Raw genomic sequence first — 109,622 nt, 5'->3', positions numbered from 1 at the left:
GACCTCCAACTCGTCCCCGGCACTCACGAGATCTGGGCGTCCGGCAATGTGAGCGTCGAGCTCAGCGACGGCACGACCTTCCTGCGCGGCGTCATCGCCTCCTACTCCACCGGCGGCTGACCCCGAGGGCCGACCCACCGTCCAGGCAACGCCACCAACCTCATGCGACAGCACTCCTAGGGCCGGCCAGGTGAGGGCCGGGCCTGTCTAGTCCTCCAGCCAGCCGGGGCTGACCATTCCCGACTCGTACGCCAGCACCACGACCTGTGACCTGTCCCGTGCGCCCAGCTTCATCAGGATGCGGCTGACGTGCGTCTTCGCCGTCGAAGGCTGCAGCACCAGCCGCTCGGCGATCTCGTCGTTCGTGAGCCCCGCGGCCACCAGCTGCATGACCTCGCGCTCCCGGTCGGTGAGCACATCGAGCCGAGGGTCCGGCTGAGGGCCCTTGACCCGGCCGGCGAACTCGGCGATGAGTCGCCGGGTGACCGACGGGCTGATCAGGGCGTCGCCCCGGGCGGCGACCCGCACCGCGTGCAGCAGTTCCTCCGGCTCGGTGTCCTTCACCAGGAAGCCGGTCGCCCCGGCGCGCAGCGCCCCGTACACGTAGTCGTCCAGATCGAAGGTCGTCAGGATGACCACCTTCACCGCCGCCAGCTGCTCATCCTCCGTGATCACCTGGGAGGCTTCCAGACCGTCCATCCCCGGCATCCGGATGTCCATCAACACCACGTCCGGCTTCAGCTCGCGACAGGCCGAGACAGCGGCTTGCCCGTCGGCGGCCTCCCCCACCACCTCGATGTCGTCCTCGTCCTCCAGGACCGACCGGAACCCGGCCCTCACCAGCCAGTGGTCATCCACCAGCAGGACCCTGATCATCGGCTACTCCGCTCCGTCGGCTCTCCTGTGATCTCGTACGGTAGACGGGCCCGCACCGCGAATCCGCCTTCCGGCCGTGGGCCCGCGGCCAACTCGCCCCCCAATGCCCGCGCCCGCTCGGTCATTCCGGCAATGCCACTGCCGCCGCCCGCCCTGGCCGGGCGGGCTGGCGCACCCTGCCCGTCATCCTCGACGGCCACCATCAGCTCCCGGTCCCCGTAGGCGATCCGGATCGTGACCTGTCCGGCGCCGCTGTGCCGGACCGCATTGGTCAACGACTCCTGCACGATCCGGTACGCGGCCAGGTCGACTTGGGCAGGCAACGCGCGCTCAGCGCCGGTCCGCTCGATCCGCACCGCCAGCCCTGCGAGCTTCGCCGAGGCCACCAGGGCGTCCACCCGGGCCAGACCCGGCGCGGGCGCCCTGGGCGCATCCTCGTCGACCCGGCGGAGCACGTCGAGGGTGGCCCGAAGTTCCTGCAAGGTCTCCCGGCTACCCGCCTTGATGGCGCTCAGCGCCGCCTCAGCCTGCGCAGGGTCCTTCTTCAGCCGGTGCAGGGCCGCACCCGACTGCACGTTGATCATCGAAATATTGTGGCCGATCACATCGTGCAACTCGCGGGCAATGCGCAGCCGTTCCTCGATGGCCCGCAGCCGCGCCTCCTCCTCGGCGTACGCCACGCGACCGTGCCGCACACTGCCGAGCGCCACGACAGCGACCAGCCAGCCGGTGAGCATGAACACCGCCGTACCCGTGACATCGCTGTGGGTCATGATGGCGCCCACGCCGACACCGATCACCATCGCCGACGCAATGGCGACGGCCAACCGCATCCGGCCCTGGGCCGCGATGGCGTACAGCGCCACGATCGGGACCAGGACCAACGGCCCGTCGACGGTACTGAGTACGTAGTAGACCCCGGTGGCCAGCGTCGTGAACCAGCCCACCGTCGCCGGGTACCGACGCCGGAACATGAGCGCGCCGCACACCATGACGATCAGCAGCCAGGACACGATCAGCGAGGGCATCGAGCCCTCGCCACTGCGCGGGCGCTGACTCTCGGCGATCGCCAGCAGCACGAACGTCCCCAAAGCCAGCGCGGCGTCAGCATAAGCACCACGAGGCAGCCGGAAACGGGTCTGAGTGAGAGGCGGCACGAGTCCATTCTGCCCGTGATGCCGATGCTTCCCGTTGGGCGGCCAGGAGACCCGCGGTACGCAGGGCCGTGGACCGCCTCACCGGCATCGTCCTGATCGGCTTCGGCGTGAAGGTCGCCACAAGGCCGGCTTGTCAGACTCGGCGGCGATGGGGCGTGCTGCTCGGTGCGGCGGTCGAGGCGCCGGGGGAACATCGTCACCGACGCCGGCATCACCATCAAACAATCCCCCAACACGGCCAAGCGTCCCGGCCAGTCGCCACCCACTCCCGGCGGGTCGACCGGCACCTCGGTCTGTTCATGGTCTGGCTGCAGCACACGCCGCCCCGGAATGGGGCGGCGCAGCCGGGGCCGGGCGCCGGCCCGGTGCCGGGTGAGGGGCGGATCAACCGGGGGCTCGTCACGGTGCGGGGGCTGTTGTCGTACGCGGTATCGGTGAGAGAGGCGCCGAGGTGGGCGCTCGGGAAGATCTACGAGCTCGCCGACAGCCGGGACCTTCCGGCGGAAGCCCAGGGCGAGGGCGGCGGCCTGTGCTACCTGCTGAGGCCGGTGCACGCGCTTCGCGAGCCGGAGACACAGGTGGACCGGGCGGAGGACGCCTGCTGGTGGCCATGTTCGTCGCGTGCCGCAACGCGCGGGACCGGCTGATCGTCCTGTTGGTCGGCAGGGCCGGACTGCGCCGCGGCCCGTTGGCGGGCCTGCGGCGCAGTGATGTCCATCTGCTGCCGGACTCCCGTGTGCTGGGCCGCGACTACCCGGGCGCCCCTGTGCGTGTGTCCGCGTTCGACCTCTACTACGAGGAGCGCAACCGGCTGCTCGGGAGTGGTGGGAGCGACTTTCCGCTGGTGAACCTGTTCGGGCCCTGCTGGGAGAGCTGATGTCGCCAGAGGTGATCGGGGAGTTGCTGGAACGGCTGAGCGAGCGGACCGGATGTCGGCCGTGAGGTCCACAGCACGGGCGGACACACATGTGCTGTGTCCGCCCGTGGGTCCGGAGGATCGTCAGGCGGTGAAGTGGTGTGTGCCGGAGCCGACCTGGTAGACGGCGCAGCCGTCATCCTGGCGCAGGAACGTCCCGTGCGTGCGGGTCACCGTCTCCGGAGCGGACGCGGGGATCCATACCTCGGCGGTCGTGTTGGGCGGCACCGTGCAGGTCAGGCTGAAGCGGCCGGCCTTGCGTCGCCATTGTGTGGAGACAGGGCCGTAGACCGAGGTGAAGCCCGCGCGGGCGGAGGTGACGGCTCCGCCCGGGCGGGGGCGGATGACGATCTCGCGGTAGCCGGGTCGGCCCGCCGAGATGCCGGCGATGTTCGCGTACATCCACTCCCCCACCGAGCCGTAGGCGTAGTGGTTGAAGGAGTTCATGGCCGTGTCCTGGAAGCTGCCGTCGGGCCGGATGGAGTCCCAGCGTTCCCACATCGTGGTGGCGCCCCGATCGATCTGGTAGCCCCAACTGGGAAAGGAGCGCTGCTGCAGCAGACGGTAGGCGACGTCGGTGTGCCCCGTGTCGGTCAGGACGGGCAGCAGCCGGGGAGTGCCGAGGAAACCTGTCGACAGGTGCCAGTCCCTGGCCTCGATCAGAGCCACGAGCCGGTCGGCCGCGGCCTTCCGCGACGCGTCCGGCAGCAGGTCCATCGACAGCGCGAGGACGTACGCCGTCTGCGTGTCGCCCTTGACCCTGCCGTCGGAGGCGACGTAGGCGTTCTGGAAGGCCCCTCGTATGCGCCCGAAGAGATCGCGATACGGACCGGCGTCCTTGCCCAACTCCCCGGCCATCCGGGCCGCGAGGTCCGCGCTGTGCGCGAAGTACGCGGTGGCGATGACGTCCTTGGGGGTCTCGTCGTCGACGTTCAGCCAGTCGCCGTATCCCTGCGCCGGGCGCAGCAGCCGGTCGCTGTTCTTCTCCAGGTACGTCAGCCACTCCTGTACGGACGGCCAGGCATCCTCCAGGACCTGTCGGTCGCCGTATGCCTGGTAGAGGTCCCAGGGGACCGTGACGCCCGCGTCGCCCCAGCCGGCGGTGCCGCTGCCGAGCGTGCCGACCACAGGCGCCACGTCGGTGAACGCGCCCTCCGACGTCCGCGAGTCCCGCAGGTCGACCAGCCACTTGGCCAGGAAACGGGCCGACTCCATCGTGTACGTGGCCGTGGGCGCGAAGACGTTGATGTCTCCCGTCCATCCCAGCCGCTCGTCGCGCGCGGGCGTATCGGTCGGCACAGAGAGGAAATTGCCGCGCTGCCCCCAAGTGATGTTGTGGTGCAGCTGGTTCAGCATCGGTACGTCGGTCTCGAAGTCGAGGGTGAAGGGGGCGGACGTATGCATGACACGCCCGGTGACGGCCTTGGCCAAGGGCGTGCCCGGGAAGCCGGTCACCTCGACGTAGCGGAACCCGTGGAAGGTGAAACGCGGCTCGTAGATCTCCTCTTTTCCGCCTCCCTTGAGGGTGTACGTGTCCGTCGCCGCCGCACTCCGAAGGTTCGCGGTGTAGACGGTGCCGTCGGGGTTGAGCACCTCGGCGTGTCTGAGCCGGACGGTCGTCCCCGCCTCGCCCGACACCCGCAGCCGTACCGAGCCGACCATGTTCTGGCCCAGGTCGAACACATGGACACCGGGCCTGGGCTGGGTGATCCGCTTCGGCGTCAGTTCCCGCTCCACGCGTACCGGACCGTCCACCTGGGCGACGATCAGTCCGGGCCCGAAGTCTCCGGCGCCACCCATGTCTCGTACGCCGAGCCAGTCCGTGTCGTTGAAGCCGGGAGAGGCCCAGCCGGGGGTCTCCTTGCGCGCGTCGTACGTCTCACCGTTGAGCAGATCGGCGGCGACGACCGGCCCGGAGGCGGCCCGCCAGTCGGCGCCGGACGTGATGCGCTCGCTGGTCCCGTCCGCGTACTCGACCTCCAACTGGGCGAGCAGCGCCGGGTGTTGGCCGTACTGACCGGGCCCGAACATGCCCACGTTGCCCGCGTACCAGCCGGGTGCCAGGTATGCCCCGATGGCGTTGGCGCCTGGCCTCATGAGGGCGGTGACGTCGTACGTCTGGTACTGGACGCGCGTGCGGTAGTCGGTCCAGCCGGGAGCGAGCTCGTCGCGGCCCACCCGGCTGCCGTTGAGGTGGGCCTCGTACAGGCCGAGGGCGGTGGCGTACAGGCGCGCGCGGGTCACTTTCCGGCGTGCGAGCCGGAATTCGTACCGGACCTGGGTGACGGCGTACGACACCGGGGTGACCCTTCCCCACGGCCCGCCGCCCCACGCGGCGGCCACCCTGACCGCCGGCCAGCCGCCGTCGTCGAACCCGAACTCACGCCAACCGGCAGGGGGTTCCTGGTCCGTGGCCTTCCAGGAGGCATCGGTGAACACCTTCTGCTCGCCGGAGGCGGTACGCACCACGAGGACGGCGATGAGCCCCGCCGGGCCCACGGTCGCGTTGGTGGCGGACACGGCGACAACGTTGTCACCAGCCCGCACCCGGTCCAGTACGTCGATCACGGCCGGGCGGCGCCAGCCCTCGTTGTCCGTGTCGAGATCGGTGTGGGCCACCTCGACTCCGTTCACGGAGACCGCGTACACGTTGTCCGCGGTGATGGCGAGTGTCGCCGCAGTGATCCCGTCGGGCAGTTCGGCGGTACCGCGAAACCAACGGGTGGCTGCCGGAACGCCGCTCGTCGGATCACCTTCGGGGAACCAGATCCAGGAACCGCCTTCGAAGGACGGAGCGTCCGTGAGGCTCGCCGGTGCGGAGATCCAATCGGCGGTCCACTGTCCGGCATTCATGAGACCGGTTTCCCACCATGAGGGCGCGCTCCAGCCGGATACTTGCCCGTCCGCGTCCCAGACGCGCACGGACCAGAAGTAGCGGGTCCGGGGTTTGAGTCCGGGACCCCCGTACGGCACGAGGGCGGACTCGCCCGACATGACCTTCCCGCTGTCCCAGACGTCCGGGCGGGACAGGCCCGACGCGGTGGTGGCAACACGGACCTGATAGGCGCTCTGGCGCATGCCCGGCTTGCCGGAAACCAACGGCCAGCTCAGCCGGGGACGTTGCGCATCGAGACCGAGGGGATGCTGGACGTATTCCACGGTCGGTGCCGTGGCGCGCAGGCCGGCTCGCCCCGTCTGCGCCGGGACATGTCCGGATGCCGGCGCGGCCGTCGCCGGTACCGCGTCGACGGTTGCTGCCGCGACCGTGGCGGCCGCGCCCGCGAGAATGTTCCTCCTGCTGATCACTACGACTCCTCACTCACACAGAATGGATGAATCGATTCAAAAGCGAGAGACGTGGGTAACGTAAAGCCGGGGGAGGTGAGGGTCAATCGTTGTGCAGGTAACTTCGCAACAGGCTCGAGAGAATTGAACGGTTTCAATCAGGCTTTTGAAATCCTCGGGCTCCGCAAGGCCGGGCGGCGGCGTCCAGGATCGCGCTCACACCCGTACCGCCGACCCCCGCTCACTCATCCGCGGCGCGCACAGGATCCGCTTCCTGCGGACCCGCTTCCCCTCGATCGCCGCGACGGTCAGCCGGGCCGCCTCCACGGCGATCTCGGCCAGCCCCCAGTCCACGGTGGTGAGGGGAGGCGTGAGCACACGTGACACCGGGTGGTCGTCGAAGCCGACCACGGACACGTCGCGGCCCACTTCGAGGGAGACCTCGGCGGCCGCCCCGTAGACGCCGTACGCCAGTGAGTCGGAGAAGCAGAACACGGCGGTCGCGGACCAGTCGCCGTCCAGGACGCGCCGGGCCACGGCCGTAGCCTTGCCCAACTCCTGCGGGCACGGCACCAGTTCGACCCACAGTCCCAGTCGGTCGGCCGCCTCGCGGACGTACACGTCGGCGGGCCGGCCGGGTGTGCTGGGCCGGGTCGGGGTCAGCACGGTCACGCGGCGGTGGCCGAGTCCGTGCAGATACTCCAGTACGGCGTCGATGCCGGCCCGGTTGTCGAAGATGACCTGCCCGGCCGTGCGGGCCCTGCTCAGCGAGTCACCGACGGCCACGACCGGCAGTGCGTCGGCGATCGCGGCCCAGCTCTCCGCCGAGGGGTTGACGGGCGAGACGAGCAGTGCGTCGACGCGCTGGTCGCGCAGCTGCTTGGCGAGCGCCAGTTCCCGCTCGGGGTCGCCGCCAGCGTCGAGGATCAGTGCGTAGTGGTCGCTGGCCAGCAGTTCCCGGCCGATGGCCGCCATCAGCTGCTGCTGCCAGAGGTCCTGGAGATCGCCGGCGAGGACTCCGACCATGCTGGTGCGGCCGCTGGCCAGGGCACGGGCGATGGGGTCGGCCTCGTAGCCCAGCTCGGCCGCCGCCTTGCGTACCCGCTCCTCGGTCTCCTTCGAGACCTGCTTGCCGCGCAGGGCATAGGAGACGGCTGCGGTGGAAAGGCCCGTGGCCTCGGCCACCTCACGGAGGGTGGTGCGCTTATTGGGCCTGGCCATGGCGGGAAGCCTACCGGGCCCTGTCCGCACTGTGGGCGCAGGCTTGACACCACATCTGGTTAACCGCTTAAGTTAACCGCATCACTGAAGCGCTTAACAACTCCACCGTCTCCCCCGCCGACCTGCGCTTCCCGAGGAATGCAGCGTGCTCATCGACGTCCACCAGCACATCTGGCCACCCGCCTTCATCGAGTTGCTGCGCGCCCGCACCACGCCGCCGCGTCTGGACGGCTGGACCCTGCACCTCGCGGGCGAGCCGCCGTACGTGGTCGACCCTGCCGATCACGACGTCGCCGCACGCGCCCGCCTCGCCGCCGCGGACGGTCTCGACCTGGCCCTGGTCTCGCTCTCCAGCCCGCTCGGCATCGAGTGCCTGCCGCCCGCCGAGGCCACCGAGCTGCTGACCGCGTTCCACGACGGCGCCCTCGCGCTCCCGGCCCCGTTCGGCGTCTGGGCCTCGCCCTGTCTGTCCGAGCCGGACCCCGAGGCCGTCGAACGCGAGCTGCGCCAGGGCTGCGTGGGCCTCCAACTCCCCGCCACGGCACTGCTCGACGCCGCGGGCTGGCAGGAGTGCGCCCCGCTCCTGGACGTCCTCACCCGCCTCGGCAAGCCCCTGTTCATCCACCCCGGCGCCGCCCCGCCCACCCAGGACACGCCCCCGTGGTGGCCCGCGCTGGTCCCCTATCTGCACCAGATGCACGCGTCGTGGTTCGCGTTCCGTGCCTTCGGCCGCGCCCGCCATCCACGCCTGCGGGTCTGCTTCGCCGCCCTCGCCGGCCTGGCCCCGCTGCACGGCGAGCGGCTGGCGGCCCGGGGCGGCGGACGCGGCGAGATCGACTTCGACGTCTTCTACGAGACGTCCTCCTACGGGACACGCGCCGTGGACGCCCTCGTCCGGGCCGTCGGCATCGACGTGATCGTCAGCGGCAGCGACCGCCCGTACGCGTCCCCCGTCATCCCCGACATCGGCACGGACGCCGCCGTCCACGCCCTGCGCACCACCAACCCGGACCGCCTGCTGCGAGGCCGCGCATGAGCCTCACCGACTTAAAGACAGAAAGGAGCCACCCGTGACCTACGAGTCCTTGCCGGACCGCACGCTCGACAAGCACGAACTCCGGGCACTCGTCGAAGAACTCGCCGCCCGCCCCGAGCTGTGGCGCGAGCAGATCGCCTTCTCGGACGAGCAGCGGCACTACGCCTCCCTGTACCGGGACGAGTACGTCGACGTATGGCTGCTGTGCTGGACCCGGCAGAACGACACCGGCTGGCACGACCACGACATCTCCTCGGGCGCGGTCCGTGTCGTCCAGGGCGCGCTCAACGAGTCCAACCCGCGCATCGGCGGCAGCCATCTGTCCAGCACGGTCGGTGCCGGCGGAGCGTTCTGCTTCGGGCCGGAGCACATTCACCGTCTCACCGGCGCCACCGACGACACGGTCTCGATCCACGCGTACTCGCCCCCGTTGTGGCGCCTCGGCCAGTACGACATCACCGCGGACGGCGTGATGCGCCGCATCTCCGTCTCCTACGCGGACGAACTACGGCCCCTGGACAACCCGGCCGCCTGAACCGCCGCGCGCTAACCGTTCTCCGTCCGTTCGAGGGCGTCGAGTTGGCGCTGGACGCGGTCAGCGGGCTGGTGGCGGTGCTGGTCCCGGTACATCGCGGCTGCCTCCTCCCAGGTGGCGCGGGCCCGTTCCAGGCTGCCGAGCGCGTGGTGGGCGTGGCCCAGGCGGTCGAGCGTGTCGGCGGCCCAGTAGTCTCCGCCGATGGCTCGGTACCGGGCCACGGCGAGCCGGTAGTGCTCCACCGCTTCGTCGTGGTGGCCGGTGTGGTGGGCGATGTAGCCGAGGCTGTCGAGGATGTCGGCCTCTACGCCCTCGTGCCGGATACCGCGGGCCAACGGCAGTGCCGCCGCACAGTGGACGCGAGCCTGGTCGTAGTCCCCGAGCCGGGCGCTGTACCAGCCCACCGAGTTGAGCGCGGCGGCCCTCACCGCCGGCAGGTCCGCTTCCCGCTCCAGCTGTACGGCGAGGGTGGCGTGGTCGAGCGCCGCACGCAGGTGATCCTGTCGCCCGTATCCCTGTGCCAGCGCGATGTGGATGCGGGCCTGGGTGCCGTGGTCGCCGGCCTGCTCGGCCAGGCTCAGCGCACGCTCCAGTTGCTTGGTGGACTCTTCGTGTGCTCCGGCGTAAGCGGCGGCGTGCCCGAGCCGCCACCGGGCCCGCACGTGCAGGTCGAGCGCGTCGTCGTGATCGAGCGCGGCGAGTGCGGCCCGCCACATCGCCACTCGGTCGTGAACATGGCCCAGCAGGCTCTGGAAGTGGTCCAGGCTCCACGCGAGCTGCCACACGAGCCGGCGCCAGCCGCGGTCGGCCGCCAGTTCCTGCGCGGCGAGCAGATTGGGCAGTTCGTCGGCGAGCCACTGCACTGCCTCGGCCTGCGTGGTCAGCTGCTGCGGCCGGCAGCCGGGGCCGGGCGCGCCGAGCTGGGGAGGTGCGTCGTTCAGCTCCAGCACCATCAGACCGCGGGTCGCGCACGCGGTGTGCAGGTAGAACTCGACCAGTCGCCGCAGCGCCGCGTCCCGCTCGTCGGCCGCGAGGTCCTGGCGGCCCCGGTCGGCGGCGTACAGACGCACCAGGTCGTGCATGCGCCAGCGTTCGGGCTCGTGCTGCTCGACGAGGTGCAGGTTCTCCAGGGCACGCAACGCGACGCGGGCCTCCGGCGTGGGCAGGTCGGCGAGGGAAGCGAGCGCGAACAGCCCGATGTCGGGGCCGGGAGCAAGGCCCAGCAGGGCGAACAGCCGTGCCTGTACGGCGGTCAGTGCGTCGTACGACCATGACAGCACCTTCGGCAGGCTCGCCGCGGGCGTGTCGTCGTCGAGGGCGTCGAGCCTGGTCGTGGACTCGCGGAGCTCGGCGGCGATCCGGGCCAGCGGAAGGCGTGGGGTGCAGCCGGCGCGGCCGGCGACGATGCCCAGCGCGAGGGGGTATCCGCCGCACCAGGTGAGGAGTTCCTCTACGGCGTCCGGCTCGGCGGCAGCCCGTGCGGTGCCCAGGCGCACGTCCAGGACGCGGCGCGATTCCTCCGCGCTCAGCGGGTCGAGGACAACGGGACGGGCACCGTGACGGGTGACCAGTTCGGTCAGTCTGCGGCGGCTCGTGATCAGGACGACGCAGTCCGCGTTGCCCGGCAGCAGGGGGACCACCTGGTCCGGGCTGCCGGCGTTGTCCAGCACCACCAGCATCCGCTTGTCCGCCAGCAAGCTCCGGTACAGGCCGGCCTGGCCCTGCAGCGTGGACGGCACGGCGTGCGGGGCGACGCCCAGCGTTTCCAGGAAGCCGCGCAGGGCGGTGGTCGGCTCCATGGGAGGCACGGACGGATTGAAGCCCAGCAGGTCGACGAAGAGCTGACCGTCCGGGAAGCGTTGCGTATGGCGGTGTGCCCAGTGCAACGCCAGCCAGGTCTTGCCAATGCCGCCCGCACCGGCGATCGCAGAGATGACGACCGCGGCCGGCCGTTCCGCGGCTGCGGCCAGGAACCCGTCCAGCCGCGCCAGTTCCTCCTCCCGCCCGGTGAACCCCCGTGCCTCCAGCGGCAATTGCGCCGGGCCCGCCCGGCGACCGGGCCCCGCCTCGGCCGACGGCAGCCCATCACGGGCCGTCGGCGAGGCGGATTCGCCACGCAGAATCGCCAGATGCATCCGCTGCGCCCCGGCCCCCGGGTCCGTCCCCAGCTCCTCGGACAGTTGCTTCTGCAGGTCGGTGTAGCGGGCCAGGGCCTCCGGACCGCGTCCGGCGGCCTGCAGCGCCCGCATCAGCGCCACGGTGAGCGGCTCGACCAGCGGATGCTCGGCGGCCAGGGCGGTCAGCGTGCCGATCACCCCGGCGTGCCGGCCCACCCGGAACTCGGCCTCGGCCCAGGCCAGCACCGCCTCGATCCGCTGCTGCTGCCAGCTCTGCCGGGTGCGGTCCACCCAGGCACCGGCCAGCCCGGCCAGCGGCTCACCGCGCCACAACCCGACCGCCTCACGCAGCATCGCCACCCGCTCGGCGTCGGTGCGACCCGCCTCCCGGGCCTGTTCGATCAGGCGCCGGAACCGGTGCACGTCGACCCGGCCGGGCGGTACGTCGAGCAGGTAGCCACCGGGGCCGCGCCGCAGCTGCGGCCCTGCGCTGTCCTCGCCCGAGTCGGCAGGTTCGCCTGTGCTCGCCAATATCCGTCGGATCCGGGCGATGTGAGCGTAGAGCGAGGGACGCACCTGGGCCGGCGGGTCCTCTCCCCAGACCCGGTCGATCAGCGTTTCCGGTGCCACCCAGCGGCCCGTATCCACCAGCAGTGCCGCAAGTACCGTGCGCTGCTTGGCCGGACCGGCGTCGACCACGGTGCCGTCCGCGCCCCGTAACTCCACCGTGCCCAGCAGCAGAAAGTCCGTCATGCGCTCCCCCGGGGTCACCGTGCACGAGACGCTCACCGGCTGTGGCCGCCCCGTCGAGCAACCCACGCTCACCAGTGAAGCAAGGTTCTCGCAAGGTTCCCGTCCATATTCACGCCACACTGTGGGGGCAGCGGTCGGTGACCACGAGGGGAGTCACCGACCCACTCGACCTCGTCGGGCTGGGCGAAGCGGGCCGGTCGTGTTGTGACGTTCGTGGGGCAACACGTGTGCCGCGGCGATCAGGAGAAGTGGCGGACGAAGATGTCCGTCTTGCCGTTGGTGTCGCCGGGCGCGATGTCGTCGGCCGTGGACTGGAAGACCACGTCGCGCCCACCGGCGCCTCGGAGCGGGTGTCGAGAGCAGGGCAGAGCGGCTTCGGGCGATCAGCGGCGCCGCAGTGACGGGTCGAGCAGCGCGGGCGGGGTGTCGTGCTTCTCGTGCGGGGCGAGGTCGGTGCCGGGGGCGACGATGGCATCGACAGCGTCGAGCACGTCGGCGGAGAGCACGGTGTCCGCGGCGGCGAGTTGCGCGTGCAGATGGTCCGGTGTGCGGGGCCCGATGAGGGCGCTCGTCACGCCGGGATGCGCGGTCACGAATCCGAGCGCGAGCTGGATCATGGTCAGCCCGGCCTCGTCGGCGACCTTGGCCAACTGCTCGACGGCCTCCAGCCTGGCCCGGTTGGCGGGGACGGCGAGGTCGAAGCGGTCCGGCATGAAGGTGGAGCGGTTGGTGGTGACGTCCTGGCCTTCGCGGATCGCACCCGACAGCCAGCCCGAGGCCAGCGGGCTCCACACCAGCACACCGAGCCCGTACTGCTCGGTCACGGGCAGCACATGGGTCTCGACGCCGCGCTGGAGGATCGAGTAGCTGGGCTGTTCGGTGACGTAGCGGCTCAAGTGGTGCTCGCGGGCGGCCCATTGGGCCTGCACGATGCGGTAGGCGGGGAACGTCGAGGAGCCGAAGTAGCGGATCTTTCCCGCGCGTTGCAGGTCGGTCAGCGCCGACAGCGTCTCCTCGTCGCTGGTGTTCGGGTCCCACCGGTGGATCTGGTAGAGGTCGACGTGGTCCACACCGAGGCGGCGCAGGCTGTCGTCCAGGGCGGTGACCAGCCAACGGCGCGAACTGCCTTGGTGGTTGGGTTCGTCGCTCATCGGCATGTTCGCCTTCGTGGCCAGCACGATGTCGTCGCGGCGGCCGGCGATGGCTTTGCCGACCATCTCCTCCGACTCGCCCGCGCTGTACATGTCCGCGGTGTCGATGACGTTGATCCCGCCTTCGAGTGCGGCATCGACGATGGCCGTGGCCTCGTCCTGGGTGGTGCGTCCGATCCTGCCGAAGTTCATCGCGCCCAGCGCGAGGGAGCTGACCTGAACGCCGGTGCGGCCCAAGGTGCGGTACTGCATGACCGTAGTCCTCCATGGCGGATATGATGAATAAACGGAACCCTGCTCCGCTAACGATACGGAGCGATGTTCCACTTAGCAAGCGCAGTCGGCGAGTCAGTGGAGGAATTGGCGTGGGGAACGACAGCGAGGAGGGCGTGGCACGCCCGGCCCGGCCGAAGCGGGCGGACGCCCGGCGCAACAAGGAGACCCTGCTCGACGCGGCCGCCGCGGTCTTCGTCACCGCGGGCGTGGACGCGCCGGTACGCGACATCGCGGCCCGGGCCGGCGTCGGGATGGGCACGATCTACCGCCACTTCCCCACCCGAGCGGATCTCATCATCGCCGTCTACCGGCACCAGGTCGACGCCTGCGCCGAGGCGGGACCGGCCCTCCTCTCGGCTGCCGCGACCCCGCATGCCGCACTGGGACAGTGGATCGACCTCTTCGTCGACTTCCTGGTCACCAAGCACGGACTCGCCGCCGTGCTGCGGTCCGACAACTCCGGCTTCGACACGCTGCACGCCTACTTCCTCGACCGCCTCGTACCCGTCTGCACCCAGCTGCTCGAAGCCGCGGCCGCCGCCGGAGAGATCCGCACCGACGTGGACGCCTACGCACTCATGCGCGGCGTCGGCAACCTCTGCATCGGTGCGGACAGCGATCCCCGCTACGACGCCCGCCAACTGGTCGAACTCCTCATCGCAGGCTTGCGCCGACCGCAATGAAGACGGCAACGGCCGCCCGGCGGGAAGCCGGGCGGCCGTCGACGTGTCTCGTTTCGCGGGGGGGTGTGCCTACTCCTGTGCGTGCCGGATGGCGTCCAGCACGATGTGCGCCACATGGTCGTCGGTGAGGCTGTACCGCGTCTCACGGGCCTGGCGCCGGGCCGTGACGATGCGCGAGGTGCGCAGCACCCTCAGATGCTGGGAGACCAGGGGCTGGCTCACGCCCAGTGCGGCGACGAGTTCATGGACGTACTTCCCGCCCTCGGCCAGTTCGCGCACGATGCCGACGCGCACGGGCGACGCCAGGGCGCGCAGCAGGTCACTGGCTGCCTGGAGAGTCTCCAGCGGCTCACGGGCAGGGGAAGGGGAAGTCATCGCCACATGCACAAATTAGCATATGACAATGATTCCCAGCGCCAGGGATTCTCAGTGGTCGTCCCAGTGCCCGTCGTGAACGGCGTGACGGTGACCGTCGTGCACGTAGTCGGTGTGACCCTCGTGCGGCACGGCGACATGTCCGCACCCCTCACCGTGCTGATGGTCGTGGCCTTCATGGGCGGCATGACCGGCGGCGGCGCACTCGTCGACGTGGTCGCCGTGAACCCGGTGAATGTGGCCGTCATGGGCGTAGTCGGTGTGGTCGCCGTGCGGGATGGCCACGTGTCCGCAGCCCTCGCCGTGGGTGTGTACGTGGTCCTCGTGCGTGCGGTGGTCGGTGGCAGTACTCATGGGGGCTCCTTGCGCATTCCTCTGACCGGCCGCGGACTCGTACCGGCCGATCCATTGCGACATTAACATATAGCAATTCCTGCATGCATCGCGGAGGCGTCCCCGAATCCCCCCGAAGGGTGGGCTCTTGGGGCAGCCCGACGACGGTTCGTCAGACAGACTCGGGAACGGTTTCCCGCGCTCCCCACTGCCGGGTCCGGTACGTGCCGATCAGTCGGCAGACAAGGTAGATCGCGAACGAGATGGTGGTCACGTAGGGGCTGATGGGGATGCTGCTACCCAGGGCCAGCAGGATCCCGCCCTCGATGGAGGCCACCGCGAAGAGCACGCTCAGCACGGGCAGCAGAACAGGAGACGCTGTGATCCGGGCCGCGGCTGCCGCGGGTGTGACGACGAGGGTGAGGACCAGCAGCGCGCCGACGATCTGCACGGACAGCGCGACCGCGAGCCCCAGTACGAGCATGAAGGCGAACGACAGTGCCCGAACCGGCACCCCCCGCGCCTCGGCCACCTCCGGGTCGGCGCTGGCGAAGGCGAGCGGGCGCCACATGACCATCAGCGCTACGAGCACCACGGCCGACGTGGCGAGCAGCCAGGACATCTGCGGGGTGTCGACAGCGACGATCTGCCCGGTGAGGATGCCGAACTTGTTGGCCGCCCGGCCCTTGTACAGGGCGAGGAAGAGCACGCCGAGACCGAGGCCGAACGGCATGAGGGTCCCGATCACCGAGTTGCGGTCCCGCGCGCGCGAACCGAGCAGCCCGATGGCCCCTGCGGCAATGAGCGAGCCGACGATCGAGCCGCCCACGATGTTCACACCCAGCAGCAGCGCGGCCGAGGCGCCGGCGAACGACAGCTCGCTGATGCCGTGCACAGCGAACGGCAGGTCCCGCATGATCACGAAGACCCCGACCAGGCCACCGACCAGGCCGAGTGCGACGCCTGCGATGAGGGAGTTGCGGACCAGGGCGAGCAGTTCGCCGTAGTTGTCGAAGTTGAAGATCTGCTGCCAGATCCCCTCGGCGATCGTCATGGCCGTACTCCGTTTGGCAGTTCGGCGTGGTGCGGCGGCTCCGCCACCTCGTCGGGCACGCCGACGACCGTGATCCGGTCCCGGACCCGGATGACGTCGACCTGTGTGCCGTACAGCTGCGTCAGCGCCTCCGAGGTCAGCACCTCGTCGGGTGTGCCGACCCGGAAGCCCCCGCGGGCGAGGTACAGCACGCGGTCCACCAGTCCCAGCACCGGGTTGATCTCGTGGGTCACGAACACCACAGCCGTGCCGTGCGAGCGGCGCCGGGCGTCCACCAGTTCCGTCACGGCCCGCTGATGGTGCAGGTCGAGGGAGAGCAGCGGCTCGTCGCACAGCAGGATGCGCGGGTCGGTCGCCAGCGCCTGCCCGATGCGGACGCGCTGGCGTTCGCCGCCCGAGAGCAGGCCGACGGGGACGTCCGCGTACGCGGCGGCCCCGACCGAGGCGAGGACTTCGTCCACGCGGCGGCGTACGGCGCCCGAGCGCAGCCGGGGCCCGAAGCCGTGTCCGTCGATGCCGAAGCGGACCAGGTCCCGGGCGCGCAACATCGCCTGCTCGGACAGCGTGGCCTGCTGCGGGACGTAGCCGATGTGCCTGCTGCCCTTGTGTGGCGGACGGCCCAGAACCGTCAGCGTCCCGGCGGACAGCTGTCGTTGGCCCAGCAAGGCGCGTACGAAGCTGGTCTTGCCCGATCCGTTGGGACCGAGCACGGCCAGGAACTCCCCTGCCCGTATGTCGAGTTCGAGGTCCTGCCACAGCACCCGCTCGCCGTAGGACAGGGCCGCACCGCGCAGGCTGATCACCGCGGCGTCCGTGCCACGGTCCTCGGTCGTGCCCTCGCGGGCGCGGGGCAAGGAGGCCACCGCGAGCCGCCTCACTTGGCCAGCGCGCTCGCGAGCGCGTCGACGTTGGCGGTCATCCAGCCGACGTAGTCCTTGCCTTCGGGCAGGGTCTCGGTGACGGGGACGACGGGAATCCCGGCGGTCTTGGCCGCCTGCTCGACCTTCTCGGTCTGCGGACCGGAGGTCTGATCGTTGTAGACCAGCCCTTCGACCTTCTTGTCGGTGAACAGTGCCAGCGTCTCCTGCAGGGTCCTCGGAGAGACGTCGTCGCCTTCCTCGATGGCTTCGCTGAACTCCTCGGGCGTCTTGTTCACCAGGCCGCTCGCCTCGGTCAGGTACAGCGGCACCGGCTCGGTGATGGCGATCGGCTCGCCGCCGTGGTCGGCCTTGATCTGCGCTTCCTTCGCCTCCAGCGGCTTCAGCTTGGCCTTGAAGGCGCCGGCGTTCTTGGTGAAGGTGGCGGCGTCGTCGGGGTCGGCCTTGGCCAGGGCCGCGGCGATGCGGTCGGCGAGCTTGGCGGTCGTGGGGAAGTCGTACCAGACGTGCTCGTTGAGTTCCCCGCCCGCCGGGGCGGTCTTCCCGGAGACCTTCACGGCGTTGATCACTTCGGCGGACGAGTTGTCGCTGCTCTTCAGCATGCGGTCGATGAAGTCGTCGTAACCGCCGCCGTTCTCGACGACGACCTTCGCCTTGGACAGCGCCAACTGGTTCTGCGTGTTGGCCTCGTAGGAGTGCGGGTCCTGGTCGGGGTCGCTGATGATCGAGGTGATGTCGACCTTCGCGCCGCCTATCTGCTTGACGATGTCGCCGTAGACATTCGTCGAGGCCACCACGGCGACGGCGGACGCGGAAACGGGACTCTGCCCGGTGTCACTGCCGGAATCGGACGAGCTGCCGCAACCAGCCAGGAGGACCAGGGAGGCACCGGTGATGAGCGGCGCCAGGCGCCGGGATGAGGACGCAGGCATGAATGATTCCTCCGCAACCAGGGGGACGTCCGCCGAGCTCGACCTGTCCCGGCGTCAGCGCCACGCTAGATGGAAACGGATGTCAAGAAGGCCTTCCAGCCATTCCATATGACAATCATTACCGGGAAATGACCCTCTGTCGCCTCGGCCTGGCGCTGTACGGCTGATGCGCGATGTCCACTGCGGGACGAGAATGGACGTACCGCGACGAAGACGGATGAATCCGCTTCGCGGGCTCCGCGGAAGGAGGCCATGATGCATCCCGCCGCTTTCGCGGGTGTGGTCGTGGGCCGCATCACGCACTACGCCCTGTCCGGAACCGCCGGCGTACTGGTGCTGCGGGGAGCCGCCAAGGCCGCGCCCAAGGCGAAACCCGTGGCCCGCCGGCTACTGGTCAGCGGCATCGCCGGTGGCATCACGACGGGACGCCGGCTCGGGGAAGCCGCCGAGGAGGCTCGTCTGAAGGCGGGAGACCTGCTGGCGGAGGCCAGGGAGCAGTTGGGTGAGGAGGCGCCGCCGCCCTCGGCGGTCGGTGTCGAGGGGCACGCCCACGACCACGAGCACTGAGAGGCGGTCGTCATGTCCGCCACGTCCGCACCCGGTGATGTGTCCGTGCCCGGTCCGGTCTCCGGCTCCGGGGTGGTGGTGCGGTCCGCCGCCGCCGGCCGCGTACGGCTGCTGGTTCCCTGGCTGCGCGCGCGGCCGGGCTGTGCCGGGATCGTCGATGAGCGGTTCACGGATCTGCCGGGTTTCCGGGCGCTGCGCATCTTCCCGCGCACCGGCGCCGTGATCGTCTGGGTGCAGCCCGAGCTGGTCGATGTGGACCGGCTCGTCGCCGCCCTCGCCGAGGCGCCGCCGCCGGGGGTGCCGGCCAGGGACAGCCGGTCCGTGGCCGACTCCTCCACGGGGGAGGTCGCGCGGCTGGTCGTCGGTGGTGCGGTGCTCGCCCTGCTGGGACTGCGGCGACTGCTCGGCCGGCCCCCGTGGACGCCGGCGGGCTCGGCCGGCTTCCTCAGTACGGTCACTGTCTTCACCGGGCTGCCGTTCTTCCGCGGCGCCGCACGCACCCTCGGCGGCAGACGCCACGTGGGTACCGACCTGCTGGTGACGACAGCGACCGTGATCTCGCTGGTCCTGCGCGAGAACGTGGTCGCGCTCATGGTGCTGTGGCTGCTCAACATCGGTGAGTTCCTGCAGGCCATCACCCTGCGGCGGACCCGGCGCGCCATCGAGGAACTGCTCTCCATCGGCGAGGAGCGGGTCTGGCTGGTCCGCGACGGCGTGGAGCTGGAGGTCGACCTCACGGAGGTCAGGACCGGGGACGTCGTCGCGGTCTACGAACACCACCGCATCCCCGTCGACGGCACCGCCGAGTCCGGCGAGGCGCTGGTGGACCAGGCGGCGATCACCGGCGAGGCGCTTCCGGTGTACGTCCAGCCGGGCAGCGAGGTCTACGCGGGCACCCTCGTCTCCACCGGTTCGATCACCGTACGGGCCACCTCGGTCGGGCAGGACACGGTAGTCGGGCGGATCATCACCCGCGTCGAGGAGGCACAGGCCGACCGGGCCCCGATCCAGACCGTCGCCGCCGCCTTCACCCGCCGCTTCGTGCCCGTCTCGTTCGCCCTCGCGGGGATCACGTACGTACTGACCCGCGACGCCCGGCGGGCCATGACGATGCTGCTGATCGCCTGCCCCTGTGCCGCGGGCCTGGCCACCCCGACCGCGATCAGCGCGGCCATCGGCAACGGCGCCCGCAGGGGCACCCTCATCAAGGGCGGCACCCACCTGGAGGGGATCGGCCGCGTCACCGCCGTGGTCTTCGACAAGACCGGCACCCTCACGCTGGGCCGTCCCCTGGTCACCAGCGTGGTCACACTCGACGAGGCGGTCACCGCCGACGAGGTGCTGAGCCTGGCGGCCTCCGGAGAACTGCACGCCCGGCACCCGCTGGCCGAGGCCATCGTCCGGCGCACCGAGGAACAGCACCTGCACATCCCGATCCACCAGGCCTGCGAGGTCGTGCTCGGGATGGGCGTACGCGCCGAACTCGACGGCACCCGCCTGCTCGTGGGCAGCCCCGCCCTGCTGCGCCGCCACGGCCTGGAGCTCTCCGACGTCGCCCAGGACTGGACGAGCCGACTGCGCACCGCCGGCGAGACCGTCATCTGCCTCGCCCACGACGACAGGCTGATCGGCATGCTCGGCCTGTCCGACGCCGTACGCGGCGGAGCCGACACCGTCGTCCGTCAGCTCACCGACCTCGGGGTCACCCGCATCGCGCTGCTGACCGGCGACGCACCCGAGACCGCCCAGGCCGTGGCCGACGCCCTCGGCATCACGGAGGTCCACGCCCACGCGCTGCCCGAGGCCAAACTCCAGTTGATCCGCGACCTCCAGGCAGAGGGACACAGCGTGGCGATGGTCGGCGACGGCACCAACGACGCCCCCGCGCTGGCGCTCGCCGACGTCGGCATCGTCATGGGCGCCCACTCCTCCCACGTCGCGCTGGAGACCGCCGACATCGCCCTGGCCGGAAACGACCTGCGCAATGTCGCCGCCGTCGTGGAACTCAGCCGGCACACCCTGCGTGTCGTACGGCAGAACTACACCCTGTCCATCGGCGTGAACCTCGCCGGCCTCATCGCGGGCGCCGGCGGCTCCATCAACCCCGTGCTGGCCGCCCTGCTCCACAACACCAGCAGCATCGCCGTGGTCGCCAACTCCGCCCGGCTGGTGGGCCACACCCCCCACCTGCCCAGCGACGCCACCGCACGGCTGCGCGCCGCGCCGCTGGAGGAGCGGCGCGTGCGCTGACACTGGCGGAAGGCGGGCCCTGGAGTGAACCTGGTGTGAGCAACCCGACGAGGCTTGCCATCGACTCTGCGTAACTGACCTCCCCTGGACGGTTCTTACGACCTGGTGATTGGGTGGCCCGGACACGCCGGTCGACGCACAGGAGAGCCCCGTAGCCATGAGCAGCCCTCATACGTACGAGTACAAGGTCGTCACCTTCCGTGAGTCGCTGATCGGCGACGCACTGGACGGGGACAAGCTGGAGAAGGTCCTCAACAAGCACGCCGAGGACGGTTGGGCGCTCAAGGCCATCACGTCCGCCGACGTCAAGGGCCGCGTAGGACCTGGCGCGGTGGAGGGGTTGCTGCTGACGCTGGAGCGGCCGCGCGCCTGACGTGACGTAGTACTACGTGGCAGGCCTCCCTCGTCGCAGGCGTAGCACGGTGCCCTCGCCGTTGGCCGAGAGCAGCAGCGTGCCGTCCGGGGCGGTGGTGAGGCCGGCGAAGGAGCGGGGGGTGCCGGGCATGTGGTGGGTGAGGAGGGCCGGTTGGGTGCGGGTCGTACCCGGGGGCAGGCCCACCGGCAGGTCCTCGGCCTCGACCCGGCACTCCCCCGTGGTGAGGGAGATCGCCGTGAGCGTCCGGCGGCCGGTCTCCACGACGAACAGCTCTTCACCCAGGACCGCCAGTCCCTGTGGGGACTGGAGCCCGTCGGCCAGCGTGAACGGCGCGGCCTCGTCATCGGTGTCGTCGATGACGAGCACCGCACCGAGCTGGTCGTCGCTGACGTAGCAGCGGCCTTCTGCGTCGAACGCGACGTCGACCGGGTGGCCGAGTCCTTCGGCGAGGACGGTGAGGGTGTCGTCCGCGTCCAGGGCCATGATCCGCCCGGCGCCCGTCTCGGCGACCACTGTCCGGCCGTCCGGCGTCGTGGTGATGCCCGTCGGCCGGTCAAGTCCCTTCGCCCGCACGCGCGTTGTGCCCTGCGCCGGGTCGTGGGTTCTGATCTCGCCGTACTGCGAGGTCGTGTGGAGCAGGCTGTCGTCCGCGGTGACTGCGTGGGTCAGTTCGAGGTGGCCGTGCGTGCGCACCTCGCCGACGTCGCGGACGCCGGTGGGCGGCAGGGCGGCCACGCGGTAGTGGTCCGCCGCGTACACGGTGCCGCCGAGGTCGACCGTGAGGCCGAAGGGGCCGTCGAGTCCGGTCGGCACGATCTCGCGGGTGCGGCCGTCGGGGTGCATCTCGGTGACGCCTCCGCTGGCGAAGCTGGAGACGTACATGCGGTTCTCGTCGTCGAAGGCGGCGTTGTCGAGGCCCACGACGCCACTGGTGAGGACCGACCGGGCGCCGGAGCCATGCAGGTCGATCCGGGTCACGATGCCGGCCTCGCCCCGGGAGAGAACGGTGAGGACACCGCCCCGGTCGAAGCGGACCGCGACCGGTTCGTGGACGTCCCGCGCGACCCGCTCGGGCGCCCCGCCGTCGGCCGGGATGCGCCACACCTCGCCGGTCAGCATGTGCGGGTAGTACAGGCAGCCGTCCGGGCCGAGTTGCATGGCGTTGCCGAGCGCGAGCCCCTCGGTGAGCACCACCGGATCGCGGCCGTCGGGGAAGAGCTCCAGGAGCCGGCCGTTCATCTTCATCTCGTTGACGAAGAGCCGGTCCCCCACGCAGGTGATGCCGTTGGGCACCCGCACCTGGTCGGACACGAGCGTGTAGTCGCCCTGCGGGCTACGGCGCCACACCCTCCCGGGAACGAGGTCGGCGATGTACATCGAGCCGTCCGCACCGAACGCGAGGTCGTCCGGCGACTGCACGGGACCGTCCATCGGGACGATCACCTCGATGTCGGCGGTCGCCGGATCCACGGCGCTGATCTGGCCGGCCAGGAACTGGGCGACGTACAGTCGCCCGTCGGGACCGAAGGCCACGCCGTTGGAACCCCACAGCCTGCTGGGCGGGTTGAGTCGGGCGATGTCCCAGCGGTTGCTGCGGCCGGGGCCGCGCCGCCCGGTGCCGTACCGGTCGGCCGGTGTCGACGTCACGCCGTGTCGCCGTCGCCGTCGACGAGGACCTCGCTCAGGCCGCCGTTCGTACGCCACTTGCCCAGCAGGGCGTGGAAGGCGACCGGTCCATCGCCGTACGACTCGCTGCGCTCCCTGGGCCGGCCTTCGTTGTTGTAGTAGCCGGGGGTGCACTCGGCCTGGAAACGGTAGAGGTCGGCCGCCTTCTGACGGATCGTCGCCACCCATGCGGCCTCGGCCTCGGCGCTCGGCTCCACCCGCAGCGCCTGCCGGTCGCGTGCGGCACGGATCACGGCGGCCACGTGGGTGGCCTGTTCGTCGAGGACATGGACGAAGTTGACGGAGCTGGCGTTCTGCAGCGGGCCCAGCTGGAAGAGGTTCGGGAAACCGTGGCTGTAGAAGCCGTGCAGGGTTTTGGGGCCCTGCCGCCATGCCTCGGTCAGGGTGACACCGGTCCTGCCGTGGACGGGGAGCCGTCCGGAGAAGACGCCGGAGACACCGACGTCGAAGCCGGTGGCGAAGATGATGCAGTCGACCTCGTATTCCCGGCCTCCGACGACGACCCCGCCCTCGGTGATCCGCTCCACGCCATGGCTGTCGGCCGTGTCGACGAGGGTGACGTTCGGCCGGTTGAAGGTCTGCAGATAGGAGTCGCTGAAGGTGGGCCGCTTGCACATGTAGCGGTACCAGGGCTTGAGCAGCTCGGCCGTCTCCGCGTCGTCGACGAGGGCGTCCACGCGGGCGCGGATCTCGTCCATCTTCTGGAAGTCGGCGATCTCGTACGCCCGTTCCCGCTCCGCGGGCGGCAGCTGCCGGCGGTGGCTGTCGCTGGGGATCAGCTTCTGCTGCAGCCGGGCGGTGTGGGTCCAGCCGTCGTCGACGAGGTCCTCGTCCGCCGGGCCGCCGGTGACCAGGGTGAGGAAGTTCTCCATACGACGCCGCTGCCAGCCCGGCGTCAACGACTCGGCCCAGTCGGGATCCGTGGGGCGGTTGCCGCGCACGTCGACCGAGGACGGCGTGCGCTGGAACACGTACAACTGCCGGGCGTCAGCGCCCAGATGTGGGACGCACTGGATCGCGGTCGCGCCCGTGCCGATCAGACCGACGCGTTTGTCGGCGAGCCGGTGGAGGTTTCCGTCGGCGTCCCCTCCGGTGTACGCGTAGTCCCAGCGGCTGGTGTGGAAGGTGTGACCCTTGAAGTCGGTGATGCCGGGGATTCCGGGCAGCTTGGGCTCGCTGAGGGTGCCGCTGGCGGTGACGACGAAGCGTGCCCGCATCCGGTCGCCCCGGTCGGTGGTGACGATCCACTCCGACTCGGCCTCGTCGTAGCGCAGTTCGGTGACCTGGGTCTGGAAGCAGGCGTCGCGGTACAGGTCGAAGGTCCGCCCGATCGCCTGGGCGTGGCGGCGGATCTCCTCGCCGGGGGCGTACTTCCACTGCGGGACGTAGCCGACCTCCTCCAGCAGCGGCATGTAGATGTACGACTCGATGTCGCAGTGGATGCCTGGGTACCGGTTCCAGTACCAGGTGCCGCCGAAGTCGCCGCCCTTCTCGATCACGCGGATCGATGCGACGCCCGCCTGCCGCAGCCGGGCACCGGCGAGCAGTCCGCCGAACCCGCCGCCGACGATGGCGACTTCGACCCGGCCGGTCAACGGCTCGCGGCCCGGCAGCGGGTCGGCGTACGGGTCGTCGGCGTAGTAGCCGAACTCTCCGGCGAGCCGCTGGTACTGGCCGCCGCCGTCGGGGCGGATTCTGCGGTTCCGCTCTGCTCGGTAGCGGGCGCGCAGCGACTCGAGGTCGAGGCCGGGCACGTCGGGGGCGGGTGAGGCGTGGGGGGAGGTCATGAACGCAGTCAATCGGGCCGCCATTGATTACGTCAATCAACTGCCTTAAATTTTGGCCACGGTGGGATCGCCGCGACGATGAGGCGGTCCCCCGCTCCGTCAGTGCTCCGGGGCGCAGCAGTCGTCCTTGGCGTCCCGCTCCAGGCGGCAGAAGCAGGACGCCTCGACGGGGACGTCCGTCATGGCGGCGGCCAGCTTCAGCTGCTGGGCGACGATGCGGGCCTCCCCCAGCTTGCCGAGGCGGAGCAGGCACTCGTGGAAGCCGTGCAGGGACCAGACGTTGCCGGGGTGCTGCAGGGCGCGCGGGAGGGAGCCGTCCAGGCCCAGGTCGGCGCGGTAGACCGCTTCGGCCTCCGCGACGCGGCCCTGTTCCAGGAGGAGGGCGCCGTAGGCGTGCCGGGTGGGCTGCATCCATCCCCAGGGCTCGTCGTACGGGAGGTTGTCGTCCAGGTCGATGGCCCGTTCCAGGGCGGCGAAGGCGGTGTCGTGGTTGCCCTTGCGGTACTCCAGTTCCCCGTCCAGCATCGCCGAGGCGACGGCGAGGATGTCGGCACAGGTGTTGTTGAACAGCATGCGGGTGGGCGGGACTTGGGCGAGCGCGCGGTGGAAGAGCTCGCGTTCGGTCTCGGCCTCCGGGATGCGGCCGGTCGCCGAGAGGGCCACGCCGCGGGCGTAGTGCAGCATCGCGGTGGTCACGCTGTAGAGCTCCGGGTCGGCGGGCAGGGGCAGTTCGAGGATGTCCGCCCAGCGGCCGAAGCGGATCAGGACGTGGACCCGCATGGCCAGAAAGCCCTCCAGCCAGTCGGCCATGGGCGGGCTCTGCACCCGCAGCAGTTCTTCGGGGATGGAGGCCTCGAGTTCGGCGGCCGTCTGAAGTGCGGTTTGGGACCGCCCGAGGAACATCGCACCGTAGATCTTGAAGTGGTAGTTGTGCGATCGGTACAGGGTGTAGAAGTTCATCGCGCCGGAGCGGGCTCGGAACTTCTCGTCGGCGGCGATCGCACGGGTGTTGTCCGACACGACGCGCCGGTAGTCGCCGCACAGCACGTCGAGGTGCGAGGGCATGTGCTGCAGGTGCCCCGCGTCCGGCACCAGGTCGCGCAGCCGGTCGGCGACCGGAAGGGCGGTCTCCGGAGCCGGGGACATCTCCATCAGGTGGATGTAGAGGTGCAGCAGACCCGGGTGGCGCGCTCCCTCCTCGGTGGCCAGCGCGCGTTCCAGGACGGCCTTGGCCTCCACCGTGCGGGCACCTTCGGCGGGCTCGCCGGTGGGCAGGTCCCACAGCTGCCAGGGCGTGAGGTTCATGAGGGCGTCCGCGTACAGCGTGGCCACGTCCAGGTCGTCGGGGGCGAGGTCATAGACGGCGCGCATGCTCTCGGCGTAGGGCGCGTTCCACACCGAGCAGTCCTCCACCGCCTCGGCCTGCGGATAGCGGGCGCGCAGGGCCTGGATCAGGGCCCGCTCGACGGGCGTGGTGCCGGCCGCCCTCTCATGGGCGAGTTCCACGGCGGCATGGGTCCGGTCGACGGTGTGTTCCAGGTCGTCGCCGTCGAAGGCCTCCCACGGCTTGTTGTAGTTGGGGCCGAGCGCGTAGGCGATGCCCCACTGGGCCATGGCGCAGCCGGGGTCCGCCGCTGCCGCGGCCTCGAAGCAGCGAACGGCTTCCTCGTGGTGGAAGGCGTACGTCCACACCAGGCCGCGGTCGAACCACAGCTGGGCCTCGGCGGACGAGGTCGTCACGGGGCGGGAGTGGGTGCCGAGATCGTAGTAGTCCATGGGCTTCTCCTCATGTCCGCCATCAGTCTGGTCACGACCTGCCGACCCCGCCACCACCGGGACTACCCACCCCGAGGAACGCTGCATCCACCCATTGGTGGCTGCCTCAGGGCACTATCCGTTCGCTCTCGCCCTCGGCATCGATGTGCGGCAGCACCCGGTCCAGCAAGCAGTGCGGGCTTCCGCTACGGGCCGGCGCCGAGCGCCGGATCGCCCGCCGTGGCCCAGCAGGCCAGCCTATTTCTTCCGCAATTCAACCGGAATGTTTCCCAATTCAACCGCCATTTCGCGTGAGCCGCGATCCTTTCACCGGGCGACGCCCCCGCTTGCGAACACCGGAGGTCAGGACGAGGCTGGAACTATGGGAACTACCGGTTCGGGCTTGTCAACCGGAACCACATCTGCCGCTCCCGCGGCAAGGGCTCATGCCCAGCACTGTACGCCCGGCCACGCTCAACTGCGGGAAATTCGTTCGCCCGTTGGCGCTGCCCCTATGTGGGTGACCCTGCCAGACGCGGATCCCACGGTGCCGTCGCGCCAGTGGACCGCCCGCCCAACAGTTCGGCCGCGCTCCAGGCGTTCGCCCAGCAGATCGAACCCGGCAGGCGCACCGCGTCCGGGCCGCTGGCAGCCGCAGCCATGAGGCATGGCCGAGCCCGATCCGACGGCCGTCGCCGAGCGGGCTCCTGACCCAGACCGAGGCGCCGACCGCCAGCGGCCGGCCCGGCGCAGTCACGCACCCCACGTGCCGCACCACAGCCACTCGGTCAGTCGCGGGCGATCAGGAAGGGCGATGCGTCCCATTGCCCACGGACCGGTCGCACGAACGGATTGCTCGTTCTCATTTCTCGGGCGATGCCAGCCAGTCGCGGATCTCGCGGGCGTACGGGTCTTCCGGGGCGAGGGAAAGTGCGTGCTCGCAGTCTGTGACGGCGTCCTCGTGGCGTCCGAGGTGGTGCTGTACGCGCGCCCGGTTCGCCCAGATCAACGGTGATTCCGGCTCGATTGCGAGGGCCTGGTCCGTACGCTCCAGTGCTTCGCGGTACCTGCCCCACTCCCGAAGCATGACGCCCCAGCTATTGAGCAGGTTGGCGTCGCCCGGCCACAGTGTCGCAGTGTGCCGGTACGCTGCGTCCGCCTCCTCGTAGCGGCCCAGGTCCGCCAACGTGCGGGACTTGTGCCACCACGTAACCCGGTCGTCGGGGCGGATTTCCAGCACGCGATCGAAGCAGTGGAGCGCTTCGCCGAACTCCTCAAGTTGCTTGTGGGCGAGCCCGCGGGCGAGCCATCCGTTGAACCAGCGAGGCGCGATCTCCAAAGACCGATCCGCACGTGCGAGGGCCTCGGTGAACCGCTGCTGCCGGGTCAGGATCATGGACCAGGTGGAGAAGAGCTCGGCGTTGTTCGGAAGTAGCTCGGCAGCCCGCTCGAACGCCGCGTCCGCCTCCTCGTAGTGGCCGACTTTGCCCAGCGAGTTCCCCTTGTTCCGCCAGGCAGCGCCGAGGTTCGGTGCGAGTTCCAGACAGCGGTCGAGACAGGGCAGCGCCTCCTCGTGGCGGCCGAGTTCGCTCAGTGCCCCGCCCTTGCTGGCCCACAGGCTCGGTTCTTTCGCGTTCAGTTCCAGGGCACGGTCGTAGGAGGCGAGGGCGTCCACGCGCCGGCCGAGGGAGACGAGCGCGAGCCCGTGGACCTGCCAGAGCTTGCTGTCCTCGACGTCGTCGCCGCTGGGCGTCATGGCGAGTCCGGACTCCGCCGCTGCCAGGGCCTTCTCCGGCTGCTCCAGTTCACGAAAGGCGATGCTCCGGTTGAGCCACGTGGTGACGTCCGTGCCACGCGCGGTCGGGGATGCGGAGGCACGACGGCCGATGAGCCGCTGGTGCGCATGGTCGAGCAACTCGCGTACCTCGGCGAAGGATGCGGGACGCCGAGCAGGGTCCGGGTCGACACAGCGGAGGATGACCTTCGTGAGCGGCGCCGGGATCGCCCGGGCTGTCCGGGAGCGGTCGATGTGACGCTGTGCCTGCCCGCCCGGTGGCGGAAGCTGGGTGGTCAGCATCTCGAAGAGCATCACGCCGAAGGCGTAGACGTCGGTCCACGCGCCGAGTTCGGCGCCGGGTCTGAACTGCTCGGGCGCCATGTAAGCCGGCGTTCCGGCGACGGTGGTGTAGATGGCACGGGCAGAGGCCGGGGCGGCGGTCAGCCCCAGCGTCGCCTCCCGCGCCGTGCGCAGCGTGTGGGCGAGCCCGAAGTCGGTGACCTTCAAGATGCCGTCGTCAGTCACCATGCAGTTGGACGGCTTGAGATCCCGGTGGACCAGGCCCAGTTGGTGCCAGGCATGGGCCATGCCGTCGCACAGGTGCAGGCTGAACCGGATGGCCTGGCGCGGGCTGAGCGGTCCCGTGTCCAGGCGATCGCCGAGATCGCCGCCGTCGACGTATTCCATCACCAAGCAGGGAAAGCCCTCGATGGTCTCCGCCCACAAGGCGGTGACGATATGCGGATGCTCATCGAGGCTGACCCAGGTGGCGCCTTCTCGCAGGAAACGCACGCGGTCGTCGTCGCTCCACAGCAGGCGGGCGTCGAACGACTTGACGGCGTACACCTCCTCGTCGGTGTCCCGGACGATGTAGACGACTCCGAATCCCCCGCTGCGCACGGCCTCCACGACGTAGCGGTTGATGTCGCCGGTGTTCGACGCCCGGCTGCCCTCCAGTCGCTGACCGACGGCGAAATTGACCCGCCGTGGGGGCAGCGGCGGCAGCGCCCGGAGCGCCTGCCGGGCCGCACCATCGCTCGCATCCAACTCGACGGCCCGGCCATAGGCACAACGCGCGGCCTCAATGCGCCCGGCACGCTGGAAGACCGACCCGAGCTCCCTGTGGATCGCCCCCTGCCCGGGGCGCAGCAGGGCCGCCCGCCCCAGCAACTCGATCGCCAGGTCCAGCGCCCCCTCGCCGGCAGCGACACGTGCCCGCTCGCACAGTGCACCCGCATCCGAACCGGACTCCTCGCCCCGCACGCGGCGCCTACGCCCCCACATCGGCGACCCCAACTCCCCAGCACAGGAACTTCCTGCACTCGAAGCCTGCTTTCCCTGAGAAACACCATGCAATCGCCGGCCGGACGAAGGAATGGTGAGCAGCGTGATCACGCGGGCAGCGCGCGGGGTGCCCATCCACCTGGCCGAGTGGACTCCAGTCACCACCGAGTGGGTGCCCCGCCTGACTGAGCCTCATTTCGCTTGATTCACAAGGGCGTTGGATCGATGCTGTGATGCCGTCTGTGAACTTCTGATTCATGGAGGAACACCCGTGCCATCCAACCCCCCACTGATCCCGCGTGCGAAGGCGCGCGGGAGACTGGCTGTCGGAGCCCTGGTCACCGCACTGTTCGGCCAGTTACTCGCCGGGACGGCCGTAGCCGCCCCCGCCGCCCCCGAGACCGCGGCTCCCTCGGCCCAGGCCCCGTCACCCGGGCGAATAGCCTGGGAACCCTGTGAATCGCCCTCCGGTCAGGGCACTTTCGAGTGCGCCACCGTCAAGGTGCCCGTTGACTGGAAGCGTCCGTACGGCGCCACCATTGACCTGGCCCTCGCCCGCCACCTGGCCACCGACCCCGAGCGCCGGATCGGTTCGCTGCTGATCAACCCCGGTGGTCCGGGGGGTTCCGGCGTGGACTTCGCGTTCAGCGCCCCCGACTCCTTCTCCCCCGAACTGCTGGCTCGTTTCGACATCGTGGGCTTCGACCCGCGCGGCGTCGGCCGCAGCAACCCGGTGAAGTGCGACGAGGATCGGGTGAACGCTCAGGACGCGCTGCTCTACCCCGACAGTGCCGCCTCCTTCGCCGCCCTCCGCGCGGCGAACCGCGCGCTCGGCGAGAGCTGCCGTGACATCACCGGGCCGCTGGCCGCGCACATGGACACCGCGAGTGTCGTCCGCGACATGGACGCGATCCGCGCCGGCCTCGGCGAGAAGCGGATCAGCTACTACGGCGTCTCCTACGGCACCGCGATCGGCCAGCAGTATGCCGAGCGCTACCCGCACCGCGTCCGCGCGATGACCCTCGACTCGAACATGGACCACAGCCTGGCCACGTGGGACTTCCAGAAGACCGAGGCCATGGCGGTCGAGGAGTCGTACGGCCAGTTCGCCGACTGGTGCGCCCGTACGCCGTCCTGCGTGCTCCACGACCGTGACGCCCGCGCCCTGTTCGACTCGCTCTACAAGCGCGCGGACGCCGGTGGATTGGTCCTGCCGGGCGACCCGCCCCAGAAGGTCACCCCCCAGGACCTCCAGATCCTCGCCCTGAGCTACATGTACGACCCGGCCAACTGGTTCGAGTTCGCTCAGACCCTCACCGACCTGGACGCCGCCGATCCCGCGGCGGCACGGTCCCTCCGGAAGTACGGCGAGCCGACTGAATTCCCGTTCTACCCGGTGATGTGCCAGGACTACGACTTCGGCGTCCCCTCGTACGACACCCTCGCCCGCTTCGAACGCGAACTCGCCCGCCGTGCCCCCGTCACCCGCTTCAGCACTCTCGGCTGGACGGTCCAGACCGGCTGCCAGGACTGGCCGACCGAGGTGACCAACCCGCAGCGCAGGCTCCGCGTCGACGGGACCCCACCGATCCTGATGACCAACAGCCGCTTCGACCCGGCCACCCCGCACTCCTGGGGCTCCAACGCGGCCCGGCAGATCGGCCGCGAGGCCGTGTTCCTGACGTACGACGGTGTCGGCCACGGCGACTACTGGCTGAGCCCCTGCACGCGTGACGCCATCGACACCTACCTCACCACCCTGAAGACGCCCCGCAAGGGCACGCACTGCCCCGCAGTCTGGCCGACCGCACCCTCCGCCCAGCGGCAGTCGCCGACCGGCGGCCTCGTCAACCCGCTGCCCGACCTGCTGGGCACGGGAACGTATCGGTGAACCGCGCGACGCTTTGCACTGACCGGACCGCATGTCTCGCGGACTGAGACTGGAGTGTCCGTCGCGAGTGCCCATGCACCGCGCCGATGCCCCGCGTTGTCGCAGTAGCGGCAGTGCGCGGGCGGGAGGTCCGGTTGAGGGTGTCGTTGACCGACTCGATCAGCTGCCGCACCCCCGTGAGCAGGGACTCTCCCCGGTGACGAGTTTCCGGTCGTCACCGGGGAGTCGACCTGCCGGGTCAGCCCCGAGCCACCGCGATGGCCCCCGCGAGCCTCTCCCCCGCCTCGTAGATCATGTACGGGACGCCGTCGTCGGTGCCGAAGGAAGGCGCCGCTGCGCGCCCGTTCTCGGGAGCCGCGCTGCGCGAGTTGTAGAAGACGCCGAGGTGGGTGCGCTTGCGGAAGTCGTTGCCGACTTCGGTGATCATGATGTCGCCGCCGCTTCCCTTGTCCTTGTTGTAGACGACGTAGGTGCTGTTGTTGCGGTGGAGAAGGTGCGGACCGCCGACGTTGACGGCGCCGACGTCGCCGTGCCGGATCAGCGGCTGCTGGTCGTAGTTCCAGGTGCGGCCGTCGGCGGACCAACCCCAGTGGATGTCACGGTGGTCGGTGGTGTTGTTGAGCATGAAGACCATCACGTAGCGGGCGCCGTGTGAGGGCAGGTCGTGGCGGAAGACCCGGGCGTACGACGTCTCTGTGGTGCCTGCCGGGAGCATGGACGCCGACAGGACGACCTTGTCGTACGTGAAGTGGATCCCGTCGGCCGAGCGGGCGAGGCGGGTCGTGGTGTTCTCTCCGTGGAAGTACAGCCAGAACTCCTTGGCGTCCTGGTTCCACAGCACGTGGGGCGACGAGACATGGCTGACGGAGTAATGCGGGGACCACTTGTTGGAGACGATCGGGTTCGACGGGTACTCCGTGAACGGACCCGCCAGTGAGTTGCCGTAGGCCAGGCAGATCCCACCGGGAGCGTCGTGCGGCGCGTAGTACAGGTAGTAGCGGCCGAGGGGGGAGCTCAGCTTGTCGTAGACGCCCCGGATGCAGGGGAAGATGATCTCGCCGGTGGGGTTGTACTTCAGCTGAGACGCCGTCAGAAGGGTCCGGGCGTAGGTGTAGTCGGGGAATCCGCCGGGTGCCGCGGCCGCGGGCTGGGCACCCAGGGTCGTCCCGATGGTGACGGCGGCTCCGGTGGCGGCGGTGGCTCGGAGGAAGAGACGCCGGTCGAGGTGAGGCTCGTGCATGGTCGGCTCCAATGCCAGAAGGTTGCGGCTCAGCGGGCCCGGACGGGGCCGTGGGCTCAGAGGTGGATGGCGGCGGTGACACACAGGCCGCCGAGGGCGACCGCCCAGACGTACGGCAGGGTGCGCACCATGACTTGTTGGGGAGTGACGCCTGCGTACTGGGCGCTCCACACGGTCTGTGTGCTGGTGGGGTCGGCGACGCCGAAGACCTGGTTGTACGAGGTGGTCATGCCGAGGACGGCGGCCGCGGGGTAGATGCCGGTGGCGATGAGGACGCCGGCGATGCCCGCGCCGAGCCCGAACACGTTGAGGGGACCGCGGTAGAGGCACAGCGGGACGAGGAGCGTGAAGACGAGGACGAACACCACGGGGTTCTGCGGACTGACGGCCTTGACGAGCGGTTCGAGTGCGGCCACGGCGCCGGGCAGTTTCACGGCCGCGAGCAGGATGCCGATGGCGACGAACAGGGCGATCGGCGGTGCGGCCACCTCGAAGCCGCCGTACAGGGTGCGCAGCAGCCGCTTGTTCATCTCGCCGGGCCGGGTCGTGGTGGCCAGCGCGTACAGGACGCCCGCCAGCAGCGAGGGGATGATGGCGAGTTCGAAGCCCAGGGCGAGGACGAGCGGGACGGCGGGGGCGAGCAGCGCGTACCAGGGCGCGTCGCCCAGGTCCGCGCGGCGTGAACGAGGCTTCGGGTCGACGGACTTGAGCGACCAGGCGTGTTCGGTGCCACGCCGTCGTGTCTCGACGAGGACGAACGCGAGGGCGGCGACCAGGGCGAACGGGAAAAGCTTCACCATGAAGCCGCGCACGGTCGGGATCGGCAGTTCCAGCGCGGTGGAGAAGAACTGCCACACCGGCAGCTCGAAGGGGATGCCCACGGCGATGCCCATCAGCACCGTGCCCGCGGCGGTCACCTTGGGCACGCCGACGGCGATCATCGCGGGGATGCCGATGATGCCGGCGAGCATGGCGGCGGGTGCCGAGCCGGTCACTGTTCCGACGAGCGCGGACACGGCGAGGACACCGAGGGCCACCACGGTCGGGCGGTCACCGCCGAACTCGACGATCTTGCGGACGAGCGTGCCCGCGATACCGGTCTCGTCGAGGAGCTTGCCCAGCCAGGAGCCCAGAATGATCGCGATCATGGTGGCGGCCAGGGCCGGCGCGCCTTCCTGGAGGACGGTGTCCAGGACGCTGTTCTCGCCGGTGAGCGGTGCCCCGGCGAGGAAGGCGATGACGACGGCGAGCAGCACCAGCGCGAAGGCGGTGGGGAGTCTGCGGGTGAGCATCAGGCCGACGCCGGCGGCCATGACGAGGAGGATGACGACACCCATGGGTCAGTTCTCTCTTCCGGGCCGGGTGAGCGCCGCGCGCAGCGCAGCGGTGAGGAGCAGGGGGCTGCGGCCGAGCCCGCAGACGGTTCTGGCGTAGGCGTGAGCGGCGACCTCTTCGGCACCGGCGACATGCCCGGCCACGCGGTGGCGTCCGAGACGCAGCACGGTGTGGTCGAGTGCCTGCTTGAGCGCGGCCTTTTCCGGGCCGTGGTGGAGGCGGGCGTGCACAGCCTCGTGGGCGAGCGCGGCCGCGCGGACCGAGCCCGGCGGGTACCAGGCACGCCAGCCGCGGGCGTCGACCAGCTCCTCGGCAAGGGTGAGCGTGTCGGTGTAGAGCTCGACCGTCGGGGGCCGTGACGTGTAGCGGGCGAGCAGCATCCGCTCCAGACCGTCGTCCCGCTCGACCACACGCGCGGTGGACGGGACGGGGGCGAGCCGGGACCCGAACTCGTCGGCTCTACGGGCCCATTGGCGCAGCAGCTCGCGGTCGCGGCCCTCGTGGGTGGGCGTGGCCGCCAGCAGCCGGACGGCCCATTCGATGTCGTCGACGGCTGCGGGATCCATCAACTCCTGGTCTGGGGCGGTGCGTTCAGTGGCCGTCATGACCGCACCTCCAGGACCGCGACCACCGGTTCGTCGGCCGCACGGGCCCGCAACTCACTGCGGGCCAGCGCGAGCAGAGGCTGCGGATCGAGGACGCCGGACAGGTCGGCGATGCGGGAGCCGAGCAGCAGCCGCAGGGCGGGAGCGCGTACCCCGCCGTCGCCGTACGAGGTGGACTCGCCCACCAGCCGGGCGAGCACCTCGGGGGCGCCGGCCACGGTGGTGGTCTCCACGCGGGCGTCGGCGGCGTGGTGGCGTACGACACCGTCCATGTCGACGATCCGCACGGGCCGGCGGGGCGGTCGCAGGCGGCGGTGCGTCCGCGTGCCGTAGACGGTGTGGGCGGCGGTGCCCGCCAGGACATCGACCGCCGCGGGGTCGGCCTTGAGACTGGCCGCCGCGGCACGGAGCCGCTCGATGTCGTCGGCGCGGTGGGACCGGTCCTGGGTGCGCAGTTCGGTGGCGCCGGTCGCGACCGCACGCACGGTGCTGGTCTGCGGGTCGACGGTGACCTCGACCTCGACGCCTTCGGCGGCGGCGCCCTGGGCGACGACCGCGCGCTCCGCCTCGGCGCGGACGGCGAGGATCTGCTCCTGCGAAGCACCGGGCACGATCCGCTCGACCTGTTCCCGTACGAGCGCGAGGGCGACGCCGATGGGGCTGATGACCTCGTTGTGGCGGGCGATCCGGCCCTCCATGCCGCTGATGCGGGCGAGGTGCGGGGTGACGGACGCGGCGCCGCCGCCTCCGCCGACGAGGACGGCCGTGTCCTTGTCGAGGCGGTAGTCGCGGATCATGGCGTCCACCACCGTCTTCACCTGGGCGACGCCCGCGTCGAGGATCCGCGTGGCCGCGGTCGCGACGTCGGTGCCGAGCACGGCGGCCAGCGGGGCGATCGCGGCGCGCGCGGTCTCCGGGTCGCAGCGGGCGAAGTCGTCCTCGGGTACGCGGCCGAGGGCGTTGGCGGCACAGGTCATGGTGACGGCGAACCGTCCGCCCGCCGCGTCGATCACGGCGTAGTCGGCGGGGTCGCCGTCCATGGGCCGGACAGTGTCCACACGTGCGTCGCGCAGCTGGTCGGGGGAGGCGAAGCAGGCGTACGGCAGTCCCGCGATATGGGCGCTGCGCGGTCCCACGCCCGTCACCCGGCCTTCACCGATCCGCACCATGGAGCCGCCGCCGACGCCGACCGTGCGCACGTCGAGCGCGCTCAGATACGAGGTCTTGCCGAGGATGGTGGCGTGCTGGACGGCGACCTTGCCGCGGCGTACGACACTGATGTCGGTCGAAGTGCCTCCGGTCTCCAGGAACGCGCCCTCGCTCACCCGCTCCTGCATCAGAGCGCCCGCGACTCCGGCAGCCGGACCCGACAGGACCGTCAGGAGCGGTCGGCGGCGCATCTCGTCGAGCGCCATCACACCGCCGTCGCAGCGCATCACCATCAGCGGCGCGGTCACGCCCGCCTTGGTGATGGAGGCGTCGACGAGGTCGGCGGTGGCCAGCATGCGGGGCAGGATCGCCGCGTTGACCACGGCGGTGCGGGTGCGCTTGTGCAGCCCGTACAGCGAGGTGATCTCGTGCGCGGCGGTCATCGGCAGTCCGTACGGCCGTGCCGCGTCCAGGACGGCCTGCTCGCCCTCGGGGCGGTCGACGCTGAACGGCTGGCTGGCGACGAGGACCGATGCGCCTTCGTCCTTCAGCTGTTCGACGGCGCGGCGGACGGCTGCCGTGTTCTGAGGGTCGGCGACATGCGCGTAGGCCAACGGGAGCCTTTTGCCGGGGGCGAGTTCGAGCTTGCCGAACGAGGCGAGGCGGCGGGTGAACACTGCTGAGGGGCCGGTCCCGATGCCGATCAGTCCGACGGTCGCCACGTCGCCCTCCAGAAGGGCGTTGGTGGCCTGGGTCGTCCCGTGCGCCAGGAAGGCGACGTCGCTCGGGGCACAGCCGGTCTGCCCCAGGAGCCGGTCGAGCGCCTCGACGATGCCGTGTGCGACGCCGTCCTCGTGATGGTGGCTGGTGGGGACCTTGACCTGCCCCAGGAGTTCGAGGGTCGCAGCGTCCACGGCCACGGCGTCGGTGAAGGTTCCGCCCACGTCGATGCCGACGCGGATGCGGGGTGTGTTCATGTCCGGGCACCTCCTTGTGCTGGACTTGCGCTGGATCGGTTCGCGTGGGCCGTCGCCGGGCGGGGCGGGTGGATCCGCCCCGCCCGCAACTCCCCTCCGTGCAGGGGTCGTTCAGTAGCCGCGTACGTCCGGCCAGTGGCGTTGCACTCCGTCGCGGTCGAGCAGCCGCGCGAATTCCTCGAACCGCTTGTCCTCGGCCTGGACCTGGTGCGGCTCGACGTCCTCGGCCACGCAGTGGGCGGCCAGAGCACCGGCGACCTCGCCGACGTTCCACTCCACCGGGTGGAGCCGGTAGCAGCCGTTGGTGATGTGGGTCGTGCCGATGTTCTTGCCCGCGGGCAGCAGGTTGCGGACCCTCCGCGGCACCAGCGCCCCGAGGGGGATCTCGAAGGGCACCGAGCCGATGTCGATGTAGTTGTCACCGCCGGTCGAGGGATGCAGGTCGATGCGGTACCCGCCCACGCCGACGGAGTCCCGGTGCCGGGTGCCGCCGTACGGGCCGACCAGGTCGATCGCCACGTCGTGCTCGGTGACCGTGGTGACGGCCTTGATACGGCGGGACTCGCGGACGTACGCCGCCTTGGCCAGGCCGTCCGCCGTGCCGGTCACGTCCGGGCGGATCCGTAGGCCCGGGAAGCCGGTGCCGCCGTCCGGGCGCGGTGCCTCGGTCTGCAGCCAGTACAGCAGTGACAGCGACAACTGCCGTGCCTCGCGCAGAGCTTCGGCCTCCTGGCCGATGTACGGCTTGAGCCAGTAGTCGTTGAGCGGCCAGTTGACGAGTGTGATGTCGGAGTCGAAGGCGCCCGGTGAGTGCAGCTTGCGTGCGAGGACACGGCGAAAGCCCCACAGTTCCTTGTCACCGGCGTCGGCGCTCTGGTCGGCGGAGACACTGAGCGGGTCGAGATCGGGATTCGGTACGAAGGTCCGCCGCACCGGCTCCAGCGTCCGGGGGTCGGGCGCCTCGAAGCCGAGCAGTGGGCCGGGCCAGAACGAGGGCCGGTAGGTGCGCCAGAAGTCGTAGTCCTGCGGGCGGTCGATCGTGTGGTCCTCGCCCTCGTGGTGGGAGAGCGCGAAGCAGACCGTGATGCCCTGCTGGTTGTCGGGCTGAGCCTCGTCCGGGGCGTGCGGCTCGTCGAACTCGGCGCGCGCCTCGGCCCCGTTCGCGTGCTCGACACTCGCAAGGTGGAGAAGCTCGCCCGTCTCGGTGGCATCCAGGACGTAACGCGCGGTGAGGGTGCGCAGCGTCCCGTCACGCAGGTCCTGGAGGGTCACCGATCGCACGACATCGTTGTCGGACTCGGCGGAGACCGGCCGGTGCTCGGTGAGTACCGTCAGCCGGCCCGCCGCCCGGTGGGGCGCGAGCATGCCCTCCAGGACGGCGAGGGCGACCCTCGGCTCGTGGCAGAGCTTGCTGACGCGGCCCGCTCCCGGGTTGAGGTCGGTGAGCGCCATGGCCTCGGCCCGCAGCGGGTACCAGTGGCGGTAGTACCTCCGGATCTCCTCGCGCAGCCGCCGGTACGAAGCGGTCGTACCGAACCGCTCGACCCACGGGTGTTCGTCGGGCGGTACGGCCTGGCTGGTGAGCTGGCCGCCGATCCAGTCCGTCTCCTCGGTGAGCACGACGCTGCGTCCTGACCGGCAGGCGGCGAGTGCCGCGGCCACGCCACCGAGGCCGCCGCCCACAACGAGGATGTCTGCTTCGGGTATCACGCTTCTCCTTGCCGCTGGATCAGGTTCACAGGGGGTGAGGCCGGTACGGACCGTGCTCAGGGACGGGCACGCGGCGGTCCGGTCGTCGGGCCCGGGCGGAAGACGCAGCTGACGAGTGGCTCGCGCGCCTCCTCCCCCGCGACGAGCGCGGCCAGCAGCCGCACGGCCGCGGCGCCCAACTGCGGCCGGGGAATGTCGAATCCGGTCGGTACAGGCTCGCTCGCCAGATCGGAGGGCGGGCTGCCGAGCAGGGCCAGGGACACCTCTGCAGGGCAGTCGAGGCCCGCCGCGCGCACGGCGGTGAGCAGGCCCCGCCAGGCCGCCCCGGTGTCGGTCTCCTCCACGACGAAAGCCGTCACCCCGTCATCGACCCAGGCACGCAGCCGTTCGGACGTGAGGTCCCGCTGCGGATCAGCGGACCGGAAGACGGTCGCAGGCCCGGAGGGCAGACCTGCCGCCTCCAACCCTTCCAGGAAGCCGCGCTGGCGGTCCGCCGAGGCGGGTGCGTCGTCGTCCTCGCGGACGAGGACGATCCGCCGATGCCCCAACTCGGCCAGATGGCCCACGACGTCCCGTGTGGCTTCGACGTAGTCCGCGCCCACCCATGCCACGCCCTCCAACTCCTCGCGGCGGCCCAGGTGTACGACCGGGAAGCCGTCCTCGACCAGCCGCTTGAGCTCCGTCCGGGGTGTGTGCCGACCGATGAACAGACACCCGTCGGCGAGCCGGACCCGGCTCAGGGCCTCGGGACCTGCGGCCCCCGCGCCGCCGGTGCTCGACCCGGTGAACAGCACCAGGTCGTAGCCGAGCGCCGCCGCCTCGCGCTCCACGCCGACCAGGAAGGGGTAGTACGAGTGCTGCACATCGGTGGGGAACGTGGCGGTGAAGCTGAAGACGCCGAGGAGATTGTTGCGGGCGGCGGCCAGCCGTCGGGCGGCCGGGTCGGGCACGTAGCCGAGGCTGCGGGCTGCCTCCAGGACCCGTCGACGGGTCTCCTCGGAGATGAGGCGTCCCTTGCTGTCGGGCTTCGTGGAGAGCACCAGGGACACGGTCGCCTGGGACACGCCCGCGAGCCGAGCCACCTCGGCCTGCCGGGGCCGTGACGTACGTCCGGCCGGAGCGGGCGTTCGTCCGGGCCGCTTCCTGTGTTCCACGGTGGCTTCTCTCCCCGGGGCATGGTTCGGTGCCGTCGACGTCGACGGCACAGCTGTTAATGCGTATTACCTAATGCGCATTAACGCGAGACTGCACCTCCCCGCCCAGCGGGTCAAGACTTGTGACAGAAGCGCCGCGGAACAGAGCCACACCGGTCAGGTCGGCCTCGCACGCCGGCCAGGTACCGGTCTCAGGAGCCGTCGTCCGCGAAGGGGCCGTCGGCGGTGAAGGCGCGTGCGGCGAAGCGTTCGCCCATACGGCGGTGGGTGGTGGCGTCCGGGTGGAGCTCGTCGGGGAGCGGCAGTTCGGCATAGTCGGCCTCGCCGTAGAGTTCGCGGCCGTCGAGGTAGTGCAGGTTCGGGTCGTCCGCCGAACGTTGTGCCACGATGCGGGCCAGCTCCTCGCGGATCACGCGCAGCGTCAGCTTCCCGCTCGCGCGTTCCGCCGGATCGCCCATGGCCGCGAACCGCAGCCGGCCCTCGCTGATCTCACTGAAGTCGGGGAAGGCGGGGCCCGGCGTGTCCTCGTGGATGGGGCAGAGGATGGGCGCGACGACCAGCAGGGGCACGGTCGGGTGGCCCTCGCGGAGGGTGTCGAGGAAGCCGTGGACCGCGGGACCGAAAGCGCGCAGGCGCATCAGGTCGGCGTTGACCAGGTTGATACCGATCTTGACGCTGATCAGGTCGGCGGGGGTGTCGCGCATGGTGCGGGCGGTGAACGGGTCGAGCAGGGCGCCGCCGCCCAGGCCCAGGTTGATCAGCTCCACGCCGCCGAGGCCGGCGGCCAGGGCGGGCCAGGTCGTGGTGGGACTGGCCGCGTCGGAACCGTGGCTGATGGAACTGCCGTGGTGGAGCCACACCCTGCGGCCCGAATCCCGCGCGGGTTCGACGGGGGCGTCAGTGCGCAGGGCCAGGACTTCGGTGGTCTCGTTGTGCGGCAACCAGATCTCGACGTCCTTGTCACGCTCGGGCAGACCGCTGAAACGGAGGGTTCCGGGTGGGCCGGGCTGAATCTCGGCGGTGCCCGCGACCATGTCGATGGTCACGGTGTTGCCGCCCGTGACGCTTGCCTGTCCGGCCGGGCGGCCGTCGACGATGAGGTCGTACACACCGTCCGGGCGGGGCGGCGCGCCCACGTAGACCCGCTTGGTGGGCAGTGTGTCCAGCTCGACCGCGGTGGCGCGGGTACGGAAGACCAGCCGTACGCCGGAGGGCTGGGACTCGGCCATGGCCAGCTGGGGGTCGGTGCTCTGGGCACGGGCCCACGCGGGCAGCCGGTGCGGCAGCATCCCGTGTTCGGTGCGCTCCACGTCGAGGGCGCCGCGCAGGAGCCCGGCGGTGACGGGAGTGGTGATCCAGTCGTGCTCGGTGTTCATGTCCTCAGCCTGTCGATCAAGGGGTGGAGCGGGCGGGCCAGTTGCGCAGCAGGGTGTCGAGGGCGTCCAGGACCCGCACCCAGGACTCCTCGCTGTCGGGGGCGCTGTGGCTGAAACCGCCCGCGCCTTCGAGGCTCGCGTAGCCGTGGAAGACGCTGCCCAGCAGCCGCACCGCGTGGGTCTCGTCGGGTTCCGTCAGGTCGTATCCGCGCAGGATCGCCCGCGTCATCCGGGCGTGCCGGACCCCGGCACTGGCGGCCGCCGTCTCGGGGTCGAGTCTCATCCGGGCGGCCGCGGCCCGGCCGGGGTGCTCGTGGGCGTAGTCGCGGTAGACGTTCGCGAACGCGGTCAGGGCGTCCTTGCCGGCCCGCCCGGCGACCGCGTCGGCGGACAGGTCGGCCAGTTCCTCCAGCGCGAACAGGGCGATCCGGGTCTTGAGGTCCTGGGAGTTCTTCACGTGCGAGTACAGGCTCGCGACCTTGACGTCGAACCGACGGGCAAGCTCGGAGACGGTCACCTGATCGAAGCCGACCTCGTCGGCGAGCTCCGCGCCTGCCCGGATCAGGCGTTCTGTAGTCAGCCCTACTCGTGCCATAACCGACCTCCCATTCACCGAAATAGAGTATGCGCATGCCTAAATAATTTAGGCAAATCACCGGGACCATTCGCCTTCGCCGAGTGGTGGCGGCATCCCGTCGGAAGGTGTCGGTAATCCCCCTGGGGGCGCGACCCGGTACCGACCTAGCGTGTGAGCCGTCCCGCCGCGCAGCCGACGTACCGTCAGATCCCAGGAAAAGGCACATCCATGCTCGTCCTCGCGCCGATCGCCATCGGCGTCCTGTACGCCCTGCTCATGTCCCTCATCCGCGAACCCCACCGGCGCCGCTTCAACGCGGTCATGGTCGCCGGAGCCGGTGCCGCCTACCTCGGGACCGGAGGTCTGGGCGGGTGGGAGTTCGCCTTCACCGCGCTCGTCACCTATGTCGCCTTCCGCGGCCTGGACTCGTGGACGTTCATCGGCATCGGCTGGCTGCTGCACACGGTGTGGGACGTCATCCACCACATCAAGGGCAGCCCTCTGATCCCCTTCATGCATGATTCGTCGCTGGGGTGCGCCATCTGCGATCCCGTCATCGCGCTGTGGTGCCTGTCCGGCGGGCTGTCACCGCGCGAGCTTCTCCGCCGGGGAAGGCCCGCTGTCGTCCAGGACCAGGCCGCGTGACGTCGGCGAGCATCGCCCGCGTGCCTCCGATACAGTGTCCCGCCTGGATCACTGGGGAGGGGCTTCGATGCAGGTCAGGGTGGGGATCGCGGGGCGCGGTGCGGTGCATGTGGCGTTGCTGGCGGGGGTGCTGACGGGGTGTTCGCAGGCCGCGCCGCAGGAGCCGGAGGACAATCAGGCGTCAGCGTCAGCGTCGGCGTCAGCGTCGGCATCGGCGAGCGCCGACGGGACGGTTGCCGCCAAGGGGGGCACCATCGGCGCCAAGGGCTCCCCCTGCGAACTCCCGGTCACCTTCGACATCGCCAAGGAGTGGCAGGCCGAGACCGTGGAGGGCGGTCCTGCCGGGGACCTCGCGGACACGCTCCTCCAACAGGGCCCGGTCACCCTCACCTGCGAGATCGACGCCAAGCCCGCGGGGAACATCGGCTACCTCCGCGTCTGGACCGGCGAACCGGCCAAGAACGACGCGCGCGCTGCCCTGGAGGCATTCGTCGAGGCCGAGCCTGGCGCGAGCAAGGAGACGTACCGGACATTCAAGACGGGCGGCCTGGACGGCGTCGAGGTGGAATACCTCTACACCAGCGAACTCCTGGACGAGACGAAGAAGGAACGCGCCCTCGCCGTCGTCACATCCGACGGACCGGTCGTCGTGCATCTCGGAGGCCTGGACACCGAGGAACACGAGGAGATGCTCCCGGCATACGAACTCGCCAAGCGGACCCTGCGCGGCCACTGAGCCCGGAGGCCTGGCGCGGCGACCGGGGCCGCCGCGCCAGGTGCGAGTGTCAGGACGCCGTACGGGAACCGAGCCGCGACTCCTACTCGCCTGTGTAGAACCCGATCGTCGCCGCCGTCGTGGCTGCCACGACCTTCGCCTCGGCACCGGATGCGGCATACGCGGCGCCCCACGCCTCCCCCGAGCGCGTCGCGAACTCCTTGCCCTCGGGCGACTTGTCCCAGGCCTCCGCCTCCTCCCGGCTGATCTCGCCGCCCGCCAGGTGCCTGTCGAGTCCGAGGAGCCCCAGGTCCCAGCCGACTCCGACCGCGCCGGGACCGTACTGGTCCCAGAAGTCGTCCGGCACCACAGCTACGTGCTCCAGCTCCAGCACCGTGCGGTCCGCGCCGTCCGGCGTGAGTCGCACCTCGACCTCGCTGAAGCCGGGGTCGGGCCCGTAGAGCCAGCTCACGCGCAGCCGGGTCGGCTCGGTGCACTCGAGGATCTCGCCGCCGGCGTTGCCCTCCAGCTGGTAGCGGCCGCCGAGCTTGAGTTCACCGCTGACCGGCAGGAACCAGCGGCTGATCCGCTCGGGCGAGGTCACCGCGTCCCACACGTCGGCAATGTCGGCGTCGAAGGTCCGCCGCAGGAGCACCGTCTTCGCCTCGCCCGCCTCGACCTGGCGGACGCCGACCTCACGGTGCCGGCGGTTGATCTCGTCGACGATGTCACTCGTCCCCGCTCACTCCCTTTTCCTCTCTCAGCCTGCGCTCGCGCTTGCCCCGCGCGAGCTCCGTCCCGAGGGCGTCGAGCCGCTGCTCCCAGAACCCCCGGAACCGCTCCAGCCAGGCGTCCACCTCGCGCAGCGGCGCGGCGTCGACGGCGTACAGCCGCCGGGTGCCTTCCGCGCGCACGGACGCGAAGCCGCTCTCCCGCAGCACCCTCAGGTGCTGAGAGACGGCCGGCTGGGAGATCCCGAACTCGTCCCGGATCACGGCACTGATCTCGCCCGACGCCTGCTCACCGGACGCGAGTAGCTCCAAGATCCGGCGCCTGACCGGATCCCCAAGGACGTCGAAGGCGTGCACGGGACCGACTATGCCACCGTCGACTTATATAAGGCAAGGCTTAAGTAGAGCCTCGGGGCCGTGAGCAGTGCGCACGGCCCCGGTCCGTCTCAGACGTGCGGTCGGCGCCCCCGCTCCTGGTGCGGGAACGTCTGGTCCGCTCCCGGCAGCGTCGGCTTCGGCAGGGTCGCCACCTCTTCCTTCGCCTTCTCCATCTGCTCGACGGTGTAACGACTCGGCCAGGGCACGGCCCGACGCGGTGAGGGTCATGCCGGTGCCGTCAGGTTATAGACGCAGGTATGGGACGTCGCCGTGCGGCGCGACGAGGCTGCTCAGCGAGCCCGGTCAAAGGGAAGACCGCGCCCGGTCAAAGGGAAGCATCGAAGGGAGGGCGAGGCACATGGTCACCGCCTACGTGTTCATCACCGTCGTCACGATCCTGGCGAACGCCGTGATCGCGGGCGCCGACTTCGCGAGGGCCGGATTCGTTCTGGCGAACTCGGCCGCGGTGGGGGTCCCTGAGTCGTGGCTTCCGTGGCTCGGTGCACTCAAGGCTGCGGGAGCCGTCGGTCTGTTCCTCGGTCTGCTCGGGGTACCGGGCATCGGGATCGCCGCCGCCACGGGGCTCGTGTTGTTCTTCGTGGGCGCCGTGGCCGCGCATGTCCGGGCCCGCGTGTTTGCCACGATCGTGTTTCCGGGCGGCTTCCTGGCGCTGGCCGTCGCCGCGCTCGTACTGGGTGTCGCACGCTGAGCGCTCCGCTGCAGGTGCCGCGATATGCCGTCGATCGTGTGCCGCGCCGTCGTGGCTGGTCGCGCCCACGCGGCGGAGCCGCACATCGACACAGCCCCGCGCCCCTTGAGGCTTCCCTCCGGGACTCCTCCCGATGCGGGCCTCACTCGACACGAGTGAGAACCACCGCGATGCTCTCGGGGTAGCGCAGCTCCGGTTGGTTCATCGAGGGCTCAGGGTCACGGTGTTCTTGGTGTCCGACACCAGTTGCGGAACACGGCGGCGTCCTGACGACCCAGGGAGTGGCGGCGTCGGTGTCGGTCACTTCGAGGGCGAATCTTCGCCGGAATTCGGGGTGTTGGGCGTTCCTGACCAGGTCGTCAGACCTGCCGGCGCGACCCCTCGGCCGATGCGGCGGACTGGTCGTCACGAGACACGCACAGGGCCCAGATGATGAAGCCGGAGATCGCGATCATCACGACCGACCAGACGGGGTAGTACGGCAGGGAAAGGAAGTTGGCGATGATGACCAGCCCGGCGATGGCCACGCCCGCGACGCGCGCCCACATCGCGGCCTGGAACAGCCCGAAGCCGACGAGCACGGCGACCACGCCCAGGGCCAGGTGGATCCAGCCCCAGCTGGTGAGGTCGAACTTGAAGACGTAGTCCTGGGTCGTGACGAAGACGTCGTCCTCGGCGATCGCCGCGATGCCTCGCAGGATGTCGAGGACGCCGCCAATCATGAGCATGATGGCCGCGAAGACGGTCAGGCCGCCGGCCCATGCCTGGCCGGCTGTGCGCGGGTGTGCGGGGTGTGTGACGGTCATCCTGCTGCCTCGATTCGGTGTGGTCCGGCGGCGCTCAGCGGCCGGAGGTGGGTGACGGGGGTCCGTAGTCGCTCAGGACCAGTTCCTTCGCCCTGCTGAACTCCTCGTCCGTGATGTCACCGCGGGCTCGGATCTCGGACAGCTTGGCGAGTTCGTCCGCGCTGGTGGGCCGGTGCTCGCCGGCGCCTGCGGTCTCCCGGACGTACTTGTCGAAGGCCTCCTGCTGCGCACGGGCCTGCGCCACCTCGCGGTGACCCATGTTCTTGCCGCGGGCGACCACGTAGACGAAGACACCGAGGAAGGGCAGGACGATGCAGAACACCAGCCAGCCGGCTTTGACCCCGCCGCTCAGGTCGTCGTCACGGAAGATGTCGACGATGACCCGGAAGAGCAGGACGAACCACAGGATCCACAGGAAGACCACGAAGATGGTCCAGAAGGCGCTCAACAGCGGATAGTCGTACGCGAGGTACGTCTGCGCGCTCATGTCTCTCCTCCGTCCAGGGCGCTCGCCCGGAAGCCGTTCGGTTTTCAGCGTGCCCACGGCAAGGACCCGGTGGCCTCACCCAAGGCGGGTGAGCGTGGGTCGTCATGGTCCTGCTTCCGCTCGCCCCGGTTCGCCGTCGGCCACGCCGGTCGCGGCGAGCACCTCGATGACGGCCAGCACCACCAGGACCAGGACGAGAACGAGCACCACCACACCGACCGTGGGGTGATTCCAGAGCAGGAGCGCCAGGGCGCCCGCCCCGATGACGGCGCCACCGGTCCACGACCGGTGCGCGTCCAGCCAGCGCCCCGTCGAACCGGTGCGCACCACGGGGGTGCCACTCAGCGCCCGGCCGGCCGCTGTCGCACCCCGCCGGGCCAGGCTCCGCACACCGCGGGCGACCAGCCCCGGACCGTACATGTAGGCGGCCAGCGCCGTGATCACGGCGACGACGAGGAGCGTGCGGGCGCTGTCGCGCAGGAAGCGGAGGAAGGTGTCGAAGATCGCCGCGGCCGCGTCGGGAGGCAGCGTCGCCGAGGGGACCGAGTCCAGGTAGACCCGCCGTACGACGGCCAGCGCGACGAGCAGCACCACCATCATCACGCCGATGCCGACGGCTGTGATCATCAGCATCACGCGGTGAGCGGGAGCGGTCCACACGGCGAGGGCGGCCAGGGCGACGGTCAGCACGGGCAGCCAGGTGCCCATGATGTCCAGCAGGCGCATCGCGTCCTGTGCCTGGCTCAGCTCCTCGGTGTGGAACAGCGTGACGGTGCGGTCGACATTCGGGATGGCGGCGGCTTTGTCGAAGCCCTGGTCGACAAGGAGCTGCCGTACTTGGTCGACGACGGTGCCGATGTCCAGCTGGACGGTGTCGCCCGTGGCCCGCAGCGCGCCCTCGCGCTCTCCGGTGAGTACGTTCACCACGGCGGCGTGCGCCTGTCGGTTGGAGGCCTCCCAGGCCTGCCGGAATACGTCGCTGGTGATCACGCGCTCGACGTTGTTGTGCACGACGGTCGTCACCGCGGCGCGCAGTGGACCGGCGAGGTACTGCGACGCCTCCACCACCCGGGGTGGCGCCCCGGCGTCGGCCAGCGTCTTCGACAGCGCAGCGGCCACCGCCTCGACGTCCACCTGAGCGACCACGCGCTTGGTCAGCCGGTCGGTCACGACCTTCTGGACGGCCGGGTCGGATGCCAGCGGGGCGACGGTCTTCACGTACCGGCCGGTGTCGGAGACCTCGTCGTCGACCCAGGCCGCGACGACGGCCAGCGGCGCGAGCAGGAGGGTCAGCAGGAACAGGACCGTGGCGCCCGCCTTGCGCGCTCGCCGGTGCCGTACCGTCGCGGCCCGGCGCAGCCGCTCGTACTCGGCGCGCTCCTCCGGGGTCAAGGTGTGGCCGGTTCCGCCGGAGTGGGACGCGTCGGGGGTCTTGTCCGAGGCCATGGATCCTCCCGGGTCCTGTCTCCCCCCGAGGGCTACGGAGTTCCGACGGAGCCGGCGGCCCCTGGGACGCCCGCCCTGCGCAGGGCGGCCCGCCAGGCGAAGGCGACCGCCGCCTCGGCCAGGCCGAGCAGGACGAGCCAGAGACCGAGCAGCCGGGTCAGCGCACGCGCCGACTCGGACGGCAGGGCCAGCACCACGATCCCCGCGACAATGCCGATCACCGCGACGCCGACGACGAAGCCCCGGTGGGGCAGGTCTCTGGCGGCGATGGCCGTGTGGAGGGTGAGAATGCCGGACACCAGCCAGACGCCCCCGACGATCAGCGAGAGCGCGGCGATGGTCTGCAGCGGGTTCCTCAGGCAGAGCACCCCCGCCAGGACATACAGCAGGGCGAGGAGCAGCCGGGTCACTCTTTCGCCCGGCTCTTCGCGGGCGAATGCCTCGACGAACCGGAAGGCCGCCATCACGAGCAGATACAGGCCGATCAGGACCGCCAGGACGTGCAGGGTCTCGTCCGGCCAGACCAGGATCAGGATGCCCGGCACGAGCGTGGCGATCGCCGAGCCGAGGGGCCAGGTCCAGGAGCGTCCGAGCACGGCGAGCGCTTCCGCGGGGTCACCCGCCGGTCCGGGGGCCGCCCCGCCCGGCATGTGCTCCGGTCCGGTGTGCGGTGCCGGACCACGCGGCACGGTCATGGCTCCTCCTCGCGTGATCGGGCGGATCACTCCCGGACCGCCGGCGGGGCGGCGTACGGAGACCTCACCGGGCCAGCGTGCCGCCCCGCGTCGGCCGCCGGGTCACCCGCGGCGGGTGATCCGGGCACACCACGGGGGCGATGAGGTGGGTGGGCACGGACATGCGCGCGACGATGCCCGGACGGCCGGCGGGCGGGCCGCTCCTCCCGGAGGTAGAGCCATGACCACACCGATGGACTTCACGGCGTTGCTGTCCCCCGCCGACAGAGCGGCGTACGGCAGGAACGCGCGCAAGCGCGCCCCCCGTTCGCGTCAGGCGTGGTTCGAGACGGGACCGGAGCGCCGCGACCCGATCGAGGTGATCGAGCGCCAATCGGCCCCGCGCGTGCCCGAGTTGGTCCCGATCCGGTACGGCCGGATGCTCGAATCCCCGTTCCGCTTCTATCGGGGCGCGGCAGCGATCATGGCGGCGGACCTCGGTCCTCTCCCGAACAGCGGGCTGACGGTCCAGCTCTGCGGCGACGCGCACCTGCTGAACTTCCGGCTGCTGGCCTCGCCGGAGCGGCATCTCGTGTTCGACATCAACGACTTCGACGAGACCCTGCCCGGGCCCTTCGAGTGGGACGTCAAACGGCTGGCGGCCAGCTTCGCGATCGCCGGCCGGGCCAACGGATTCTCGGTCGGGGAGCAGGACGAAGCGGTCCTGACCTGCGTGCGCGCCTACCGTCAGCGCATCCGGGAGTTCGCCGGCATGCGCACCCTGGACATCTGGTACGCGCAGGACGACGCCGACCGGCTGGGGGAGCTGATGGCGCAGTCGATGAGCAAGCAGGCCCGGCGCCGCACCGCCGAGGCGACCGCACGAGCCCGTACCCGCACCTACCTCCAAGCCGTCGACAAACTCACCCGGATCACCGATGAGGGCCGCCGGATCACACCGGACCCGCCGCTGATCACCCCGCTCCAGGACCTGTTGACCGATCCGTCGGACGACGCACAGGAGAAGGAACTCCAGGGCCTCCTGGAGGACTACGCGCACACCCTGTCGTCCGAGCGCCGACACCTGCTGCGCCACTACCGCCTGGTCGACATGGCCCGGAAAGTGGTGGGTGTCGGCAGTGTCGGCACGCGGTGCTGGGTCCTGCTCCTGCTCGGCCGGGACGACGACGATCCCTTGCTGTTGCAGGCCAAGGAGGCGCAGGAGTCGGTGCTCGCGGCCCACACGGGTGGTGCCTCGTACGACAACCAGGGCCGCCGCGTGGTGACCGGGCAGCGGCTGATCCAGACGACCAGCGACATCTTCCTGGGCTGGACACACGTCCTGGGCCTCGACGGACGCGGCCGGGACTTCTACGTGCGGCAGCTGCGGGACTGGAAGGGCATCGCGCGGCCGGAGACCATGGACCCCTATCTGCTGCGCCTGTTCGGGCAGTTGTGCGGGGCCAGCCTGGCGCGTGCCCACGCCCGCTCCGGCGACCCCGTCGCCATCGCCGCCTACCTGGGCGGGAGCGACCGCTTCGACCGCGCACTCACCGGCTTCGCCCAGGCCTATGCCGACCAGAACGAGCGCGACTTCGACGCGCTGGCCGCTGCGGCCCGTTCCGGGCGGGTGCGTACGGAGAGCCTGTGAAGGTCACTCCGGCAGCTGGCGCATCTCCACGACCCGCAGCCCCAGCGACTGGCAGCGGGCCAGCAGACCGTACAGCTGCGCCTCGTCGACGACGGGGCCGAACAGGACGGTCTGACCGGACATCACCACATGGTCCAGCTCCGGAAAGGCCTTGGCCAGCGTCTCCGACACATGTCCTTCGACACGGATCTCGTAGCGCATGAGCTGCCCTCCCGCGGAGGACTGGAGTGGGCGGAGTCCGTCTTCACCTGCGATCCTCCGCGCCGCCGCGCCGCCCGCCCTCACCCGGTGCAGGTGAAGTGTCGGCTTCGTCGCGGCCGAGTTCGATCAGTGGGTCAGGTAGATCTTGAACGAGATGATCAGCAGACCGAGCAGCAGGTTCACCGAGGCGGTGGTGACCATCAGCCGCCGGGAGGCACCGGCCCGTCGGGCAGCGGCCACCGACCAGCCCACCTGCCCGGCCACGGCCACGGAGAGCGCCAGCCAGAGCGCGCCCGGAACATCGAGGCCGAGCAGAGGGCTGACGGCCACGGCGGTGGCGGGCGGGACGGCCGCCTTGACGATCGGCCACTCCTCACGGCACACGTCCAGCACGGTACGGCGGTCCAGCCGCTGCCGCGCCAGACGCGCGCCGAAGAGCTGGGCGTGCACGTGCGCGATCCAGAAGGCCACCCCGGTGAGCAACAGCAGCAGCACCAGTTCCACGCGGGGAAAGCGCTCCAGGGTGCCGGCCCCGACGACCACGGAGGCGGCGAGCATCGAGCCGTAGACGCCGCCGGTGTAGTCGGCGCGGGCCCGGCGCTCGGCACTCCCCTGCGCGACATGCCCGGTCCTGGCCATCGCGGCCTCCTCGGGTCAGCGGGGCGGGCCCGTCGCGTCGGCCGGTGTCGCCTTCTCCGGCCGCCTGGGCCGGGTCGGGAGATGCGGCGTGACGAGGAAACTCGCGAGGGTGATGCCCCCGGCGGCGAGGATCGCCGCCTTCAGGCCGTCCAGTTGCGCCGAGGCATAGGAGTCCGCGAGGGCATCGACCTCGGACGGCGGCAGCCCGGCGGCTTCGGCCGCCGAGCGCACCTGCTCGGTGGGGACGAAGGTGATACCGGCTTGGAGGGCGACGCCCGTCTGTTGTCGCGCCTCCTCCGACAGCCGCTGGTCGGCCTCCACCTGCGTGGTGAAGGCCTGGGTCAGAGCGCCGACGAGCAGCGACCCGATGAGCGCGGTCCCCAGCGCGGAGCCCAACTGCTGGGCCGTGAACTGCAGTCCACCGGCCTCGCTGCGTTCCTCCTCGCCGACGCTGGACTGAACGACGTTGCCCAGCTGCGAGGCGAGCAGACCCATGCCCACGCCGAGCAGGGCCATCGCCCCGGCGAACTGCGCGTCGTCGATGACCGGATCGATGGTGGCCAGCAGCCACACGATGGCCGCGGCGAGGGTCACCAGGGCCAGCCGGACCACCCGGCGCGGTCCCGCCAGCCGCCCCAGCCGGGCGCCGATCAGGGAGGTCGCGAGCATGGTGGCGGACACCGGCAGCAGCCGCAGACCCGTCTCGAAGGCGTTGAATCCCTGAACCACCTGCAGATACAGCGGGATGGCGAAGAACAGTCCCAGCAGGATGAGGTTCTGGCTCAGCAACGACATCAGGCCGGCCCGCAGGGCGGGCTTGCGCAGCAGAGCCAGATGCACGAGGGGTTCGGTGCCCCGAGCCTCGCGTCGCCGCTCCCAGTGGGCGAAGACGGCGAGTACGGCCGCTCCGGCGCCGATGACGAACAGCGTCGGCGCGAATCCCAGCACGGTGAAGGGCGGGTTGCGGGGCTGCACCCATCCCCAGGAGCCGCTCTGCAGCACCCCGAGCACGCCCAGTGCCAGACCGGCCGCCGACAGTGCGGCGCCGACCCCGTCGAGCCTGGTACGCGGACCGGTGCGGGGTGCTTCCGTGATCACCCGGTGGAAGCACAGCATGGCCGCGACGACCACGACCTCGCCGGCGAAGACCAGCCGCCAGGTGAGATACGTCGTCACCCAGCCGCCGAGCAGCGGGCCGACCGCGATTCCCGCGCCGGCCAGTCCGCCGATGACGCCGAAGGCGACGGCCCGGTCCCGGCCGCGGTAGGACTCGGCGACGAGGGCCGCCATGGCGGGCAGCACCATCGCGGCGCCCAGTCCTTCGATGACCGACCAGCCCAGCGTGAGCACCCACAGGGTGGGCGCGACGGCGGTCAGGGCCGATCCGGTGCCGTAGACGACGAGGCCCAGGAGGAACAGGCGACGCCGTCCGAGGATGTCTCCGAGCCTGCCGCCGGTGATCATGAACGCCGCCATGACCAGTGCGTACAGCGTGATGACGGCCTGGATGGCGGTGACCTCGGTGTCGAAGTCCTCGACCAGTTGGCTGATCGAGACGTTCATGACGGAGGTGTCCAGGACCATCAGGAACTGGGCAGTGCCCAGGACGATCAGAGGCCGCCAGTGGTTCACGCTTCCATGTCATCCGAACCGACCGCCGGGCGCCTCACCCGTCACGGGCGAGCCGCTCCTCACCGAGGTGCGGTCACAGCAGCCGCAACTCGCGGGCCCGGCGGACCGCGTCGTTGCGCCGGTTCACCGCGAGTTTGCGGTAGACGCTCTTGAGGTGCGTTTTCACCGTGTTCACCGAGACGTACAGATCAGCGGCGATGTCCTCGGTCGACATCATCTGGGCCAGCCGTCGCAGTACATCGCGCTCGCGTCCGCTCAGCTCCTCCACGACCGGCGCCCACGGCTGCGCCTGGGCGGGTGACGGGCCCGGGGTGAGCCAGCCGGCACCCAGCCCGCGCAGGGGTTCCGTGCTCAGCAGGGGCCGCAGCCAGGGTCCGGCTTCGAGGAAGGGACGCCGCAACTGCTCGCGCCGGGCCTCGATGAGGGCCTGGCCGACGAGTCTGCGCGCGGTGGCGGAGTCCCCTGCCACATCGGCGGCCTGCGCCCTCAACAGCGCGGCCCGGACGGTCACCGCGGGGCCGACGCGGCCCTCGGGGTGCGCGCCGTCGAGCAGATCCATCGCCACGTCCGGTCGGCCCGCGGCGAACTCGGCCCGCGCGGCCTCGACGGCGCACGCCGGCTGGCTGTCGGGCACCGCCCGCAAGATCCTGGCGGCGACTTCCGGCCGGCCTTCGGCCAGGTGCACGGCTGAGGCCACGAGAGCCGTCTGCCCCTCCGCCCAGGGTGAGACGACATCCGCCGGGACTGCCGGTTCCGCTGCTTCCAGGGCGGCCTGTGTGTGGCCACGGGCCAGCAGCAGCCGCGCTGTGGCGATCGCCCGGCCCGCCTCGGTCACCGGGTCCCGCAGCGCCGGGGGCGAGTCGGCCGCGGCGTCGAGGAGGGACTGGGCCTGCGCGAGCTCGTTGCGGTCCACGGCCACCGCGGCAAGGACCATCCGATCGATGCCGGAGCCGGACGGCGGGTCCCGGCTGAGACGCTCCGTCTCGCGCATCGCCGCCAGGGCCTTGCGCTCTGCCCTGCCGGGCCAGCCGTTCAGGTAGTCGATCAACGCCAGGTGCCCCAGGGACTCCTCGCGCGGGAGGGCCGTGGCCGCTCCACCGGTGGCGCCGGCCACCGTGGACAGGGCGGCTCGTGCGTCCTCGAAGTGCCCGGCCCACAGCCGTGCCGAGCCCAGATGGGTCTGCATGAGCGCGTTGAGCTCGGGATGCTTGTCCAGAAGGTGCGCGGGAACCTCCTTGCACAGGTGCCGGGCCGACTCCGCGGCCTGCTCCGCACGTCCCGGCGATCCGGTCAGCCGGGCCGCCAGGACTTCCAGCAGGGCGCAGCTCAGCTGGGCCGCCGCAGCTCCGGGCGAGTCCGCGGCCAGGCTCTCCTCAGCGTGGTGCAGATGGGGCAGGCCACGGTCGAGGTCGCTCCGGGACAGCTCACGGGCCGCGCGGACCAGGCTCGTGGCGGGGCTCTCGGCCTCGGGGCCCATCCGGGAGATCAGCTCGGCCAGGTCGGTGGAGCGCAGGCCCGTGAAGAGCTGGCCGATCGCGAGATCCTCGACCAGGGCACCGGCGGTGAACTCCCAGTCGCCGGCGGCCGTACCGTGCGCGAGCATCTCCGAGAGGAACCCGGAGTGTCGCAGCCACCGTGCCGCCCGCCGGTGGAGTTCGGGCTCCAGTCCGGGAGCACGCACCCGCAGGTGTGCGCGGAGGATCTCCCCGAACAGCGGGTGGAGGCGGTACCAGGAGTGCCCGAGGTGCTCGACGAACGCGTTCTCGCGGTGCAGCCCGGCCAGCAGCGGCTCGGCATCGGCGCGCCCCGTCAGCGCGTTCGCCAGATCGGGGCAGAAGCGCTCCAGGACGCTGACCCGCAACAGCAGATCCTGCGTCTGTGCGCTCTGCCGCTTGAGCACCTCCGCCAGCAGGAAGTCGGCCACCGTGCTGTGGTCCGCTTCGAACTCCTTCAGGTAGAGCTCGGGGTTCGGGCTGTCGAGCGCGGCCAGGACGCACAGGCGCAGGCCGGCGGCCCATCCCCGGGTGCGCTCGACGAGCGCGCGTGCCGCGGTGACGCCGAGGCGCAACCCGTGCCGGGCCATCAGCGTCGCCGCTTCGTCGGGAGTGAAGGCCAGCTCCGCTCCCCTGATCTCCGTCATGGCGCCGACGGCCCGGTAGCGGTGCAGGGGGAGCAGCGGTTCGGTGCGGGTGACAAGGATCAGACGCAGGCCCGCACCCGCTTGGTGCAGGACGAATTCCAGTTGATCGGCGATTTCCGGTGCGGACACACGGTCGTACTCGTCGAGCACGACGATCACGGGAAGGTCGCGGGTGCTCAGATCGGCGGCGAGTCGGGCGAGCAACGTGTGGTCCACGCGGTTCGCGTCCGAGGGCCTGCCGACCGACGCGGGCACCGGTGTGCCGGAGGCACGCAGGGCCTGCATCAGATACGCCCAGAACATCCCGGGACCCTGGTCCACCGCGTCCGTGGTGAGCCAGGCGACGGGCCGGTCCAGCCCCGCGGCCCAGTCGGCGACCAACAGCGTCTTGCCCGCGCCGGCGGCTCCGTTGACCACCGTCAACGGCGTCAGGAGAGCCTGGTCGAGGTGCCGGACCAGCCTGTCCCGCCGTAGAAAGGTGGCAGGCCGCGCGGGCACGGCGAAACTCGCGGGCAGGAAGGGATCTCCCAGGGGATCGGCGCAGGGACTGGTCGGTCCCGCCCCCTTGTCCTCGGTGCCGGACACGTCGGTCACCCCCACGGTCCGTCAGGTCATGGGCAGCGCTCTTCTCCTCAGGATCCCAGTGTTTCTCCGCATGTGCGCGCTGTCCCTCAGGCCCCTTGCGCCACAGGCCCCGCGCCGACTCGGTGGACGGCGTCCATCTGGTGGTCGAGCGAAAGGGCGGCCGTGATCAGTGCCAGGTGGGTGAAGGCCTGCGGGAAGTTTCCGAGCTGCTCCCCCGTCGGGCCGATCTCCTCGGCGAACAGGCCCGCGTGATTGGCGTAGGTCAGCATCTTGTCGAAGGCGTACCTGGCCGGCCCGAGCTGTCCGGACTGCGCGAGGGCGTCGACGTACAGGAAGCTGCAGAGGGAGAAGGTGCCCTCGCTGTCCCGCAGGCCGTCCGGTGACGCCTCCGGGTCGTAGCGGTAGACCAGGCTGTCGGACACGAGTTCCCGCTCCATCGCCTCCAGGGTGGACAGCCAGCGCGGGTCCCTGGGCGAGATGAATCCGACGGACGGCATGAGCAGCAAGGAGGCATCCAGGGTGGTGTCCTCGTACTGCTGGACGAAGGCCCGGCGCCGTGTGCTCCATCCGCGTTCCATCACCTGCCGCAGGATGCCGTCGCGGGCCGCGCTCCATGCGGCGATGTCGGCGGGGCGGGCGAAGTCCCGGGCCATACGGATGCCCCGGTCGAAGGCGGCCCAGCACATGAGGCGGCTGTAGGTGAAGTCCTTCTGCCCGCCCCTCGTCTCCCAGATCCCCTCGTCGGGGCGGTCCCACGCCTTGACCAGCCAGTCGATCACGCCGGACAGGGCTTGCCAGCCGTCGTACGCCGGCACCTCGCCGATCGCTTCGACGGCTTGCGCCAGCGCGATCGACGCCTCTCCGTAGATGTCGAGCTGAAGCTGGCCCGCGGCGCCGTTGCCGACGCGGACGGGCGCCGACCCCTGGTAGCCCTCGAAGTGGTCGAGGACCTCCTCCGGCAGGTCCGGGTCGCCGTCGACGCGGTACATGATCTGGAGGGGCTCGCCGTTGATGGTGTGGCCCGCCCTGAGGCGGTCGCCGAGCCACGTGCGGAACGCGTGCGCCTCTTCGAGGTAGCCGAGTCCGAGCAGTGCGCCGACCGACATGGACCCGTCACGCACCCAGGTGTACCGGTAGTCCCAGTTGCGCCCGCCGCCGATCTGCTCCGGCAGCCCCATGGTCGGGGCCGCGACGGGTGCACCGGTGGGCGCGTAGGTGAGCAGTTTGAGGGTGATGGCCGATCGGTTCACCATGTCCTGCCAGCGTCCGCGGTAGGTGCTGTGGCGGATCCAGGAGTGCCAGAAGTCCCGGGTGCCCGTGAACAGCGCGCTGACGTCCAGCGGCGTCAGTGGCGGCGGGAGCGCGTCGTCAACGTCCCCGACGGTCAGTACGACCGCTGCCAACTCCTCCTGTCCCAGGGACACTTCACCGTGGACGTCATCGCCCTCCCGGCTCCAGGTCACCGGGCCCGCGGTCTGCAGTACGGCCCGGGCCGCGGCCGAGTCGAAGCGGATCACGTCCTCACCCAGGTCGAGGCGGTGCGCGGCACGGCCGTAATCGAAGCGTGGGCGGCACTCCAAGGAGAAGCGGACCCGGCCACGGGTCACCCGCAGGACCCTGACCAGCCGATGCCGGCGTGCCGGCTGCTCGGGGTGCTCCATGGGCATGAAGTCGATCACCTCACCGACGCCCTGCTCCGTGAGGAACCGGGTCACCAGCAGCGCGGTGTCCTGCAAGTACAGCTGAACGGGGGGCCGTTCGCTGTCTGCGGAGACGGCGAAGTGCCCGCCGCGGTCGTGGTCGAGGAGGGAGGCGAACACGCTGGGCGAGTCGAACCTGGGCGCGCACAGCCAGTCGACCGTGCCGTCGGAAGCGACCAGCGCGGCGGTCTGCAGGTCTCCGATCAGCCCGTGGTCCGCGATCGGCGGATAGCGTCGCATGACCAGTGCTCCCTTCCGGCCGAGGCGCCCGGACGTCGGCGTCCCGGCACGTGTCGCGCCTCCGTATCCCACAACTTCGCCGTGCCGGACGGCGACGGCCTCCCCCGTCATGGGTGAGATCAAGCGGCGATATCGGTCGGCGCGGCGTCAATCCGGTTCGTGGCGGCGGCCTTGCCATGTCGGGGTCGGAGCCGGTCGTCGCCGGCCGAGGGGTCCGGCCCGGCCGACGGACCGTCGGTGGCGGCTGCGGCGGAGCGAGCACGGGGAGCTGCACGGGCATGGCGCTGTCCCTCGGGGCGGCGGAGTGGCGTGAAGAGGCAGGTCACAGCCGGTGTCGTTACGGCCGCTGTGCCACTCTCGTCCCGCGCACCACTCCGGTACCTCGGCCGATCGGCCGAGGCGCTGCCGAGATCCCTGTCTGCTGCCGGCCCAGGAACTCCCGCCGGCCGGGCGCCATTAATACGTTGCGGTCGGTTCCCCGTCCCCCGGACCCTGACTCCATGGCCTACGCCCTGCGCCCCGCCGCACTGACCGACGCGGCCGTCATCACCGACCTGCTCAATGAGATCGACCGGATCGAGATCGGTCGGCCCGAGACCGACCTGCACACCGTGCAGGCCGACCTGAAGCACCCGGAAACCGACCTGGAGCAGGACTCCTGGCTGGCCCTCGACGGGGACCGGCCGGTGGCCTACGGCCTGTTGTGGGACGAGTCAGGTGGTGAGCGCATCGACGTCGACCACTACGTGCTCCCCGATCACCAGAAGGCCGGGCTGCGCATTCTGGAGGCGATGGAGGCCAGAGCCCTGCGCAAGGCCCGCGAGAACGGCGCGGCGAGGGCCGTCGCGCATCTGCACCTCAACACCGGGCCCACGCTGGACACGGCGCTGATCCGGGCACGGGGCTGGTCCGTCGTACGGCGCTATCACGTGCTGCACCGCCCCCTGGATCCCGCCCGGGACGGTGCGCCGCAATTGCCGCCGGGGGTGCGTCTGCGGGCGTGCACCGACGAGGCGGACCGGGTGCGGGCGCACTCCCTGTACCAGGACACGTTCGCCGAGCACTTCGACTTCCAGCCGCGCACCTACCGGCAGTGGCTGCACGACATCGACGCCGAGAGCCTCGACTGGTCCCTGGTGTGGATCGTGAGCACCGAGGATCTGGGCGACGTCGGGTTCCTGATCGCCCGTGACGACCGCGCGGCCATGGGGTGGATCCGGAGCATCGGCGTCCTGGGCGAAGCCCGCGCCCGGGGCCTGGGCGGCCTGTTGCTGCGGCACGCCTTCGCCGCGTTCGCCGCACGGGGACGGGACACCGTGGGCCTCGGCGTGGACACCGACAACGCGACCGGGGCTCCCGGGCTGTACGCCCGCCACGGCATGACCGTCCACTACGCCGTCGACACGTGGGAGACGGTCCTGACGTGACCGGCCGGGGCCGCGAGGCCCCCTCCCGGTGCGGGAACGACGGCGGCCGGACCCGCTTCGCAGGTCCGGCCGCCGTTCAGGTGCCCGCAGGTGCGGTCAGTGTCATGCCGAGCCGCGTCGCCGCAACAGCAGCAGACCGGCGATCAGGAGGACCGCCCCGGCCGCGGCCGGCCACAACTTCGCGCCGGTGTCGGCGAGTGAGCCCCCGACGGTCTGCGGTTCGGTCTGTCCCGCCGCCTGCTGGTCGGACCCGTCGTCGTTGGCGACCGGCTGCTGGGTCGCGGCCTCCCCGATCTCCTCCTCGTCCTGTCCTCCGCCGCCCTGTACGGGGGCGGCGGCGTCGGACTGCTTCGGGGACGGCGTGGCGTAGACCTTGGGCTCGTCGGCGTCGGCCGGAGGGTTCGCGGCGCCGTTCTCCGGTTCGGTGGCCGGCGTGTCGGCCGGGGGCTCCTCGGTCTGCTGCCCGTTGCCCGGGTCGTCGGGAGTGGCCTCGCCGTTGTCGCCGCCGGCCGGGTCGTCGGCGCTCGGCGACGGCTTCTCCGGCTCGTCCGCGGGGGGCGCCGACTGCTCGGGCTCGTCGGCGGGCGGCGCCGACTGCTCGGGCTCATCCGCCGGAGGAGACGGCTGCTCGGGCTCCTCGCCCCCACCGTCACCGGCCCCCGCACCGCACTGCCGGCCGCTGTTGATGCAGTCCACCATCTCCGTCATCAGGTTCTCGTCGAAGACGTTGATGAAGTCGCCGTGGTCCGTGACCGGCTTGTGCAGCTGCTCGGGGAAGGAGTCCACCGCGAACAGCGGCGTCGTACGGCCACCGTCGTCGAGGCTCGGTGCGTCGACGTCGTAGACGATGCGCTGCACCAGTTGCGGGATGGCCTTGAAGCCGGACGGGCAGCTGCCGTCGGCCGCGGCGAACGCCACGTGCGTGCGGTGGTTGGCGCTGTCGATGTTCGAGCCGTCCCAGCAGCTCTGGAACTTGAAAGTGCGCACGACGTCGCTGCCCTGCGGGCAGAGCGGGTACTTGTCCTTCAGCTGCCGGTCCTCGAAGCCGGTGCAGCTCCACGAGGCGTTGGCGTTGGCGGTGCCGTTGACGAACGCCTTGGCGTCGCCGGTGATGATGCGCAGGAACCGCGGCATGGCCGTGACCTCGCCCTGCGGGCTGCCCACGAACGTCAGCGTGACCTGCTTGGGCGTGACGATCTCACCGGCGTTGCCCTCGATGCCACCGCCGGGAGAGTTGGCGTCCTGCTCCTGGACGCCGTTCTGCAGCCGCACCACGGGCCAGTAGTACGTGGACTTGTCGCCCGCGTCCTCGCAGCTGGTGTCGGCGGCGGCCAGGTCGTCGTCGCTCGCGAAGGCGTCGTTGGCCTGGTTGCCGATGTAGTCGTGGAAGTGGTGGGCGCCGTTGGTGACGCCGGGGGCCACGATCACGTTGTCCGAGTTGAACAGGCCGTTCTCGTTGACGCCGCAGCTGGTGGTGAAGGTGCCGCGGGAGGCGTTCGCCGGGCCCGGGGCGTTGGGCTGGACGGCGGTGATGTCCGCGTAGTCGTCGGCCACGGGGCCGTTGCCGGCCGGCTGGCCGCCCCCGCCCTGGCCGTCCTGCTGCTCCTGGTCCTGGCCCTCGCCCGCGTCCTGGCCGTCGCCGCCTTCTGCCTGGTCCTGGCCGTCCTGGTCCGCGTTCTCGACCGGGGCCTCGGGGGCGCGCAGTTCGCAGGCCGCGAGTGCGTCGAGTCCTTCGGGGCGGTCGCCAGCGCCGTCCATGGCCTGGGCGATGCGCTCGATCGTGGCGGCCCGGTCCTCCTTCAGCGGGTTCATGATCCCGCCGTCGACGGAGCCGACGTCCTGCTGCGCGGCCTGGGCCTCCCTCAGACGCTGGTAGGCGTCGGTGATCTGCTGATCGAGGAGGGCGAGTTCACGGTCGACGTCCGGCCGGGCCGTGTCCGGCATCGTCGTCAGCCGGCTGCCCACGTCCGGGCAGTCGATCGTGGCGGCTCCGGAGGCGAGGACCTGATCGGTCCCGCTCTGCGTGGCGCCGTCCTCGGTCGCCGACGCGTAGACGTTCGCAGCTATCAGTCCACCTCCGCCCAACATCAGCGCGACCGCTGCAAAGGTCGCGCGCCGCTTGCCCGTTGGACGTCTGCGCGAGGTGCGAGTCAAGGAAGTACTCCTACGCGTGTGGATCTGCTTCGGCATGGAATCCCCACGCCCCATACGGAGCTCGGCCCCCGCGTGTTCAAACCCCTCACAGATTCATGGAAATTTCTCAGGTTGTTCGAGGCGCACCTCGGCCGGCACGCGACACCCGCGCCCCGAACCGATTCAGAAACGCGTCCGCTGAATGGCATGACGGCGAGCCGTTGGACTTCACGATCACGCAGGAGCAGGGTGGGCATGTCCCGCGGATCCGGCGGGCCACCCCGCATCGCACCACCCGGAGACCACCCGATGAACCACATCGCGAATCCCGAGCGCTACAACGGCACCATGCGCTACCGGCGCACCGGACGCTCGGGACTCGACCTGCCGCTGCTGTCCCTGGGCTACTGGCACAACTTCGGCGACGACCGCCCCTTCGAAACCCAGCGCGAGATCGCACTGCGGGCCTTCGACCTCGGCATCACGCACCACGACCTCGCGAACAACTACGGTCCGCCGTACGGGGCCGCGGAGATCAACTTCGGGCGGCTGATGCGGCGGGACCTCGCCCCGTACCGGGACGAGCTGGTGGTTTCCACCAAGGCCGGCTGGGACATGTGGCCGGGGCCCTACGGCCAGGGAGGCGGCTCCCGCAAGTACGTCCTCGCCTCACTCGACCAGTCGCTGCACCGGATGGGGCTGGAGTACGTGGACATCTTCTACTCCCACCGCCTCGACGCCACCACCCCGCTCGAGGAGACGATGGGCGCCCTGGACACCGCCGTGCGCCAGGGCAAGGCGCTCTACGTCGGCATCTCCTCGTACGACGCCGAGCGCACCCGGCAGGCGGCCGCCATCCTCCGGGAACTGGGCACCCCGCTGCTCATCCACCAGCCGTCGTACAGCATGCTCAACCGCTGGATCGAGACCGACGGGCTGCTCGACGCCGCACAGGAGGAGGGCTTCGGGGTCATCGGATTCACGGCGCTCGCCCAGGGGCTGCTGACCGGGCGCTACTTGGACGGCGTTCCCGACGACTCGCGAGCCGCGCAGGGCACGTCGTTCGACACCACGTGGCTGTCCGAGGAGATGCTGCACAGGCTGCGGGCGCTGAACGACATCGCCGCCCACCGTGGGCAGACCCTGGCCCAGATGGCCCTCGCGTGGGCGCTGCGCGACGAACGGGTCACCTCCCTCGTCATCGGCGCCTCGCGGACCGAACAGCTGGAGCAGAACGTCGCCGCGCTGGAGAACCTCGACTTCAGCGGCGAGGAGCTGGCCGAGATCGACAAGTACGCCGGTGACGGCGGCGTCGACCTGTGGCAGGACGCCAGACTCGGGAAGCTCCGCTGAACCGGTGCGGGTGTGCTGCGCACGACGAGGAAGGCGCCCTGCGTGCGGATCTGCCGCTCCATGTCGCCACGAACGTCACCACACTGACCGCGGCGAGGGACCGCACCGACCAGCCGGGTAGCCGCCATCTGCCGCCGGTGACGACGGCTGGCTCCAGATGCCGCGAGCCGCGAGAATCGTCCTGCCGGGGCACGGCGGGAGTGATGCCACATGACCAAGTGGACGGCGGCGGACGTACCCGACCAGCACGGGCGCACGGTGGTCGTCACCGGCGCGAACAGCGGGCTCGGCGCGGAGGTCACCCGGGCACTGGCCGAGGCCGGCGCTCACGTGATCCTGGCGTGCCGGGACCCGGACCGGGCGCGGGCGGTGGCGGAGCCGATCGGCAGGGACACCGAGGTGCGCCGCCTTGATCTGGCCGATCTGTCGTCGGTGCGGGCGTTCGCCGACGGTCTCGACGGCGAGGTCGACGCGCTGATCAACAACGCGGGCGTGATGGCGGTGCCGCAGGGCAGCACGGCGGACGGTTTCGAGCGGCACATCGGCACCAACCACCTCGGGCCGTACGCCCTCACCGGCCTGCTGATCAACCGCGTACGCGACCGTGTAGTCACCGTGTACAGCGGCCTGCACGTACTCGGCCGGATCAGCGACGACCTCAACTGGGAACGCCGCCGCTACCAGCGGTGGCTGGCCTATGCACAGTCCAAGCTCGCCAACGTGCTGTTCGCCCACGAACTCCAGCGCCGACTCGCCGCGGCGGGTCGGCGCACCGTCTCGGTGGCGGCCCACCCCGGCATCTCCGCCACCGAGGGGCAGCGCCGCGACACCTCGTTCCAGGGCAAGATCCTCGCCGGCGGGCCCGCGCAGAGCCCCGCGATGGGCGCGCTGCCGATCCTGTACGCGGCGACGGCTCCCGGGATCGTGGGCGGCACCTGCATCGGGCCGGACGGGTTCCTGCAGCGCCACGGCCACCCGACGACGGTCGGTTCGAGCCGCACCTCACGCGACGGCACGCTCGCCACCCGCTTGTGGGAGCGGTCCGAACTCCTCACCGGCGTCCGCTACTCCATCGAGCCCTTCTGAAACCGTGCGCGGCGACTGCGGGTTGTGCGCCGTCCGGCCCTGTTGCGACGATGCCCGGGCACGCGCGTAGCGAAGGGGGCAAGGTGACCACAGAGGACCAGCGTCCGCCGGCCGCGGTAGTGTTCGACGCGTTGGGGGCCACGTACGAGAAGGCCTTCGCGCGGTCCGAGGCGCATCGGGCCTCGCTGGAACGGCTGCTCGGCCGTCTCGCCCCCGGCAGCCGGGTGCTGGACGTGGGCAGCGGCACGGGGCGGCCCACCGCCGACACGCTCGCCGCGGCGGGACATGACGTCCTCGGTGTCGACGTCTCCCCTGTCATGGTGGATCTCGCCGCCCGGCAGGTGCCCGACGCCACCTTCCGCTGCGCCGACATCCGCGAAGTCCCCCTCGACGAGGGCGCGTTCGACGCGGTCTGCGTGTACTTCTCGCTGTTGCAGATGTCCCGCGGGGAGCAGTCCGACCTCGTACGGCGCCTGGCGCGTGCGCTCAAGCCCGCCGGGCAGATGGCGCTTGCCACGGTGCCGGTCGACGTCGAGGACTTCGAGACCGTCTTCATGGGGCAGTCCGTGCGCGCGACCAGCTTCTCCCCCGAGGACTTCACCACCATGCTCACCGCCGCGGGCCTCGCGGTGCTGTCCGAGGAGAGCGTGATGTTCGCGCCCGCGCTCCCCGATGCCCTGCCCGAGCCGCATCTGTTCGTGCACTGCGAGCGGGAGCCCTGGGCAGGCTGATCCGGTCAGGGGCCGGTGCGCCGGATGCGCCACACGTTGTCGTCCCGGTGGCCCTCGATGCCGTCGGGCGAGACGCTGGGCCTGCGGACCGTCTCCATGGTCTCGACCGTCCAACTCCCATCGGGCAGGGCGAGTTGGGCGAACACGGCGTCGAGCGTTGGGAACTCCACGTCGAAGGGCGCTTCGGTCTGCCACGACGGCCAGCCGGCGTGCAGCACGAGCAGCAGGGTGCCGTCGGCGGCGACCGCTTCGACGGCCCGCCGCAACACCCCCTCCTGGTCGATTCCGACCGGGGACTGCAGATAGTGCGCGCTCACCAGGTCGAAGCGTCCCTGCGGAAAGGTCTCGCCCAGTTCGTGGCGTTCCCAGGCGACCCGGTCGCCCACGCCGGCCTCGACGGCATGCTCGGCGGCGCGTTCGAGGGCGGTGGCGGAGATGTCGACGCCGGTGACGCGCCAGCCGCGCGACGCCAGCCACACCGCGTCGGCGCCCTCACCGCACCCCAGGTCGAGGGCGGTGCCCGGGCGGAGGTCCGCCGCCTCGCGGACGAGCAGGTCGTTCGGGCGCCCGCTCCATACTCGGGTGCTGTCGCGGTAGCGGGCCTCCCAGAATGCGGCGGGCTCCGTGACGGGGATGTCGGGCATGGTGCCTCCCTGAGGTGCTGAACGATCCAGAAGTGCAGCCTGCGTCGTTACGACATCGGCCGCAAAGCTTCTTTGCCGGTTCCGCAAATCAGGTGCGGCGTCGGGCGCATCCCCGCGGAACAAACACCGGCATTGGCATGGACCTGATAGGGCCGCGTGGCTAAGCTCGGCTCAACCCCGGTGAGAGCGCTCTCAGTTTGCGGTTGTTCCACCCCCACCTAGTTGGAACGACGAAGGGCAACATCCATGAGACGCACCAGACTCATGCACGCCGGCCTGGCCGCCCTCCTGATGCTGGGCAGCTGGGCCGCGGCCGGAACTCTGCCGGCCTCCGCGAGCGACTCCGCCGACACACCGTCCGTCTCCGCCGGCCTGCTGCAGGCGATGCAGCGGGACTTCGGGCTGTCGAAGGACCAGGCCGAAGCGCGACTGAAGGCCGAGCGGACCGCCACGGAGCTGGCACCCACAGCACGCCGGACCGCCGGAGCCGCGTACGGCGGTTCATGGTTCGACGCCGAGAGCGGGCGGCTGACCGTGGCCGTCACCTCGGACGCCTCCCCCACGACCGTACGGGCCATCAAGACGGCCGGTGCCACCGTCCAAACCGTCGAGCACAGTGCGCGACAGCTCGACGCGGCGAAGGCACGTATAGACCGGCTGTCCGCGCCTTCGGGCGTGAGCAGTTGGCACGTCGATCCGGCCGCCAACACCGTCGTGGTGAACGTGGTCGACGACGAGCGCGCTGACAACGATGTCCAGCGGTTCGTCTCCCAGGCCCGCAAGACCGGACCGGTCACCGTGCGGACCGTGCCGGACGCGCCCGAGACCTTCGCGGCCGGCACTGTCGGCGGCGACCCCTACTACACCGGCAACGTCCGCTGCTCCATCGGCTTCTCCGTCCACGGCGGCTTCGTCACCGCCGGGCACTGCGGTGGGGCCGGAGCCGGGGTGCGCGGCTGGGACGGCTCGTACATCGGCAATTTCCAGGGCTCCTCGTTCCCGGACAACGACTACGCCTGGGTCAACGTCGGCAGCGGCTGGTGGACTGTGCCGGTGGTCCTCGGCTGGGGCACCGTCTCGGACCAGCTGGTGCGCGGCTCGGCCGTGGCGCCCGTCGGCAGCTCCATCTGCCGCTCCGGCTCGACCACGCACTGGCACTGCGGCCGGGTGCTGGCCATGAACGAGACCGTCAACTACAGCCAGGGCGCGGTGCACCAGATGACCAAGACCAGCGTCTGCGCCGAAGGGGGCGACTCCGGCGGCTCCTTCATCAGCGGTGACCAGGCGCAGGGCGTCACCTCCGGCGGCTGGGGCAACTGCTCCGGCGGCGGGGAGACCTGGTTCCAGCCCGTGAACGAGATCCTGGGCCGCTACGGGCTGACCCTGCACACCGCCTGATCCGCCTGATCCGCCTGTTCCGCCTGATTCACACGACGACACAAGGCTCCGCCGGGCTGCCCGGCGGAGCCTTCCGCGTCCTGACAATTGTCAGGTGCCGCAGCGGCGCTGACGGACCCTAAGGTCGCGAACAAGGGCGATGACCAGGCATGCAGCCGGTCACCGTCCGCCGTAACGCCATGAACAACGCGACCCACGAAAGAGGGCTCATGCGCCGCCGTTCGCTCAGGACCCTGCTCATGTCCGGAGGTGCCGCCGCCGTGCTGGCACTGACCACGCCGTTCACCGCTCAGGCCGCACCGCACTCGGGCGGCAACTACGGGGCCTTCGCCCACGAGGGCCAGTACCCCACCGTCTCCGGCTGCTCGGGCACGTTCCGGCAGGTGGGCGCCACCCAGTACGCCGAGGGCATGGCCCTGAAGTACTTCTACTCCGACAGCTGCGGCTCCTTCGCCCGGATCGAGAACTCCCGGGACAACTGCGCCGCCGTGCTGGAGCGCTCGAACTCCGGGGCCGCGCGCCCCGACGGATGGGTCTCCGAGACCGTCGACGCGGGCATCGACTACGCCTTCACGAAGATCGGCAACAACCTCGACGGCCGGGTCTCGCACGCGCTGCTCACCTGCGACGGCCATGTCCTGGCCGAGACGGGCTGGCACTGAGCCATCCGTACGGCACGCGCGCGTACGCACCGCGCTGAAGAGCACCACCTCGCCGAAGAGCACCACCTCAGCACAGGGGGAACAAGCACCATGACCACGCGCACCTTCACCAGGGCCGCACTCGTCGGCGCCGGAGCACTCGCCCTGCTCGGCCCGCTCACCGCCACGACGGCCACCGCCGCGACCGCCCCGACCGCCGCCTCCGCGTCCGACGCGGGCCGAGGTGACGCTCGCGTCCTGGCGGCGCCCTACGCCGTCGTCCCGTACGAGAACGTCAACGTTCGCCAGGGTCCGGCCAGTTCGACCGCCAAGGTCGGCAGCGTCGCGGCAGACCAGCCGCGCGGCGCCTACTGCTGGACGCGCGGCGAGACCGTCAGCGACCACGGCGTCACCAACGACATCTGGGTGAAGCTCGTGGAGGGCTATGTGAGCGCCGTCTACCTCAAGGGCAACGAGTACGGCGACCTGCCCGCCTCCGCGACCTGCTGACCCGCCCGAGAAGGAGGCGTACGCCATGCGCAGGAGAATCGGACTGCTCGCCACCGCCGGGGCCCTCGCCCTGGTCGGTGCCACGGCCCCGACGGCCACCGCAGACGGACACGGACAGGGCATGTACGGCGTCTGGGCGACCGACGTCAACATTCGCGAGGTCTACCCCGACGCCTGCTGGGACCACCCGTCCACGACCAACTGCCCGTCCGTTCTGGGGCAGGTGAGCGCACCGACCGAGGTCTTCGTGCGCTGCCAGTTCCCGGGCCAGTCGATCGGCGGGAACCCGTACTGGGTGGTCGTCGAGGTGCCCGGCTGGACCAAGTACGGGGTGATGCCCAGCTACTACATCGACAACGCGACCAACTGGATCGACGGGGTGCCCACGGAATGCGTCTGGGCCGGCGGCTGACCGCTGCCCCACACCCGTCACCACACCCACCACTTCCGGGGGAGATTCACATGAACAAGCTCATCCGCCGCACCGCCACCGCGCTCGCCGTGGCCACGCTCGCCACCGGCGCCTTCGCCGCCACGGCCCAGGCCGCCCCGGCCGCGCCGAACGACGGCGATCCGGCCCTCACCGACGTCTACATCTGGGCGACCGACGTCCAGCTCCGCGAGGACACGAACACCTCGTCCAACGTGCTCGCGGTCCGCTCGCAGCACTGGCTGGACGCCGTGTGCCAGAAGCAGGGCCAGACCGTGACCGACCCCGCCGTCGGCACGAACAGCTGGTGGACCGCGGTCCAGGAGTTCGCCGGCAGCGACATCGCCTGGGTCAACAACCTGTACCTCCAGGGCGGCGAGAAGATCGAGGGCGTCCCGGACTGCTGACGCCGGCCGATCGGGCCCTTGAGGCATGCGGGGCGAGCCGGGCGACCGGCTCGCCCCGCGGTCTGCCAAGAGCAGCCCTCGCTATCACCAAACACCGGTGCGAACTTGCCCATGATTGCGTCACGTCCGGCCATGATTCGGCAACGCGGAGGATCAGCCTCCGATCCGCACATACGTTCTGCGACGTGAACACTCCCCACAGATCCGTCGGCTTCCTGCCGACCCCCACGACGCCCGCCCGACGCACGCTCCTGCGCGCCGGACTGACCGGAGCCGCGGTCCTCGGTGCCGTGTCCGCCGGCGTCTCCACCGCGTCCGCGGCCCCTCCCGGGCCGGGCACGCGCCCCCGGCCCAGTACCCCCGGACAGGCCCGGCGTGAACTCGCCGCGGGAAATCTGCGCTGGCGCACCTACCGTGAACGGCACCCGGACGAGACGCCCGCCGTGCGGCAGGCGCTGACGTCGGGGCAGCATCCCTTCGCGGTCGTGCTCGGCTGCATCGACTCCCGCGTGCCGCCGGAGCTGGTCTTCGACCAGGGTCTGGGCGACCTGATGACCGTACGGACGGCCGGTGAGGTGCTGGACGAGGCGGTGCTCGGCAGCATCGCGTACGGAGTGCTCGAACTCGGCATCCCGCTCGTGATGGTGCTCGGGCACCAGTCGTGCGGTGCCGTGAAGGCCGCCGTCGAGGCCGACGAGTCCGGGAAGCGGCTGCCCGCTCACATCCAGTACCTGGCCGACCAGATAGACCCGGCCATCGATCACACCGTGGAGGGTGACGCCCGCATCGACGCGACGATCGACGCCAACGTACGGCTCGTCCGTGCGCGGCTCGCCGCGGAACCCGACCTCGCCGCGAAGGTCACCGGCGGTCAACTGGCCATCGTGGGCGCCCGCTACGAGCTGACCACCCAGCGCGTCCACGGCGTCGTCTGACGGTCCGGCGTGGTGCGTGGACCGGACGGTCGGCGCGCCACGCCACTTCAGCTCATCAGTCCGGCGGCGAGAGTCGCGCCGAGCGGCTCCGCCGTGGGGCCGTGAGGGGTCGTCGGCCGTCTGCGGCACCGTCGTGGCTGGTCGCGCAGTTCCCCGCGCCCCTTCGGGGCGCGGCGGCGTGGCTCAGGGGACCGGGCCCACCCCGCCCTTGAGGCGCTCCAGGTCGGAGGGGCGGACCTGGATGACCAGCAGGGCGATCACCGCGGCGATACCGGTGAAGATCGCGGCCACGATGAAGGCGGCGGAGACACCGGAGGCGAGGATCTCGTCGGCCCATGGGGAGGGCAGCTGGCCGGTGCGTTCGAAGCGCAGCCGCTCGGCGGGGGTCGCCTGGGACAGGAAGGCCGGGATCTGTTTGTCGGCCTCGTTGTTGCTGGCCGTGCCGAACATCGTGACCAGGATGGACAGTCCGAGGGAACCGCCGACCTGCTGGGTGGCGTTGAGGAGGCCGGAGGCGGCGCCGGTCTCGTGGGTGGGCACGTTGGACAGGGCCATCAGGGTCAGGGACACGAACTCCATGCCCATGCCGAGGCTGAAGACGAGGATCGGGCCCAGGATGCTGCCCGCGTAGGTGGAGTGGACGTCGGTGAGCGTCAGCCAGCCCAGGCCCGCGGCGGCCAGGATCGCGCCCGTCACCATGAACGGCTTGGGCCCGTATTTCGGCAGGAGTTGGGAGGCGAGGCCCGCGCCGACGGCGATGACCGCGCTCACCGGCAGGAAGGCCAGGCCGGTCATGAGCGGGCTGAAGTCCAGCACGTTCTGCACGAAGAGCGTCAGGAAGAAGAACATGCCGAAGATCGCGGCGGCGAGGCTCAGCATCATGCCGTAGGTGCCGGCCCGGTTGCGGTCGGCGAACATGTGCAGGGGTGTGATGGGCTGCTTGGAGCGGCGTTCTACGAGGATGAACAGCAGCAGGATCACGACGGCCGCGCCGAACGAGGCCAGGGTGAGTGCGTCCCGCCAGCCGTCCTGGGCGGCCCGGATGAACCCGTACACCAGCAGCACCATGCCGACGGTCGAGGTGAGCGCACCGGTCAGGTCGAAGTGGCCGGGGTGACGCTCGGATTCCCGGATCCAGCGCGGGGTGGCGAGCACGATCAGCAGTCCGATCGGCACGTTGACGAACAGCACCCAGCGCCAGTTGAGCCACTCCACCAGCATCCCGCCGGCCAGCAGCCCGATCGCGCCGCCGCCCGCGGAGACCGCGGCGAAGACACCGAACGCCCGGTTGCGGGCGGGGCCTTCGCGGAACGTCGTGCTGATCAGGGCGAGCGAGGTCGGGGACGCGATGGCGCCACCGACGCCCTGGAGGGCGCGGGCGGCGAGGAGTTGGCCGGAGTTCTGCGACAGTCCGCCCAGCAGCGAGGCGAGGACGAAGAGCAGCACGCCGAACATGAACACGCGCCGTCGGCCGAGGATGTCACCGGCCCGTCCGCCGAGCAGCAGCAGTCCGCCGAAGGTCAGTGTGTAGGCGTTGACCACCCAGGACAGGCTCGTCGTGGAGAAGTCGAGGTCCCGCTGGATCTCCGGCAGGGCGATGTTCACGATGGTGATGTCGAGGACCACCATCAACTGGCAGGAGGCGATGACCAGAAGCGCCATCGCGCTGCCCCGGCCACCACCCTCTTTCTCCTGCTGAGTGGTGGTCCGTGCTTGGGGTGCGGGCTGCGGGCTGGTCATGACAGTGCGCCGTGCGGCGGATCAGTGGCCGGTTTTTGCCACCATTCGACCGTACGCCGCCGCGCGGCGGACTACCACTCGATCTACCACTCGATCACCGGTCGCGCAGTGCCGCGATCGTGGCGGCGAGGTCCGTCTCACGGGGGCGGTTGTGGGGCAGCTTGGACAGGATCACGGCCATTCCGCAGGTGTTGGTGAGCGCGGAGAAGACCAGGCCTCCGGCGATGCCTGCCGACAGGAGCTGGAAGGCCGGATGCACCAGCAGGGCGAGCAGCAGGCCGAGCAGGACGATGGCGCCTGCCGTCAGGCGGACCTGGCGTTCCATGCTCCAGGTCGCACGGGTGGCGCGGGTCGCGGGCCGGTCCACGTCGTGGCCCGCGGCGGCCCAGGCGTCGGTGCCGCCCGCCAGGGAGGCGGCGGAGATGCCGTGTTCGGCCAGGACCGCGCGGGCGTTCTCGGAGCGGGCGCCTGAGGCGCAGGCGAGCAGGAGGTCGAACCGTTCTGCGGCGTGCCGGAGGTCGGGCAGCGTGCCCCGGATGCGGTCCAGGGGGATGTTGAGCGCGCCGGGCAGATGGCCAGCGGCGTATTCACCGGGGGTCCGTACGTCGATGACGGTCAGCTCGTGCAACCTGGCGTGGGCCTCGTCGGTGTCGAGGGTGACGGGCGCGGAGGGGGCGGTCATGCGGGAACCTTTCGGTGGGTCGATCTGATGAGCGGGGTCTCACGACACGGAAGCGTGTCTCAGAGTACGGAATCGATCAGCATGAAGGCAGCCACGGCCAGCAGTGCCAGGGCGAAGGTCCGGTGAAGGGCGCGGGCGGAGGCCTTCGAGGCCAGCCGCCTGCCGTCCCAGGCACCGAGGACGGCGGCCCCGGCGAAGGGCCCTACGGCGGTCCAGTCCAGGGAGTCCACCGAACCGGCCCGCCAGGCCAGCGCGGCCAACGAGTTGACCGTGATCACCAGGAGACTGGTACCCACCGCCGCACGCATCCGCAGGCCGAGGAGACCGGTCAACGCGGGCACGGCAAGGAAGCCACCGCCGACTCCGAGAACCCCGGTGACCGCACCGAGCCCGGCACCCGCGGCTGTCGCACGACCGGGACCGACGGGCTGCCGGGTGTCCGTCCGCCCGACGGCTCGGAACGACGGTCCGGCATGTGTCCGCTCCAGGAGGACAGCCGACCCGGCATCCGTCGGCCCGGGCCCACGCAGCATCCGTACCGCTGCCACGGACGCGACCACGCCGAAAGCGGCCGTCAGCGCGGCATCCGGCAGTCGCCCCGCCACCGCACCGCCCACCATCGCCGGTCCGCTGCCCGCCGCCGCGAACAGCAGCCCCGTACGCCAGTGGACGTGGCCGTCGCGGGCGTACGCGGTGAGAGCGGTGGCGGAGGTGACGGCGACGATGGTCAGGCTCGCGGTGGTGGCCGCGGCCGGGGTGAAGTGGAGCAGGTAGATCAGGGCGGGGACGGTCAGTACGCTGCCGCCGCCTCCGAGCGCCCCGAGCGCAAGGCCGGTCACGGCCCCGGCGCACAGGGCGAGGATCAGCGCACTCACGTGACGGCGCCTTCCCCGCCGTGCTGGTCCACCACGGGCAGGCCGGCCGTCGCCCAGTCCCGCATGCCGCCGATCACGTCGACGGCGTCGGCGCCTTGTGCGGTGAGCAGTTCGGCGGCCTGCCGGGAGGGGTTGCCCGAGCGGCAGATGACGACCAGCTGTCTGTCCCGGGCCTCGGGAGGCAGTCGTACCTCTGATGAACTCAGCGTGGAAAGGGGCAGGTGGACCGCCCAGGGGGCGTGGCCCGCCTGCCATTCGTCTGTTTCCCGTACGTCGAGCAGTACGGACGTTGCGGTGGCGGCGGGGCGGGTGCGGTGGGCGGCCTCGGAGGCGGTGATCCGGCCGGGGCCGTACCGGAGTCGGCTCATCGGCGCTGCTCGTTCCCCGGACACCCGCGGACGGTGAGTCCGGCCTGCTCGGCGGCGGCGAACGTGTCGTCCACCGCGACGACGTCACGGCCCGCCGCGTCCAGCAGGGAGGCCGCGATGGCGGCGCGCATGCCGCCCGCGCAGTGCACCCACACCTCGCCCGCCGGAACCTCCGCGAGCCGCCGGTGGAGGGTGTGCAGGGGGATGTGGAGCGAGCCGTCGACATAGCCCGCGGCGCGTTCGGAGGACCGGCGGACGTCCAGTACGACCATGTCCCGCGTCCGGTGCTGTGCGGCGAGGTCGGTGAAGGCGGCGCGCGGGAACGAGGCCGGGGTCTCCCCCCGGCGCACCCAGGCCGACGGATCGCCGGTCGCCGCGGCGGCCGGGCGGTCCACGCCGACGCGGACCAACTCGCGCTGGGCGGCTGCCAGTTGGGACGGGGATTCGGCGAGGAGCGTCACCGGCTTGCCCCAGGGGATCAGCCAGGCCAGATAGGTGGCGAGCTGTCCTTCGGCCTCGAAGTTGAGGGAGCCCGCGACATGTCCGTCGGCGAACGCGACCCGGTTGCGCAGGTCGACGACCCACTCCCCCGCGGCCAGGCGCTCGGCGATCTCGTCGGCGCCGGCCACGGCGGGCGGGGTGAGGTCGACGGGCGCGGGGCCCGCGGCGTTGGCGGGGCCCATGTGCGCGTAGTAGGCGGGGACGTCGTCGAGACCGGCCAGCAGATCGGCGACGAAGGTGTCGGCGTCGCGGGTGAACGCCGTGTTGGCCGCCTTCTCCTTCCCGATCGTCGTGGCGGTGCCGTCGGCCGTGCCGGAGGCGCAGAAGCTGCCGAAGCCGTGGGTGGGCAACACCTCCGTCTCGTCCGGGAGTTCGGCCGCGAGGCGGTGGACGGACGCGTGCTGGGCGCGGGCCAGGTCTGCGGTGAGACGCGGTTCGACCAGGTCGGGGCGGCCGACGGTGCCGATGAGCAGCGATCCGCCGGTGAACACCGCGACGGCGGCGCCGTGTTCTTCGAGGACGTACGAGGTGTGGTGCGGGGTGTGTCCGGGCGTGGCCAGTGCCCGCAGGGTCAGGGCGTCTTCGGCGGCGACGACCATGACGTCTCCGTCGTGGACGGGGGTGTGGTCGACGGAGATCAGGGCGGCGGCCGGGACGAGATACGTGGCGCCTGTGAGGCGGGCCAGTTCCGGGCCGCCGGTGACGTAGTCGTTGTGGACGTGCGTCTCGACGACGTGGGATATCCGCACGCCGCGCCGGGCCGCCGCCGCGATCACCCGGTCCACGTCGCGCGGCGGGTCCACGGCCACCGCCGTCCGTTCGCCGCCCGCCAGATAGCCGCGGTTGCCGAGTCCTGTCACCTCGATGGTGTCGACGAAGAACACGCCGAGCACCCCCTTCCCAGTCGAACTTCCCGGTCGCGATTCCCCGAGTAACGAAAATTACCCCGGGGGGTATGTGTCGGAGACTAGCACGGGTACCCCCGGGGGTATTTTCAGGGAGGGAGCCTGGAGACGGGCCCGGCGTCACCTGACCCGGTGTCGCAGGCGTGCCGCCAGCGCGGCGACGTCGTCGTCCGCCGCGTCGGCGCCCAGGCGGTCGAGCACCTCGTCGAGCAGGTGGGAGACGTCGAGGTCGGGCTTCACATGAAGGCGGGCCAGGCGGGCGAGGGAGTTGTCGATGTCCTCGTCGCGGCGTTCGACGAGACCGTCCGTGAACATCAGCAGGGTGTCCTCGGGGGTGAGCGGCACGGTGGCCGACTCGTAGTCGGAGAAGCCGGTACCGAGAGGCGGGCCGACGGGCAGCTCGATCAGCTCGCCGGCGCCGTCCCGGTGGAAAACGGCGGGCGGCAGATGGCCCGCGCTGGAGAAGGCGACGGTTCCGCGCGCGGGGTCCAGGAGGGCGAGCAGACAGGTCGCCGGCCTGCGGTTGCTGTCCTCGGACATCGAGGTGTCCATCCGCCGCAGGATCCGGTGCGGGGGCAGATCGGTGGAGGCGACGTAGCGCAGCATCGACCGGTAGGCGTTCATGTCGACGGCGGCGTCCAGGCCGTGGCCCATGACGTCGCCGATGACGAGGAGGGTGCGGCCGTAGTGCAGCCGTACGGTCTCGTACCAGTCGCCGCCCACGAGGGCGCCGCTGCCGAGGGGGAGGTAGCGGGTGGCCATGTCCAGGTTCGGGTGCGGCTGGCTGGGTGCGAGGAGCAGGACCTCCTGCAAGTTCAGGACCGTCTTGCGGGCCGCGTAGTGCTCGGCGGCATGGTGGAGGTGAGCGGCGGCCAGGCGGGCGGCGTAGTGGGCCACGGCCGCTTCGTCGTCGGTGAAGACACGGTCGGTGCGCACGGCGAGGACCACCCCGAAGGCCCGGTCCCAGGCCAGGAGCGGCACGGACAGCGCGGCCAGCCGGTTGCCGCCCGCCCGGGTGAACGACGCGGTGAGGGGGCGGCCCTCGTCCAGGGCCCGGACCAGGACCTCGCCGCGCGGAGTCCGGCGCAGGTCGTCCAGCAGTTCGCGCCGCCCTGCCACCGCCACGGGCCGCAGCGAACCCGGCGGGGCGTCCAGCTCCCGGTCCTGCGGGAACAGGTCGACGGCCACGGCGTCACAGAGCACCTCGGCGAGGAAGGCGGCCAGTTCGGCGCCCGTCCTGCGTTCGTCGAGAGTCGTGCCGATGGCGACCACGGCCCGTTCCGCGAGGGCGAACCGGTCGGCCGAGGCCGCTGCGGGTCGGACAGCCCGGTCGTCTTCCACCACATCCCTTTCCGACGTATTCATTCAAGTATCGGCGGATATGTTCCAGTGGTGACGGCGCAGCGCTCGCCGACCGGGCCGTGAACGGCTCCCGGTCCGGAGCGACCGGTTCCCGTCGCCCAGGTGCGAACCGGGCGCGTCGTGGCGCATTCTTGCTGTGTCGCCCGAGTGGCGGCGCACGGACGAGGTAGGGCCGATGACTCGGAGCGCCGAGGACACGTACCGGATGCCCGGAAGGCTCGCCGCGCTGCTGGCCGACGCCTCGACGGAGGCGGTCGACGCGGCAGGCGGTCGCGCCGGCGGGGTCTATCTGCGCTCCAGCACGCCCGGACTGCTGCGCCTGGCGGTGCTCTCCGGCCTGCCCGGGCAGCTGTTCCGCCCGTGGTGGCGGATGCACGTCGACCGCCCGTTCCCCGTCGCCGACGCCTATCGGCTCGGCGTGCAGGTGATCCTGCCGAACGCCACGGAGACGATGCGCCGCTACCCCCAGTTCGCGGCCGGACTGCCCTTCCCGTTCGGCTCCCTGTACGTGCCCGTCGTGGCGGCGGCCGGCTCGGCCGGCTCGTCAGGGGTGTACGGCGTCCTGACCGTCCTGCGCCCCACCGCCCCGGACGCCACCGAACTGCTGCCCGTCCGCGACCGCCTCACCCGGATCGCCGAGGAACTGGGGGCGGACCTGCGCGGCCTGGAGGCCGGGGCCGTCCCGCCGGTCGTCTGGGACGGTGAGCCGCTGTGCCTACGACCGCCGAGCGTGCCCCCGGCCACGGGGCGCACCGCCCGGTTCGCCTGGGATCCGGCGACCGGGGCCGTGGAAGCGGACGAGCGTCTGCACACCCTGCTGGGCGGGTCGGACGACGCTCCGTCCGTGCAGGAGCTCGCCGACGCGGTGGCCACACCGGCCGACGCGCCCCGCGTGCTGGCCGCGCTGCGGGAGACGGCCTCCGGCAGACCTCCGTCACTGCCGCTGTACGTTCGGGCCGAGGACGGGGCGCTGCGGCTGATGGAGCTCTGGACGGCGTACGACACACCGGCCGAGCACCCGGACCCGTACCGGGTGCGAGGCGTCGTACTGGATCCGGGCCCCGGCGCCGCGGCGGACACGGCCGCCGACCTCCTGCCGGACGGCGTGTTCTGCCTGGACCGGCTGGGGCTGGTGGTGTACGTCAATCTGCGGGCCACTCAGTTGCTGCGCCGGTCGCGGGAGGAACTGCTGGGCCGCTCCCTGTGGGAGGCCGTGCCCTGGCTGAACCAGCCGGCCTGCGAGGACCATCTGCGCAGCGCCCTGCTGGCACCGGATCCGGTGCACTGTCACGTCCGGCGCCCCGCGGACGACGGCGGGGAGTTCGAGGGCGACTGGCTCGCCCTGTCCGTGTACCCGGGCCCGGACCACCTGACCTGCACCCTCCAGCCGGCCGGGCGGATCACGGACTCGCCGGCCGAGCGGGCGTCGGCGTCCGGTGCTCCGTCCATGGCTCCGCTGTACCGGCCCATCGTCCTCGCCATCGCGCTGACGGAGGCGGTCACCGCCCGCCAGGTGTCCGCGGTGGTGATGCGGGAGCTGCTGCCCGCGTTCGGCGGCCGTCGCCTCGCCATCTACCTGCTCCAGGAGCGGCATCTGAACCTGGCGTGGGAGACCGGCTTCCCACCGGGGTTCCTCGCCCCCTTCGAGGGGGTGGGCCTGGACGCGCACCTGCCCGGTGTGGAGACGCTGACCTCGGGCCGGCCGCTGTTCTTCGACTCCATGGAGGATCTGGCCGCCACGTACCCGGGCATCCCGCTCGACGCCACGGAAGGAGCCCGTGCCTTCCTGCCGTTGATCGCCTCCGGCCGCCCCGTCGGCTCCTGCATCCTCGGCTTCGACCGCCCCCGCAGCTTCAGCTCCGAGGAGCGGACGGTGCTCACCGCGCTCGCCGGGCTGATCGCGCACGCCATGGAGAAGGCCCAGCGCTACGAGAGCGAGGCGGCCCTCGCCCGCGGACTGCAGCAGGCCCTCCTCCCCCGGCGCCTGTCGTCGCATCCGCGGGTGGAGACAGCGGGGCGCTATCTGCCGGGGACGCAGGGCATGGAGGTGGGCGGGGACTGGTACGACGTCGTGGAGGCCGGGGACGGGCTCGCCCTGGTCATCGGGGACGTCCAGGGGCACGGGGTGCAGGCGGCGGCCACGATGGGGCAACTGCGCAGCGCCGTACGGGCGTTCGCGCTCGGCGGGCGTCCACCGGACGAGGTCATGAGCGGCGTCAACCGGCTGCTGATCGACCTCGATCCGGGACAGTTCGCGAGCTGCTGTTACATCCGCCTGGACCCGGCGACCGGCGCCAGCCAAGCGGCCCGCGCGGGACATCCGCCACCGCTGCTGCGTGACCCGGACGGCAGCACGCACGTCCTGCATCTGCCCGGCGGTGTCGTGCTCGGCGTCGACCCGCACGCCGACTACCCGGTGACGGAACTGCGGCTGGAGCCCGGCGCCGTCCTCGCGCTCTACACGGACGGCCTGGTCGAGCGGCCCGGCGCCGACATCGACGTCGGCATCACGGAACTGCGCGTGGCCCTCGCCAAGTCGGGCGCGCCGGGCGGCCGGCCGCTGACGGGCATCGCCGACCGGCTCACCGCGCGGGCCCGGCACGCCCGCGACCGCCCGGACGACATCGCGCTGCTGCTGGCCACGCGCCGCTCCGCGCACCCACGCCCGTGACCGCGCGGCAGGGCTGTCACCCTGCGTGACGCCCCTCGCCTCCGCGCCGCGCCGGTCGCCACCGCCTCGCCTCGCCCGCGGCGGCGCCTCGGCGCCTCCTACGCCTCCGTCGCCGCCTCCTCCTGGGGTCCCGCAGTTTGAAGTGCTCTCCTCCCTTCGCAAGCTCGGGAAGGAGATTCCCGCCTACCTTGCGGTGGCGGGTTTGACGCCGCGGGTGCGCCTGACGACTGCCCTTCCGGCAGCCGGAACTGGGTGAGCACTCCTCCATCCGGCGAGGCGGGACCCTGGCCTCGCGTTGCCCTCGTCGTGCAGGACGTCGACCGCACCCACATCGTCCGCCACGACCCGGCCCCGTCCTGAGGCAGACCGCCGTCCTCCGCGACAGGGTGGACCTGTGGTCCAAGATGGTCAGCACCCATGCGCACGCCTGCCTCCGCGCTGTCACCGCCATCTGGGACGACCACCCCGACTACCGGCCGGAGTGGCGGCTGTGAGCGCCTCGTTCGTCGACGCGTACACCGTCTAGGACATGATCCGCTGCTCCCCGTCGTGCCAGCCCATCGGGCGGCCGTGGCGGCTCGACTCGCATGGCTGGCGCTTTACGCGCTGCACTGGCTGCCGCACGCTGTGGGTGTGGGACGGGACCGCCGACGCTGGGGGCGCGGCGTCCGCTGACTGCCAGGACTCCCACATAGGGGCGACGCACAGGGATGGGTAGACCGGTCCCCGGCCCGCGGCCGCAGCGACCGGCAGGCTCCTGCAAGCCTGAAGAGCGGGCCCTGTCGCCCCGCCCACAGGAAAGGCCCGGGCGCCCCGCCGATGGGCGTCCGGGCCGCCTCACCTCTTGCGAGCAGGGGCAGACCCGTCACGGGGGGGAACCAGCCTGTCCCTGCACGTCGGCGCCCGCGTACCTCCCCACGAGAGCAGGCGCCTCGACCCCCGTCGGTGGGGTCACTTCCTCCAGCGCCCCGTACGACTGGCGTGTCACGGGTGACGGCCGATGGTTGCGAGGTCAACACCCCCGCGGAGGCAGGCACTTGCCACCGTCACGAATCGGCCACGAACCGTGCACATACCCTGGGTGTACCTGCGGTAGCTCCCCACACTGACGAGCCACCAGCACCGTCCTTGGGGGGACCATGCACACCAGACGAACCGCACTCGCCGTGGCCGCCCTGCTCGCCGCCGCACTCACGGCCTGTAGCGGCAACGAGCCCGCGCAGGGCAAGGCCGAACGCGCCGCCGCCAGCAGCACGCCGGCCTCCGAGACGCCCGACTGCGGACCCGACTCGCAGCTGTCACAAGCCGACTGGATCGACCAGTGCGGCCTCGCCACTGGCATGGAGACCGAGCAGCCGGACACCGAACTCGCGGCGGGTGACACGTTCGCCTACAAGGACGGCATCAAGGTGAAGGTCGACAGCATCCGCACCATCACCCGCTTCGGTGAGTTCGACGACCGGCCAGACGCCGACAAGACGGCCTTCCGTATGACGTGGACCGTCACCAACGGCACGGCCAAGCCGTACGACCTCGACAACCTCGGCTACGACGCCCAGGGCGCCACCACCGGTGGCCAGACCCAATCCCTGTACGTCGAGGCCGACTCCAAGCAGATGACCGGCCGCCTCGCACCAGGGCGCAGCGGCACCTTCACCTCCGAGTACACGATCGCCAAGGCCGACGGCAAGGACGTCGTGTTCACCATGTCCCGCATGGACGAGGCCTGGCTGGAAGACGGCAGCTTCCTCGGAGAGGACCCGAACTGGACCGGCACGATCAAGTAGGGAGCGAGGCAAACCTCAACTTCTGCTTCGGACTCCGCTGTTCACCGATTAGAGCAGGTTCGGCCAGGCCATGCTGATCAGCATGAAGCCGAAGACGAAATGGATCACACTCGCTGTCGCCCTGGTGGGTCTAGTTGTGGGGTACGCGCTGCTGCTCTGGCAGGGGCCATGGTGGCTCGACGGCGCCCATCTCCGTGAGAAGGATCTTCAGCCTGCCGACGGCGTCGTCATCACCGGTTTCCGCACCGCCCTTGGTGCTCTCGGCCTCGGTGTCTTGGGTCTCGCCGGTCTCGTCTACACGCACCGGACCCTGGAGCACACTCGGACGAAGGACCGGGAGCAGGCGGAACTGACCCGCGATGGGCAGGTCACCGATCGTTACGTGGAGGCCATCAAACTGCTGTCGGACAAAGAGGCGACCTCGCGAATCGGCGGAATCTATGCGCTGGAACGCATCATGCGCGACTCGAAGAAGGATGGCGACACGATCGTCCAAGTCCTCGCTGCCTTCGTGCGCAAAGAGGCAGCGAAGGGAGCAGATGACGAGTCACAGTACCGGCCGAAGGAAGAAGTACAGGCCGCGATGACCGTCATCGGCCGCAGGTGGTCGCGCGGGATAGACCCCCTGAATCTGGCTGGCGTGCAACTGAGACTTGTCGACCTTCAACACGCCGATCTAACGGACACGTGCATGGATTTCGCAAACCTCGCTGCCGCAAACCTGGAAGCAGCCAACTTGTCGAATGTGAGCCTTCACAAAGCAGATCTGAGTGCCGCTGCAATGACAGACGCAAGCCTTTACAACGCGAAGCTGACAGCGGCGCGTCTCGATAAGACCACATTGACCCACGCCATCCTCGAAGATGCCGATCTGAGGGGAGCAGACCTGAGCCAGGCACGTGGCCTCGACGTCGAAGAGCTTTGCAAGGCGCGTCTGAACACAGAAACCAAACTGCCTGCGGACCTTCAAGCAGACGAGAGGGTCAAGGCCCGCATCGCTGAGTGCGCACTGAGCGTGTGACCACCTCACACGGCAGAGAGGGGCGGCCCCTCGTGACGACCGCCATGGCCGCCTACTCCCTCGGCATGCAGCCAGGCCACTTCCGCACATGGGCACACCGCCACAAGGTGACGCCCGCCGACTACCGACCCAATCCCAGCCGCGGCCAGCGCGTAGCGCTCTGGGACCTCACCGACATCACCAATGCCCTTGACATCAAGCACAACGCTGCTTGACGCACTGACACCTGATCTACAGGGGCGCGTCGACCGTTGACTTCGCGGCCACCTTCACCGTGCCGTCCGGGACGGCTGGCAACTAGTCGCTGTACGGGCCGGACCTGTCGCTGGCCACATCGGGCATCACCGGCAGCGTGCGCTACAACAGCGGCACCATCACCGGCACCCGGTCCGGGGGCGCATCGGACAGCGCGACACCTGTGGCGGCATCGGCCATCGGCAACGTCGTGGCGGGCGCAACGGCCGGGCCCTTCACTCTCAAGTGGGCACAGGCCGTAACGGACGCCGCAGCCACCACCCTGCTCACCGACTCCTGGATGCGGCTCATCCGCACCAGCTGACCGCTGACTCCACCGGAGGCTGACGTGGACTTCCCCCCTGTGGCTGTGGGCCATCCCTGCCGGTTCCTTCGCCGCCCTCGAAGCCCTCGCCATCCGTAACCGGCGCCGCGGCGACACCGCGAGCGAGTTGCTCCGGCGAGCGGCGGGAATCAGCCCTGTACGCCCCTGGCGACCCCTTGGTATCGCAGTCATCACCGCGTTCTGCGCGTGGCTCGCCCATCACCTGATCGGAGGCTGACATGGTCCCCACCCCGGGCCGCATCGTCCTGTACCGGCTGTCCGAGGACGCAGCCCGGCACATCACCCACCACCGCGTGCACAACGGCTTGAACGGCGACTTCGTCCGTGAGGGCGACCGGTACCCGGTCGTCGTCGTACGGACCTTCCCCGACAACCCTGCCGACGCCTGCAACCTCAAGGTGCTCCTGGACGGCGAAGACACCCACTGGGCGACCTCGCGCCACAAGGGCAACGAGGCCGGCACCTGGGCATGTCCGGAGCGGGCGTGATGGCCACCCCGCTCACCGCCACCCAGATCGTGGCCGCACTGCGCGCCGAGGGCCTGGTAGTCCACGAGGTCCGGGAGTGGCGCACCCACAACCGGAACCACGTCGGCGCGTGGGGCCCGGTCAACGGCGTCATGATCCACCACACGGTGACGTCCAGCGTCTCCGGCACGGTCGACCTGTGCTACGACGGCCGGTCGGACCTGCCGGGCCCGCTGTGCCTGGGTGTCATCGACAAGGCCGGTGAGGTCTGGCTGGTCGGGAACGGCCGGGCCAATCACGCCGGTTCGGGCGACGACGACGTACTGACGGCCGTCGTCAATGAGTCGTACGGCGACTACCCGCCCGCACCGAACGAGAACAACACCGACGGCAACAGCCGGTTCTACGGCTTCGAGTGCATCAACTGGGGCGATGGCGAGGACCCCTGGCCCGCCGTCCAGCTTGAAGGCATCGAGAAGGCATCCGCCGCACTGTGCCGGGCGCACGGCTGGGGCAAGCGTTCGGTCATCGGCCATAAGGAGTGGACGAACCAGAAGGTCGACCCGCGCGGGATCGACATGAAGACCATGCGGGACCGCGTCGGTGCGCGGCTCGCCGGACAGGAGGATGACGTGGCGCTGACCACGGAGGACAAGACCTGGGTGGCTGCCGAGATCCGGGAGGCCATCAGGGAGTTGGTCGCCGTCGAGGTGATCACCAAGGACGGCATCATCGACAACCCGAACCCGGACACGGCTGGCGACAACGCGCACATCTCGGTGGAGACGGCCCTGCGGAACATCGAGATCGTCAGCCGCCGGACCGAAGGGAAGGTCGGCACGCTCCAGGCCGTCGCCCTGACCGACGAGCAGGTGGCGGCCATCGCCGACAAGCTCGCCGTCAACCCGGCACTGACCGAAGCCCTCGCTGAGACGCTCGCGGACAAGCTCGCCGCGCGCCTCAGCTCCTGACCGGAAGACACCGTGCAGATCTCGAAGATGTGGAAGGCCGTCGCCGCCGCGCTGGCGGCCGGTGCCGCCTCGCTGTCGACCGCGATGAACGACAGCACCGTGACCGGCCCGGAGGGCGTCACCGCCGCCTTGGCCGTGCTCGGCATCACGTGGGCCGTACCGAACCGGGAGCCGAAGGATCAGGCGTGAGCGGACCCCCGTCTGAAAACGCGGTCGTCGCTGTCGAGCTGGCGCAGCTGCGGGGCGAGCTCGGTACGGGCATGGCCGAGATCAAGGGCAGTCTGGCCCTGCTCGTCGACCGCTCGAACCGCACCGACGCCGACCTGGCGCGGCTCAGGCAGGACACCGAGAAGGAGACCACGGCCCTGCGCGCCGAGGTCGAGGCGCTCAAGGGCCGCCGGTGGCCGCTGGGGGTCATCGCCGCCGTGGCCACCGTCGCCGCCGTGGTCGTGGCCGTCGCGACGCTGTTCGTCCGCTGACTCGCGGAACCCCAAGCCCCCGCCGCCTTCGGGCGGCGGGGGCTCTTTGGCATGCCCGCAGGCGTCTCCGTATCAGGCTCGGCGCGCGGCACCCTCGGGCCAGACGACGTCGACGGGGACACCGGCCTCTCGTGCCTCGATGACGGTGTCGGCAGTTCCGCCACCCTTGCCGGTGGGGGGCTCGCCGTTCCAAACCGCGACCAGGCGGTTGGCGCGCTGGAGCAGCGTGCGGTTGGCGTCCTCGTACGCCGACCGGTTCGCCGTCTCGTTGGGGAGCACGAGGACCTCGTCGGCGGCCTCGATGAGCCGGTCGAAGGCGGCGGCGTGGTCGGGCTTGACCTTGTTCTGCCGGTAGTCCTTCGAGGGGATGACGGCGACCAGGCGGCCTCCCAGCTCCAGGACGACCTCGGCGAACAGCGAGTCGGCCCCCTTGGCGATGCACGAGACGCCCACCAGACTTCCCTCGGCCGCGTAGGGCTTGAGCGCTTCGCGTAGTGCGTCGCGCACCAGCGGCACGCTGTCTTCGGTCAGGTCCATGTGCCCGGTGACGGCGAGAGTGGTCAAGAAGGGACTCCTTCGGATAGCAGGTTGCGGATCATTGTGCGTGCTTCGACGACGGGCTTGGCTGTAAGGCCTACGGTATGCGGGTACACCTTGGCGAGTTGCTCGCGGACCCGCCGGGAGCGGCTCGTGGATGCGGCCTGGACGGCCTGCCTGGTGTGGGCGACGGCGCTGATCAGGTCGCCGGTGAGGAAGTGGCATTCGGCGAGGCCGATGATGTCGAGGGTGTAGCTGCGTCCGGCTTCCGGCCCGCGGACGGCCAGGGCCTGTTGGATGGAGTCGGCGGCCTGGTCCGCGTACTGGCGTGGCTCGTGCCGGGCCAGATCCAGGAGACGGCCGCCGGTGACGCCGTTCAGTTCGGCTTCGCCGAAGTAGCTGATCCAGTACGGTTCGTCCGGCCCTGCGTCGGCAAGGTGGCCGGCGGCTTCTTCGGTGGTCCGGCGGAAGGCGCTCGTGCGGCCCATCGCGGCGTACGCCCATGCCTCCCTGGTGGCCAGCATGGCGCGCACACGGGGCGTGGCCTGTCGGCGGATGCCGTGCTGGGCGAGGTGGACGAGTTCGAGGGCGTCTCCGGGCCGGTCGAGGTAGAGCATCTGCCGGGCCATTGCGGCGAGGGTGTTCGCGCCGAACACGGTGTCGTTGCCTGCGTGTGCGGCGCGGAGTGCGAGCCGGTAGTAGTCCTGGGCTCTGCGCTGGCTGCCGGCGTCCCACGCCATGCTTGCGGCAGTGGCGGACAGTTGGGCCAGAACGCGGAGGAGCCTCTGCTGGATGTGTTTGGCCTGGTGTTCGTCGAGGTGGGCGGCCACTTCGTTGAGCTGGCCGATGACTGCCTTGCGGCGCAGGCCTCCGCCGATTTTGTAGGTGCGGAAGGCACGCGCGCACGCCTCCAGTTCTTCGATGTCGTGCTGGCCGAGGCGTCCGTGGCTTCGGCGTTGCTCGACGGGTGGGGCAGGGGCGAGCCATGCTTCGAGGCTGTCGAGGAAGGCGGCGCCGGTGGTGGCGGCTGCGAGTGCGCGCGTGGCGGCGCGGCGGTCCATCACGAGGTCGCTCCGGGAGAGGTCAGCGGCCAGGTGCACGGTCGCGGACGGCTGCCAGGTGGCCTCGTCAGGTTGGGCCCGTGCTGCTGGGGCGGGTGGGTCGTCGGGTGTGCTGACCGGTCTGGCCTCCCATGGCCGGTCGGCGAGACCCACCATGCGCCCGGGAATCCGCAGCCCGTCAGCGATGCGGCAGATCACGTCGAAGCTAGTGACCTGCTGCTGCCCGCTGATGATCATGGAGACCTTGCCTGGGGTGAGCTGGCAGGCCGACGCGATGCGGTTCTGCGACAGGCCGCCCCACTTCTTGATGAGCGAGAAGGCCGCGGCGAAGTCGTGCTCTGCCAGGGCTCGCTGTAAGTCGTCTCGTTCGAGGATCTCGGGGGCGAGCGGGCCGGGGGTGGTGGCGTCCATGGGGCCAACTTCCGGGCTGATCGTATGCGCTGCGTCGCGCCGTACCGAACCAAGAACGAGTGTATTGCCGCCTCGGTAACCCCTGCCGGTTATCGCGGAGTTGCACGCATCCGGCGACCCTCGATGCATGAACAGACCCCGGCGACCGCTCGCGACGGCCCCGGGGCGCGGCCAACCTGAGAGAGCAGGTCGACATGACGAACACTAAGGCCCCGGCCGAGCCCGGGGTCAAGATGACCATCCGCGTGTACACGGTGGACCGCCACGGCAGCGTCACCGAGGACCGCGGCACTGTCAGCATCCTGCACGGCCAGGAGCCGCTGCCGCAGATCTCCTTGGATCCGCCGTGCATGTGCCCCGTCACCGGGCCGGGAAGCCGGTGACGCGGTGAACTCCACACACCCTCACACCGACGCGCCACCGCTGGTCACGGCGGCCCTGCGCGCCGTAGCTGTCGAGTTCCTGGGGGAGTCGATGCTGCCCCGCTACGAGGACCTGCAACGCAGCGCCCGGGACTTCCAGCGTGACCTGTGGCAGCTCATCTCACAGATCGAGCAGCTCACGGAAGGCCGCGAAGACGCGCCGGCGCGTGTGGCCCTGGCCGGTATCGGCGAGGCCCGCAGGCGCCTGGACCTCATCGAGCGGCCGGGCCTGCACGGCGAAGTCGAGCGGGTGAAGCGGCTTGCCCGCTCCGTCATTGCCCTGTGCGACCACTACGACACGCTCACCGGCGTGGTGATGTGCCTGGCCTGCGACCAGCCGATCGAGAAGGGGAGACGTCGGCGCCGTACGACCAGGTCAGTCCCTCCGGCGGCGCGGCGCGAGCTGGCGGCCGCATTCACAACCGCTGTGTCAACGCCGTACGCCGCCGCTGAACAGCGGCCACCTCACCCTCGGGTGGAGGGAGGGGCTTCCACTCAACCTCTTGAGGAGATCAGTCGGTGAGGACGGAGACGCGCATGTCGAGTGCGACGGCGATCCTCAGCAGGTGCCCGAACCTCGGGTCGGACACTCCGGCTTCGATGCGCTGGAGGGTACGGCGGTCGATGCCGGTGATCTCAGCGAAGGATTCCTGGGTGTGGTCCGCGCCCAGACGCAAGTCCCGGATGCGGATGCCCAGCTCGCGACGTCGTTCGATGATTCAGCGCCCGTCCCGCTGGTGGTCCGGAAACCACCGGCGGGGCGGGTCAAGCTCCGGCCGTCCGCTCGCCCCCTGTAGCGGGCGGCCGGAGCGCACTGCCCCCACGAAGAGGAAGCGTCCGATGAAGCGGCAATGGATCACTGGTGACTGCTGGCTCGGGTGCGAGCGCACAGGAGTGCCGGTGATCTGGCTCGGCCCGGTGCAGTGGGACGGGCAGCACGCCCCGTTCTACGCGTGCGAGCCGTGCCTCGACCGCCTCAAGGCGCAGGCCGTCGCCTACTTCATGGACCGGCAGCCAACCATCGCATGACACGCACACACTCCCGCCCTGGGTCCCCACCCTGAAAGAGCCCGGGGCGGGTCCACGACGCACGTCCGAAGCGCTATCCACACAAGGAGGCACGAACGTGACCACTGCACACAAGCGCCAGTTGATCGACGCGCGAAACCTGATCAGCGCCGAGATGCGGGCAACCCTCGCCGCCAACATGCGCGACAAGTTCCCCCAATTGACGCCGGATAAGGCAGACCGCGGCGTCGGCCAGATGCTCGCCTTCCTCACGGCGTGCGACTATGCCGACCGGCCGCTCAGCCCCTCGCCACTCGTCGACGACTTCTGGCACGCCTTCCTGCTCCACACCAAGGCGTACCGGGAGTTCTGCGAGGAGACTTTCGGCCGGTTCCTGGACCACCAGCCCGGCTACCTCGACCCGGAGGAGCACGGTGGCGGCAAGGCGCTCCGGGCCCGGACGGTCGACGCGATCACCCTCGCCGGGTACGAGATCGACATGGAGTTCTGGCCCGAGCTGGACCTCGCGGAATGCTCGCAGTGTCACGCGAACTGCTCGGACAGCCCCAACCACCCCTGACGGTTCCCCCGGCCGCCCCCGGCCTGTGCCACGCTGTGGCCAGGCCGGGGGTCGCCCCCTTTTTTTTGCTCGACCAACCCAGGAGACCGCGGGTGGACCGCATCGAATGGCACGACCTACCAGCAGCGAGCCGGGCCGCCGTCGAGCGTCGCACGGGCCCGGTTGAAGAAGCCGAGACCGCGCCGCACGGCGTGATGTCCCGGCTCGCCTGTACGGTCCACACGCGAGAGGGCCGAGCGTTCATCAAGGGCACGCGACAAGACGACCCGCAGGCGTGGGTGTACCGCCACGAGGCACGCGTCACGTGCCGCGCACCGCACGCACCCCGCGTGCTGTGGGAGGTCGACACAGGCGGATGGCTGCTCTACGGGTACGAGTACGTCGACGGCCGGCATCCGGACCTGGCCCCGGGGTCCGACGATCTCGGCTTGCTTGTGCGTACCCTCACCGATCTGTCGAAGGCGCCCTGGCCCGAGATCATCAGCAAGAAGCCGCTTCACACACGGTGGGCCGACTTTCTGTCCAGTGACGTGCCGACCGCGCTACAGGGCCGAGCACTCGCCCACACGGACATGTCTCCGCACAACATGCTGGTGACCGGCACCGGCGAGCTGCTGCTACTGGACTGGGCACTCGCCTGCCCCGCCCCTGCGTGGGCGGACGCCGCGCTGACCATTCCCCGACTCATCTCGGCCGGCCACACTCCTGAGCAAGCCGAGGCGATCGCGCGGCAAGTGCCCGCCTACCACACCGCTGACCCGCCGACCGTGACCCTCTTTGCGCGCATCGTGTACGCCGCGTGGGAGCACTGGGAGCGTACGCGCCCGCTGCCTCACCGTGCAGTGCTCACTGCTGCCGCCCGCGACTGGGCAGCGTGCCGTGAGGCTGGGTCCACAATCCGCACGCCCTGAACGGCTTCGCATTGCCCCCTGACCGGTCCCGCTCGTCCGCTCCCCCCGTGGCGGATGAGCGGGGCCTTTTCGTGTCTGCCGGGGTGGCCGCCGTCTCACGATCTCTCACACATCTCTCACAGCCTGCGCGTGAGACGGCGGCCGATGCTCAGCTGACCTGGCCCTTTATTTGGGTGCTGGCCGGGGCCTTTCCCGAATGGTCGGTCTATAGACTCGGCACATGGTCCGGCATGGGGGTCGATCCGAGGTGGGGACGACCCGTCGCCCCAGTGGTCCGCGCGCCCTGCGCGCGCCCGGCCATGCCCGTGGGGCGCAGCAGCACCGCGGGCCGGCCGCGGCGCTGCGTTCGGCGCTGAGCGGGCGCAGCGTCGCCGGGCAGGTGTTCGTCCTCCAGGTGGTCATCGTGCTGCTGCTGGTCGTGGCCGCCGTGGTGGCGCTGGTGCTGCAGGTACGGCACGACAGCACGATCGAGGCCCGCAACCGCTCGGTCGCCGTCGCCGAGGCATTCGCGAACGCGCCGGGCACCCGCGAGGCGCTCGACGAACCCGATCCCACGGCTGTGCTGCAGCCGCGGGCCGAGGCGGCCCGCGAGGCGACCGGGGTCGACTTCATCGTCGTCATGAACACCGACGGGACCCGCTACACCCATCCCTTCCCCGACCGCATCGGCAAGAAGTTCGTCGGCACCCTTCAGCCCGCGCTGGCCGGGGGCGTCGTGACCGAGGAGATCCACGGCACGATCGGCCCCCTGGTGCAGGCCGTGGTGCCGATCAAGGACGACGACGGGAAGGTCGTCGGGCTGGTGTCGGCGGGCATCACGACGGAGAACGTGGGCGGCACCGCGAACGAGCAACTGCCGGTCCTGCTGGCCGCCGGGGCCGCGGGCCTCGCCCTCGCCACGGCGGGTACGGCGCTGGTCAGCAGACGGCTGCTGCGGCAGACTCACGGTCTGGGCCCGAACGAGATGACCCGTATGTACGAGCATCACGACGCGGTGCTGCACGCCGTCCGCGAGGGCGTGATGATCGTCGGCGACGAGGGGCGGCTGCTGCTCGCCAACGACGAGGCGCATCGGCTCCTCGACCTGCCCGCGGACGCCACCGGACGCCAGGTGCGCGACCTCGGCCTCGCCCCCGACACCGCCGACCTGCTGGCCTCAGGCCGGATCGCCACCGACGAGGTGCACCGGGTCGGGGACCGGCTGCTCGCGGTCAACCAGCGCCCGACCGACCTCCAGGGGGCGCCGGCCGGGAGCGTCGCCACACTCCGGGACTCGACCGAGCTGCGGGCCCTGTCCGGCCGGGCCGAGACGGCACGCGAACGGCTCAACATGCTGTACGACGCCGGGGTGGAGATCGGCACCAGCCTGGACGTGGCCCGTACCGCCGAGGAACTGGCGGAGCTGGCCGTACCGCGGTTCGCGGACTTCGCCACCGTGGACCTGTTCGAGGCGGTGCTGAGCGGCGGGCAGCCGGACCTGGGCGCCGATGTGCGTCGTACGGCGGTCGGCGGGATCCGCAAGGACGCGCCGCTCTACCCGCTGGGCCAGCAGATCCGGCTCGTGGCCTCGTCGCCCCAGGCCCGTGCCGTGCGCTCCGGCCAGGCGGTCCTGGAACCGCGGCTGAGCGAGGCGCCGGGCTGGCGGGCCCAGGACCTGGAGCGGTCCGCGCAGGTCGTGGAGTACGGCATCCACTCGCTGATCGCGGTGCCGCTGCGCGCCGGCTCCCTGGTGCTGGGCGTGGTCAGCTTCTGGCGTGCCGAGAAGCCGGAGCCCTTCGACGCGGACGAACTCGCCCTCGCCGAGGAGTTGGTGGCGCGGGCGGCCGTGTCCATCGACAACGCCCGCCGCTATACGCGCGAGCACAGCATGGCGGTGACGCTGCAGCGCAGTCTGCTGCCCCGCAACCTGCCCGAGCAGAACGCCCTGGAGATCGCCTACCGGTATCTGCCCGCCCAGGCGGGCGTGGGCGGGGACTGGTTCGACGTACTGCCGCTGTCCGGCGCCCGGGTCGCCCTCGTCGTGGGCGATGTCGTCGGCCATGGACTGCATGCCGCGGCCACCATGGGACGGCTGCGCACGGCCGTGCACAACTTCTCCGCGCTCGACCTGCCGCCCGACGAACTCCTGTCCCTGCTGGACGAGTTGGTCGGCCGTATCGACCAGGACGAGACGGTGGAGGGCGGCAGCGCTCCGGTCACCGGCGCGACCTGCCTGTACGCGATCTACGACCCGGTCTCCCGCACCTGCACCGTCGCCCGCGCCGGGCACCCGCCACCGGCTCTCATCCACCCGGACCGCAGCGTCGAGTTCGCCGACGTCCCCGCCGGTCCCCCGCTCGGCCTCGGCGGTCTGCCGTTCGAGACGGTCGACCTCGAACTGGCCGAGGGCAGCCGGCTCGTCCTGTACACGGACGGGCTCGTCGAGGACCGCGAGCGGGACATCGACGTCGGTCTGGAGCTGCTGCGTGCCGCGCTGGAGCAGGCCGACGACTCGCCCGAGGACACCTGCCGGGTGGTCCTCGACTCCCGGCTCACGGCCCGCTCCAGCGACGACATCGCCCTGATCGTGGCGCGCACCCGGGCGCTGGACGCCGACCGGGTCGCCGAGTGGCAGGTGCCGTCCGACCCGGCGGCCGTCGCGGACGTACGGGCCGAGGTCACGCGCCGGTTGGCGCGCTGGGGGCTGGACGAGCTGACCTTCGCCACGGAGCTGATCCTGAGCGAGCTCGTGACCAACGCGATCCGGTACGGCGGCGACCCCATCCACGTCAGGATGCTGCGCGACCGCACCCTGATCTGCGAGGTCTTCGACAGCAGCAGCACCTCTCCGCACCTGAGGTACGCCGCGATGACGGACGAGGGCGGGCGTGGCCTGTTCCTCGTCGCCCAGCTCGCCGAGCGCTGGGGCACGCGCTACACGCCCGACGGCAAGGTCATCTGGGCGGAACAGCCGCTGCCGTGACCCCTGGCGGGCGGCGCTGACGCCCGCCCGTTTGTTCATCCCTACGAAGTTGTGACGCGACGGGTGTCCAACGCCTTCAGCGTCTGATAGGAAACCTTCCTATCAGTGCCACGTACCTCCAACCCCCCACCCCCCACCATCACTTGGAGCACCCGTGAGGCACCCCACTCGCCGTACCCTGCTCGCCGTGATCGGCGCGTCGGCCACCGCGATCCCCCTGCTCAACGCCCCGCACGCCGGCGCCGTCCGCGCGCCCGGACTCGACGACCCGGCGAAGAAGGAGATCGCCATGAAGCTCGTGTCGAGCGCGGAGAACTCCTCGCTCGACTGGAAGGCGCAGTACCAGTACATCGAGGACATCGGCGACGGCCGCGGCTACACCGCCGGGATCGTCGGCTTCTGCTCCGGCACCGGCGACATGCTCGACCTGGTGGAGCTCTACGCCGACCGCGAGCCCGGCAACGTGCTGGCCGACTACCTGCCCGCCCTGCGCGAGGTCAACGGCTCCGACTCACATGAGGGCCTCGACCCGCACTACCCCCGGGACTGGCGGCGGGCAGCGCAGGACAGCGCCTTCCAGCAGGCACAGAACGACGAACGCGACCGGGTGTACTTCAACCCGGCCGTGCGGCAGGGGAAGGCCGACGGGCTGCGCGTACTCGGCCAGTTCGCGTACTACGACGCCCTCGTCATGCACGGCAACGGCTCCGACAGCGCCAGCTTCGGGAGCATCCGCAGGCGGGCCCTGCAGAGCGCACGGCCGCCGGCGCAGGGCGGCGACGAGGTGACGTACCTCGACGCCTTCCTCGACGCCCGCGTGTGGGCGATGAAGCAGGAGGAGGCACACAGCGACACCAGCCGGGTCGACACGGCCCAGCGGGTCTTCCTGCGCGAGGGCAACCTCAACCTCGACCCGCCGCTGGACTGGAAGGTCTACGGGGACAGTTACCACATCGACTGACCCCGCCGTCACGGCTGCCGCACCGCACCCGGTGCGGCAGCCCCCAGGGGGCGCCGCGAGGCCCCCATCCCCCATAACGTAGCCTTATGAGCTCATAGACCGGACCCGCGTACCGACTTAGGGTTACCTTAGTTTAGGCTTCCCGTTCGAGATCGTCTGTCACCGCTCGAAGGGAACCTGATCATGCCCCGCCCCCTGCGGGTAGCCATCGTCGGAGCCGGCCCCGCCGGGATCTACGCCGCCGACGCGTTGCTCAAGTCCGACGTGGCCGCCGAACCCGGTGTGTCCATCGACCTCTTCGAGCGCATGCCGGCCCCCTTCGGGCTGATCCGGTACGGCGTCGCCCCCGACCACCCGAGGATCAAGGGCATCATCACCGCTCTGCACCAGGTGCTGGACAAGCCGCAGATCCGTCTGTTCGGCAACGTGGACTACCCCACCGACATCAGCCTGGACGACCTGCGCGCGTTCTACGACGCGGTGATCTTCTCCACCGGGGCCACGGCCGACCGCGACCTGTCGATCCCCGGCGTCGACCTCGACGGCTCGTACGGCGCCGCGGACTTCGTCTCCTGGTACGACGGCCACCCGGACGTACCGCGCACCTGGCCGCTCACGGCCAGGAAGGTCGCCGTCCTCGGCGTCGGCAATGTGGCGCTCGACGTGGCGCGCATCCTCGCCAAGACCGCGGACGAGCTGCTGCCCACCGAGATACCGCCGAACGTCTACGACGGCCTGAAGGCCAACGAGGCCGTGGAGATCCATGTGTTCGGCCGCCGCGGCCCGGCGCAGGCGAAGTTCTCCCCGATGGAACTGCGCGAGCTGGACCACTCCCCCACCATCGAGGTCATCGTCGACCCCGAGGACATCGACTACGACGAGGGCTCGATCGAGACCCGGCGCGGCAACAAGCAGGCCGACATGGTCGCCAAGACCCTGGAGAACTGGGCCATTCGCGACGTCGGCGACCGGCCGCACAAACTGTTCCTGCACTTCTTCGAGTCGCCCACCGAGATCCTCGGCGCGGACGGCAAGGTCGTCGGCCTGCGCACCGAGCGCACCGCCCTCGACGGCACCGGCAACGTCAAGGGCACCGGCGAGTTCAAGGACTGGGACGTCACGGCGGTCTACCGCGCCGTCGGCTATCTCTCCGACAAGCTCCCCAAGCTGCCCTGGGACCTCGACTCGGGCACGGTCCCGGACGAGGGCGGCCGGGTCATCCAGGAGAGCGGCGAGCACCTGCAGTCGACGTATGTCACCGGCTGGATCCGGCGCGGTCCCGTGGGGCTGATCGGCCACACCAAGGGCGACGCCAACGAGACGGTGTCCAACCTGCTGGCCGACCACGCGGGCGGCCGTCTGCACACGCCGGCTTCGCCCGAGCCGGACGCCGTGGACGCGTTCCTCGCCGAGCGGAACGTCCGGTTCACCACCTGGGACGGCTGGTACAAGCTGGACGCCGCGGAGAAGGCGCTGGGCGAGCCGCAGGGTCGCGAGCGGGTGAAGCTCGTCGAGCGCGAGGACATGCTCAAGGCCAGCGGCGCCTGAGAGAGCGCGATCAAGGGGTCCGGGGGCTGTGTTCCCGGACCCCTTGGTGCAACTACCGCACGTGAACCGCCCATTCACCGATCCGTGAGTTCGGCGGCACCGAACGAGACGTCGAACCTGTCGCACCAGATGCTGACGCTGCTGTACTTGGCGGGATCGACCTCCTTGGGCAGGGCGTAGTTCTGGCTGCCCTTGTTGCCCTTCAGCTTGCCGAGGCTGACGTACTCCCCGTCGTCGAAGACCCGCCACCCGGCGACGCCCTCCTTCACCGGCGCGTCGGTCAGCCACACACGGAGGTCCGGGCCGTTACTGGTCTCCAGGCCCTCCAGCCGTACGACATGGGAGCCGTCGGCCAGACGTACGAGCTTCACCGTGCCCGAGGTGGCGTGCTCGTGGCTGATCAACTCGCCACTGGCCAGCGTCTGCGGCTCCTGCGCTGCCGGTGACCGACTTGCCTCGGCCGATGCGGAAGAGGACGGGGACGGGGACGGGGCGACCTCGGGGAGCGCCTCCACCACCGTCTCGTCCTGCCAGAGCTTCCAGGGCTGGAACCAGTACAGCCCCGCACCGACTCCGGCGAATGCCACCACCAGCGCCCCGATGACCCATGGCTTGGTCAGCACCTTGCGCACGCGCCCCATCCCGCCCCACTTCCTGAGAACTGTCTGTCGCCCCCATTCCAGCGGACCGGGGCGTCCTCGCACATGTCGCAGGTGGTGACGGAAGTCTTACGTCGGTGGCGGCGAACAGGACCCGCCCCAATGCGGATGGTGGGCAAGCCCTGTTCGCCGGGAGTCATTGTCATGGCCGGGCCGGGTCCGGGCCACGAGTGAAGGGCCGCTCGCCGAAGTGCGACGATCACACCCCGTGTGCGCGCCGCGCCTCCCGTGTGCCCACGCGGGCGGGACCCCGCGTGTTCCGGCTCGACCTGCGGCGACGATACTGGCAGTTGTACGGTCACCTCGCATACAGATGGACTCATGACGACCTCCACCGCCGTCCACTCCACGATTCCGTCCACCGTGTGGCTCGCCCGTGGCCGCTACGCCGGACCCGACGCGGACGCCGTCGTCCGGCTCACGCTCCGGCGTCGCAAGCAGAACGGGGTCCTGGACGACCACCTCGAGGTCACCGAGGACGCCCTCGAGGGAATCTTCGAGGCCCGATGGCAGGTCGCCGACACCGTGACCGTACGGGCCCGGCTGACGTTCGCCCCCGCTTCCGAGGACGGACGGGAGTGGGTTCTGGTCGCGGAGGCGGACCGGCCGTGGGACCCCGACTGGCCCTCCCCCGTCACCATGTTCTGGCCCGAGGCACCGGATTCCGCCTGGGACCACGAGCCGGTCACGGGACTGCGCTTCCGGGACGCCAACCGCCTGCCCGCGGACGACAAGGCCCTGCGGCGCCTCCTGCGGGACTCCGTGCGCGGCAGCTGGGGCATCCACATCGTCGTCCACGAGGCCATGACCCCCGACGAGCGCGGACAGCTGCCGCTGGCCCGGCTGCTGCCGCCGAGCCTGCGGCACTGCGTGGTCGAGCACCGTGCCGCGCCGCATCAGCTGCGCGCGGTGAACTGGGCGCTGCGCGAGTTCGGCGTGGAGGTGCCGCGCGGCGGCGCCCTGGTGCTGTCCAAGGCGCCGGCCCGCGACGGGGACGACGCCCAGGACCTGGCCGTACGCAGCGTCTTCCTGGACGGGTCGGAGCCGACGGAACTGATCGACATCCTGACGCGGTACGCCGTCTCCGCCCGGCCGCTGCCGGACGGCGCCGAAGCGGCCGTCAGCGCGTTCCGGGAGGACTGGCGGCTGCTGACGCTCGAAGAGGACCTCGCCCGTCAGCGCCAGTTGGTGGCCATGTACGCCGAAGCGCTCGACGCCATGACGAAGTCCCGGGATCTGTACCGGGAGGCGGCCGAGCGCGCCAACGAGGCACTGGCCGCGTACCGGGAGTCCTCCGCCGCCGCTCCCCGGGAACCGGTCGCGCCCGACGCGCACGCCAACTCCCCGCTCCAGCAGCTGACGCGCACGTTCGGACGCCTCAAGGGCACCGCCAGAGCGCGGCGGCGTGAGGAGGACGACGCCGGCTGAGCGAGGTCGTCAGTCGCCCGTACGGTGCGCCTGCGCCGTACGGGGCGTGTCGGCCGTGCGCTGGGCCTCCGCCATCAGTCGTGCCACCGAGTCCGCGCCGGGTGACTGGGCCGCCAGGCTCACCAGCAGGGCGATCAGCGTTGCCAGTGCCGCGCATACGGCGATCAGGCCGGTGGCCCAGTTCGGTGCGAGGGTGAGATCCAGTGCCTGGGACAGGTCGGCGGAGTCCAGCCAGGCCTCGAAGACCTGGGTCGCGGCCAGCGCCGCCGGGACCACGACGGCCGCCGCCAGCACGGGCAGCGCGGCCCGCACGGTCAGCAGCAGGGCCAGGACCAGGCACAGGGCCGACACCCCGAGCGTCAAGCCGTACACCTGCGGCGAGGAGCCGTCGCGTTGCGGCGGGAACCAGAGCAGGCCGCAGACGGCGAGGGCCGCGACGGAGAGCCGACTCGGCCAGCGGGGAGCCCTGTTGACCGAGGGCGGGCGACCGGGGGGCGGCGGAGGGACGGCGCCCGGGGTCGGTTCGCCCTCGGGTCCATGGCCGAACGGCGGCCAGTCGGGCGGCTCGTCGACGGTTTCCGCGCTGCGCGCGACGGCCAGCCGCCCGATCAGCTCCACGAGTTCCTCGACGGGACGCCCGGTCGCGACCGCCCGTACCGCCTCCTGCCCGCAGTGGGGTTCCAGGGGCGCCCGGTGCATCAGGTCCATCAGCCGGGTCACCTCCTCCACCGGGCGGGCCCCTGCCGCGGCGCGGATCGCCTCGTCCGCGCAGCCGGCGTCGCGTGGCGGCCGGGTCAGCAGGATGACGAGCCGGGTGACGTCCTCCACGGACCGGGTCACGCCCACCGCGCGGAGCGCGTCCACCGTGGCCTGCGCGTACTGCGGTGACTGCTCCAGCAGCGTGATGAGGTGGGCGACCTCTTCCAGGGGCCGGTCGGCGACGGCGGCCTGCACGAGGCCGCCGAGCGGGTCGCCGTGCCGCGCCCCGGTGGCGGGTATGACAGGTTCGTTCGAACCCGGCGATGCGGAACTGGTCGTCATGGTCGGCTCCCTGGGAAGAGTGCGGTTGCTCTCGCGCCCCCGACACGCGACACGCGACGTATCGCTGACCATTCCAGGCGCACGCGCGGCACCCTGCCACTCAGGTGGGCCACAGGTATGACTGTCCTGCCCCCGGCAGGCGATACAAGCACCGCAAACGGGCAATCCGCATAGAGGAAGCCCGGCCCGAGGAGGTCCCGTGGATTCGACCACTGAATGGATCGTCGTGGCGGCGGTCCTGGCGGCGGCGCTGCTGACCGTGGCCGTCGGACTGCTGGTGCGGCTGGTCCGGGCCCGGCGCGCGCTGCGCCGGGCGGGACTGCCGACCGGACCGCGCTGGGTGTTCTGGGGTGCCCTGCTCTACTTCGTGCTGCCCACCGACCTGGTGCCGGATCCGGTGTACCTGGACGACATCGGCGTACTGCTCCTCGCCCTGCGCTCCCTGCGCGCGCCTCTCGGCGCTTCGCGCGCCGACCGCCGGAATGGTCCCGCCTGAACCCGAGGACGTCTTTTCGCGTCTCAAGAACGGGAACTGACTGTGATTACGCAGCGTAAGGAAACCATTCACTCGTTCGATTCGTATAAGTCTCTGGAAAGCGAAGGAAGTCGGCGGACCATGCCTTGCCGCCAGCCGACCGCAGCTGATCGGCACAGCACCGACGAGGGAGAGACGATGCAACCATTCACGCTCAACTACGCACGTCCGGCAGCAGAGTTGGAAGTCACCACTCCGTACATCTATGACTCCGGACTGCAGTTGAACGTGCTCATGGACGGGCGGATAGCCGCCCGTGACCTTGCTCTGCTGAGGGAACTGGGGACCACGACGTCGACCGCGGGCTCGAAGACTCACTTCGACGACTGAACACGGACCGGCGACGATGACCGTCCTGATCCTGACCTCTGAAGCGGATGTGACAGCCGACTTGGTGGTGGTGCACCTCAACGTGTCCGGGGTACCGGTGATCCGGCTCGACCCCGCCGATGTGACCGGCGATGTCGCGCTGTCCGGGGAGTATGTGCACGGTGCGTTCCGCGGCCATCTGTCGGCCGGGGGGCGGCTGGTGAGCATCGAGGCGGTGCGCTCGATCTGGGTGCGCCGGCCGGGGGCTGCGGCCACGCGCGCCCCCGCGCCGTCCTCCTGGCTGACGGAGGAGGCCTCACAGGCTCTGTACGGCATGCTCCGCGGTTCGGAAGCGCGCTGGATGAACCATCCGGACGCGGCCCGCCGGGCCCGCCACAAGCCGTGGCAGCTCCGGCTGGCCCAGCGGTGCGGCCTGCCCGTGCCGGCGACCCTGATCACGACGTTTCCGCAGGCCGCCCGGGAGTTCTCCGAGCGCTACCCCGATCTGGTCGTCAAGCCGGTCTCCGGGGCGCATCCGCAGGACCCGCCGCGCGCGGTGCCGACCAGCAGGGTGGCACCCGGCACGGACTTCGCCGCTGTCGCGTTCGGTCCGACCCTGCTGCAACGGCGTATCGCCAAGCGGGCCGACATCCGCCTCACGGCCGTCGGCGACCGGATGCTCGCCGCCCGCAAGGCGACGGCCGCGGACACCGACCCCGACCAGGTGGACGTCCGCTTCACCCCCTCCGACTCCCCGTGGCGGGCCGCCGAGGTGCCGCCGCGCGTCGCCGCCGCCGTCCGCCTCTACCTCCGTGAGGCGGAACTGGCCTACGGCGCCTTCGACTTCGCCGAGGACGCAGACGGCACCTGGTGGTTCCTTGAGTGCAACCAGTCGGGCCAGTTCGGCTTCATCGAGGTGGACACCGGTCAGCCGATCGCCCGCAGCATCGCGGAGTGGCTGGCGCAACCGGGTCCGGAACGGCGCTCGCAGGTCAACGGCACGAACAGGGCGGTCTCTTGACGGGCGGACGGCAGGCGGTCAGTGCGGCCGGGGGCCGGGCGGCAGGGCCGAGCGCTGCCACCCCGCGCCCGGATGCGACGGGCGTTGCTCAAGGCCGGGCGCATGCCCGTGGGACTGCAGCGGCCGCATGGCGAACTCCAGTTCCCTGCTGACGCGTTCGGCCTCCGTGCGGGCCTGGGAGGGTACGTCGCCGCGCTCGGCGACCAGCCGGTCGTAGATGGGGGAATCCTGGAACACCCGTCAACGTGCCTTTCAGTCATGGCCCATGCGCATGGGCACGACTGTCGAGTGTAGGCGCAGCGGCACACGGCGACGTGAATTCCGCCGGAGGCTTGACCTCAGGCGCCGGTTGTGGAACCGGGCCGGACGATCATGAGGACGGTGACCGTGGCCCACAGCAGGTTGAAGATGCCGGTGAACATGGCGAGTTGGGCGGTGTGCGCGCGCTCCACGGGCCGGCTCGCGCCGAGTTCGCCGAGCAGCTCGTCCTGGCGGGGCAGCACGAAGGCGACCAGAACGCCCGCCGCCGCCGCGGTCAGGGCGATGGAGGTGATCAGCCAGCCGTCGCCCAGCACACCCATCGCGGCAGCCGTGGCGAACCCCAGCAGCGGCACCGCCAGTCCGATCCCGGAGTACACACGGCAGATGCGGTGCAGCATCCGGACGGTGCTCACCGCCGCCGGATCGGGCCCTTCACCGTCGGCGTGCGCGCGCCGGGCCGCCGGCGGGAACATGCTGGCGGCGACGGTGACGGGGCCGACGGCGATGATCGCGGCGAGGACGTGCAGGGACAGCAGGATCTTGGTCATCGAAGGGCGTCCAGGGTCGAAGGGCCTCGGGCCCGGTCCACGTTATGGATCTTCGTGGCGACCGCACAGGGGCTGGAATGACAGCTTTCAACGGATTCTCGCCAAGCCCTACACCAGCCCTTTCCTTTGAGCCTGCCGGTGAATCGGGGTGGCGGGAATCCGTCTATCGTGGCCTTCATGCACAGTGTGGCGATCCTGGTCCTCCACGAGGTGGTGCCGTTCGACATGGCGACGCCCCTGCAGGTGTTCGGGCTGACGCGGCTGCCCGACGGCCGCCATCCCTATCGGGTCCGGCTCTGCGCCGAGTCCCCGGAGGTGCGCACGCACGGTTTCGCGCTGAAGGTCGACGTGGGGCTGGAGGCACTGTCGGAGGCCGACACCGTCATCGTGCCGGGCTGCGCTCAGGGCGCGCCTCCCCCGTCCGACCGGGTGGTCGCGGCGCTGCGGCAGGCGGCGCAGGCAGGTACCCGGATCGCGTCCGTGTGCGTCGGCGCGTTCGTGCTGGCGGAGACCGGGCTGCTGGACGGGCAGCGCGCCACCACCCATTGGGTGGCCGCCGATGTGCTGGCCCACCGCTTCCCGGACATCAAGGTGGAGCCGGACGTGCTGTATGTCGACAACGGCCAGATCCTCACCTCAGCCGGCGCCGCAGCCGGACTCGACATGTGCCTGCACATGATCCGCCAGGACCTGGGGTCGGCCGTCGCCGCGGACGCCGCCCGGCTGTCCGTCATGCCGCTGGAACGGGAGGGCGGCCAGGCCCAGTTCATCGTGCACGAACACCCGCCCGTGCCGCGCGGCTCGACGCTGGAGCCGCTGCTGGAGTGGATCGAGGACAACCTCGCCCACGAGATCACCCTGTCCGCGCTGGCGGCGCGCTCCGGGATGAGCGAGCGCACCTTCAGCCGTCGTTTCCGCGAGCAGACGGGCAGCACGCCCCTGCAGTGGGTGCTCCGGGCGCGGGTGCGGCGCGCCCAGTATCTGCTGGAGAACAGCGACCATCCGGTCGAACGGGTCGCGCAGCTGGCGGGGTTCGGCTCGGCGACCGCGTTCCGGGAGCGGTTCCGCCGGGTGGTCGGCACCAGCCCGCAGGCGTACCGGGCGGCCTTCCACGGAAAGGCCGGGGCGATGAAGCGTTCCTGACGTCCTCCCGCCCACGGACGCTCATCTTCCGTTGCCCGGCTCACACTTGACGCATTGCTGACGATTGCCGCTCGAATCCGACCAACGTCACGACAGTCACCCGGTCACGGACGATCCGCCCGATAACACCCGCTTCCCCGCGCCGCCGCGGGCAGTTGAGCAGGAGGCATTCCCCTCAGGAGGAACGGTCTTCGCCCATGCACGTCTCCCATCGCCTGCTCTGCGGGCTGTACGTCCTCACCAGCGCGGGACTCGCCTGGACGGCGGTCCTCGAACTCCTCTGCGGTCTCGTGTGGGCGGCGCTGCTGTTCACGGCCGCCAGTCTCGTCCCGGTCATCGCCGTCGTACGGGAAACGGTCCTGCACGACGAGCGCCGTACCGTCGCCGCGCTGCGCGCCCAGGCGGCCGCCACGCAGGGGCGGGGCGACGGGGCCGCCGACGAGATCGTCCGCTCGGAGCTGTACGCCGCCTGCTGCGAGCGCTGGTGGACGAGTTGCGGCACCGACCACGACGCGTCCTGCCCGCACCGGATCCCGCGGAGCAGCGCCGCCTGACCGGACACGGCGTCAGGCGACCTGCCCGGTGTGCAGTGCGGTGTACTCACCGCCCCGGCGCAGCAGTTCCTCGTGTGTCCCGATCTCCCGGATCCGGCCGTCCCGCATCACCACGATCCGGTCCGCGCCCCGCACGGTGGATAGCCGGTGCGCCACCACGAACGTGGTGCGCCCGCGCAGCAGCCGGGCGAGCGCCTGCTGCACCAGCGCCTCCGACCGGGTGTCCAGCGCCGAGGTGGCCTCGTCGAGGACGAGCACCTTGGGGTCCCTGATCAGCGCCCGGGCGATGGCGAGGCGCTGCCGCTGCCCGCCGGAAAGCCGGGCGCCGCGCTCGCCGACCACCGTGTCGAGTCCCTGCGGCAGCCGGTCGACGAACTCCAGCGCGTTGGCGTCGCGCAGCGCCGCGCGGACCGTCTCCTCGTCGGCCTCGTCCATGCCGTAGGCGACGTTCTCCCGGACGGTGCCGTCGAACAGGATCGACTCCTGCGGCACCACGGAGACGAAGCGCCGGTAGGTGCGCAGGTCGAGGGTGTTCATGTCGGTGCCGTCGAGCAGCAGCCGGCCCGAGGTCGGCCGGATGAACCCGATGACGAGGTTGAGGACGGTGGACTTGCCCGCGCCGGACGCTCCGACCAGCGCGACGGTCTCGCCCGGCGCGACGGAGAGCGAGAAGTCCTGTACGGCGGGCCGGTCGCCGTCCTCGTAGGCATGCGCGACGTGCTCGAAGGTGACGGACCCGCGCAGCGACGTCAGTTCGCCCTTGCCCTCGTTGTCCTCGAGTTCGGGAGCCTGGAGCACCTCACCGACCGAGCGCACGGACTCGAGCCCCTTGGTGATGACCGGGGCGAGGCCTGCCAACGTTGTCGTGGAGTTGGTGAGCGTCGTCAGGAAGGCGCTGAGCATCACGACGTCGCCGGGGGTGACGCCCCAGACGTCGTAGTACGACACCAGCGCGGCGCCGGCGAGGACGAGCACGCCGACCACGTTCAGGACCACCCAGGCCAGTGAGCCGAAGCGGCCGTTGACGAGGTCGAGGCGCATGCCGGAGGTCAGCAGTCGGCTCAGCGTGCCGTCCATGCGGCGCAGCGCCTTGCCCTCCAGGCCGTGGGCCCGGGTGACGGGGATGAGGCGGGTCATCTCGGTGACCCGGGAGGACAGGGTCTCGACCTCGTGCCGGAAGTGCTCGTTGTGGGTGCGCAGCCGGGCCCTGAGCCGGGCCACGACGAGCGCCGCGGCGGGCACGACCACCAGGAACACCGGGACGAACTCGGGTGTGCGGACGGCGATGATGACGAGGCCGCCGACGAGCACGGTGGTCGCCCCGAGGCCGGTCTCGGCGGTCTGCTGCACCATCTGCTCGACCGTCTCCACGTCGCGCACAACCTTGGCCTGGAGCACTCCGGCACTGACCCGGGAGTGGTAGCCGATGGACAACTGCTGCATGCGGGTGCACAGGGCGGAGCGCAGCGTGGTGCCCATGCGGCGGACGCTGCCGTACAGGAGCCGGACGTACAGCACGTGCAGGGGATAGTTGACGGCCAGGATGAAGAGGATGATCCCGGTGCTGGTCCAGAGTCGGCTGATCGGCTGGTGCTGGACCACGGTGTCGATGATGGACGCGGTGATCAGGGGCAGCAGCCAGACCGGGCTGTGCTTGACCGTGAAGACGCCGACCGCCGCCGCCAGACGGTGGCGGTCGGCGCGGAACAGGTAGGCGAGGGTGCGGATCGGGTGTTCGCCCCGGTAGCGATGGTCGAGCGGTCTCTCCAACGACGAAGCCATGGGCGGCTTTTCCTCCCCGGTGGCCGGTGACGGTGCGGCGGACAAAGGGGAGCAAGCGCTTTCTCCCCGGCGCTTTCTTCCCCGGCCGACCGGCCGTACACCAGCCTGTGGAGGTCCGCTGCGATCAGGCCCCTATGGCCCGCGCCAGTTCCGTCGTGGCCTGGGCGATCTCGGTGTCCTCGTCGTTCATCAGCCGCCGCAGTTCACCGCGCCGGTCACGCACGGCCTGGCGCGCCCGGCGCTCCCACACCACGTGGTTCTCGCGATGGTGCAGCAGTTTCGGGTAGACGGCCGCGGTGCTCTCCCACTGGCGGGCGTCGGCGATGCTCCTGAGCAGCTGGATGATCTGCGCGCGGCAGGTCACATGGGGCAGTTGGGCGAGTTCCCACAGGAACGGCACGGTGGCTGCCGTCGCCTGCTCCACCACGAAGCCGTACTGACAGATACGGGTGCGCAGGTCGTCGAGTGCGGAGCGGGCGGTGTCGGCGTCACCCCACGCGACGCTGTTGAGCAGCAGCGGGATGGCCGCCGCGGAGCCGGTGGAGTCCTTGATCTCGCGCCACTGAACCCGCCCCAGCGCCATCAGGGGCGTGGTGCGTGCCACGCCCGTCGGCTGTACGTCGCGCTGTGCTGCCTCGCTCGACGTGTGGCGTGGTCGGTCCGCAGGTGATGACACGGCATCTCCCCGATGCGACATCAGAACTGGGCGCCAGATGCAGGGTTGACGCCGCAGCTATTATCCACAGCGAACGCGCCCGCGTGCAATTGCACGGGAAATTGCGTGAGAAGAGGGCCGGAGCGGGTAGGACCGTCGCGATGCCCCCTGTGCAGGGGCGTGGGTCGTGAACAGCAAGGAGACTGCGGTGGCACCAGTACACAACGGAGTTCGGGCCAGTTCGCTGGACGCCCACTGGATCAAGAGCCGACACAGCAACGCCGAGGGCAACTGCGTCGAGATCGCCACGCTGGTCGAGGGAGGTGTCGCGCTGCGCAACTCCCGCGATCCCGATGGTCCCGCCCTGGTCTACACGGCGGCCGAGTTGGCGGCTTTCCTGGCCGGCGCGAAGGACGGCGAGTTCGACCATCTGCTGTAGCCGGACAGGTCAACTCCCTTGCTGCGACGGGCAGCCTGGAGCACGTCCGGTGCGATAGGGTGAGTCACCCTCATGCCGGTCCGCGGGAGTCAGGATGTCAGCAGAGTCGCATCGCATCTCCCTGCTCGAACCCTATCTCGACCGGCCCGAGCCCGCGCCGACTCTCCTGAAAATGCTGGTCGGTGTGCAGTTGGCGGGCTTCCGTGAGGACGCCGGACTCGCCCAGGACCAGGCGGCACGCGCCCTGGGCTTCAGTCCCGCCAAGCTCTCGCGCATCGAGGCGGGCAAGGGCCGCCGTCCCCCGGCGGAGAACGACGTCCGCGCGCTGCTGGAGCTGTACGGCACGGACGACTACGAGGCGTCGGTGCTGCTGAAGCTGCTGCACCGGGCCGGTGAGCCGGGGTGGTGGCAGCGCTACGACAAGCGTCTGATGCCCGAGTGGTTCGACCGGCTGGTGGGGTTGCAGGAGGCGGCGGCCTCGATCCGTACCTTCGAGATCCAGTACGTCCCGGGCCTGCTGCAGACTCCGGAGTACACCCAGGCCGTGGTGCGGCGGGGTCTGCCCACCGCGCCCACCGCCGAGGTCCGGCGCCGGGTCGAACTGCGCACGCGGCGGACGGAGTTGTTGCTGCGGGCGGACGCTCCGCAACTGTGGGCGGTGATCGACGAATCGGTGCTGCTGCGGGTTCTGGGCAGCGTGGACGTCATGCGCGAGCAGCTGGCACATCTGGTCGGGATGGCGCAGCGGTCGAACGTGACCGTGCAGGTCGTGCCGCTGGACGTGACGAACGCGTCGGCGCCGGCCATACCGATCACGTATCTGCGCTTCGGCGGTCTCGATCTGCCCGACGTCGTCTATCTGGAGCACATCAGGAGCGCCAACTTCCTGGAGGACCAGGACGAGACGGAGGAGTACCGGCTCGCCCTGGACCGGCTGGCCGACGAGGCGCTCACGCCTCGCGCGTCGCTGGAGCTGTTGCGCGAGACGATGGAGCAGCGGTATTCCAAGGACTGACAGTCCAGGACCTGACAGCCCAGGACCTGTTCGACCTCAGGGGAGGCGGCCGACGCCGCCGAACTCGATCCATTCGTGGGTGAGCTGACGGGGCGCCACCTCGGAGTCGGGCCGCCAGGTGGACACCTCCACGAGGCCCGGTTCGAGGATCTCCAGTCCTTCGAAGAGTGCGGCGACGTCCTTCTCCTGCCGCACACGCCCCCAGTGGCCCTGGGTGGCCTTGTCCATGAAGTCCGTGACGAAGGCGCGCACTTCGGGGTCCTCGCTGACCAGCTGGCACATCACCATGAAACTGCCGGGCACCAGTCGTCCGGCCACGCGGCGGGCCAGGGCGAGGGGGCCGTCCGTGTCGCTGTCCGGGATGCAGTGCATCACCGAGTTGAAGAGCACGGCGACCGGCTGGGAGAAGTCGATCAGGCGCCGGGTGTCGGGGTGCGCGAAGATCGCGTCGGTCTCGCGCATGTCCGCGTGGATGACGGCGGTGCGCTCGTCCTGCTCCAGCAGTGCCCGGCCGTGGACCAGCACCATGGGGTCGTTGTCGACGTAGACCACGTGGGAGTCGGGGTGCACGCGTTGGGCGACCTGGTGCACGTTGTCCTGGGTGGGCAGGCCGGATCCGTGGTCGAGGAACTGGCGGATTCCGTAGTCCTCGGCGAGCGTTCGGACGACGCGCTGGAGGAAGCGCCGGTTGTTGATGGCGAGCCGACGGGTGCTGGGCACGACCTTGTCGAGTTCCTCGCAGGCCGCGCGGTCGGCGGCGTAGTTGTCCTTGCCGCCCAGGTAGTGGTCGTACATCCGGGCTGCGGTCGGCACATCGGCGTCGATCGACGTGGACAGCTGCTTGTCGGTGTGCATCGTTCCCCCGGCCTCGTTGCCGCGCCAACTGGACTGGCCTGACTGGGGATACATCCTAGGGACCCGGCGACCCGCGCGACCAGCCCATCGGCGAACCGGCCCTCCTGATGAAGGACTTGGCGAACACCGCGGTGACCGGGGCCGGAAGCGGCCCCGGTCACAACCGCGGAGTTGCCGGCGGTGTCGGCTCAGGTGGCGTCCAGCTCGGCGATCTCCTCGGGGGTGAGCACCAGGTTCGCGGCCTCGCAGGAGTCGCGGATGGTCTCCGGCCGGCTTGCGCCCGGGATCGGTACGACGACCGGTGACTTGGTGAGCATCCAGGCCAGGCAGACACGCTGCGGGCTCACGCCGTGGGCCTCGGCGATGCGGGCGAACGGCGCGTGGACGGAGCCGAGTTCACCGGATCGGGTGATGCCGCCGAGCGGGCTCCAGGGCAGGAACGCGATGCCGAGTTCGTCGCACAGGCGCAGCTCCGGCTCACTGGAGCGGAAGGCCGGGGAGAACTGGTTCTGCACGGAGACCAGGCGTCCGCCGAGGATCTCGTTCGCCTGCTTGATCTGCTCCGGGTTGGCGTTGGAGATCCCCGCCAGGCGGATCTTGCCGTCGTCCAGCAGGTCACGCACCGCGCCGACGGACTCGGCGTAGGGCACGCGCGGGTCGGGGCGGTGGAACTGGTAGAGGCCGATGGCCTCCACGCCGAGCCGGCGCAGGGACGCCTCGCAGGCCGCCTTGATGTGCTCGGGGCTGCCGTCCAGGGTCCAGCTGCCGTCGCCGGGGCGCAGATGGCCGCCCTTGGTGGCGACCAGGACGTCCGCTCCCCGATCGTGGGAGGCGAGGGCTTTGGCGATCAGCGTCTCGTTGTGGCCGACCTCGTCGGCGTGCAGGTGGTAGGCGTCCGCCGTGTCGATCAGCGTCACGCCGGCGTCGAGCGCGGCGTGGATGGTCGCGAGGGACCGGGCCTCGTCCGGTCGCCCCTCGATCGACATGGGCATACCGCCCAGGCCTATCGCGCTGACGTCGACGTCACCGATGCGGCGAGTGTGCATGTGGTAGTGACCTCTTTCGGCTGTCGTGGGGGATCACCCCTTAGCCTCGCTGGCCTGCCGCCAGTAGTCCAATAGAAGAAAGAGAACGCATTCAGCACGCGAGCGACTCAATCCGCGCTCCCGTGCGTCTTTGCGTCGACCGGGTTGCTCCATGGCCGGGACCATGTGCGAGGCTCACCCGGCACCCGGCTCGGCATCGCGGAAAGGCGACGGCATGCGCATAGGACTGCTCGGCACCGGCCCCTGGGCACAGATGGCTCACGCACCCGCCCTGAGCGAGCACCCCGACCTGGACTTCGCCGGCGTGTGGGGCCGTCGTCCGGAGGCCGCCAAGGAACTGGCCGAACGCCACGGGACGCGGGCGTACGACGATGTCGACGCCCTGCTCGCCGACGTGGACGCCGTCGCGGTCGCCCTGCCTCCGGACGTCCAGGCGGGGCTCGCCGCGCGGGCCGCACGGGCCGGGTGCCATCTGCTGCTGGACAAGCCCCTCGCGCTGACGGTCGAAGAGGGGCGGGCGGTAGTCGAGGCCGCGCGGGAGGCCGGTGTCGCCTCGGTGGTCTTCTTCACCACCCGGTTCCAGACCCGTACGGAGGCGTGGATCACCGAACAGGCGGAGCGAGGGGGCTGGTTCACGGCACGGGCCCAGTGGCTGGGTTCGGTGTTCACCGACGACAGCCCGTTCGCCACGCCGTGGCGGCGGGAGAAGGGCGCGCTGTGGGACGTCGGCCCGCACGCCCTGTCCGTCCTGCTGCCGGTGCTGGGCGACGTACGACGTGTGGCGGCCGTGGCGCCCGGTCCCGGGGACACCGCGTATCTCGTCCTCGGGCACGCCGGCGGCGCGTCGAGCACGCTGACGCTGAGCCTCACGGCCCCGCCCGCGGCGGGCGGGGCCGAGGTCGAGCTGCGGGGCGAGGCCGGAGTGACGCTGCTGCCGGAGGGCGCGGAGGGAGCGGTGGCCGCGCTGATGCGAGCCGCCGATGCGCTGCGGACCGCCGCCCGCACGGGTCAGCCGCATGCGTGCGACGCCGGGTTCGCCCTGCGGGTCACGGAGATCCTGGCGGCGGCGGAGACGATGTTGCACGGCGATGCGGGCTAGGTGTGCGCCACGGAGTTCGATGTCACGGGCGCAGGCCCAGCTCTGCCCGCCACTTGAGGATCTGCTGTTCGGGGTCCCCGGTGTAGGACCAGGGCGTGCGGGTGGCGCGTCGGTCGAGCAGTTGCAGCAGTGGGGTGGCTAGGTCCGGGAGGCCGGCGAGGCAGGCCGCGTGTGCGAGGTAGTGGAGGTCGCGGAGTTCGCCGGGGGCGACGGCGCTGTGGGCGCGGCCCATGATCCAGCGCTGCCAGGTGCGGCGTACGTCGCTGACGGCGCCGTCGTGGTTCCAGTGCTGGCTGAGCATCACGGCGGCGTGCCGGCCCTTCGCGGCGTCGAGGGCGTAGCGGAACTCCTCGACGCGGGCGTACTGCACCAGCACCGGCAACGCGCAACCGTGCGGTGCCGCGCCGGCCGCGTCGCGGGCGAAGTCGTACATGAGGCCGTGCGTGCCGTGCCAGCGGGAGGAGTAGTAGTGCAGCACCTGGAGGTGGCCCTCCACGCTGTACGGGTCCCGCCGGTGCAGTTCGTCCCACCAGCGGGCCAGCTCCTGCCGCCGTACGCCCGACGGGTACAGCCGGGCGACGGAGATCAGGGAGATCCACGGAGTGGGGTCCTCCGGGTACGCCTCGGCGGCGTGCAGGCACGCGGTCACCGCGGCGTCGGTGCGGCGCTGGTCGATCGGCACGCCCCGGCCCGCCGCGATGGCCAGGTTGAACGCCCGGGTGGTCTCCGTCGCCGCCCGCAGCACCAGTGCGTCGGCGCCGCGCGGCTCGGCGGCCAGCCACGACTCGACCGTGGAACTGCTCGCGCACGCCTGTGCGAGCGCGCGCACGCGGTGGCCGCGCACCAGCCAGTCGGCGCCGGTGGTCCGCAGCAGATCCCGGACGCCCTGCCAGCGGCCGATGACGATGTCCTGGCGGGCGGCGGTCAGCGGCGCGTCCCCGCAGTCGGGGTCGAAGTCGAGGGTGAAGTGGTCTCGCGCCATCGGGATCTCTCTCAGAAGTCGGTGGGGAGACCCTCGTGGACACGCGCGGGCTCGTCCGCGCGGCTGTCTGGCACGTAGTCCACGGTGACGGTACGGCTGGCGTCGAGTTTCGCGGGGTGGTAGTAGTCGCTGCCCTGCCGCCAGTACCAGAGCATCGGGATCAGCCCGACGGCGAGTCCGCCGATGCCGATCACGATCGCCGGAGTGCTCAGCTCGCCCAGCGACTCGATGAAGATCCAGAACATGAAGAGCGCGCCGAACAGCGGCCACACTCCGCCGAGGAGGAAGTTCGCCGGGGACTTCAGCAGCATCTTGCGGTAGGCGACGACCACGGCGATCCCTGCGAGACCGTAGTAGACGGCGATCTGCAGACCGATCGCCGAGATGGCGTGGCCGAGGATGTCACCGACCGTGCCGAGCGCGTTCGAGGCGATGATCATCAGCAGCGCCACCGCGCCCACCACCGCGATCGCCACCCACGGCGTGTTCCAGGTGCGGTGCACCCGGCCCAGCGCGGACGGCAGCGTGCGGTCGCGGCCCATCGCGAACAGCGAACGCGTCACCTGGATCAGTGTCGTCTCCAACGTGGCGATGGTGGACAGCATCACCGCCACGATCAGCAGCTTGCCGCCCCAGCCGGGCCAGATCTCCTCGCCCAGCACGGCAAGGACGTTGGAGTCGTTGGCCTCGATCTGCCGCGTGGACAGCAGGACGTTCACCGCGATGGTGAACGCCTCGAAGAGCAGGAAGACGATGCCGACCCCGATGAGCCCGGCGATTCCCGTCGTACGACGGCTGTTGCGGGTCTCCTCGCTGAGGTTGCTGGTGACGTCCCAGCCCCAGTAGTAGAACGCGGCGATCAGCGCGCCCGACGCGAATCCCGACACGCCGTCGAAATGGCTGAAGCCGAGCCACGACCAGTCGAAGGCTTGCGCGTGGCCGGAGTGAAGGACGGCGAGCACCACGAAGAGCGCCAGGATGACGAGTTCGACGCCGGACATGACCAACTGCGCGCGAACGGTGAGCCGGGCTCCGCCGAGGACCACGAACAGCATGAGCAGGAACCAGGCCGCGCCGACCAGCGTGGACAGCAGGGTGTCGTCGGCGAGTTGCTCGTCGAAGAGCGCCAGCGTCAACGACCCGGCGGGCAGCGAACCGGCCACCATGAAGATGGTCGCCGAGATCACCAGCGCCCAGCCGCTGATGAATCCGAGAAAGGGATGCAGCGTCCGTCCCACCCAGGAGTAGCTGGCGCCCGCGTTCACATCGATCCGGCCGAGATAGCTGAATGC

At 70.7% G+C, this 109,622-nt stretch carries 105 protein-coding genes; 50 read left to right on the top strand and 55 right to left on the bottom strand.

From position 1 onward, the window contains the following. Positions 1–207: 207 nt before the first annotated feature. Both ACTWQO_RS29390 and ACTWQO_RS29385 read right to left on the bottom strand, forming a co-directional pair. The gene (locus tag ACTWQO_RS29390) at positions 208–876 is read right to left on the bottom strand and encodes a response regulator transcription factor (RefSeq protein ID WP_328352246.1); all 669 of its coding nucleotides are present in this window, start codon (positions 874–876) and stop codon (positions 208–210) included. Further along, positions 873–2,033 (bottom strand): sensor histidine kinase, encoded by a 1,161-nt coding sequence (locus ACTWQO_RS29385; protein WP_443240382.1) that lies wholly within the window; start codon positions 2,031–2,033, stop codon positions 873–875. The genes ACTWQO_RS29390 and ACTWQO_RS29385 overlap by 4 nt, the downstream gene beginning before the upstream one ends. 299 nt (positions 2,034–2,332) lie before the next feature. Between ACTWQO_RS29385 and ACTWQO_RS29380 the strand changes: the two genes are divergently transcribed. Both ACTWQO_RS29380 and ACTWQO_RS29375 read left to right on the top strand, forming a co-directional pair. Next, entirely contained in the window at positions 2,333–2,680 is a 348-nt protein-coding gene (locus ACTWQO_RS29380) for a hypothetical protein (RefSeq protein ID WP_443240381.1), read from the top strand. After that, positions 2,638–2,910, top strand: coding sequence for a hypothetical protein (locus tag ACTWQO_RS29375; protein ID WP_443240380.1), 273 nt, complete (start codon positions 2,638–2,640; stop codon positions 2,908–2,910). Before ACTWQO_RS29380 ends, ACTWQO_RS29375 begins: the two co-directional genes overlap by 43 nt. Positions 2,911–3,033: 123 nt before the next feature. On the opposite strand, the gene ACTWQO_RS29370 is transcribed toward ACTWQO_RS29375, so the two are convergent. Further along, positions 3,034–6,255 (bottom strand): alpha-L-rhamnosidase, encoded by a 3,222-nt coding sequence (locus tag ACTWQO_RS29370; protein WP_443240379.1) that lies wholly within the window; start codon positions 6,253–6,255, stop codon positions 3,034–3,036. A 195-nt stretch (positions 6,256–6,450) separates the two neighbouring features. Further along, on the bottom strand, positions 6,451–7,455 hold the full coding sequence (locus ACTWQO_RS29365) for a LacI family DNA-binding transcriptional regulator (protein WP_443240378.1): 1,005 nt from the start codon (positions 7,453–7,455) through the stop codon (positions 6,451–6,453). 145 nt (positions 7,456–7,600) lie between these two features. Here ACTWQO_RS29365 and ACTWQO_RS29360 point away from each other — a divergent pair, with 145 nt between their 5' ends. Both ACTWQO_RS29360 and ACTWQO_RS29355 read left to right on the top strand, forming a co-directional pair. Beyond that, the gene (locus ACTWQO_RS29360) at positions 7,601–8,491 is read left to right on the top strand and encodes an amidohydrolase family protein (RefSeq protein WP_443240377.1); all 891 of its coding nucleotides are present in this window, start codon (positions 7,601–7,603) and stop codon (positions 8,489–8,491) included. Between the two features lie 34 nt (positions 8,492–8,525). After that, positions 8,526–9,026 (top strand): cysteine dioxygenase, encoded by a 501-nt coding sequence (locus ACTWQO_RS29355; protein WP_443240376.1) that lies wholly within the window; start codon positions 8,526–8,528, stop codon positions 9,024–9,026. Positions 9,027–9,037: 11 nt separating this feature from the next. Here the strand turns inward: ACTWQO_RS29355 and ACTWQO_RS29350 are convergent, their stop codons facing one another. Next, positions 9,038–11,896 carry an AfsR/SARP family transcriptional regulator gene (locus ACTWQO_RS29350; RefSeq protein WP_443240375.1) on the bottom strand — a complete coding sequence of 953 codons (2,859 nt, stop codon included), beginning with the start codon at positions 11,894–11,896 and terminating at the stop codon, positions 9,038–9,040. A 383-nt stretch (positions 11,897–12,279) separates the two neighbouring features. Further along, the gene (locus ACTWQO_RS29345; protein ID WP_443240374.1) at positions 12,280–13,299 is read right to left on the bottom strand and encodes an aldo/keto reductase; all 1,020 of its coding nucleotides are present in this window, start codon (positions 13,297–13,299) and stop codon (positions 12,280–12,282) included. A 113-nt stretch (positions 13,300–13,412) separates the two neighbouring features. Between ACTWQO_RS29345 and ACTWQO_RS29340 the strand changes: the two genes are divergently transcribed. Then, positions 13,413–14,006, top strand: a complete 594-nt coding sequence (locus tag ACTWQO_RS29340) for a TetR/AcrR family transcriptional regulator (RefSeq protein ID WP_443240373.1) — start codon at positions 13,413–13,415, stop codon at positions 14,004–14,006. Positions 14,007–14,075: 69 nt separating this feature from the next. On the opposite strand, the gene ACTWQO_RS29335 is transcribed toward ACTWQO_RS29340, so the two are convergent. The 5 genes from ACTWQO_RS29335 to ACTWQO_RS29315 all read right to left on the bottom strand — a co-directional run bounded on the left by ACTWQO_RS29335 (position 14,076) and on the right by ACTWQO_RS29315 (position 17,578). Then, positions 14,076–14,381 (bottom strand): ArsR/SmtB family transcription factor, encoded by a 306-nt coding sequence (locus ACTWQO_RS29335; protein ID WP_443240372.1) that lies wholly within the window; start codon positions 14,379–14,381, stop codon positions 14,076–14,078. Positions 14,382–14,432: 51 nt separating this feature from the next. Further along, complete coding sequence (locus tag ACTWQO_RS29330; RefSeq protein WP_443240371.1) at positions 14,433–14,735, bottom strand: hypothetical protein; 303 nt, start codon at positions 14,733–14,735, stop codon at positions 14,433–14,435. Positions 14,736–14,886: 151 nt separating this feature from the next. After that, complete coding sequence (locus ACTWQO_RS29325; protein ID WP_443240370.1) at positions 14,887–15,768, bottom strand: metal ABC transporter permease; 882 nt, start codon at positions 15,766–15,768, stop codon at positions 14,887–14,889. Next, the gene (locus ACTWQO_RS29320) at positions 15,765–16,631 is read right to left on the bottom strand and encodes a metal ABC transporter ATP-binding protein (RefSeq protein ID WP_443240369.1); all 867 of its coding nucleotides are present in this window, start codon (positions 16,629–16,631) and stop codon (positions 15,765–15,767) included. The genes ACTWQO_RS29325 and ACTWQO_RS29320 overlap by 4 nt, the downstream gene beginning before the upstream one ends. A gap of 11 nt (positions 16,632–16,642) precedes the next feature. Beyond that, the gene (locus ACTWQO_RS29315; RefSeq protein ID WP_443240368.1) at positions 16,643–17,578 is read right to left on the bottom strand and encodes a metal ABC transporter solute-binding protein, Zn/Mn family; all 936 of its coding nucleotides are present in this window, start codon (positions 17,576–17,578) and stop codon (positions 16,643–16,645) included. A 252-nt stretch (positions 17,579–17,830) separates the two neighbouring features. Between ACTWQO_RS29315 and ACTWQO_RS29310 the strand changes: the two genes are divergently transcribed. The 3 genes from ACTWQO_RS29310 to ACTWQO_RS29300 all read left to right on the top strand — a co-directional run bounded on the left by ACTWQO_RS29310 (position 17,831) and on the right by ACTWQO_RS29300 (position 20,768). Beyond that, positions 17,831–18,145 carry a DUF1490 family protein gene (locus ACTWQO_RS29310; RefSeq protein ID WP_328349855.1) on the top strand — a complete coding sequence of 105 codons (315 nt, stop codon included), beginning with the start codon at positions 17,831–17,833 and terminating at the stop codon, positions 18,143–18,145. 12 nt (positions 18,146–18,157) lie between these two features. Continuing rightward, positions 18,158–20,395, top strand: coding sequence for a heavy metal translocating P-type ATPase (locus tag ACTWQO_RS29305; protein WP_443240367.1), 2,238 nt, complete (start codon positions 18,158–18,160; stop codon positions 20,393–20,395). Positions 20,396–20,552: 157 nt separating this feature from the next. Further along, positions 20,553–20,768, top strand: coding sequence for a DUF4177 domain-containing protein (locus ACTWQO_RS29300; protein ID WP_443240366.1), 216 nt, complete (start codon positions 20,553–20,555; stop codon positions 20,766–20,768). Positions 20,769–20,780: 12 nt separating this feature from the next. On the opposite strand, the gene ACTWQO_RS29295 is transcribed toward ACTWQO_RS29300, so the two are convergent. The 4 genes from ACTWQO_RS29295 to ACTWQO_RS29280 form a co-directional block, all read right to left on the bottom strand. Beyond that, positions 20,781–22,418 carry a hypothetical protein gene (locus tag ACTWQO_RS29295; RefSeq protein WP_443240365.1) on the bottom strand — a complete coding sequence of 546 codons (1,638 nt, stop codon included), beginning with the start codon at positions 22,416–22,418 and terminating at the stop codon, positions 20,781–20,783. After that, on the bottom strand, positions 22,415–24,244 hold the full coding sequence (locus tag ACTWQO_RS29290) for a flavin-containing monooxygenase (RefSeq protein WP_443240364.1): 1,830 nt from the start codon (positions 24,242–24,244) through the stop codon (positions 22,415–22,417). The genes ACTWQO_RS29295 and ACTWQO_RS29290 overlap by 4 nt, the downstream gene beginning before the upstream one ends. A 99-nt stretch (positions 24,245–24,343) precedes the next feature. Continuing rightward, positions 24,344–26,020: a hypothetical protein gene (locus tag ACTWQO_RS29285; RefSeq protein ID WP_443240363.1), complete on the bottom strand. Its 1,677-nt coding sequence runs from the start codon at positions 26,018–26,020 to the stop codon at positions 24,344–24,346. Between the two features lie 841 nt (positions 26,021–26,861). After that, a complete protein-coding gene (locus ACTWQO_RS29280) occupies positions 26,862–29,060 on the bottom strand; it encodes a tetratricopeptide repeat protein (protein WP_443240362.1) in 2,199 nt (732 codons plus the stop codon). 271 nt (positions 29,061–29,331) lie between these two features. On the opposite strand from ACTWQO_RS29280, the gene ACTWQO_RS29275 reads away from it, so the two are divergent. Further along, positions 29,332–30,951: an alpha/beta hydrolase gene (locus ACTWQO_RS29275; protein ID WP_443240361.1), complete on the top strand. Its 1,620-nt coding sequence runs from the start codon at positions 29,332–29,334 to the stop codon at positions 30,949–30,951. Between the two features lie 238 nt (positions 30,952–31,189). Here ACTWQO_RS29275 and ACTWQO_RS29270 read toward each other — a convergent pair whose 3' ends face one another. The 8 genes from ACTWQO_RS29270 to ACTWQO_RS29235 form a co-directional block, all read right to left on the bottom strand. Further along, positions 31,190–32,191, bottom strand: coding sequence for a hypothetical protein (locus ACTWQO_RS29270; RefSeq protein WP_443240360.1), 1,002 nt, complete (start codon positions 32,189–32,191; stop codon positions 31,190–31,192). A 56-nt stretch (positions 32,192–32,247) separates the two neighbouring features. Further along, the gene (locus ACTWQO_RS29265) at positions 32,248–33,528 is read right to left on the bottom strand and encodes a transporter (RefSeq protein ID WP_443240359.1); all 1,281 of its coding nucleotides are present in this window, start codon (positions 33,526–33,528) and stop codon (positions 32,248–32,250) included. 3 nt (positions 33,529–33,531) lie between these two features. Continuing rightward, positions 33,532–34,131: a hypothetical protein gene (locus ACTWQO_RS29260; protein ID WP_443240358.1), complete on the bottom strand. Its 600-nt coding sequence runs from the start codon at positions 34,129–34,131 to the stop codon at positions 33,532–33,534. Further along, complete coding sequence (locus ACTWQO_RS29255; RefSeq protein ID WP_443240357.1) at positions 34,128–36,257, bottom strand: hydantoinase/oxoprolinase family protein; 2,130 nt, start codon at positions 36,255–36,257, stop codon at positions 34,128–34,130. Before ACTWQO_RS29255 ends, ACTWQO_RS29260 begins: the two co-directional genes overlap by 4 nt. Before the next feature lie 111 nt (positions 36,258–36,368). Next, positions 36,369–37,967, bottom strand: a complete 1,599-nt coding sequence (locus tag ACTWQO_RS29250; protein ID WP_443240356.1) for an FAD-dependent oxidoreductase — start codon at positions 37,965–37,967, stop codon at positions 36,369–36,371. Positions 37,968–38,023: 56 nt separating this feature from the next. Further along, positions 38,024–39,121, bottom strand: a complete 1,098-nt coding sequence (locus tag ACTWQO_RS29245) for a LacI family DNA-binding transcriptional regulator (protein WP_443240355.1) — start codon at positions 39,119–39,121, stop codon at positions 38,024–38,026. A 191-nt stretch (positions 39,122–39,312) separates the two neighbouring features. Further along, the gene (locus tag ACTWQO_RS29240) at positions 39,313–40,497 is read right to left on the bottom strand and encodes a lipase (RefSeq protein ID WP_443240354.1); all 1,185 of its coding nucleotides are present in this window, start codon (positions 40,495–40,497) and stop codon (positions 39,313–39,315) included. Positions 40,498–40,513: 16 nt separating this feature from the next. Further along, the gene (locus ACTWQO_RS29235) at positions 40,514–41,092 is read right to left on the bottom strand and encodes a TetR/AcrR family transcriptional regulator (protein WP_443240353.1); all 579 of its coding nucleotides are present in this window, start codon (positions 41,090–41,092) and stop codon (positions 40,514–40,516) included. A 210-nt stretch (positions 41,093–41,302) separates the two neighbouring features. Between ACTWQO_RS29235 and ACTWQO_RS29230 the strand changes: the two genes are divergently transcribed. Together ACTWQO_RS29230 and ACTWQO_RS29225 are read left to right on the top strand one after the other, a co-directional pair. Beyond that, positions 41,303–41,719 (top strand): DUF6010 family protein, encoded by a 417-nt coding sequence (locus ACTWQO_RS29230; protein ID WP_443240352.1) that lies wholly within the window; start codon positions 41,303–41,305, stop codon positions 41,717–41,719. 67 nt (positions 41,720–41,786) lie between these two features. Beyond that, complete coding sequence (locus ACTWQO_RS29225) at positions 41,787–42,455, top strand: lipoprotein (protein WP_443240351.1); 669 nt, start codon at positions 41,787–41,789, stop codon at positions 42,453–42,455. A gap of 82 nt (positions 42,456–42,537) precedes the next feature. Here the strand turns inward: ACTWQO_RS29225 and ACTWQO_RS29220 are convergent, their stop codons facing one another. Beyond that, a complete protein-coding gene (locus ACTWQO_RS29220) occupies positions 42,538–43,089 on the bottom strand; it encodes an SRPBCC family protein (protein WP_443240350.1) in 552 nt (183 codons plus the stop codon). A gap of 73 nt (positions 43,090–43,162) precedes the next feature. Further along, positions 43,163–43,522, bottom strand: coding sequence for an ArsR/SmtB family transcription factor (locus tag ACTWQO_RS29215; RefSeq protein ID WP_443240349.1), 360 nt, complete (start codon positions 43,520–43,522; stop codon positions 43,163–43,165). A 379-nt stretch (positions 43,523–43,901) separates the two neighbouring features. Here ACTWQO_RS29215 and ACTWQO_RS29210 point away from each other — a divergent pair, with 379 nt between their 5' ends. After that, complete coding sequence (locus ACTWQO_RS29210) at positions 43,902–44,252, top strand: DoxX family protein (protein WP_443240348.1); 351 nt, start codon at positions 43,902–43,904, stop codon at positions 44,250–44,252. Between the two features lie 359 nt (positions 44,253–44,611). On the opposite strand, the gene ACTWQO_RS29205 is transcribed toward ACTWQO_RS29210, so the two are convergent. From ACTWQO_RS29205 to ACTWQO_RS29190, 4 genes are all read right to left on the bottom strand, one after another. Next, positions 44,612–45,058 carry a DUF7144 family membrane protein gene (locus ACTWQO_RS29205; RefSeq protein WP_443240347.1) on the bottom strand — a complete coding sequence of 149 codons (447 nt, stop codon included), beginning with the start codon at positions 45,056–45,058 and terminating at the stop codon, positions 44,612–44,614. A gap of 34 nt (positions 45,059–45,092) precedes the next feature. Then, positions 45,093–45,545 carry an SHOCT domain-containing protein gene (locus ACTWQO_RS29200; RefSeq protein WP_443240346.1) on the bottom strand — a complete coding sequence of 151 codons (453 nt, stop codon included), beginning with the start codon at positions 45,543–45,545 and terminating at the stop codon, positions 45,093–45,095. Between the two features lie 102 nt (positions 45,546–45,647). Next, positions 45,648–46,991 carry a hypothetical protein gene (locus tag ACTWQO_RS29195; protein WP_443240345.1) on the bottom strand — a complete coding sequence of 448 codons (1,344 nt, stop codon included), beginning with the start codon at positions 46,989–46,991 and terminating at the stop codon, positions 45,648–45,650. A gap of 32 nt (positions 46,992–47,023) precedes the next feature. Next, a complete protein-coding gene (locus ACTWQO_RS29190; RefSeq protein ID WP_443240344.1) occupies positions 47,024–47,686 on the bottom strand; it encodes an HdeD family acid-resistance protein in 663 nt (220 codons plus the stop codon). A 220-nt stretch (positions 47,687–47,906) separates the two neighbouring features. On the opposite strand from ACTWQO_RS29190, the gene ACTWQO_RS29185 reads away from it, so the two are divergent. Beyond that, positions 47,907–49,316: a DUF2252 domain-containing protein gene (locus tag ACTWQO_RS29185; RefSeq protein ID WP_443240343.1), complete on the top strand. Its 1,410-nt coding sequence runs from the start codon at positions 47,907–47,909 to the stop codon at positions 49,314–49,316. Positions 49,317–49,319: 3 nt separating this feature from the next. On the opposite strand, the gene ACTWQO_RS29180 is transcribed toward ACTWQO_RS29185, so the two are convergent. The 5 genes from ACTWQO_RS29180 to ACTWQO_RS29160 form a co-directional block, all read right to left on the bottom strand. Then, the gene (locus tag ACTWQO_RS29180) at positions 49,320–49,517 is read right to left on the bottom strand and encodes a hypothetical protein (RefSeq protein ID WP_155056339.1); all 198 of its coding nucleotides are present in this window, start codon (positions 49,515–49,517) and stop codon (positions 49,320–49,322) included. A 126-nt stretch (positions 49,518–49,643) separates the two neighbouring features. Further along, a complete protein-coding gene (locus tag ACTWQO_RS29175; RefSeq protein ID WP_443240342.1) occupies positions 49,644–50,156 on the bottom strand; it encodes a hypothetical protein in 513 nt (170 codons plus the stop codon). A gap of 15 nt (positions 50,157–50,171) precedes the next feature. Continuing rightward, on the bottom strand, positions 50,172–51,788 hold the full coding sequence (locus tag ACTWQO_RS29170) for an MFS transporter (protein WP_443240341.1): 1,617 nt from the start codon (positions 51,786–51,788) through the stop codon (positions 50,172–50,174). Between the two features lie 73 nt (positions 51,789–51,861). Further along, positions 51,862–54,522: a LuxR C-terminal-related transcriptional regulator gene (locus ACTWQO_RS29165; protein WP_443240340.1), complete on the bottom strand. Its 2,661-nt coding sequence runs from the start codon at positions 54,520–54,522 to the stop codon at positions 51,862–51,864. A 77-nt stretch (positions 54,523–54,599) separates the two neighbouring features. Further along, positions 54,600–56,453 (bottom strand): glycoside hydrolase family 15 protein, encoded by a 1,854-nt coding sequence (locus ACTWQO_RS29160; RefSeq protein WP_443240339.1) that lies wholly within the window; start codon positions 56,451–56,453, stop codon positions 54,600–54,602. A 500-nt stretch (positions 56,454–56,953) separates the two neighbouring features. Here ACTWQO_RS29160 and ACTWQO_RS29155 point away from each other — a divergent pair, with 500 nt between their 5' ends. Further along, positions 56,954–57,880, top strand: a complete 927-nt coding sequence (locus tag ACTWQO_RS29155; RefSeq protein ID WP_443240338.1) for a GNAT family N-acetyltransferase — start codon at positions 56,954–56,956, stop codon at positions 57,878–57,880. A 102-nt stretch (positions 57,881–57,982) separates the two neighbouring features. Here ACTWQO_RS29155 and ACTWQO_RS29150 read toward each other — a convergent pair whose 3' ends face one another. After that, positions 57,983–59,968 carry a DUF1996 domain-containing protein gene (locus ACTWQO_RS29150; RefSeq protein WP_443240387.1) on the bottom strand — a complete coding sequence of 662 codons (1,986 nt, stop codon included), beginning with the start codon at positions 59,966–59,968 and terminating at the stop codon, positions 57,983–57,985. A 354-nt stretch (positions 59,969–60,322) separates the two neighbouring features. Between ACTWQO_RS29150 and mgrA the strand changes: the two genes are divergently transcribed. The 3 genes from mgrA (at position 60,323) to ACTWQO_RS29135 (ending at position 63,183) form a co-directional block, all read left to right on the top strand. After that, positions 60,323–61,366, top strand: coding sequence for an L-glyceraldehyde 3-phosphate reductase (gene mgrA, locus ACTWQO_RS29145; protein ID WP_443240386.1), 1,044 nt, complete (start codon positions 60,323–60,325; stop codon positions 61,364–61,366). A 210-nt stretch (positions 61,367–61,576) separates the two neighbouring features. Further along, the gene (locus ACTWQO_RS29140) at positions 61,577–62,452 is read left to right on the top strand and encodes an oxidoreductase (protein WP_443240337.1); all 876 of its coding nucleotides are present in this window, start codon (positions 61,577–61,579) and stop codon (positions 62,450–62,452) included. Positions 62,453–62,502: 50 nt separating this feature from the next. Beyond that, positions 62,503–63,183 carry a class I SAM-dependent methyltransferase gene (locus ACTWQO_RS29135; protein ID WP_443240336.1) on the top strand — a complete coding sequence of 227 codons (681 nt, stop codon included), beginning with the start codon at positions 62,503–62,505 and terminating at the stop codon, positions 63,181–63,183. 5 nt (positions 63,184–63,188) lie between these two features. Here the strand turns inward: ACTWQO_RS29135 and ACTWQO_RS29130 are convergent, their stop codons facing one another. Further along, a complete protein-coding gene (locus ACTWQO_RS29130; RefSeq protein WP_443240335.1) occupies positions 63,189–63,827 on the bottom strand; it encodes a class I SAM-dependent methyltransferase in 639 nt (212 codons plus the stop codon). A gap of 246 nt (positions 63,828–64,073) precedes the next feature. On the opposite strand from ACTWQO_RS29130, the gene ACTWQO_RS29125 reads away from it, so the two are divergent. The 6 genes from ACTWQO_RS29125 to ACTWQO_RS29100 all read left to right on the top strand — a co-directional run bounded on the left by ACTWQO_RS29125 (position 64,074) and on the right by ACTWQO_RS29100 (position 68,148). Further along, positions 64,074–65,225, top strand: coding sequence for a S1 family peptidase (locus ACTWQO_RS29125; protein ID WP_443240334.1), 1,152 nt, complete (start codon positions 64,074–64,076; stop codon positions 65,223–65,225). 209 nt (positions 65,226–65,434) lie between these two features. Next, positions 65,435–65,887, top strand: a complete 453-nt coding sequence (locus ACTWQO_RS29120) for a hypothetical protein (protein ID WP_443240333.1) — start codon at positions 65,435–65,437, stop codon at positions 65,885–65,887. Between the two features lie 90 nt (positions 65,888–65,977). After that, positions 65,978–66,376 carry an SH3 domain-containing protein gene (locus tag ACTWQO_RS29115; RefSeq protein ID WP_443240332.1) on the top strand — a complete coding sequence of 133 codons (399 nt, stop codon included), beginning with the start codon at positions 65,978–65,980 and terminating at the stop codon, positions 66,374–66,376. A gap of 25 nt (positions 66,377–66,401) precedes the next feature. After that, positions 66,402–66,788, top strand: a complete 387-nt coding sequence (locus tag ACTWQO_RS29110; protein ID WP_443240331.1) for a hypothetical protein — start codon at positions 66,402–66,404, stop codon at positions 66,786–66,788. A gap of 50 nt (positions 66,789–66,838) precedes the next feature. Continuing rightward, positions 66,839–67,213 carry a peptidase M23 gene (locus ACTWQO_RS29105; RefSeq protein WP_443240330.1) on the top strand — a complete coding sequence of 125 codons (375 nt, stop codon included), beginning with the start codon at positions 66,839–66,841 and terminating at the stop codon, positions 67,211–67,213. 185 nt (positions 67,214–67,398) lie between these two features. Further along, positions 67,399–68,148 carry a carbonic anhydrase gene (locus tag ACTWQO_RS29100; RefSeq protein WP_443240329.1) on the top strand — a complete coding sequence of 250 codons (750 nt, stop codon included), beginning with the start codon at positions 67,399–67,401 and terminating at the stop codon, positions 68,146–68,148. Between the two features lie 183 nt (positions 68,149–68,331). Here the strand turns inward: ACTWQO_RS29100 and ACTWQO_RS29095 are convergent, their stop codons facing one another. The 6 genes from ACTWQO_RS29095 to ACTWQO_RS29070 all read right to left on the bottom strand — a co-directional run bounded on the left by ACTWQO_RS29095 (position 68,332) and on the right by ACTWQO_RS29070 (position 74,584). Next, positions 68,332–69,810: an MFS transporter gene (locus ACTWQO_RS29095; protein WP_443240385.1), complete on the bottom strand. Its 1,479-nt coding sequence runs from the start codon at positions 69,808–69,810 to the stop codon at positions 68,332–68,334. 172 nt (positions 69,811–69,982) lie between these two features. Further along, complete coding sequence (locus tag ACTWQO_RS29090; protein ID WP_443240328.1) at positions 69,983–70,570, bottom strand: rhodanese-like domain-containing protein; 588 nt, start codon at positions 70,568–70,570, stop codon at positions 69,983–69,985. Between the two features lie 59 nt (positions 70,571–70,629). Then, positions 70,630–71,445 carry a sulfite exporter TauE/SafE family protein gene (locus tag ACTWQO_RS29085; protein ID WP_443240327.1) on the bottom strand — a complete coding sequence of 272 codons (816 nt, stop codon included), beginning with the start codon at positions 71,443–71,445 and terminating at the stop codon, positions 70,630–70,632. Continuing rightward, positions 71,442–71,813, bottom strand: a complete 372-nt coding sequence (locus ACTWQO_RS29080) for a rhodanese-like domain-containing protein (protein WP_443240326.1) — start codon at positions 71,811–71,813, stop codon at positions 71,442–71,444. The genes ACTWQO_RS29085 and ACTWQO_RS29080 overlap by 4 nt, the downstream gene beginning before the upstream one ends. Beyond that, positions 71,810–73,198, bottom strand: coding sequence for a rhodanese-like domain-containing protein (locus tag ACTWQO_RS29075; protein WP_443240325.1), 1,389 nt, complete (start codon positions 73,196–73,198; stop codon positions 71,810–71,812). Before ACTWQO_RS29075 ends, ACTWQO_RS29080 begins: the two co-directional genes overlap by 4 nt. Positions 73,199–73,339: 141 nt before the next feature. Continuing rightward, complete coding sequence (locus ACTWQO_RS29070) at positions 73,340–74,584, bottom strand: PP2C family protein-serine/threonine phosphatase (protein ID WP_443240324.1); 1,245 nt, start codon at positions 74,582–74,584, stop codon at positions 73,340–73,342. Between the two features lie 172 nt (positions 74,585–74,756). On the opposite strand from ACTWQO_RS29070, the gene ACTWQO_RS29065 reads away from it, so the two are divergent. The 10 genes from ACTWQO_RS29065 (at position 74,757) to ACTWQO_RS29020 (ending at position 82,557) form a co-directional block, all read left to right on the top strand. Further along, a complete protein-coding gene (locus ACTWQO_RS29065; RefSeq protein ID WP_443240323.1) occupies positions 74,757–77,252 on the top strand; it encodes a SpoIIE family protein phosphatase in 2,496 nt (831 codons plus the stop codon). 404 nt (positions 77,253–77,656) lie between these two features. Next, entirely contained in the window at positions 77,657–77,746 is a 90-nt protein-coding gene (locus tag ACTWQO_RS29060; protein ID WP_443240322.1) for a DUF6221 family protein, read from the top strand. Positions 77,747–78,391: 645 nt separating this feature from the next. Then, complete coding sequence (locus tag ACTWQO_RS29055) at positions 78,392–79,039, top strand: hypothetical protein (protein ID WP_443240321.1); 648 nt, start codon at positions 78,392–78,394, stop codon at positions 79,037–79,039. An 82-nt stretch (positions 79,040–79,121) separates the two neighbouring features. Continuing rightward, positions 79,122–80,060 (top strand): pentapeptide repeat-containing protein, encoded by a 939-nt coding sequence (locus ACTWQO_RS29050; RefSeq protein WP_443240320.1) that lies wholly within the window; start codon positions 79,122–79,124, stop codon positions 80,058–80,060. Next, on the top strand, positions 80,057–80,275 hold the full coding sequence (locus ACTWQO_RS29045; protein WP_443240319.1) for a hypothetical protein: 219 nt from the start codon (positions 80,057–80,059) through the stop codon (positions 80,273–80,275). The genes ACTWQO_RS29050 and ACTWQO_RS29045 overlap by 4 nt, the downstream gene beginning before the upstream one ends. 137 nt (positions 80,276–80,412) lie before the next feature. Beyond that, on the top strand, positions 80,413–80,619 hold the full coding sequence (locus ACTWQO_RS29040) for a hypothetical protein (RefSeq protein ID WP_443240318.1): 207 nt from the start codon (positions 80,413–80,415) through the stop codon (positions 80,617–80,619). Between the two features lie 239 nt (positions 80,620–80,858). After that, complete coding sequence (locus ACTWQO_RS29035; protein WP_443240317.1) at positions 80,859–81,128, top strand: hypothetical protein; 270 nt, start codon at positions 80,859–80,861, stop codon at positions 81,126–81,128. Then, positions 81,128–82,078 (top strand): peptidoglycan recognition protein family protein, encoded by a 951-nt coding sequence (locus ACTWQO_RS29030; RefSeq protein ID WP_443240316.1) that lies wholly within the window; start codon positions 81,128–81,130, stop codon positions 82,076–82,078. Before ACTWQO_RS29035 ends, ACTWQO_RS29030 begins: the two co-directional genes overlap by 1 nt. Before the next feature lie 12 nt (positions 82,079–82,090). Beyond that, positions 82,091–82,267, top strand: a complete 177-nt coding sequence (locus ACTWQO_RS29025; RefSeq protein WP_443240315.1) for a hypothetical protein — start codon at positions 82,091–82,093, stop codon at positions 82,265–82,267. Continuing rightward, on the top strand, positions 82,264–82,557 hold the full coding sequence (locus ACTWQO_RS29020) for a hypothetical protein (RefSeq protein ID WP_443240314.1): 294 nt from the start codon (positions 82,264–82,266) through the stop codon (positions 82,555–82,557). Before ACTWQO_RS29025 ends, ACTWQO_RS29020 begins: the two co-directional genes overlap by 4 nt. Positions 82,558–82,629: 72 nt before the next feature. Here ACTWQO_RS29020 and ACTWQO_RS29015 read toward each other — a convergent pair whose 3' ends face one another. Together ACTWQO_RS29015 and ACTWQO_RS29010 are read right to left on the bottom strand one after the other, a co-directional pair. Further along, positions 82,630–83,121 (bottom strand): hypothetical protein, encoded by a 492-nt coding sequence (locus ACTWQO_RS29015; RefSeq protein ID WP_443240313.1) that lies wholly within the window; start codon positions 83,119–83,121, stop codon positions 82,630–82,632. Then, the gene (locus ACTWQO_RS29010) at positions 83,118–84,566 is read right to left on the bottom strand and encodes a hypothetical protein (RefSeq protein WP_443240312.1); all 1,449 of its coding nucleotides are present in this window, start codon (positions 84,564–84,566) and stop codon (positions 83,118–83,120) included. The genes ACTWQO_RS29015 and ACTWQO_RS29010 overlap by 4 nt, the downstream gene beginning before the upstream one ends. A gap of 194 nt (positions 84,567–84,760) precedes the next feature. Between ACTWQO_RS29010 and ACTWQO_RS29005 the strand changes: the two genes are divergently transcribed. Together ACTWQO_RS29005 and ACTWQO_RS29000 are read left to right on the top strand one after the other, a co-directional pair. Next, positions 84,761–84,949, top strand: coding sequence for a hypothetical protein (locus tag ACTWQO_RS29005; RefSeq protein ID WP_443240311.1), 189 nt, complete (start codon positions 84,761–84,763; stop codon positions 84,947–84,949). A 4-nt stretch (positions 84,950–84,953) separates the two neighbouring features. Continuing rightward, the gene (locus ACTWQO_RS29000) at positions 84,954–85,511 is read left to right on the top strand and encodes a DUF6415 family natural product biosynthesis protein (protein ID WP_443240310.1); all 558 of its coding nucleotides are present in this window, start codon (positions 84,954–84,956) and stop codon (positions 85,509–85,511) included. Here ACTWQO_RS29000 and ACTWQO_RS28995 read toward each other — a convergent pair. Beyond that, a complete protein-coding gene (locus tag ACTWQO_RS28995; RefSeq protein WP_443240384.1) occupies positions 85,501–85,680 on the bottom strand; it encodes a helix-turn-helix transcriptional regulator in 180 nt (59 codons plus the stop codon). The two genes, ACTWQO_RS29000 and ACTWQO_RS28995, sit on opposite strands and share 11 nt — an antisense overlap. Positions 85,681–85,828: 148 nt before the next feature. On the opposite strand from ACTWQO_RS28995, the gene ACTWQO_RS28990 reads away from it, so the two are divergent. From ACTWQO_RS28990 to ACTWQO_RS28965, 6 genes are all read left to right on the top strand, one after another. Beyond that, positions 85,829–86,017 carry a hypothetical protein gene (locus ACTWQO_RS28990; protein WP_443240309.1) on the top strand — a complete coding sequence of 63 codons (189 nt, stop codon included), beginning with the start codon at positions 85,829–85,831 and terminating at the stop codon, positions 86,015–86,017. A gap of 97 nt (positions 86,018–86,114) precedes the next feature. Beyond that, the gene (locus tag ACTWQO_RS28985; protein ID WP_443240308.1) at positions 86,115–86,576 is read left to right on the top strand and encodes a glycine-rich domain-containing protein; all 462 of its coding nucleotides are present in this window, start codon (positions 86,115–86,117) and stop codon (positions 86,574–86,576) included. A gap of 92 nt (positions 86,577–86,668) precedes the next feature. Then, the gene (locus tag ACTWQO_RS28980) at positions 86,669–87,487 is read left to right on the top strand and encodes a phosphotransferase family protein (RefSeq protein ID WP_443240307.1); all 819 of its coding nucleotides are present in this window, start codon (positions 86,669–86,671) and stop codon (positions 87,485–87,487) included. A 220-nt stretch (positions 87,488–87,707) separates the two neighbouring features. Continuing rightward, positions 87,708–90,449 (top strand): SpoIIE family protein phosphatase, encoded by a 2,742-nt coding sequence (locus ACTWQO_RS28975; RefSeq protein ID WP_443240306.1) that lies wholly within the window; start codon positions 87,708–87,710, stop codon positions 90,447–90,449. A gap of 154 nt (positions 90,450–90,603) precedes the next feature. Then, on the top strand, positions 90,604–91,410 hold the full coding sequence (locus ACTWQO_RS28970; RefSeq protein ID WP_443240305.1) for a chitosanase: 807 nt from the start codon (positions 90,604–90,606) through the stop codon (positions 91,408–91,410). Between the two features lie 183 nt (positions 91,411–91,593). Then, positions 91,594–92,958, top strand: a complete 1,365-nt coding sequence (locus ACTWQO_RS28965) for an FAD-dependent oxidoreductase (RefSeq protein ID WP_443240304.1) — start codon at positions 91,594–91,596, stop codon at positions 92,956–92,958. Between the two features lie 74 nt (positions 92,959–93,032). Here ACTWQO_RS28965 and ACTWQO_RS28960 read toward each other — a convergent pair whose 3' ends face one another. Continuing rightward, positions 93,033–93,599 (bottom strand): DM13 domain-containing protein, encoded by a 567-nt coding sequence (locus ACTWQO_RS28960; RefSeq protein ID WP_443240303.1) that lies wholly within the window; start codon positions 93,597–93,599, stop codon positions 93,033–93,035. A gap of 339 nt (positions 93,600–93,938) precedes the next feature. On the opposite strand from ACTWQO_RS28960, the gene ACTWQO_RS28955 reads away from it, so the two are divergent. Then, positions 93,939–95,045, top strand: a complete 1,107-nt coding sequence (locus ACTWQO_RS28955) for a hypothetical protein (protein WP_443240302.1) — start codon at positions 93,939–93,941, stop codon at positions 95,043–95,045. Between the two features lie 9 nt (positions 95,046–95,054). Here the strand turns inward: ACTWQO_RS28955 and ACTWQO_RS28950 are convergent, their stop codons facing one another. Further along, on the bottom strand, positions 95,055–96,086 hold the full coding sequence (locus ACTWQO_RS28950; protein WP_443240301.1) for a hypothetical protein: 1,032 nt from the start codon (positions 96,084–96,086) through the stop codon (positions 95,055–95,057). A 199-nt stretch (positions 96,087–96,285) separates the two neighbouring features. On the opposite strand from ACTWQO_RS28950, the gene ACTWQO_RS28945 reads away from it, so the two are divergent. The 3 genes from ACTWQO_RS28945 to tgmB all read left to right on the top strand — a co-directional run bounded on the left by ACTWQO_RS28945 (position 96,286) and on the right by tgmB (position 97,951). Then, positions 96,286–96,582 carry a DUF1232 domain-containing protein gene (locus ACTWQO_RS28945; protein ID WP_443240300.1) on the top strand — a complete coding sequence of 99 codons (297 nt, stop codon included), beginning with the start codon at positions 96,286–96,288 and terminating at the stop codon, positions 96,580–96,582. Between the two features lie 177 nt (positions 96,583–96,759). After that, positions 96,760–96,951, top strand: a complete 192-nt coding sequence (gene tgmA / locus ACTWQO_RS28940; protein WP_443240299.1) for a putative ATP-grasp-modified RiPP — start codon at positions 96,760–96,762, stop codon at positions 96,949–96,951. Positions 96,952–96,967: 16 nt separating this feature from the next. After that, entirely contained in the window at positions 96,968–97,951 is a 984-nt protein-coding gene (gene tgmB / locus ACTWQO_RS28935) for an ATP-grasp ribosomal peptide maturase (protein ID WP_443240298.1), read from the top strand. Positions 97,952–97,969: 18 nt separating this feature from the next. Here the strand turns inward: tgmB and ACTWQO_RS28930 are convergent, their stop codons facing one another. Further along, on the bottom strand, positions 97,970–98,188 hold the full coding sequence (locus ACTWQO_RS28930; protein WP_301986549.1) for a hypothetical protein: 219 nt from the start codon (positions 98,186–98,188) through the stop codon (positions 97,970–97,972). A 101-nt stretch (positions 98,189–98,289) separates the two neighbouring features. After that, a complete protein-coding gene (locus ACTWQO_RS28925; protein ID WP_328349990.1) occupies positions 98,290–98,760 on the bottom strand; it encodes a hypothetical protein in 471 nt (156 codons plus the stop codon). 177 nt (positions 98,761–98,937) lie between these two features. Between ACTWQO_RS28925 and ACTWQO_RS28920 the strand changes: the two genes are divergently transcribed. Further along, a complete protein-coding gene (locus ACTWQO_RS28920) occupies positions 98,938–99,903 on the top strand; it encodes a GlxA family transcriptional regulator (protein WP_443240297.1) in 966 nt (321 codons plus the stop codon). Positions 99,904–100,100: 197 nt separating this feature from the next. After that, entirely contained in the window at positions 100,101–100,457 is a 357-nt protein-coding gene (locus ACTWQO_RS28915; RefSeq protein ID WP_443240296.1) for a hypothetical protein, read from the top strand. A gap of 12 nt (positions 100,458–100,469) precedes the next feature. On the opposite strand, the gene ACTWQO_RS28910 is transcribed toward ACTWQO_RS28915, so the two are convergent. Both ACTWQO_RS28910 and ACTWQO_RS28905 read right to left on the bottom strand, forming a co-directional pair. Next, the gene (locus tag ACTWQO_RS28910) at positions 100,470–102,239 is read right to left on the bottom strand and encodes an ABC transporter ATP-binding protein (protein WP_443240295.1); all 1,770 of its coding nucleotides are present in this window, start codon (positions 102,237–102,239) and stop codon (positions 100,470–100,472) included. Positions 102,240–102,363: 124 nt separating this feature from the next. Continuing rightward, on the bottom strand, positions 102,364–102,822 hold the full coding sequence (locus ACTWQO_RS28905) for a hypothetical protein (protein WP_443240383.1): 459 nt from the start codon (positions 102,820–102,822) through the stop codon (positions 102,364–102,366). A 280-nt stretch (positions 102,823–103,102) separates the two neighbouring features. Here ACTWQO_RS28905 and ACTWQO_RS28900 point away from each other — a divergent pair, with 280 nt between their 5' ends. Both ACTWQO_RS28900 and ACTWQO_RS28895 read left to right on the top strand, forming a co-directional pair. Continuing rightward, positions 103,103–103,333: a DUF397 domain-containing protein gene (locus tag ACTWQO_RS28900; protein WP_443240294.1), complete on the top strand. Its 231-nt coding sequence runs from the start codon at positions 103,103–103,105 to the stop codon at positions 103,331–103,333. Positions 103,334–103,427: 94 nt separating this feature from the next. Beyond that, positions 103,428–104,348: a helix-turn-helix domain-containing protein gene (locus ACTWQO_RS28895; protein ID WP_443240293.1), complete on the top strand. Its 921-nt coding sequence runs from the start codon at positions 103,428–103,430 to the stop codon at positions 104,346–104,348. A gap of 36 nt (positions 104,349–104,384) precedes the next feature. Here ACTWQO_RS28895 and ACTWQO_RS28890 read toward each other — a convergent pair whose 3' ends face one another. Together ACTWQO_RS28890 and ACTWQO_RS28885 are read right to left on the bottom strand one after the other, a co-directional pair. Further along, positions 104,385–105,203, bottom strand: coding sequence for an SAM-dependent methyltransferase (locus ACTWQO_RS28890; RefSeq protein ID WP_443240292.1), 819 nt, complete (start codon positions 105,201–105,203; stop codon positions 104,385–104,387). A 188-nt stretch (positions 105,204–105,391) separates the two neighbouring features. Then, positions 105,392–106,249 (bottom strand): aldo/keto reductase, encoded by an 858-nt coding sequence (locus tag ACTWQO_RS28885; protein ID WP_443240291.1) that lies wholly within the window; start codon positions 106,247–106,249, stop codon positions 105,392–105,394. A 214-nt stretch (positions 106,250–106,463) separates the two neighbouring features. On the opposite strand from ACTWQO_RS28885, the gene ACTWQO_RS28880 reads away from it, so the two are divergent. After that, positions 106,464–107,348 carry a Gfo/Idh/MocA family protein gene (locus ACTWQO_RS28880; protein ID WP_443240290.1) on the top strand — a complete coding sequence of 295 codons (885 nt, stop codon included), beginning with the start codon at positions 106,464–106,466 and terminating at the stop codon, positions 107,346–107,348. 22 nt (positions 107,349–107,370) lie between these two features. On the opposite strand, the gene ACTWQO_RS28875 is transcribed toward ACTWQO_RS28880, so the two are convergent. Continuing rightward, on the bottom strand, positions 107,371–108,330 hold the full coding sequence (locus tag ACTWQO_RS28875) for a hypothetical protein (RefSeq protein WP_443240289.1): 960 nt from the start codon (positions 108,328–108,330) through the stop codon (positions 107,371–107,373). Between the two features lie 11 nt (positions 108,331–108,341). Beyond that, on the bottom strand, positions 108,342–109,622 hold a 1,281-nt coding region (locus tag ACTWQO_RS28870; protein ID WP_443240288.1), incomplete at its 5' end, for an APC family permease.

Source organism: Streptomyces sp. 4N124, assembly GCF_052245395.1.
Taxonomy (GTDB): Bacteria; Actinomycetota; Actinomycetes; order Streptomycetales; family Streptomycetaceae; genus Streptomyces.
The sequence above is the reverse complement of the archived record's forward strand: the minus strand, read 5'-3'. Positions and strand labels throughout refer to the sequence as shown.

Bases quoted from the DNA above. Each gene is read 5' to 3' on its own strand.
- ACTWQO_RS29255 (WP_443240357.1), bottom strand. From the start codon at position 36,257: ATGAACACACCCCGCATCCGCGTCGGCATCGACGTGGGCGGAACCTTC.
- ACTWQO_RS29110 (WP_443240331.1), top strand. From the start codon at position 66,402: ATGCGCAGGAGAATCGGACTGCTCGCCACCGCCGGGGCCCTCGCCCTG.
- ACTWQO_RS29140 (WP_443240337.1), top strand. From the start codon at position 61,577: ATGACCAAGTGGACGGCGGCGGACGTACCCGACCAGCACGGGCGCACG.
- ACTWQO_RS29125 (WP_443240334.1), top strand. From the start codon at position 64,074: ATGAGACGCACCAGACTCATGCACGCCGGCCTGGCCGCCCTCCTGATG.
- ACTWQO_RS28925 (WP_328349990.1), bottom strand. From the start codon at position 98,760: ATGACCAAGATCCTGCTGTCCCTGCACGTCCTCGCCGCGATCATCGCC.
- ACTWQO_RS29225 (WP_443240351.1), top strand. From the start codon at position 41,787: ATGCAGGTCAGGGTGGGGATCGCGGGGCGCGGTGCGGTGCATGTGGCG.
- ACTWQO_RS28915 (WP_443240296.1), top strand. From the start codon at position 100,101: ATGCACGTCTCCCATCGCCTGCTCTGCGGGCTGTACGTCCTCACCAGC.
- ACTWQO_RS29390 (WP_328352246.1), bottom strand. From the start codon at position 876: ATGATCAGGGTCCTGCTGGTGGATGACCACTGGCTGGTGAGGGCCGGG.
- ACTWQO_RS29210 (WP_443240348.1), top strand. From the start codon at position 43,902: ATGGTCACCGCCTACGTGTTCATCACCGTCGTCACGATCCTGGCGAAC.
- ACTWQO_RS29035 (WP_443240317.1), top strand. From the start codon at position 80,859: ATGGTCCCCACCCCGGGCCGCATCGTCCTGTACCGGCTGTCCGAGGAC.
- ACTWQO_RS29200 (WP_443240346.1), bottom strand. From the start codon at position 45,545: ATGAGCGCGCAGACGTACCTCGCGTACGACTATCCGCTGTTGAGCGCC.
- ACTWQO_RS29205 (WP_443240347.1), bottom strand. From the start codon at position 45,058: ATGACCGTCACACACCCCGCACACCCGCGCACAGCCGGCCAGGCATGG.
- ACTWQO_RS29290 (WP_443240364.1), bottom strand. From the start codon at position 24,244: ATGACCTCCCCCCACGCCTCACCCGCCCCCGACGTGCCCGGCCTCGAC.
- ACTWQO_RS29195 (WP_443240345.1), bottom strand. From the start codon at position 46,991: ATGGCCTCGGACAAGACCCCCGACGCGTCCCACTCCGGCGGAACCGGC.
- ACTWQO_RS29135 (WP_443240336.1), top strand. From the start codon at position 62,503: ATGCCCGGGCACGCGCGTAGCGAAGGGGGCAAGGTGACCACAGAGGAC.
- ACTWQO_RS29190 (WP_443240344.1), bottom strand. From the start codon at position 47,686: ATGACCGTGCCGCGTGGTCCGGCACCGCACACCGGACCGGAGCACATG.
- ACTWQO_RS29185 (WP_443240343.1), top strand. From the start codon at position 47,907: ATGACCACACCGATGGACTTCACGGCGTTGCTGTCCCCCGCCGACAGA.
- ACTWQO_RS28965 (WP_443240304.1), top strand. From the start codon at position 91,594: ATGCCCCGCCCCCTGCGGGTAGCCATCGTCGGAGCCGGCCCCGCCGGG.
- ACTWQO_RS29080 (WP_443240326.1), bottom strand. From the start codon at position 71,813: ATGAGCCGACTCCGGTACGGCCCCGGCCGGATCACCGCCTCCGAGGCC.
- ACTWQO_RS29090 (WP_443240328.1), bottom strand. From the start codon at position 70,570: ATGACCGCCCCCTCCGCGCCCGTCACCCTCGACACCGACGAGGCCCAC.
- ACTWQO_RS29315 (WP_443240368.1), bottom strand. From the start codon at position 17,578: ATGCCTGCGTCCTCATCCCGGCGCCTGGCGCCGCTCATCACCGGTGCC.
- ACTWQO_RS29350 (WP_443240375.1), bottom strand. From the start codon at position 11,896: ATGACGGACTTTCTGCTGCTGGGCACGGTGGAGTTACGGGGCGCGGAC.
- ACTWQO_RS29180 (WP_155056339.1), bottom strand. From the start codon at position 49,517: ATGCGCTACGAGATCCGTGTCGAAGGACATGTGTCGGAGACGCTGGCC.
- ACTWQO_RS29150 (WP_443240387.1), bottom strand. From the start codon at position 59,968: ATGTTGGGCGGAGGTGGACTGATAGCTGCGAACGTCTACGCGTCGGCG.
- ACTWQO_RS29335 (WP_443240372.1), bottom strand. From the start codon at position 14,381: ATGACTTCCCCTTCCCCTGCCCGTGAGCCGCTGGAGACTCTCCAGGCA.
- ACTWQO_RS29330 (WP_443240371.1), bottom strand. From the start codon at position 14,735: ATGAGTACTGCCACCGACCACCGCACGCACGAGGACCACGTACACACC.
- ACTWQO_RS29230 (WP_443240352.1), top strand. From the start codon at position 41,303: ATGCTCGTCCTCGCGCCGATCGCCATCGGCGTCCTGTACGCCCTGCTC.
- ACTWQO_RS28885 (WP_443240291.1), bottom strand. From the start codon at position 106,249: ATGCACACTCGCCGCATCGGTGACGTCGACGTCAGCGCGATAGGCCTG.
- ACTWQO_RS29030 (WP_443240316.1), top strand. From the start codon at position 81,128: ATGGCCACCCCGCTCACCGCCACCCAGATCGTGGCCGCACTGCGCGCC.
- ACTWQO_RS28875 (WP_443240289.1), bottom strand. From the start codon at position 108,330: ATGGCGCGAGACCACTTCACCCTCGACTTCGACCCCGACTGCGGGGAC.
- tgmB (WP_443240298.1), top strand. From the start codon at position 96,968: ATGACCGTCCTGATCCTGACCTCTGAAGCGGATGTGACAGCCGACTTG.
- ACTWQO_RS29050 (WP_443240320.1), top strand. From the start codon at position 79,122: ATGAAGCCGAAGACGAAATGGATCACACTCGCTGTCGCCCTGGTGGGT.
- ACTWQO_RS29070 (WP_443240324.1), bottom strand. From the start codon at position 74,584: ATGAATACGTCGGAAAGGGATGTGGTGGAAGACGACCGGGCTGTCCGA.
- ACTWQO_RS28880 (WP_443240290.1), top strand. From the start codon at position 106,464: ATGCGCATAGGACTGCTCGGCACCGGCCCCTGGGCACAGATGGCTCAC.
- ACTWQO_RS29060 (WP_443240322.1), top strand. From the start codon at position 77,657: ATGGTCAGCACCCATGCGCACGCCTGCCTCCGCGCTGTCACCGCCATC.
- ACTWQO_RS29380 (WP_443240381.1), top strand. From the start codon at position 2,333: ATGGTCTGGCTGCAGCACACGCCGCCCCGGAATGGGGCGGCGCAGCCG.
- ACTWQO_RS28910 (WP_443240295.1), bottom strand. From the start codon at position 102,239: ATGGCTTCGTCGTTGGAGAGACCGCTCGACCATCGCTACCGGGGCGAA.
- ACTWQO_RS28890 (WP_443240292.1), bottom strand. From the start codon at position 105,203: ATGCACACCGACAAGCAGCTGTCCACGTCGATCGACGCCGATGTGCCG.
- ACTWQO_RS29160 (WP_443240339.1), bottom strand. From the start codon at position 56,453: ATGCGACGCTATCCGCCGATCGCGGACCACGGGCTGATCGGAGACCTG.
- ACTWQO_RS28950 (WP_443240301.1), bottom strand. From the start codon at position 96,086: ATGACGACCAGTTCCGCATCGCCGGGTTCGAACGAACCTGTCATACCC.
- ACTWQO_RS29105 (WP_443240330.1), top strand. From the start codon at position 66,839: ATGAACAAGCTCATCCGCCGCACCGCCACCGCGCTCGCCGTGGCCACG.
- ACTWQO_RS28990 (WP_443240309.1), top strand. From the start codon at position 85,829: ATGAAGCGGCAATGGATCACTGGTGACTGCTGGCTCGGGTGCGAGCGC.
- ACTWQO_RS29325 (WP_443240370.1), bottom strand. From the start codon at position 15,768: ATGACGATCGCCGAGGGGATCTGGCAGCAGATCTTCAACTTCGACAAC.
- ACTWQO_RS28960 (WP_443240303.1), bottom strand. From the start codon at position 93,599: ATGGGGCGCGTGCGCAAGGTGCTGACCAAGCCATGGGTCATCGGGGCG.
- ACTWQO_RS28920 (WP_443240297.1), top strand. From the start codon at position 98,938: ATGCACAGTGTGGCGATCCTGGTCCTCCACGAGGTGGTGCCGTTCGAC.
- ACTWQO_RS29270 (WP_443240360.1), bottom strand. From the start codon at position 32,191: ATGCACGAGCCTCACCTCGACCGGCGTCTCTTCCTCCGAGCCACCGCC.
- ACTWQO_RS29305 (WP_443240367.1), top strand. From the start codon at position 18,158: ATGTCCGCCACGTCCGCACCCGGTGATGTGTCCGTGCCCGGTCCGGTC.
- mgrA (WP_443240386.1), top strand. From the start codon at position 60,323: ATGAACCACATCGCGAATCCCGAGCGCTACAACGGCACCATGCGCTAC.
- ACTWQO_RS29010 (WP_443240312.1), bottom strand. From the start codon at position 84,566: ATGGACGCCACCACCCCCGGCCCGCTCGCCCCCGAGATCCTCGAACGA.
- ACTWQO_RS29260 (WP_443240358.1), bottom strand. From the start codon at position 34,131: ATGACGGCCACTGAACGCACCGCCCCAGACCAGGAGTTGATGGATCCC.
- ACTWQO_RS29095 (WP_443240385.1), bottom strand. From the start codon at position 69,810: ATGGCGCTTCTGGTCATCGCCTCCTGCCAGTTGATGGTGGTCCTCGAC.
- ACTWQO_RS29280 (WP_443240362.1), bottom strand. From the start codon at position 29,060: ATGTGGGGGCGTAGGCGCCGCGTGCGGGGCGAGGAGTCCGGTTCGGAT.
- ACTWQO_RS29115 (WP_443240332.1), top strand. From the start codon at position 65,978: ATGACCACGCGCACCTTCACCAGGGCCGCACTCGTCGGCGCCGGAGCA.
- ACTWQO_RS29235 (WP_443240353.1), bottom strand. From the start codon at position 41,092: ATGGCACGAGTAGGGCTGACTACAGAACGCCTGATCCGGGCAGGCGCG.
- ACTWQO_RS29345 (WP_443240374.1), bottom strand. From the start codon at position 13,299: ATGCAGTACCGCACCTTGGGCCGCACCGGCGTTCAGGTCAGCTCCCTC.
- ACTWQO_RS28955 (WP_443240302.1), top strand. From the start codon at position 93,939: ATGACGACCTCCACCGCCGTCCACTCCACGATTCCGTCCACCGTGTGG.
- ACTWQO_RS29265 (WP_443240359.1), bottom strand. From the start codon at position 33,528: ATGGGTGTCGTCATCCTCCTCGTCATGGCCGCCGGCGTCGGCCTGATG.
- ACTWQO_RS29055 (WP_443240321.1), top strand. From the start codon at position 78,392: ATGCACACCAGACGAACCGCACTCGCCGTGGCCGCCCTGCTCGCCGCC.
- ACTWQO_RS29005 (WP_443240311.1), top strand. From the start codon at position 84,761: ATGACGAACACTAAGGCCCCGGCCGAGCCCGGGGTCAAGATGACCATC.
- ACTWQO_RS29310 (WP_328349855.1), top strand. From the start codon at position 17,831: ATGATGCATCCCGCCGCTTTCGCGGGTGTGGTCGTGGGCCGCATCACG.
- ACTWQO_RS29065 (WP_443240323.1), top strand. From the start codon at position 74,757: ATGACTCGGAGCGCCGAGGACACGTACCGGATGCCCGGAAGGCTCGCC.
- ACTWQO_RS29285 (WP_443240363.1), bottom strand. From the start codon at position 26,020: ATGGACTACTACGATCTCGGCACCCACTCCCGCCCCGTGACGACCTCG.
- ACTWQO_RS29130 (WP_443240335.1), bottom strand. From the start codon at position 63,827: ATGCCCGACATCCCCGTCACGGAGCCCGCCGCATTCTGGGAGGCCCGC.
- ACTWQO_RS28895 (WP_443240293.1), top strand. From the start codon at position 103,428: ATGTCAGCAGAGTCGCATCGCATCTCCCTGCTCGAACCCTATCTCGAC.
- ACTWQO_RS29365 (WP_443240378.1), bottom strand. From the start codon at position 7,455: ATGGCCAGGCCCAATAAGCGCACCACCCTCCGTGAGGTGGCCGAGGCC.
- ACTWQO_RS29175 (WP_443240342.1), bottom strand. From the start codon at position 50,156: ATGGCCAGGACCGGGCATGTCGCGCAGGGGAGTGCCGAGCGCCGGGCC.
- tgmA (WP_443240299.1), top strand. From the start codon at position 96,760: ATGCAACCATTCACGCTCAACTACGCACGTCCGGCAGCAGAGTTGGAA.
- ACTWQO_RS29300 (WP_443240366.1), top strand. From the start codon at position 20,553: ATGAGCAGCCCTCATACGTACGAGTACAAGGTCGTCACCTTCCGTGAG.
- ACTWQO_RS29120 (WP_443240333.1), top strand. From the start codon at position 65,435: ATGCGCCGCCGTTCGCTCAGGACCCTGCTCATGTCCGGAGGTGCCGCC.
- ACTWQO_RS28905 (WP_443240383.1), bottom strand. From the start codon at position 102,822: ATGGCGCTGGGGCGGGTTCAGTGGCGCGAGATCAAGGACTCCACCGGC.
- ACTWQO_RS29240 (WP_443240354.1), bottom strand. From the start codon at position 40,497: ATGAACACCGAGCACGACTGGATCACCACTCCCGTCACCGCCGGGCTC.
- ACTWQO_RS28975 (WP_443240306.1), top strand. From the start codon at position 87,708: ATGGTCCGGCATGGGGGTCGATCCGAGGTGGGGACGACCCGTCGCCCC.
- ACTWQO_RS29155 (WP_443240338.1), top strand. From the start codon at position 56,954: ATGGCCTACGCCCTGCGCCCCGCCGCACTGACCGACGCGGCCGTCATC.